Annotated in this window: 98 protein-coding genes, 1 pseudogene and 1 riboswitch (1 of these 100 only partly in view); of the genes and pseudogenes, 63 read left to right on the plus strand and 36 right to left on the minus strand. The window is 71.6% G+C overall.

What is annotated here, in order from left to right; all coding sequences use genetic code 11:
• Window positions 1–212: 212 nt before the first annotated feature.
• Window positions 213–992, minus strand: a complete 780-nt coding sequence (lexA, locus tag ACGF5O_RS14485; protein ID WP_393810214.1) for a transcriptional repressor LexA — start codon at window positions 990–992, stop codon at window positions 213–215.
• Window positions 993–1,495: 503 nt separating this feature from the next.
• Here lexA and nrdR point away from each other — a divergent pair.
• Together nrdR and ACGF5O_RS14495 are read left to right on the plus strand one after the other, a co-directional pair.
• Window positions 1,496–2,047 carry a transcriptional regulator NrdR gene (gene nrdR, locus ACGF5O_RS14490; RefSeq protein WP_393810215.1) on the plus strand — a complete coding sequence of 184 codons (552 nt, stop codon included), beginning with the start codon at window positions 1,496–1,498 and terminating at the stop codon, window positions 2,045–2,047.
• A 163-nt stretch (window positions 2,048–2,210) separates the two neighbouring features.
• Window positions 2,211–5,105, plus strand: a complete 2,895-nt coding sequence (locus ACGF5O_RS14495) for a vitamin B12-dependent ribonucleotide reductase (RefSeq protein ID WP_393810216.1) — start codon at window positions 2,211–2,213, stop codon at window positions 5,103–5,105.
• An 88-nt stretch (window positions 5,106–5,193) separates the two neighbouring features.
• On the opposite strand, the gene ACGF5O_RS14500 is transcribed toward ACGF5O_RS14495, so the two are convergent.
• The gene (locus ACGF5O_RS14500) at window positions 5,194–5,727 is read right to left on the minus strand and encodes a TerD family protein (RefSeq protein ID WP_393810217.1); all 534 of its coding nucleotides are present in this window, start codon (window positions 5,725–5,727) and stop codon (window positions 5,194–5,196) included.
• Window positions 5,728–5,877: 150 nt separating this feature from the next.
• On the opposite strand from ACGF5O_RS14500, the gene ACGF5O_RS14505 reads away from it, so the two are divergent.
• The 3 genes from ACGF5O_RS14505 to ACGF5O_RS14515 all read left to right on the plus strand — a co-directional run bounded on the left by ACGF5O_RS14505 (window position 5,878) and on the right by ACGF5O_RS14515 (window position 8,169).
• Complete coding sequence (locus ACGF5O_RS14505) at window positions 5,878–6,483, plus strand: YdbC family protein (protein ID WP_393810218.1); 606 nt, start codon at window positions 5,878–5,880, stop codon at window positions 6,481–6,483.
• Window positions 6,484–6,569: 86 nt separating this feature from the next.
• Window positions 6,570–7,229 (plus strand): histidine phosphatase family protein, encoded by a 660-nt coding sequence (locus ACGF5O_RS14510; RefSeq protein ID WP_362588407.1) that lies wholly within the window; start codon window positions 6,570–6,572, stop codon window positions 7,227–7,229.
• Window positions 7,230–7,239: 10 nt separating this feature from the next.
• Window positions 7,240–8,169 (plus strand): ADP-ribosylglycohydrolase family protein, encoded by a 930-nt coding sequence (locus ACGF5O_RS14515; RefSeq protein WP_393810219.1) that lies wholly within the window; start codon window positions 7,240–7,242, stop codon window positions 8,167–8,169.
• 334 nt (window positions 8,170–8,503) lie between these two features.
• Here ACGF5O_RS14515 and ACGF5O_RS14520 read toward each other — a convergent pair whose 3' ends face one another.
• Entirely contained in the window at window positions 8,504–10,051 is a 1,548-nt protein-coding gene (locus ACGF5O_RS14520; RefSeq protein ID WP_393810220.1) for an MFS transporter, read from the minus strand.
• A 186-nt stretch (window positions 10,052–10,237) separates the two neighbouring features.
• Here ACGF5O_RS14520 and ACGF5O_RS14525 point away from each other — a divergent pair, with 186 nt between their 5' ends.
• The 3 genes from ACGF5O_RS14525 (at window position 10,238) to ACGF5O_RS14535 (ending at window position 12,340) form a co-directional block, all read left to right on the plus strand.
• A complete protein-coding gene (locus tag ACGF5O_RS14525) occupies window positions 10,238–10,861 on the plus strand; it encodes a TetR/AcrR family transcriptional regulator (protein WP_393810221.1) in 624 nt (207 codons plus the stop codon).
• An 82-nt stretch (window positions 10,862–10,943) separates the two neighbouring features.
• Window positions 10,944–11,645: a ribonuclease HII gene (locus ACGF5O_RS14530; protein WP_393810222.1), complete on the plus strand. Its 702-nt coding sequence runs from the start codon at window positions 10,944–10,946 to the stop codon at window positions 11,643–11,645.
• A 68-nt stretch (window positions 11,646–11,713) separates the two neighbouring features.
• Complete coding sequence (locus tag ACGF5O_RS14535) at window positions 11,714–12,340, plus strand: hypothetical protein (protein ID WP_393810223.1); 627 nt, start codon at window positions 11,714–11,716, stop codon at window positions 12,338–12,340.
• 336 nt (window positions 12,341–12,676) lie between these two features.
• Here ACGF5O_RS14535 and ACGF5O_RS14540 read toward each other — a convergent pair whose 3' ends face one another.
• Together ACGF5O_RS14540 and ACGF5O_RS14545 are read right to left on the minus strand one after the other, a co-directional pair.
• Window positions 12,677–13,297 carry a hypothetical protein gene (locus ACGF5O_RS14540; RefSeq protein ID WP_393810224.1) on the minus strand — a complete coding sequence of 207 codons (621 nt, stop codon included), beginning with the start codon at window positions 13,295–13,297 and terminating at the stop codon, window positions 12,677–12,679.
• A 295-nt stretch (window positions 13,298–13,592) separates the two neighbouring features.
• A complete protein-coding gene (locus ACGF5O_RS14545) occupies window positions 13,593–15,758 on the minus strand; it encodes a RecQ family ATP-dependent DNA helicase (protein WP_393810225.1) in 2,166 nt (721 codons plus the stop codon).
• Between the two features lie 131 nt (window positions 15,759–15,889).
• On the opposite strand from ACGF5O_RS14545, the gene ACGF5O_RS14550 reads away from it, so the two are divergent.
• The 6 genes from ACGF5O_RS14550 to ACGF5O_RS14575 all read left to right on the plus strand — a co-directional run bounded on the left by ACGF5O_RS14550 (window position 15,890) and on the right by ACGF5O_RS14575 (window position 26,866).
• Window positions 15,890–17,440, plus strand: a complete 1,551-nt coding sequence (locus tag ACGF5O_RS14550; protein WP_393810226.1) for a DUF4192 family protein — start codon at window positions 15,890–15,892, stop codon at window positions 17,438–17,440.
• Window positions 17,441–17,806: 366 nt separating this feature from the next.
• Window positions 17,807–19,918, plus strand: coding sequence for a glycogen debranching N-terminal domain-containing protein (locus ACGF5O_RS14555; protein WP_393810227.1), 2,112 nt, complete (start codon window positions 17,807–17,809; stop codon window positions 19,916–19,918).
• A 219-nt stretch (window positions 19,919–20,137) separates the two neighbouring features.
• On the plus strand, window positions 20,138–20,896 hold the full coding sequence (locus tag ACGF5O_RS14560) for an NUDIX domain-containing protein (protein ID WP_393810228.1): 759 nt from the start codon (window positions 20,138–20,140) through the stop codon (window positions 20,894–20,896).
• Window positions 20,897–20,976: 80 nt separating this feature from the next.
• Window positions 20,977–23,724: an ATP-binding cassette domain-containing protein gene (locus ACGF5O_RS14565; protein WP_393810229.1), complete on the plus strand. Its 2,748-nt coding sequence runs from the start codon at window positions 20,977–20,979 to the stop codon at window positions 23,722–23,724.
• A 162-nt stretch (window positions 23,725–23,886) separates the two neighbouring features.
• A complete protein-coding gene (locus ACGF5O_RS14570) occupies window positions 23,887–24,774 on the plus strand; it encodes a FadR/GntR family transcriptional regulator (RefSeq protein ID WP_393810230.1) in 888 nt (295 codons plus the stop codon).
• A 529-nt stretch (window positions 24,775–25,303) separates the two neighbouring features.
• Window positions 25,304–26,866, plus strand: a complete 1,563-nt coding sequence (locus tag ACGF5O_RS14575) for an RNA polymerase sigma factor (RefSeq protein ID WP_393810231.1) — start codon at window positions 25,304–25,306, stop codon at window positions 26,864–26,866.
• Between the two features lie 84 nt (window positions 26,867–26,950).
• Here ACGF5O_RS14575 and ACGF5O_RS14580 read toward each other — a convergent pair whose 3' ends face one another.
• Complete coding sequence (locus tag ACGF5O_RS14580; protein WP_393810232.1) at window positions 26,951–28,603, minus strand: IS1182 family transposase; 1,653 nt, start codon at window positions 28,601–28,603, stop codon at window positions 26,951–26,953.
• Between the two features lie 186 nt (window positions 28,604–28,789).
• Between ACGF5O_RS14580 and ACGF5O_RS14585 the strand changes: the two genes are divergently transcribed.
• Window positions 28,790–29,656, plus strand: a complete 867-nt coding sequence (locus ACGF5O_RS14585; RefSeq protein ID WP_393810233.1) for a serine protease — start codon at window positions 28,790–28,792, stop codon at window positions 29,654–29,656.
• A 97-nt stretch (window positions 29,657–29,753) separates the two neighbouring features.
• Here the strand turns inward: ACGF5O_RS14585 and ACGF5O_RS14590 are convergent, their stop codons facing one another.
• The gene (locus ACGF5O_RS14590) at window positions 29,754–29,984 is read right to left on the minus strand and encodes a hypothetical protein (RefSeq protein ID WP_181803130.1); all 231 of its coding nucleotides are present in this window, start codon (window positions 29,982–29,984) and stop codon (window positions 29,754–29,756) included.
• Between the two features lie 442 nt (window positions 29,985–30,426).
• Here ACGF5O_RS14590 and ACGF5O_RS14595 point away from each other — a divergent pair, with 442 nt between their 5' ends.
• The 6 genes from ACGF5O_RS14595 (at window position 30,427) to ACGF5O_RS14620 (ending at window position 37,523) form a co-directional block, all read left to right on the plus strand.
• Entirely contained in the window at window positions 30,427–32,550 is a 2,124-nt protein-coding gene (locus tag ACGF5O_RS14595; RefSeq protein ID WP_393810234.1) for a type IIA DNA topoisomerase subunit B, read from the plus strand.
• A gap of 395 nt (window positions 32,551–32,945) precedes the next feature.
• A complete protein-coding gene (locus tag ACGF5O_RS14600; protein WP_393810235.1) occupies window positions 32,946–33,479 on the plus strand; it encodes a DUF1453 domain-containing protein in 534 nt (177 codons plus the stop codon).
• Window positions 33,476–34,627, plus strand: a complete 1,152-nt coding sequence (locus tag ACGF5O_RS14605) for a sensor histidine kinase (RefSeq protein WP_393810236.1) — start codon at window positions 33,476–33,478, stop codon at window positions 34,625–34,627. The genes ACGF5O_RS14600 and ACGF5O_RS14605 overlap by 4 nt, the downstream gene beginning before the upstream one ends.
• Window positions 34,624–35,307, plus strand: coding sequence for a response regulator (locus ACGF5O_RS14610; protein WP_393810237.1), 684 nt, complete (start codon window positions 34,624–34,626; stop codon window positions 35,305–35,307). The genes ACGF5O_RS14605 and ACGF5O_RS14610 overlap by 4 nt, the downstream gene beginning before the upstream one ends.
• A 69-nt stretch (window positions 35,308–35,376) precedes the next feature.
• Window positions 35,377–35,934, plus strand: a complete 558-nt coding sequence (locus tag ACGF5O_RS14615; RefSeq protein WP_393810238.1) for a DUF485 domain-containing protein — start codon at window positions 35,377–35,379, stop codon at window positions 35,932–35,934.
• Window positions 35,931–37,523 (plus strand): cation acetate symporter, encoded by a 1,593-nt coding sequence (locus ACGF5O_RS14620; protein WP_393810239.1) that lies wholly within the window; start codon window positions 35,931–35,933, stop codon window positions 37,521–37,523. Before ACGF5O_RS14615 ends, ACGF5O_RS14620 begins: the two co-directional genes overlap by 4 nt.
• A 14-nt stretch (window positions 37,524–37,537) precedes the next feature.
• Here the strand turns inward: ACGF5O_RS14620 and ACGF5O_RS14625 are convergent, their stop codons facing one another.
• Window positions 37,538–38,230 (minus strand): response regulator, encoded by a 693-nt coding sequence (locus ACGF5O_RS14625; protein ID WP_393810240.1) that lies wholly within the window; start codon window positions 38,228–38,230, stop codon window positions 37,538–37,540.
• 158 nt (window positions 38,231–38,388) lie between these two features.
• Between ACGF5O_RS14625 and ACGF5O_RS14630 the strand changes: the two genes are divergently transcribed.
• Genes ACGF5O_RS14630 through ACGF5O_RS14640 form a run of 3 tightly spaced genes read left to right on the plus strand, consistent with a single transcriptional unit; the run spans window position 38,389 to window position 41,171 of the window.
• Window positions 38,389–39,204 carry an ABC transporter ATP-binding protein gene (locus tag ACGF5O_RS14630; RefSeq protein WP_393810241.1) on the plus strand — a complete coding sequence of 272 codons (816 nt, stop codon included), beginning with the start codon at window positions 38,389–38,391 and terminating at the stop codon, window positions 39,202–39,204.
• On the plus strand, window positions 39,194–40,060 hold the full coding sequence (locus tag ACGF5O_RS14635) for an ABC transporter permease (protein WP_393810242.1): 867 nt from the start codon (window positions 39,194–39,196) through the stop codon (window positions 40,058–40,060). Before ACGF5O_RS14630 ends, ACGF5O_RS14635 begins: the two co-directional genes overlap by 11 nt.
• Window positions 40,061–40,112: 52 nt before the next feature.
• The gene (locus tag ACGF5O_RS14640) at window positions 40,113–41,171 is read left to right on the plus strand and encodes an ABC transporter substrate-binding protein (protein ID WP_393810243.1); all 1,059 of its coding nucleotides are present in this window, start codon (window positions 40,113–40,115) and stop codon (window positions 41,169–41,171) included.
• Between the two features lie 6 nt (window positions 41,172–41,177).
• On the opposite strand, the gene ACGF5O_RS14645 is transcribed toward ACGF5O_RS14640, so the two are convergent.
• The 4 genes from ACGF5O_RS14645 to ACGF5O_RS14660 all read right to left on the minus strand — a co-directional run bounded on the left by ACGF5O_RS14645 (window position 41,178) and on the right by ACGF5O_RS14660 (window position 45,917).
• Window positions 41,178–41,858, minus strand: coding sequence for a response regulator (locus ACGF5O_RS14645; protein WP_393810244.1), 681 nt, complete (start codon window positions 41,856–41,858; stop codon window positions 41,178–41,180).
• On the minus strand, window positions 41,855–43,552 hold the full coding sequence (locus tag ACGF5O_RS14650) for an ATP-binding protein (RefSeq protein ID WP_393810245.1): 1,698 nt from the start codon (window positions 43,550–43,552) through the stop codon (window positions 41,855–41,857). The genes ACGF5O_RS14645 and ACGF5O_RS14650 overlap by 4 nt, the downstream gene beginning before the upstream one ends.
• 83 nt (window positions 43,553–43,635) lie before the next feature.
• On the minus strand, window positions 43,636–44,580 hold the full coding sequence (locus ACGF5O_RS14655) for a sucrase ferredoxin (protein ID WP_393810246.1): 945 nt from the start codon (window positions 44,578–44,580) through the stop codon (window positions 43,636–43,638).
• Between the two features lie 80 nt (window positions 44,581–44,660).
• Window positions 44,661–45,917: a citrate/2-methylcitrate synthase gene (locus ACGF5O_RS14660; protein ID WP_393810247.1), complete on the minus strand. Its 1,257-nt coding sequence runs from the start codon at window positions 45,915–45,917 to the stop codon at window positions 44,661–44,663.
• A gap of 209 nt (window positions 45,918–46,126) precedes the next feature.
• Between ACGF5O_RS14660 and ACGF5O_RS14665 the strand changes: the two genes are divergently transcribed.
• Window positions 46,127–47,425, plus strand: coding sequence for an ROK family protein (locus tag ACGF5O_RS14665; protein WP_393810248.1), 1,299 nt, complete (start codon window positions 46,127–46,129; stop codon window positions 47,423–47,425).
• Here ACGF5O_RS14665 and ACGF5O_RS14670 read toward each other — a convergent pair.
• Window positions 47,379–48,542 (minus strand): Gfo/Idh/MocA family protein, encoded by a 1,164-nt coding sequence (locus tag ACGF5O_RS14670; RefSeq protein WP_393810249.1) that lies wholly within the window; start codon window positions 48,540–48,542, stop codon window positions 47,379–47,381. The genes ACGF5O_RS14665 and ACGF5O_RS14670 overlap by 47 nt on opposite strands.
• Before the next feature lie 128 nt (window positions 48,543–48,670).
• Here ACGF5O_RS14670 and ACGF5O_RS14675 point away from each other — a divergent pair, with 128 nt between their 5' ends.
• From ACGF5O_RS14675 to ACGF5O_RS14685, 3 genes are all read left to right on the plus strand, one after another.
• Window positions 48,671–49,708, plus strand: a complete 1,038-nt coding sequence (locus ACGF5O_RS14675; RefSeq protein ID WP_393810250.1) for a sugar phosphate isomerase/epimerase family protein — start codon at window positions 48,671–48,673, stop codon at window positions 49,706–49,708.
• 113 nt (window positions 49,709–49,821) lie between these two features.
• Window positions 49,822–50,988, plus strand: a complete 1,167-nt coding sequence (locus tag ACGF5O_RS14680; protein ID WP_393810251.1) for a citrate synthase — start codon at window positions 49,822–49,824, stop codon at window positions 50,986–50,988.
• Between the two features lie 90 nt (window positions 50,989–51,078).
• On the plus strand, window positions 51,079–52,203 hold the full coding sequence (locus tag ACGF5O_RS14685) for a CobW family GTP-binding protein (protein ID WP_393810252.1): 1,125 nt from the start codon (window positions 51,079–51,081) through the stop codon (window positions 52,201–52,203).
• Here the strand turns inward: ACGF5O_RS14685 and ACGF5O_RS14690 are convergent.
• Entirely contained in the window at window positions 52,200–54,656 is a 2,457-nt protein-coding gene (locus tag ACGF5O_RS14690; RefSeq protein WP_393810614.1) for a DNA topoisomerase (ATP-hydrolyzing) subunit A, read from the minus strand. The two genes, ACGF5O_RS14685 and ACGF5O_RS14690, sit on opposite strands and share 4 nt — an antisense overlap.
• A gap of 301 nt (window positions 54,657–54,957) precedes the next feature.
• On the opposite strand from ACGF5O_RS14690, the gene ACGF5O_RS14695 reads away from it, so the two are divergent.
• From ACGF5O_RS14695 to ACGF5O_RS14710, 4 genes are all read left to right on the plus strand, one after another.
• Window positions 54,958–56,352, plus strand: a complete 1,395-nt coding sequence (locus ACGF5O_RS14695; protein ID WP_393810253.1) for a M16 family metallopeptidase — start codon at window positions 54,958–54,960, stop codon at window positions 56,350–56,352.
• On the plus strand, window positions 56,349–57,737 hold the full coding sequence (locus ACGF5O_RS14700) for a M16 family metallopeptidase (RefSeq protein WP_393810254.1): 1,389 nt from the start codon (window positions 56,349–56,351) through the stop codon (window positions 57,735–57,737). The genes ACGF5O_RS14695 and ACGF5O_RS14700 overlap by 4 nt, the downstream gene beginning before the upstream one ends.
• 192 nt (window positions 57,738–57,929) lie before the next feature.
• A riboswitch (cyclic di-AMP (ydaO/yuaA leader) is annotated at window positions 57,930–58,093 on the plus strand.
• A 12-nt stretch (window positions 58,094–58,105) separates the two neighbouring features.
• Entirely contained in the window at window positions 58,106–58,861 is a 756-nt protein-coding gene (locus ACGF5O_RS14705) for a M23 family metallopeptidase (RefSeq protein WP_393810255.1), read from the plus strand.
• A gap of 374 nt (window positions 58,862–59,235) precedes the next feature.
• Entirely contained in the window at window positions 59,236–59,931 is a 696-nt protein-coding gene (locus tag ACGF5O_RS14710; RefSeq protein WP_393810256.1) for a GntR family transcriptional regulator, read from the plus strand.
• 306 nt (window positions 59,932–60,237) lie between these two features.
• On the opposite strand, the gene ACGF5O_RS14715 is transcribed toward ACGF5O_RS14710, so the two are convergent.
• On the minus strand, window positions 60,238–60,519 hold the full coding sequence (locus tag ACGF5O_RS14715; protein ID WP_079659035.1) for an HPr family phosphocarrier protein: 282 nt from the start codon (window positions 60,517–60,519) through the stop codon (window positions 60,238–60,240).
• A gap of 177 nt (window positions 60,520–60,696) precedes the next feature.
• Here ACGF5O_RS14715 and ACGF5O_RS14720 point away from each other — a divergent pair, with 177 nt between their 5' ends.
• The 5 genes from ACGF5O_RS14720 to ACGF5O_RS14740 all read left to right on the plus strand — a co-directional run bounded on the left by ACGF5O_RS14720 (window position 60,697) and on the right by ACGF5O_RS14740 (window position 68,792).
• Window positions 60,697–63,552 carry a GNAT family N-acetyltransferase gene (locus ACGF5O_RS14720; protein WP_393810257.1) on the plus strand — a complete coding sequence of 952 codons (2,856 nt, stop codon included), beginning with the start codon at window positions 60,697–60,699 and terminating at the stop codon, window positions 63,550–63,552.
• A 147-nt stretch (window positions 63,553–63,699) separates the two neighbouring features.
• Window positions 63,700–64,287: a DUF5998 family protein gene (locus tag ACGF5O_RS14725; protein ID WP_089104457.1), complete on the plus strand. Its 588-nt coding sequence runs from the start codon at window positions 63,700–63,702 to the stop codon at window positions 64,285–64,287.
• Window positions 64,287–65,480, plus strand: a complete 1,194-nt coding sequence (locus ACGF5O_RS14730; RefSeq protein ID WP_393810258.1) for an alkaline phosphatase family protein — start codon at window positions 64,287–64,289, stop codon at window positions 65,478–65,480. Before ACGF5O_RS14725 ends, ACGF5O_RS14730 begins: the two co-directional genes overlap by 1 nt.
• Window positions 65,481–65,521: 41 nt before the next feature.
• Window positions 65,522–66,172: a thymidine kinase gene (locus ACGF5O_RS14735; protein ID WP_351499019.1), complete on the plus strand. Its 651-nt coding sequence runs from the start codon at window positions 65,522–65,524 to the stop codon at window positions 66,170–66,172.
• A 208-nt stretch (window positions 66,173–66,380) separates the two neighbouring features.
• The gene (locus tag ACGF5O_RS14740; protein ID WP_393810615.1) at window positions 66,381–68,792 is read left to right on the plus strand and encodes an endonuclease/exonuclease/phosphatase family protein; all 2,412 of its coding nucleotides are present in this window, start codon (window positions 66,381–66,383) and stop codon (window positions 68,790–68,792) included.
• A 56-nt stretch (window positions 68,793–68,848) separates the two neighbouring features.
• Here the strand turns inward: ACGF5O_RS14740 and ACGF5O_RS14745 are convergent, their stop codons facing one another.
• Window positions 68,849–69,652 carry a VOC family protein gene (locus ACGF5O_RS14745; RefSeq protein ID WP_393810259.1) on the minus strand — a complete coding sequence of 268 codons (804 nt, stop codon included), beginning with the start codon at window positions 69,650–69,652 and terminating at the stop codon, window positions 68,849–68,851.
• 313 nt (window positions 69,653–69,965) lie between these two features.
• Between ACGF5O_RS14745 and ACGF5O_RS14750 the strand changes: the two genes are divergently transcribed.
• Window positions 69,966–70,808, plus strand: coding sequence for a sulfurtransferase (locus ACGF5O_RS14750; RefSeq protein WP_393810260.1), 843 nt, complete (start codon window positions 69,966–69,968; stop codon window positions 70,806–70,808).
• 54 nt (window positions 70,809–70,862) lie between these two features.
• Here the strand turns inward: ACGF5O_RS14750 and sepH are convergent, their stop codons facing one another.
• Window positions 70,863–71,900: a septation protein SepH gene (gene sepH / locus ACGF5O_RS14755; protein WP_393810261.1), complete on the minus strand. Its 1,038-nt coding sequence runs from the start codon at window positions 71,898–71,900 to the stop codon at window positions 70,863–70,865.
• A 471-nt stretch (window positions 71,901–72,371) separates the two neighbouring features.
• On the opposite strand from sepH, the gene ACGF5O_RS14760 reads away from it, so the two are divergent.
• A complete protein-coding gene (locus ACGF5O_RS14760; protein WP_393810262.1) occupies window positions 72,372–73,199 on the plus strand; it encodes a hypothetical protein in 828 nt (275 codons plus the stop codon).
• Here ACGF5O_RS14760 and ACGF5O_RS14765 read toward each other — a convergent pair.
• Both ACGF5O_RS14765 and ACGF5O_RS14770 read right to left on the minus strand, forming a co-directional pair.
• Window positions 73,123–74,442 carry a D-arabinono-1,4-lactone oxidase gene (locus ACGF5O_RS14765; RefSeq protein ID WP_393810263.1) on the minus strand — a complete coding sequence of 440 codons (1,320 nt, stop codon included), beginning with the start codon at window positions 74,440–74,442 and terminating at the stop codon, window positions 73,123–73,125. The genes ACGF5O_RS14760 and ACGF5O_RS14765 overlap by 77 nt on opposite strands.
• Window positions 74,402–75,640 (minus strand): MFS transporter, encoded by a 1,239-nt coding sequence (locus tag ACGF5O_RS14770; protein ID WP_393810264.1) that lies wholly within the window; start codon window positions 75,638–75,640, stop codon window positions 74,402–74,404. The genes ACGF5O_RS14765 and ACGF5O_RS14770 overlap by 41 nt, the downstream gene beginning before the upstream one ends.
• Window positions 75,641–75,803: 163 nt before the next feature.
• Between ACGF5O_RS14770 and ACGF5O_RS14775 the strand changes: the two genes are divergently transcribed.
• Together ACGF5O_RS14775 and ACGF5O_RS14780 are read left to right on the plus strand one after the other, a co-directional pair.
• Entirely contained in the window at window positions 75,804–76,931 is a 1,128-nt protein-coding gene (locus ACGF5O_RS14775) for a ferrochelatase (protein WP_393810265.1), read from the plus strand.
• An 8-nt stretch (window positions 76,932–76,939) separates the two neighbouring features.
• Entirely contained in the window at window positions 76,940–77,755 is an 816-nt protein-coding gene (locus tag ACGF5O_RS14780) for an inositol monophosphatase family protein (RefSeq protein WP_393810266.1), read from the plus strand.
• A 133-nt stretch (window positions 77,756–77,888) separates the two neighbouring features.
• Here the strand turns inward: ACGF5O_RS14780 and ACGF5O_RS14785 are convergent, their stop codons facing one another.
• Window positions 77,889–78,062, minus strand: coding sequence for a hypothetical protein (locus ACGF5O_RS14785; protein WP_167450044.1), 174 nt, complete (start codon window positions 78,060–78,062; stop codon window positions 77,889–77,891).
• A 420-nt stretch (window positions 78,063–78,482) separates the two neighbouring features.
• Between ACGF5O_RS14785 and ACGF5O_RS14790 the strand changes: the two genes are divergently transcribed.
• The 4 genes from ACGF5O_RS14790 to ACGF5O_RS14805 all read left to right on the plus strand — a co-directional run bounded on the left by ACGF5O_RS14790 (window position 78,483) and on the right by ACGF5O_RS14805 (window position 82,033).
• On the plus strand, window positions 78,483–79,136 hold the full coding sequence (locus tag ACGF5O_RS14790) for a response regulator transcription factor (protein WP_007387794.1): 654 nt from the start codon (window positions 78,483–78,485) through the stop codon (window positions 79,134–79,136).
• Between the two features lie 5 nt (window positions 79,137–79,141).
• On the plus strand, window positions 79,142–80,404 hold the full coding sequence (locus ACGF5O_RS14795) for a HAMP domain-containing sensor histidine kinase (protein WP_362652565.1): 1,263 nt from the start codon (window positions 79,142–79,144) through the stop codon (window positions 80,402–80,404).
• Between the two features lie 401 nt (window positions 80,405–80,805).
• Window positions 80,806–81,102: a DUF4193 domain-containing protein gene (locus ACGF5O_RS14800; protein WP_003997302.1), complete on the plus strand. Its 297-nt coding sequence runs from the start codon at window positions 80,806–80,808 to the stop codon at window positions 81,100–81,102.
• A gap of 13 nt (window positions 81,103–81,115) precedes the next feature.
• Window positions 81,116–82,033 carry a hypothetical protein gene (locus ACGF5O_RS14805; protein ID WP_393810267.1) on the plus strand — a complete coding sequence of 306 codons (918 nt, stop codon included), beginning with the start codon at window positions 81,116–81,118 and terminating at the stop codon, window positions 82,031–82,033.
• Between the two features lie 24 nt (window positions 82,034–82,057).
• On the opposite strand, the gene ACGF5O_RS14810 is transcribed toward ACGF5O_RS14805, so the two are convergent.
• The gene (locus tag ACGF5O_RS14810) at window positions 82,058–82,525 is read right to left on the minus strand and encodes a DUF3093 domain-containing protein (RefSeq protein ID WP_393810268.1); all 468 of its coding nucleotides are present in this window, start codon (window positions 82,523–82,525) and stop codon (window positions 82,058–82,060) included.
• A gap of 58 nt (window positions 82,526–82,583) precedes the next feature.
• On the opposite strand from ACGF5O_RS14810, the gene ACGF5O_RS14815 reads away from it, so the two are divergent.
• The 8 genes from ACGF5O_RS14815 (at window position 82,584) to ACGF5O_RS14850 (ending at window position 90,475) form a co-directional block, all read left to right on the plus strand.
• On the plus strand, window positions 82,584–83,168 hold the full coding sequence (locus ACGF5O_RS14815) for a PaaI family thioesterase (protein ID WP_393810269.1): 585 nt from the start codon (window positions 82,584–82,586) through the stop codon (window positions 83,166–83,168).
• The gene (dut, locus tag ACGF5O_RS14820; protein ID WP_393810270.1) at window positions 83,165–83,746 is read left to right on the plus strand and encodes a dUTP diphosphatase; all 582 of its coding nucleotides are present in this window, start codon (window positions 83,165–83,167) and stop codon (window positions 83,744–83,746) included. The genes ACGF5O_RS14815 and dut overlap by 4 nt, the downstream gene beginning before the upstream one ends.
• 1 nt (window position 83,747) lies before the next feature.
• The gene (locus tag ACGF5O_RS14825) at window positions 83,748–84,512 is read left to right on the plus strand and encodes a DUF3710 domain-containing protein (RefSeq protein WP_393810271.1); all 765 of its coding nucleotides are present in this window, start codon (window positions 83,748–83,750) and stop codon (window positions 84,510–84,512) included.
• Window positions 84,513–84,677: 165 nt separating this feature from the next.
• Window positions 84,678–85,844 (plus strand): alginate lyase family protein, encoded by a 1,167-nt coding sequence (locus ACGF5O_RS14830; protein WP_393810272.1) that lies wholly within the window; start codon window positions 84,678–84,680, stop codon window positions 85,842–85,844.
• A 151-nt stretch (window positions 85,845–85,995) separates the two neighbouring features.
• The gene (locus ACGF5O_RS14835; RefSeq protein ID WP_393810273.1) at window positions 85,996–88,554 is read left to right on the plus strand and encodes an ATP-binding protein; all 2,559 of its coding nucleotides are present in this window, start codon (window positions 85,996–85,998) and stop codon (window positions 88,552–88,554) included.
• Window positions 88,551–89,237: a response regulator gene (locus ACGF5O_RS14840; protein ID WP_351713765.1), complete on the plus strand. Its 687-nt coding sequence runs from the start codon at window positions 88,551–88,553 to the stop codon at window positions 89,235–89,237. Before ACGF5O_RS14835 ends, ACGF5O_RS14840 begins: the two co-directional genes overlap by 4 nt.
• Window positions 89,238–89,314: 77 nt before the next feature.
• Window positions 89,315–89,713: an OB-fold nucleic acid binding domain-containing protein gene (locus ACGF5O_RS14845; RefSeq protein ID WP_181802759.1), complete on the plus strand. Its 399-nt coding sequence runs from the start codon at window positions 89,315–89,317 to the stop codon at window positions 89,711–89,713.
• A 3-nt stretch (window positions 89,714–89,716) separates the two neighbouring features.
• On the plus strand, window positions 89,717–90,475 hold the full coding sequence (locus ACGF5O_RS14850) for a DUF3159 domain-containing protein (RefSeq protein ID WP_393810274.1): 759 nt from the start codon (window positions 89,717–89,719) through the stop codon (window positions 90,473–90,475).
• Between the two features lie 97 nt (window positions 90,476–90,572).
• Here the strand turns inward: ACGF5O_RS14850 and ACGF5O_RS14855 are convergent, their stop codons facing one another.
• Window positions 90,573–91,244, minus strand: coding sequence for a potassium channel family protein (locus ACGF5O_RS14855; RefSeq protein ID WP_393810275.1), 672 nt, complete (start codon window positions 91,242–91,244; stop codon window positions 90,573–90,575).
• The gene (locus ACGF5O_RS14860; protein ID WP_014675526.1) at window positions 91,244–91,915 is read right to left on the minus strand and encodes a TrkA family potassium uptake protein; all 672 of its coding nucleotides are present in this window, start codon (window positions 91,913–91,915) and stop codon (window positions 91,244–91,246) included. The genes ACGF5O_RS14855 and ACGF5O_RS14860 overlap by 1 nt, the downstream gene beginning before the upstream one ends.
• Window positions 91,916–92,298: 383 nt before the next feature.
• On the opposite strand from ACGF5O_RS14860, the gene ACGF5O_RS14865 reads away from it, so the two are divergent.
• Window positions 92,299–94,344 (plus strand): APC family permease, encoded by a 2,046-nt coding sequence (locus tag ACGF5O_RS14865; protein ID WP_393810276.1) that lies wholly within the window; start codon window positions 92,299–92,301, stop codon window positions 94,342–94,344.
• A gap of 167 nt (window positions 94,345–94,511) precedes the next feature.
• Window positions 94,512–95,840: a class I SAM-dependent RNA methyltransferase gene (locus ACGF5O_RS14870; RefSeq protein WP_393810277.1), complete on the plus strand. Its 1,329-nt coding sequence runs from the start codon at window positions 94,512–94,514 to the stop codon at window positions 95,838–95,840.
• A 127-nt stretch (window positions 95,841–95,967) separates the two neighbouring features.
• Here the strand turns inward: ACGF5O_RS14870 and ACGF5O_RS14875 are convergent, their stop codons facing one another.
• From ACGF5O_RS14875 to ACGF5O_RS14895, 5 genes are all read right to left on the minus strand, one after another.
• A complete protein-coding gene (locus ACGF5O_RS14875) occupies window positions 95,968–96,384 on the minus strand; it encodes a cation transporter (RefSeq protein ID WP_393810278.1) in 417 nt (138 codons plus the stop codon).
• Window positions 96,385–96,433: 49 nt separating this feature from the next.
• The gene (locus tag ACGF5O_RS14880) at window positions 96,434–96,823 is read right to left on the minus strand and encodes a peptidoglycan-binding protein (RefSeq protein ID WP_393810279.1); all 390 of its coding nucleotides are present in this window, start codon (window positions 96,821–96,823) and stop codon (window positions 96,434–96,436) included.
• Window positions 96,824–96,981: 158 nt separating this feature from the next.
• Window positions 96,982–98,232 (minus strand): MFS transporter, encoded by a 1,251-nt coding sequence (locus ACGF5O_RS14885; RefSeq protein ID WP_393810280.1) that lies wholly within the window; start codon window positions 98,230–98,232, stop codon window positions 96,982–96,984.
• On the minus strand, window positions 98,229–99,362 hold the full coding sequence (locus tag ACGF5O_RS14890) for a PLP-dependent cysteine synthase family protein (protein ID WP_393810281.1): 1,134 nt from the start codon (window positions 99,360–99,362) through the stop codon (window positions 98,229–98,231). Before ACGF5O_RS14890 ends, ACGF5O_RS14885 begins: the two co-directional genes overlap by 4 nt.
• Before the next feature lie 118 nt (window positions 99,363–99,480).
• Window positions 99,481–99,888 (minus strand): hypothetical protein, encoded by a 408-nt coding sequence (locus ACGF5O_RS14895; RefSeq protein WP_393810282.1) that lies wholly within the window; start codon window positions 99,886–99,888, stop codon window positions 99,481–99,483.
• A 292-nt stretch (window positions 99,889–100,180) separates the two neighbouring features.
• Between ACGF5O_RS14895 and ACGF5O_RS14900 the strand changes: the two genes are divergently transcribed.
• The 4 genes from ACGF5O_RS14900 (at window position 100,181) to ACGF5O_RS14915 (ending at window position 104,067) form a co-directional block, all read left to right on the plus strand.
• Window positions 100,181–101,143, plus strand: coding sequence for a hypothetical protein (locus tag ACGF5O_RS14900; RefSeq protein WP_393810283.1), 963 nt, complete (start codon window positions 100,181–100,183; stop codon window positions 101,141–101,143).
• A gap of 182 nt (window positions 101,144–101,325) precedes the next feature.
• Complete coding sequence (locus ACGF5O_RS14905; RefSeq protein WP_393810284.1) at window positions 101,326–101,538, plus strand: hypothetical protein; 213 nt, start codon at window positions 101,326–101,328, stop codon at window positions 101,536–101,538.
• A 183-nt stretch (window positions 101,539–101,721) separates the two neighbouring features.
• Window positions 101,722–102,171, plus strand: coding sequence for a hypothetical protein (locus ACGF5O_RS14910; protein ID WP_393810616.1), 450 nt, complete (start codon window positions 101,722–101,724; stop codon window positions 102,169–102,171).
• 3 nt (window positions 102,172–102,174) lie between these two features.
• Window positions 102,175–104,067 carry a copper resistance CopC/CopD family protein gene (locus ACGF5O_RS14915; protein ID WP_393810285.1) on the plus strand — a complete coding sequence of 631 codons (1,893 nt, stop codon included), beginning with the start codon at window positions 102,175–102,177 and terminating at the stop codon, window positions 104,065–104,067.
• A 192-nt stretch (window positions 104,068–104,259) separates the two neighbouring features.
• Here ACGF5O_RS14915 and ACGF5O_RS14920 read toward each other — a convergent pair whose 3' ends face one another.
• The 6 genes and pseudogenes from ACGF5O_RS14920 to ACGF5O_RS14945 all read right to left on the minus strand — a co-directional run bounded on the left by ACGF5O_RS14920 (window position 104,260) and on the right by ACGF5O_RS14945 (window position 108,160).
• Window positions 104,260–104,994 carry a DUF1775 domain-containing protein gene (locus tag ACGF5O_RS14920; protein ID WP_393810617.1) on the minus strand — a complete coding sequence of 245 codons (735 nt, stop codon included), beginning with the start codon at window positions 104,992–104,994 and terminating at the stop codon, window positions 104,260–104,262.
• Between the two features lie 760 nt (window positions 104,995–105,754).
• Window positions 105,755–106,049, minus strand: a pseudogene (locus ACGF5O_RS14925) (DUF3093 family protein).
• Window positions 106,050–106,178: 129 nt separating this feature from the next.
• Window positions 106,179–106,607, minus strand: coding sequence for a carbonic anhydrase (locus tag ACGF5O_RS14930; RefSeq protein ID WP_393810286.1), 429 nt, complete (start codon window positions 106,605–106,607; stop codon window positions 106,179–106,181).
• On the minus strand, window positions 106,537–106,917 hold the full coding sequence (locus tag ACGF5O_RS14935; RefSeq protein WP_393810287.1) for a hypothetical protein: 381 nt from the start codon (window positions 106,915–106,917) through the stop codon (window positions 106,537–106,539). Before ACGF5O_RS14935 ends, ACGF5O_RS14930 begins: the two co-directional genes overlap by 71 nt.
• The gene (locus tag ACGF5O_RS14940) at window positions 106,914–107,405 is read right to left on the minus strand and encodes a copper resistance protein CopC (protein ID WP_393810288.1); all 492 of its coding nucleotides are present in this window, start codon (window positions 107,403–107,405) and stop codon (window positions 106,914–106,916) included. The genes ACGF5O_RS14935 and ACGF5O_RS14940 overlap by 4 nt, the downstream gene beginning before the upstream one ends.
• A gap of 80 nt (window positions 107,406–107,485) precedes the next feature.
• Window positions 107,486–108,160 (minus strand): hypothetical protein, encoded by a 675-nt coding sequence (locus ACGF5O_RS14945; RefSeq protein ID WP_393810289.1) that lies wholly within the window; start codon window positions 108,158–108,160, stop codon window positions 107,486–107,488.
• Window positions 108,161–108,407: 247 nt separating this feature from the next.
• Between ACGF5O_RS14945 and ACGF5O_RS14950 the strand changes: the two genes are divergently transcribed.
• Entirely contained in the window at window positions 108,408–109,466 is a 1,059-nt protein-coding gene (locus tag ACGF5O_RS14950; protein WP_393810290.1) for a cation diffusion facilitator family transporter, read from the plus strand.
• Between the two features lie 114 nt (window positions 109,467–109,580).
• On the opposite strand, the gene ACGF5O_RS14955 is transcribed toward ACGF5O_RS14950, so the two are convergent.
• Both ACGF5O_RS14955 and ACGF5O_RS14960 read right to left on the minus strand, forming a co-directional pair.
• Window positions 109,581–110,516 carry a M56 family metallopeptidase gene (locus tag ACGF5O_RS14955; protein ID WP_393810291.1) on the minus strand — a complete coding sequence of 312 codons (936 nt, stop codon included), beginning with the start codon at window positions 110,514–110,516 and terminating at the stop codon, window positions 109,581–109,583.
• 15 nt (window positions 110,517–110,531) lie between these two features.
• On the minus strand, window positions 110,532–110,921 hold the full coding sequence (locus ACGF5O_RS14960) for a BlaI/MecI/CopY family transcriptional regulator (RefSeq protein ID WP_393810292.1): 390 nt from the start codon (window positions 110,919–110,921) through the stop codon (window positions 110,532–110,534).
• Between the two features lie 332 nt (window positions 110,922–111,253).
• Between ACGF5O_RS14960 and ACGF5O_RS14965 the strand changes: the two genes are divergently transcribed.
• The 3 genes from ACGF5O_RS14965 to ACGF5O_RS14975 form a co-directional block, all read left to right on the plus strand.
• Complete coding sequence (locus ACGF5O_RS14965) at window positions 111,254–112,201, plus strand: undecaprenyl-diphosphate phosphatase (RefSeq protein WP_393810293.1); 948 nt, start codon at window positions 111,254–111,256, stop codon at window positions 112,199–112,201.
• A gap of 84 nt (window positions 112,202–112,285) precedes the next feature.
• A complete protein-coding gene (locus ACGF5O_RS14970; RefSeq protein ID WP_393810294.1) occupies window positions 112,286–112,852 on the plus strand; it encodes a Chromate resistance protein ChrB in 567 nt (188 codons plus the stop codon).
• Between the two features lie 26 nt (window positions 112,853–112,878).
• On the plus strand, window positions 112,879–113,342 hold the 5' end (the start) of the coding sequence (locus ACGF5O_RS14975) for an MFS transporter (RefSeq protein ID WP_393810618.1). The gene runs 688 nt beyond the window's last position; only the first 464 of its 1,152 coding nucleotides appear in the window; the start codon lies at window positions 112,879–112,881; its stop codon lies off the right edge, out of view.

The raw sequence follows: 113,342 nt of genomic DNA on the forward strand, positions 1-113,342 counted from the left end.
GTGGGGGGGGGGCCGGCGCGGGGGGGGGGGGGGGCGGGGGGGGGGGGGGGGGGGGGTTTTTTTGGGGGGGGGGGGGGCCGGGGGGGGGGCCCCCCCACCCCACGATCCGGGACAGGCCGTTCCGGGAGCCGGACAGAGCAGGACCCCGGAACCGGCGCAGGGGTCCCGGGGCCCGGTCGGAGGGCGGGCAGGATGACCGCCCGCCGCAGGCGTCACACGCGCCGCAGGACCGCGACGACCTTGCCCAGGATGGTCGCGTCGTCGCCGGGGATCGGCTCGTAGGCCGCGTTGTGAGGGAGGAGCCAGACATGGCCGTCCTCGCGCTTGAAGCGCTTGACGGTGGCCTCGCCGTCGAGCATGGCGGCGACGATGTCGCCGTTCTCGGCCACCGGCTGGCGGCGGACGGTGACCCAGTCGCCGTCGCAGATCGCGGCCTCGATCATGGAGTCGCCGACGACCTTGAGCACGAACAGCTCGCCGTCACCGACCAGCTGCCGGGGGAGGGGGAAGACGTCCTCGACCGACTCCTCGGCGAGGATCGGCCCACCGGCGGCGATCCGGCCGACCAGCGGGACGTACGACGCGGCGGGTTTGCCGGCGGTGTCCGTGGGCTGCACGGTGACGGCCTGGTCGGAGCCGCGCACCTCGTACGCGCGCGGGCGGTGCGGGTCGCGGCGCAGGAAGCCCTTGCGTTCCAGTGCCATCAGCTGGTGCGCCACCGAGGACGTGCTGGACAGGCCGACGGCCTGCCCGATCTCCCGCATCGACGGCGGGTAGCCCCGCCGCTGCACCGAGTCCCGGATCACCTCGATCACCCGGCGCTGCCGGTCGGTGAGGCCCGAGCTGTCCGCCCGGATGCCTGGAGGTCGGCCCGGCAGGGCACGCTTGTGTCCCTCGGGATTCACGGCTTCGTTCATGGCATGCACCGGGTCGAGTCGGCCCTGGGAGCGGTCCTGGGCGGTGATGGTGGCACTGTCTGCGGTCGTGGTCACGTCGGCCCCTCTCGATGGTCTCCCTGCTGGACAACGGTAGTTGCTTTCGAAAGGTTGCGCCAAACACACGTTCGAGTGAAAAAACGCGTTTCACCGTACGTGATCGCATGTCTGGGTGTATGGCTCACGCGGTACCCGGCGGGCAAAAGGGCCCATTGTTGTACTCTTCACCGCCGGGGGACGGCCTTGTGGGTGTGCCCAGTCTGCCATCCGGACCGCCGCCGACCGGGATGTCCGTCCCCATCTGCGCCGGAGTCGCACGTGACCTCCGTGCGGCGCCCACGGTATCTCCGTATCCGCCGTAGCGGTACGTGTGCGACACGCGCAACCTGGTGATGTAACTGTCAATCACCACATCTAGTGGTTGGATTGCTACCGCAGCCCACAAGTTGTGGTCCCCCGGGTCTCCGGTCTCTCTGAGATCGCCTATGCTTGGGGCTGCTTCGAGGGGCCCATGTGGCCCAGCGAGGCTATTGAGTCTGCTGTGAGGAGGGTTGGAGATCATGCACTGCCCCTTCTGCAGGCACCCCGACAGCCGTGTGGTCGACAGTCGTACGACCGACGACGGCACGTCGATCCGCAGGCGCCGCCAGTGTCCGGACTGCTCCCGTCGTTTCACGACCGTGGAGACGTGCTCGCTCATGGTGGTCAAGCGGTCCGGAGTCACCGAGCCGTTCAGTCGTACCAAGGTCATCAACGGCGTGCGCAAGGCATGCCAGGGACGGCCTGTCACCGAGGACGCACTCGCCCAGCTCGGCCAGCGGGTCGAGGAGGCGGTGCGGGCCACCGGAAGCGCCGAGCTGACCACCCACGACGTGGGACTGGCCATACTCGGCCCGTTGCAGGAGCTCGACCTGGTCGCCTACCTGCGATTCGCCTCCGTCTACCGGGCGTTCGACTCGCTCGAGGACTTCGAGGCCGCGATCGCGGAGCTCAGGCAGGCGGCCAAGGACCCCGTCGCGGACGACGAAGACGCGGCAGCGGGGGGCCAGGAGGACGATCACGGGCCAGGCGGGGGCGCACAGGTACCCGCACCCGTTCACGCCGCCGGCTGACGGGAGGACCGGAACAGGGCGGAGGGCCCGGATCCGGTTGTCGGACGGCGATCCAGGACTTGTCGCGGGTGGCAGTTGAGGGCCCCCGTGACTGAAAACAGGACAGCGTGTCACGGGAACATCGTGGCATTTCAGGGCGTTTTAGCCCGTACAGGGAGGCGGCATGACAGAGACGGCGAGCGGTCCGGCACGGAGTTCCCGCGCGAAGGGCACCAAGGCCACCAAGGGACTGCGTATCGAGCGCATCCACACCACCCCCGGCGTACACCCGTACGACGAGGTGAGCTGGGAGCGCCGTGACGTCGTCATGACCAACTGGCGCGACGGCTCGGTCAACTTCGAGCAGCGTGGCGTCGAGTTCCCCGACTTCTGGTCGGTGAACGCGGTCAACATCGTCACCAGCAAGTACTTCCGCGGTGCCGTCGGCACCCCGCAGCGCGAGACCGGCCTCAGGCAGCTGATCGACCGCATCGTGAAGACGTACCGGAAGGCCGGCGAGGACTACAAGTACTTCGCCTCGCCCGCCGACGCCGAGATCTTCGAGCACGAGCTGGCGTACGCCCTCCTGCACCAGATCTTCAGCTTCAACAGCCCCGTCTGGTTCAACGTGGGCACCCCGCAGCCCCAGCAGGTCTCCGCCTGCTTCATCCTGTCCGTCGACGACTCCATGGAGTCGATCCTCGACTGGTACAAGGAAGAGGGCATGATCTTCAAGGGCGGCTCCGGTGCCGGCCTGAACCTGTCCCGCATCCGCTCCTCCAAGGAGCTGCTCTCCTCCGGCGGCAACGCCTCGGGACCGGTCTCCTTCATGCGCGGCGCCGACGCCTCCGCGGGCACCATCAAGTCCGGCGGTGCCACCCGCCGCGCCGCCAAGATGGTCATCCTCGACGTCGACCACCCCGACATCGAGGACTTCATCGAGACCAAGGTCAAGGAGGAGGAGAAGATCCGCGCCCTCCGTGACGCGGGCTTCGACATGGACCTGGGCGGCGACGACATCACGTCCGTCCAGTACCAGAACGCCAACAACTCGGTCCGCGTGAACGACGAGTTCATGAAGGCGGTCGAGCAGGGCGGCCAGTTCGGTCTGCGCGCCCGCATGACCGGTGAGGTCATCGAGGAGGTCGGCGCCAAGTCCCTCTTCCGCAAGATGGCCGAGGCCGCCTGGGCCTGCGCCGACCCGGGCATCCAGTACGACGACACGATCAACCACTGGCACACCTGCCCGGAGTCCGGCCGGATCAACGGCTCGAACCCCTGCAGCGAGTACATGCACCTGGACAACACGTCCTGCAACCTCGCCTCGCTGAACCTGATGAAGTTCCTGAAGGACGACGGCAAGGGCAGCCAGTCCTTCGAGGTCGAGCGCTTCGCGAAGGTCGTCGAGCTCGTCATCACCGCGATGGACATCTCGATCTGCTTCGCGGACTTCCCGACCCAGAAGATCGGCGAGAACACCCGCGCCTTCCGCCAGCTCGGCATCGGCTACGCCAACCTCGGCGCCCTGCTGATGGCGACCGGCCACGCCTACGACTCCGACGGCGGCCGCGCCCTCGCCGGTGCCATCACCTCCCTGATGACCGGCACGGCGTACAAGCGCTCCTCGGAGCTCGCCGCGGTCGTCGGCCCGTACGACGGCTACGCCCGCAACGCCGACGCCCACAACCGCGTCATGAAGCAGCACGCCGACGCCAACACCGTCGCCGTCCGCATGGACGACCTGGACACCCCGGTCTGGGCCGCCGCCACGGAGGCCTGGCAGGACGTGCTGCGTCTCGGTGAGAAGAACGGTTTCCGTAACTCCCAGGCGTCCGTCCTCGCCCCGACCGGCACCATCGGTCTGGCGATGTCCTGCGACACCACCGGCGTCGAGCCCGACCTCGCCCTGGTCAAGTTCAAGAAGCTGGTCGGCGGCGGTTCGATGCAGATCGTCAACGGCACGGTCCCGCAGGCCCTGCGCCGCCTGGGCTACCAGGAGGAGCAGATCGAGGCGATCGTCGCCCACATCGCCGAGAACGGCAATGTGATCGACGCCCCCGGTCTCAAGCAGGAGCACTACGAGGTCTTCGACTGCGCCATGGGCGAGCGCGCCATCTCCCCGATGGGCCACGTCCGCATGATGGCCGCGATCCAGCCGTGGATCTCCGGTGCCATCTCCAAGACGGTCAACATGCCGGAGACGGCGACCGTCGAGGAGGTCGAGGAGATCTACTACGAGGCCTGGAAGCTCGGCGTCAAGGCGCTCGCGATCTACCGGGACAACTGCAAGGTCGGCCAGCCGCTCTCCGCCAAGACCAAGGAGAAGGAGAAGGAGGCGGTCACCGCGAAGACCGAGGCGACCATCCGCGAGACGGTCGAGAAGGTCATCGAGTACCGCCCGGTCCGCAAGCGCCTCCCGAAGGGTCGTCCCGGCATCACCACGTCCTTCACCGTCGGCGGTGCCGAGGGCTACATGACGGCCAACTCCTACCCGGACGACGGCCTGGGCGAGGTCTTCCTGAAGATGTCCAAGCAGGGCTCGACCCTCGCGGGCATGATGGACGCCTTCTCCATCGCGGTCTCCGTCGGCCTCCAGTACGGCGTGCCGCTGGAGACCTACGTCTCGAAGTTCACCAACATGCGCTTCGAGCCGGCCGGCATGACGGACGACCCGGACGTGCGGATGGCGCAGTCGATCGTCGACTACATCTTCCGCCGCCTGGCGCTGGACTTCCTGCCGTTCGAGACGCGCTCCGCGCTCGGCATCCACTCCGCCGAGGAGCGTCAGCGCCACCTGGAGACCGGTTCGTACGAGCCGTCCCTCGACGACGACGAGGTCGACGTCGAGGGCCTGGCCCAGTCGGCGCCGCGTGCCCAGGAGCTGAAGGCCGTCGCCGCCCCGAAGATCGAGGTGGCCAAGCCGGCTCCGAAGCAGGCCCACACCAGCGCCGAACTGGTGGAGATGCAGCTGGGCATCCAGGCCGACGCCCCGCTCTGCTTCTCCTGCGGCACGAAGATGCAGCGGGCCGGCTCCTGCTACATCTGCGAGGGCTGCGGCTCGACCAGCGGCTGCAGCTGACGGGTCGGTGTGATGTGAAGTTAAGGGGCGTCGGCCATCGCCGACGCCCCTTACCGTTTGCCTGTCGCGGGCGGGCGGTCCTCCCGTGTCAGGGGCGGCCGAGTCCGCCCATCTCCCGGCTGAAGACCACCGGGTCGTCCTCGAAGCCGTGCAGCCCGGGCCGGAAGCTCCAGTCGCCGGAGCCGTCGCGTACGAACTCCGCGACGGTGGCGGCCGTCGCCCCGAGGACCGAGCCGAAGTCGTCCTCGGCCAGCACGGTGTAGCCCTCCCGGACGCGGACGGCCGGGTTCAGGACGTTCACGAACGTCCGGTGGGTGGAGCGCTGCTGGATGACGACTCCGACGACCACGCGCGCGTACCGGCTGCCGAGCCGGTCCAGTTCGAGCGTCATCACCTCGTCCCAGCCGAAGCCCTTGCCGTCCTGGCTGTCCCGGTTGAGAAAAATCGTGCCGTCGGGCGAACGGCTGTCGAAGTGCACCAGATAGGCCGGAGTTCCGTACGGGTCAGCCGTCGTGAACGTCCCCGCGACGACGTCGAGATCGGTCGGCGGCTGCCCGGAAGGGCTCGGATCCCACTTCACCGCGACCTCGACCTTGCGGATCGCCTTGCTGAAACCGCTCACCACGCGTCCCCTTCCCCCTAGAGGTCACTACCCCAACTGATGGTTTGCCAAGGCTCTTTGTCCATCGTGCCACGCGCGCGGGGGCGTATGCGCGGGTGATCTCCGCCGGAGCGTGACCGGCGCCACGCCCCATGGCCTTACGATGGCGCGGTGCTGGTCAAGTGGATTCGCTGCACCGTGGTTGACCGCCGGGGCTTCGAGCGGGGGCAGCGGAAATGGGCGGGGCTTCCGGGGGAGCCGGGATTTCGGGGACAGGGCGGGGGATGGAGTCGGCAGCGACCTGGAGTGGCGCACATCTTCGCCTTCTGGGAGAGCCGTGCCTTCTACGACTCCTTCATGGCGCGGTCGCACGATCGCCTGGCCGCGTCCCAGGTCGGCACGTACAAGGATCAGCAGGTCAAGCTGTTCGAGTACCGGTTCGACGTGAAGACCGGCTTCGAACCGAGGTTCACGGACAGCGACCTGGTCCGGGTGGCCCTCTGCCGGGTGCACGAGGAGCGCGTCGAACACTTCACGCTGATGCAGGAGAAGGTCTGGAACCCGGCCATGGCCGGCTCGCCCGGCATGATCCGCGGCATGTTCGCGGAGGCGCCGGAGAACGAGTTCATGATCCTTTCGATGTGGCGGTCGGCCGCCGAGCACGGCAAGTACCGCACCGAACGGGTGGAGCGGCTGGCGCTCCGCGCGCAGACGGAGGCCGACATCGCGGCCCTCACGGGTGACATCGTGGAGCTGGAACCGAGCTGGATCGTTTGAATATCCAACCCTTGATTTGTGTGACCTGCGCTGTATGGGGCCCATCCGAGTGCTCGATTTTCCGTCACTCGATCTAGGGTTTTGGCATGGCACGACCACGGCGCATCGTCCTTGTCCGGCACGGCGAGTCAACCGGCAATGTCGACGACTCCGTGTACGAGCGGGAACCCGACCACGCACTGGCCCTCACCGAGCGGGGCTGGCGGCAGGCCGAGGAGACCGGAAAACGCGTCCGGGAGATCTTCGGCCAGGAGCGCGTCAGCGTGTACGTCTCGCCCTACCGGCGTACGCACGACACCCTCCGGGCCTTCCATCTCGACCCGGATCTCATACGCGTACGCGAGGAGCCCCGGCTGCGTGAGCAGGACTGGGGAAACTGGCAGGACCGCGACGACGTACGGCTGCAGAAGACGTACCGGGACGCCTACGGGCACTTCTTCTTCCGCTTCCCGCAGGGTGAGTCGGGGGCCGACGTGTACGACCGCGTCGGCGGCTTCCTGGAGAGCCTGTTCCGCAGCTTCGAGGCGCCGGACCACCCGCCCAACGTGCTCCTGGTGACCCACGGCCTGGCGATGCGGCTGTTCTGCATGCGCTGGTTCCACTGGACGGTGGCGGAGTTCGAGTCGCTCTCCAACCCCGGGAACGCCGAGATGCGGATGCTCGTTCTCGGGGACGACGGCAAGTACACGCTCAACCAGCCCTTCGACCGCTGGCGGGACCCCGAGCCGCACTGGATGAGCGGCTAGGCTGGCCGCGATGACCTCCTCCTCCGAAACCTCGACCCCGGGGCGCCTGGAGCGCGCCCTGACCAGCTTGCGCGGACTCGCGGTCGGCGACGCGCTGGGCTCGCAGTTCTTCGTGCCGGTGAACTACCCGCTGCTGAAGCGACGGGAGCTGCCTCCGGCCCCCTGGCAATGGACCGACGACACCGAGATGGCCTGCTCCGTCGTCGCCGTCCTGGCCGCCCACCACCGCGTCGACCAGGACGCGCTGGCCCACTCCTTCGCCGCGCACCACGACTTCGACCGGGGCTACGGCCCCGCGGTGAACCGCCTGCTGCGCCTCGTCCGGGAAGGCGGCGACTGGCGCGAGCTGGCCGCCGGGCTCTTCGACGGGCGGGGATCCTGGGGCAACGGCGCGGCGATGCGGATCGCACCCCTGGGCGCCTGGTACGCGGACGATCCGGAGCAGGCCACCCACCAGGCCGAGATCTCCGCCTACCCCACGCACCAGCACCGGGAGGCCGTGGCCGGTGCCATGGCCGTGGCGGCCGCCGCGGCGCTGGTCGCCGCGCCCGATGGCCCGCCGAGCCCCGAGGCACTCCTCGACGGGGTCGTCGCCCTCGTCCCCAGGAGCGCCGTCGGCCAGGGCCTGCGGCGCGCCCGCGACATGCTCGACTACGGTGACGCGGGCACCGTCGCGGCCGTCCTGGGCTGCGGACGCCGTACGACCGCCCATGACACCGTCCCCTTCGCGCTCTGGTCGGCGGCACGCGCCCTCGGCGACTACGAGACGGGATTCTGGGCGACCGCCCAGGTGGGCGGCGACGTGGACACCACCTGCGCCATCGTGGGCGGCGTGCTCGCGGGTGCCCGGGCGGGAGCGCCGCCGGCCGCCTGGGCGGAGCGGACAGAGGCGCTGCCGGAATGGGTACCGGCGGGGGCTGGCACCGGCGTCGGCGGATGACCGGCTGAGGCCGTCCCCTCTCCGTACCCCGTGGTCCAAGCTGAATCCCGCGATCCGCAGAGGAAACTCTCCGTACCTGGCGGGAACTCTCCGTGACCGCCTGGCGTTTTCCCGGTAGCCGTGCCACCCGGGCGCATGTGCCGACGGGTGGGCGGAAGGCGTAGTCGCGGGGGAGGTGCCGGTCGTGTGGGTCGGGTTGCCGCTTTCGATGGTGTGCGCCGTGCTCGTGGTCGCGGCGCAGGCGGTCGGGATGCGGATGGCCGGACCTCGGCCTCTGCCGTCTGGCCCCCGGCGGAGGTCCGGCCGTCCGCGGCTCTGTGCGGCCCCGGTGGGGTCAGCCCACCCCCGGGCCGGCCGTGCCGGCGAGCGCTTCGAGGTCGCTCTTGCGGACCTTGATCACCAGCCAGGCGGTGAGCAGTCCGAGCCCGGCCATGACGGCGGCGGGGATGAACGCGGTCGAGATGCCGTGTGCGAGCACCTCGTGCCCCCACGGCGCGGGCAGCTGACGGGTCTTGGCGAACTCCGCCTTCTGCTCCGGCGAACCGTCGGCGAGGAACTTCGGCAGTTGCTTCTTCGCCTCGTCCTTGCTGGCCGAACCGAACACCGTGGTCAGGATGGACAGGCCCAGCGAACCGCCCACCTGCTGCATGGCGTTGAGCAGACCGGAAGCCGCCCCGGCCTCGCGCTGGGCGACACCGGAGACCGCGGTGACGGTCGCCGTCACGAAGTTCAGCCCCATACCGAAGCCGAAGACCAGCATGGGCCCGAGGATTCCGCCGAGATAGGAGCTGTCGGGCTTGATGAACGTCTGCCAGGTGAGTCCGACGACCACGAGTCCCGAACCGGTCATCATGAACGGCTTCGGGCCCAGGACGGGCAGGAAGCGCTGCGAGAGCCCGGCGCCGACGGCGATGGCCGCCGTCACGGGCAGGAAGGCCAGACCGGCCCTGATCGGGCTGTAGCCCAGCACGTTCTGCACGAACAGCACGATGTAGAAGAACATCCCGAACATCGCGGCGGCCAGACTGAGCATGATCACGTAGGTGCCGGAGCGGTTGCGGTCGGCGAACATCCGCAGCGGCGTGATGGGTTCCTTCGCCCGGGTCTCGATGAAGACGAAGGAGAGCAGCAGGACCACCGCGGCGGCGAACGACCCGAGTGTCAGGCCGTCGCGCCAGCCCTCCTCCGAAGCCCGGATGAAGCCGTAGACCAGGGCGGCCATGCCCAGCGTGGAGGTCATCGCCCCCGCGATGTCGAACCGTCCGGGGTGCCGTTCGGACTCGTTGATGTACTGCGGGGTGAGAGCGGCGATCAGCAGTCCGATCGGTACGTTGACGAAAAGCACCCAGCGCCAGTCGAGCCAGTCGGTGAGCATGCCGCCGGCCAGCAGTCCGATGGCCCCGCCGCCCGCGGAGACGGCGGCGAACACGCCGAACGCCCGGTTCCGCTCGGGACCTTCGGGGAAGGTCGTGGTGATCAGCGCCAGCGAGGTCGGCGAAGCGATCGCGCCGCCGACACCCTGAAGGGCGCGGGCGGCGAGCAGCTGCCAGGGTTCCTGGGCGAGACCGCCGAGGAGCGAGGCGAAGGTGAACAGCAGGATGCCGGTCATGAACACCCGGCGTCGGCCGAGGATGTCGCCGGCCCGCGCGCCGAGGAGCAGCAGGCCGCCGAAGGTGAGCGTGTAGGCGCTGACCACCCACGTGAGGTCCGTGGTGCTGAACTTGAGCGCCTCTTGAATGTGCGGGAGCGCGATATTCACAATCGTCGCGTCAAGTACCACCATGAGCTGGCAGGCGGCAATCACGGTGAGTGCGATGCCGGGGCGCCCCTGCCGACGGGCGGCACCTGGTTTCTGGTCGGGTATCAGCTGAGAGGTTGTCACTATGGATCCCCCACGAAGGTGTTAGTGAACGCCAGCGTTCACTGTGGCTCAACGGTAGTGAGTCCTTGGTAGAGAACGCAAGCGTTCACTTAATTGCGCGTCGTGTGCCGCGTCCCCCTTTGCCGTCGCGCGCCGCGTCCCCCGCTCAGGAATGCCCGCTCCCCTCGCTCGCTGGAGAAACATCAGATGGTTACCTCGCGCTGGACTGCCGCTGCTCCCCAGGCGGCCTCCCCCCGTCGGCGTGGTGCGGTCCTCGAACGCGCGATCCTGGACGCCGCCCTGGAGCAGCTCAGCACGGTCGGCTGGAACGCCCTCACCATGGAGGGCGTCGCCGCCGGCGCCCAGACCGGGAAGGCCGCGGTCTACCGCCGCTGGCCCTCCAAGGAGGAACTGGTCGCCGACGCGCTGCAGGCCGGCCTGCCACGCCTGGAAGAGGCCCCCGACCTCGGAAGTGTGCGCGAAGACCTGTTGGCCCTGTGCCGGCAGGCCCGGGACGCGATGTTCTCGCGCCCCGGCTTCGCGCTGCGGTCCGTGATTCACGAATGCGATCCGCTGCAGGTCGAGCGGTTCCATGGGGTGATCTTCGACGGGGTCGTGGGACCGACGATCCGGCTCATCGGTGACGTCGTCAACCGCGGCATTGAGCGGGGTGAGGTGCGCGCCGACGCGGCCAACGGCTATGTCATCGACGCCATTCCGGCGATGATGATGTACCGCAACAAGATTTCTGGAAGCGAATGGAACGACCAGGAGATCGAGGAGATGATCGACCGGTTCATGCTTCCGCTGCTGCTGTCGCGCGGGGCGTGAACCGTGGCTCCGGCGGCTCCCGGCGCGTTCCGGGAGGCCGGGCTGTCGCTCGGGGATCAGTGCGGCGTACCCTGAGTGCGCCATGCCGTACGAACCGCCTACTCACACCGTCGAGCGCTCCCTTCGCGCCACGACCGGAGCCAAGGTCATTGCCGGTGTCGACGAGGTGGGGCGCGGCGCCTGGGCCGGGCCCGTCACCGTCTGCGCCGCGGTCACCGGTCTTCGCCGACCGCCCGAGGGCCTCACCGACTCCAAGCTGCTGACCGTCAAGCGACGTACGGAACTTGCCGAGGCGCTGCGGGGGTGGGTGACGGCCTACGCCCTGGGGCATGCCTCGCCGGAGGAGATCGACGCCCTCGGGATGACGGCCGCACTGCGACTTGCGGCGGTCCGCGCCCTGGAGGCCTTGCCGGTCCGTCCCGACGCGGTCATCCTCGACGGGAAGCACGACTACCTCGGTACTCCGTGGCGGGTGCGCACGGTCATCAAGGGTGACCGATCGTGCGTGGCCGTGGCCGCCGCCTCGGTGATCGCCAAAGTTCAGCGCGACAAAATGATGGCCGAACTGGGTATCGACCATGCAGACTTCGGATTTGCGGACAATGCCGGGTACCCGTCGCCCGTGCACAAGGCCGCACTGGAGGAGCGGGGCCCCACCCCGTACCACCGGTTGACGTGGGCGTATCTTGATGCGCTGCCCCAGTGGCGGCACCTCAAGAAGGTTCGCAGCTGGGCGGAGGGAAGCGTTCCGGAGATCGAGGGTCAGCTCGGCTTCGACTTCTGACCTTCCAGTCGCACTGTTGTGCCACCCAGTTCACGTGACCTGCACCAATGTTTGATAAAAATCAGCTCATGCCTCTCATTCCCGAGGAGCCTCAGATTCACGAGAGTGCCCAGGGTCCCCGCGCCACTCCGGCCAGTGGCCGCACCGCGCCGACCCCTCGTCCCGTACCCGGCCCCCGCCCCGCGGCCCCGTCGCGTCCCGGTCGTCCCGGCCCTGTGCGGCCCACGCCACCGGTGCAGCGCACGTCGCGTGACGTGGCCAAGCCAGGGCCGTCCGGCCCGGCCGTCCCCGCCGCGGCAGCGGCGGCCCCGCAGATCCAGCTGATCCCGGCCACGGTCGAGAGCGCTCTCGACGCGGCCGAGGAAGCAGTGGACCTGCTCCTCGAATCGGGCCGTGCCCCCGGCGACGTGCTGGTGATCACCACCGGCACGCAGCATCCGTGGGCCGACCACGAGCTGTCCTTCGGCGAAGCCTCCTACTGGGCCCAGCACGACGCGGGCGACGACGTCTTCTACGCGGACGCCGCCGTCGCCTCCCGTGCCGTGACCCGCGCCGTGGTCGTCGTCGCCGTCAACGGCGGACCCGACACCACCGCCGCCACCGCCCTGCCGCTGGCCCTCTCCCGGGCCGGCGCCCTGCTGATCGTCTGCGGCGACCCGCAGCGCATCAACTCGCTGCTGGGCGCAGGCGTCTGAGCTGCCTCCGGCACCTCCGGGACTCCGGAGGTACCGAAGGAGCCGCGGTGGTGACACTGCACGGTGGTGTCTCCGGCATGCCCGGACGACGGGTACGGGCCGCTGTCCGTCGCGGCAGTGGCCGTTCGGCGGACGGAGGACCCGGAGCGCGGTACACGGGCCGGATCCCTCGGGCGGACGGGACCGCGGGGCGACGGGACGTCCACTCCGGCGCGGAGCACGGCATGACCCCGCCGAGCATCCCGTAGGGCCTCTTCACGGCGCCGCGCCCGGCGGGGCGTGCCCGGTCCGTCGTCCCTTCGTGCCCGGTCCGTACTCCCTTGCTGGGGACGGGGTTCAGCGGGCGGCGGCGCGGCGCAGCACCTCGGAGACGGCGCCGCCGGTACGCGGCGGCAGCGGCGGGGCCTCGGACAGGGCGAAGGGTTCGGGAGGCGAGTCGGCGTGCGGACGCCGTCCGCCGCGGCCCTCACCGAGCACCTGCCAGCCGTCGTGCGTCAGCGTGATGTACGCCCCGCAGCGCAGCCCGTGCAGAGTGCACGCGTCCCGCAGCCCCCACATCCAGGCACCGTCCTCCTCCGTCCAACGCGCGTCCCCCTCGCGGCAGTAGAGCAGTACGGCGGTCCGTACCGGGGTGCGGCGGCGCAGGTCGTGCGGGATGACGCGGCGCAACTGTGCCAGCAGCGCGTTGCGGAACATCCAGCCGTCGGCCGGGGCCGAGCGCCGGCCGAAGGACGCGCTGGCACACAGCCGCTCTTCCGGATCGAGAACGGCGACGACCGCGGTGCCCGGCCGGGGGCGATGCCGGGTGTGCAGACCACTGACGACCTCGCGTGGGTTGCGCAGCAGCGGTATTCCGGCGTCGGCCCATTCCGCGGGCTCGAGCAGACGACTGGCGGACGCGGCGGACGCGGACGTCGACAACGATGCCGCCGAGGACGGAGCGAATCCGAAGGTCACGTTCCTCCCTTCGGCTACGCGCCCACACTGCGGGCGAGATCGGATTCGGGGCCGCGCGCACCGCAGCAAAGCCCAACCGGATCACGGACGAGCCGTGCGGGGAGCGGACCTCAATTCTTGCTGTCGAACTTGGATGCGGCAACGAGCAAATGGGGCCACCGACTGTTATCTGGCGGTGCGTGGCTTATATCCCTACCCGATGAGGTGCCCGGAGACCCCTGGGACGTTCGAGCGCGGCACGTTCGTGCGTCGCACCGGCGTGCACCGGCGTTGAAATCGAACAGCAGCGGGCCGGTCAGCCCTGCACGGCGAGGACCAGCGGCAACACCCCCCGCGCCCCGGACCTGCGGAGCATGCGCGCCGCCACCGCCAGGGTCCAGCCGGTCTCGGTGAAGTCGTCCACCAGCAGGACCGGCCCCTGGACCTCGGCGAGGGCGGCGGCGATGCCGGGCGGCACGGTCAGCGCACCGTCGAGGGCCTTCAGACGCTGGGCACTGTTGCTGCGCGAGACCCGGGCCGCCTCGCCCGCGTACTCGACGGAACCCAGCAGGGGCAGCCTGCCGACCTCCGCGATGCGCGCGCCCAGGGAGTGGACCAGCCGGGGCCTGGAGCGCGAGGCGACGGTGACGACACCCACCGGCCGCGGCCGGGCCTCGGCCGCGCCCGGGGCCCAGCCGCCGGGACCCTTCGCCCAGTCGGCCAGCACCTCCACGACGGCACGGGCGACATCGTCCGGCACCGGCACGTCCGGGGCCTGCGGAGCGAGCAGCGGTCGCAGCCGGTTGCCCCAGCCGATGTCCGACAACCGTCCCAGGGCCCGCCCCGCCGATGCCTGTTCACCGGCCGGAATGCGCCCCTTGAGGTCGATGCCGATCGCCGGCAGCCCGGTCGGCCACATCCGGCGGGGCTCCACCTCGACGCCCGCGCGCCCCAGGTCGACCCGCGCGGCGTCCAGCGCGGCCGAGGTGGTGTCGGCCGTGAAGCGGGGCCGCGCGCAGTTGTCGCAGCGACCGCAGGGCTTCGCGCCCTCGTCGTCCAGCTGGCGCTGCAGAAACTCCATCCGGCAGTCCGCCGTGGCCGCGTACTCGCGCATCGCCTGCTGCTCGGCAGCGCGCTGCCTGGCCACCCACGCGTACCGGTCGGCGTCGTACGCCCACGGCTGCCCGGTCGCGACCCAGCCGCCCTTGACCCGTCTGACCGCGCCGTCCACGTCGAGGACCTTCAGCATGGACTCCAGCCGGGACCGGCGCAGCTCCACCAGCGGCTCCAAGGCGGGCAGGGACACGGGTCCGTCGGTCCTGGAGAGGACGTCGAGGGTCCGGCGCACCAGCTCCTCCGACGGGAAGGCGAGCGAGGCGAAGTACTCCCAGATCGCCTCGTCCTCGCGGCCCGGCAGCAGCAGCACCTCGGCGTGCTCGACACCGCGGCCCGCGCGGCCCACCTGCTGGTAGTAGGCGATGGGGGAGGAGGGCGAGCCGAGGTGCACCACGAACCCGAGGTCGGGCTTGTCGAAGCCCATGCCGAGCGCGGAGGTGGCGATCAGCGCCTTGACCCGGTTGCCGAGCAGGTCGTCCTCGGCCTGCTGCCGGTCGGCGTTCTCCGTCTTCCCCGTGTACGAGGCCACGGTGTGTCCGCGCTGCCTGAGGAACGCGGTGACCTCCTCGGCGGCGGCCACGGTGAGCGTGTAGACGATGCCGGAACCCGGCAGTTCGTCCAGGTGGTCCGCGAGCCAGGCCATCCGGTGCGCGGCGTCCGGAAGCCGCAGCACGTTCAGGCTGAGGCTTTCCCGGTCCAGCGGGCCGCGCAGCACCAGCGCGTCCGAGGTGCCGCCGGTGCCGAGTTGCTCGGCCACGTCGGCGGTCACCCGTGCGTTGGCCGTGGCGGTGGTCGCCAGTACCGGCACGCCCGGCGGCAGATCGGCCAGCATGGTGCGCAGCCGCCGGTAGTCGGGCCGGAAGTCGTGGCCCCAGTCGGAGATGCAGTGGGCCTCGTCCACCACGAGCAGCCCGGTCGCCGCGGCCAGCTTGGGCAGCACCTGGTCGCGGAAGTCGGGGTTGTTGAGCCGCTCCGGGGACACGAGGAGGACATCGACCTCACCGGCCGCGATCTCAGCCTGGATCGACTCCCAGTCCTCCGTGTTGGAGGAGTTGATGGTGCGGGCGTGGATGCCGGCCCGGGCCGCGGACTCCACCTGGTTGCGCATGAGCGCGAGCAGCGGGGAGACGATCACCGTCGGCCCCGCGCCGGAGGCACGCAGCAGTGAGGTCGCCACGAAGTACACCGCGGACTTGCCCCAGCCGGTGCGCTGGACGACCAGGGCCCGGCGTCGGTCCGCGACCAGCGCCTCGATCGCCCGCCACTGGTCCTCGCGCAGCCGGGCGGCGCCCGTGTCGTCCCCGACGAGACGGGCGAGGACGATGTCCGCCCGGGCCCGCAGTTCCGCGTTGCTCGTGTGCTCCATGCGTCCCATACAACAGGACGGGACCGACAGCCGGGCGCGCCTGTGGATGCCGGAGACGGCTTTGTCGTGTCCCTGATTCCACTTATCCACAGGCTCAACCGGAATCACAAGATCCGCGAGATCGTCTGCGCATGACGAATCACAGCGAAACCACCGGACCCTCCGAAAACGGCGACATCACCCGGGGCGCGGTCCCGCTCGGACCGTCCGCCCACGACACCCAGGTCACCCTGCGCACGCCGGCCGAACTGGCCGACGCGCTGCCCTATCTGCTGGGGTACCGCCCCGAGGACAGCATGGTGCTGGTGGCCCTCAACGACCGCGCCGGCCGCGGCCGCTTCGGCGGACGGGCCCGGCTCGGCATCCCCGCCAACGAGGACGACTGGGAGTCGGCCGCACGCCAGCTCGCGCAGGGCCTGGTGACGGGCGGCGAGCGCCGGGGAGTCCGGCCCGAGCAGATGGTCGCCTACGTCTGCCAGGAACCGGCGCCCGGCGAATCGGGCCGGGACGTGATGCAGCGGCTCGCGCCGCTGACCCGGTTGCTGCGGATCGAGTGCGGTCGGCTCGACGTGCCCGTGATCGAGGCGCTGTGCGTCTCGGACGGCCGTTTCTGGTCGTACTGCTGCCCGACCGAGGAGTGCTGTCCGCCCGACGGCGTCCCCATGGGCCTGCCCGGCACCTCCGTGCTCGCGGCCGCAGCCGCCTATGCCGGGATCCAGGTCCGCGGCAGCCTCCGTGAGCTGCGGTCCAGGCTGCTTCCCCGGGAGGCCGGCGGCGTACTGGAGCAGGAGATCGCCCTGGACAGCGCCGGCATGGCACTGGTGCCCCGCATCCTCGACGACGCGTTCCGTGCGGACGTGGCCGAGGAGACCCTCGCCCTCGCCCGGCGGGTCATCGACCGGTACGCCGCTGCCACGCCCGTGTCCGGCACCCACCAGGCGGACGTCCGTGACGACACCCTGCTCTCCCACGACGAGGCCGCGACCCTGATTCTCGGGCTGCAGGACCGCACGACCCGCGACCACGCGGCCGCCTGGATGGAGGGCGACGAGGCGGGCCCGGCCCTGCGGCTGTGGCGGGCCCTGGCCCGCCGCTGCGTCGGCTCCTACGGCGAGCACGCCGCCGCTCCCCTCACGCTGGCGGGCTGGGTCGCCTGGTCCACCGGTGACGATCTGGAGGCACGGGAGGCCTTCGCCATGGCCTTGGGCGCGGACCCCGACTACCTCTTCGCCAAACTGCTCCACCAGGCCTGCAACGAGGGCCTGGACCCGGAGTCGATCCGCCGCTGCCTGCGGACGGAACGCACGGAACGCACGGAGAACACGGCACACGCCGGGCGGACGGAACTCACGGACCGCGCCGGTCGCGGGCCGGCGGACGGGACCGGAGCAGTCGGCGACGCCGGTCCGCCGCTCCCCGATGCCGGCGACCCGGCGCCCGCCCGTTCCGGCACCCGCCGTGGCCGTCCCTCACGCACCGCGGACACCGCCGCCGACCGACTGCCACGGCCGGCCGGAACCCGGTTGGGGCAGGTGCGTGCGGGGCGCACCCGCCCAGCCGCCGCCGGGCCGGGCCGCACCCGCACACGCGCGGCGGAGAAGGCGGAGCGGGGTGAGACAGGCGGCCGGGCCGGGCGGGAAGGCACGCGATCCGGGACCGGCCGCGACGAGCGGGACGAATGAGCGCGGGACGTTCCGTGGCGGCAGTCGGCCGGATCTGGGCACGTGATGCGGTCCGCCGGGTCCGGAACCTCGTCGGAGGGACGCGACGCCGTGACCACCCGCGCGGCGGCAGGCGCCGCACCGACCTGTCTGACCAGGGTGTTCGCAGCCTCAGGCACGGCCCGACCGGCCCGAACGGCGCGGCGCCGCGTCGACTTCGGACCGGCTTCGGCAGGCGGGGGCGTGACCAGGAGGAGTCCGTCTCCGTTCACCTGAGTGGCGGAACGCCTGGACGGGCCGTGCCGCCGCCCGTCCCCCGTCCCTCCGGAACCCGCCGTCCGGTGCCCGGCACATCGCAGGCGCACAGCGCACAGAAGAAGCCTCCCCATGCATCAGCCGACTCCGCCTTCCACCGCCACCGACAACCGCCGCCTGCGGGACGGCCCGCCCTGGCCGCCGTCGGCCCAAGGCGGCCAGGCCCCCGAGCGCCAGCGCGGCCGCGCACCCCGGCCCACCCCCGCCCGGCCGGTTCCCCCGGGCCCGGGGCGCGTCGGCGGCCTGCCGCCCACGCACACCGCGCTGATCTGCGTCGCGCTGCCCGGCCTCGCCATCTCCACGGAACACGGTCAGTTGACCGGCCAGGGTCTGGAAGGGTTCTACCGCGCGGGCCGACGGCTGCTCGCGCGCTGCCAGGTCCGTGTCGCGGGCCGCGAACCAGTCGCCGTGCAGGCCCGGATGACGGGGGCGGACTCCGCCCGCTTCGTGGGCACACTCCGGGCCTCCCCGGCGGCGGGACCGGATCCGGACGTCGTCGTGGAGCGGATCCGGCACACGGACGGCACGGAGCGCATCACCTTGCGCAACTGCGCCCCCCACCCCCTGCGCCTGCCTCTGGAGGTGTCCCTCGGCACGGACCTGGCCGACCTGAGTGCCATCGCCTCCGGCACCCCGGGGCCCGAACTCCCGGCCAGCGTCCACGACTCCGGTCTCCGCTGGACCACCCCCACCGGCAACGCCTCGGTCACGGCGGACCCCCCACCGTCCGACGCACTGGCCTCGGCGGGACTGCTGCGCTGGGAGTTCGAGCTGCCGCCGGGCGGAACGGCGAGCGTGGAGCTGCGGGTACGCCCGGACGGCGCGAGCCCCCTGCGTGCCGTGGGACGCGCCGCGACCAGCCCGCTGGCACCGGCCAGAGCCACGGGCGACGACCCGAGGGTCACTGCCCTGCTGAGGGCGAGCATCGACGACCTCCAGGCGTTGCTGCTCCGCGACCCCGCGCACCCCTCCGACTGCTACCTCGCCGCCGGGGCGCCGTGGCGGTGTGGTCTGGCCCCGGCCGAGGCACTCGCCGCCGCCCGGATGACCCTGCCCCTCGGCACCCGTCTCGCCGCCGGCACCCTGCGCACCCTTGCCCGCACCCAACTCCGCGGTCCGGGACCGCGGACCGGCATGATCCCCGGCCCGCGCCGCGACGCCGGAGCCCACCTGCCACCGGGCTGCACGGGGACGGAGGCCACCCTGCTCTTCCCCGTCCTGCTGGCGGAGGCCCGCCTGTGGGGACTCCCGGAACAGGAGACGCGGGAGCTGCTGCCCGCCGCCGAGCGCTGCCTGACCTGGCTGCGCACCGCGATGGGCGACCGGACCTACCTCCGCGACCCGCATCCCGGCGGCCCCGCGCGTGCCGAGACCCAGGCCCACGCCCACCGGGCCGCCCTGCTCGGTGCCGACCTCCTCGACGCCTGCGGCCGGCCCGGGAGCGCCGGTCTGCGGGAGTGGGCTGCGGAGCTGAGGACGGCGTTCCGGAGGGAATTCTGGGTCGACGACCGCGGTGGCGGCCGTCCTGCGGCGGCCCTGACCCCGGACGGCCGCCCCCTGCCCCACCTCGGCTCCACCGCCGTGCACCTTCTCGACACCGGCCTGCTCGGTGCGGGCGAACTGGCCGTCGGCCTGCTCGACAGGGTGCAGACCGAGCAGCTCGCCCGGCTGCTCGGCGGACCGGCCATGGACTCGGGGTGGGGGCTGCGCGGCCTGGGAGCCAAGGAGGCGGGACACAGTCCGTTCGGACATCGGTCCGGTGCCGTCCGGGTCCAGGAGACGGCACTCGCCGTCGCCTGGCTGGCCGCCGCGGGCTACGAGAAGGAGGCGGGCGGGCTGCTGCGCGGCCTGCTGGCGGCGGCCGAGCACTTCGGCCACCGGCTGCCGGAGATGTTCGCCGGAGAGCAGCGCTGTGAGGGAAGCGCCCCCCTTCCGCACCCCGCGGCCTGCCGCCCGGCGGCCACGGCCGCCGCTGCCGGGGTCCTGCTCCTCACCACGCTCGCGGGCATCCGCCCCGATGCCCCGGCAGGTACCGTCACCCTCCGACCGGTCCACAGCGCGCCCCTGGGCGAACTCGGCCTGACCGGACTGCGGGTGGCCGGTGCGCCTTTCGCGGTGCGGGTCAGCCGGCTCGGCCTGGCCATGGTCGAGGAGGCCGCGGACGGCCTGCAGCTGCGGGCGTGAGCTCCTGCCGGGGAGAGTGGCGGCCCTTTGAGGTGGCCCCTTGAGGCGGCACGGCCGAAAAGGAGGCGCTTCGGCGGCACGGCCGCGACGAAAGGACGACCGAGTCGGGAACGCGTGCCGGAACGAACCGGAGGATGTGCACCGGAGCGAAGTGGATCAGCTGTCGGAGTGAGTACCGAAGGGAGTGTTTATCGTCAGGCAGACGACTATGATCACCGCATGGCCTACGACCCGTCAGCATTTCCGCCGTTCGCCGTCACCGTGGACCTGGTCGTGCTGACCGTGCGCCGACATGCCCTGTGCGCGCTGGCGGTACGCAGAGGCGAGTCGCCGTTCCAGGGGCGCTGGGCGCTGCCGGGCGGCTTCGTGAGGGCCGACGAGGACCTTTCGCAGGCGGCGGCGCGGGAACTCGCGGAGGAGACCGGGCTGCGGGCCCACGACCCCGACGCCCCCGCCCAGGAGGGCGGAGCCCACCTCGAGCAGTTGGCGACCTACGGCGACCCCAAGCGCGACCCCCGGATGCGTGTGGTCAGCGTCGCCCACCTGGCCCTCGCCCCCGACCTCCCCGCACCGCGCGCGGGCGGTGACGCGAGCAACGCACGCTGGGCGCCGGTGGAGGAACTGCTCGCGCAGGGCGGCTACGGCCGCGACGGCGAGCCCGTCGCGCCGCTCGCCTTCGACCATGCCCAGATTCTGTCCGACGGGGTGGAACGGGCCCGGTCCAAGATCGAGTACTCGTCCCTGGCCACCGCCTTCTGCCCGCCCGAGTTCACGGTCGGCGAACTGCGCCGCGTCTACGAGGCGGTGTGGGGGGTGGCACTCGACCCGCGCAACTTCCACCGCAAGGTGACCGGAACCCCCGGCTTCCTCGTTCCCACCGGCGGCACGACCACCCGCCAGGGCGGTCGCCCGGCCCAGCTTTTCCGGGCCGGCGGGGCCACTCTGCTCAACCCGCCGATGCTCCGGCCCGAGGTGTGACCGTCCGACAGCGCGAACTTGGGCCGGGTTAAAACCTTCTATACCCGGAAAAACGGTCATTCCACGCTATCTTCCCTAAGGTGATCCAGGCCTTCGGACTGACCAGCAACCCCCGCAAGGCGCACCCGCCCGCCGTCGACGACGTGACCTTCGAAGCGGGCGCGGGCCGCGTCACCGCACTCCTGGGCGAGGCAGGCGCGGGCAAGACCACGACGCTCAGACTGATGCTCGAACTCCAACAGGGCCGCGGCCTCACCTACTTCAGGGGCCGTCCGCTGCACCGCATCGCCCACCCCTCGCGTGAGGTCGGTGTGGTCCTCGGTGACGTCGCCGGTCATCCGGCCCGCTCCGTCCGCGGTCATCTGCGCATGCTGTGCGCGGCGACCGGGGTGCCGGCCCGACGCGCCGACGAAGTGCTCGAAGCGGTCGGGCTCGTCAGCCTCCGCGAGGAGTGCCTCGGCACGCTGTCGCACGGCACGGACCGCCGACTCGGCCTGGCCTGCGCGCTGCTCGCCGACCCGCACGCCCTCGTCCTGGACGAACCGGCGGACGGCCTCCCCACCCGTGAAGCCCAGTGGCTGCACCGCATGCTCCGGGCGCACGCGGCGCAGGGCGGCACGGTTCTGTTCACCACCGCCGACCCCAAGGAGGCCGCCCGCGCCGCCGACCGGGTCGTCACCCTGAAGACCGGCAGGCTCGTGGCGGACCAGGACGCCGGTGCGTTCGCCCGCACCCGGCTCCGCCCACGCGTGGCCGTCCGCACCCCCCACGCCGACCGGCTCGCCGCCGCCCTCGGCAAGGAGGCCCGCACCGCCCACCGCTCGGTGGAGGTCGTACGGGAAGGCGGCAACCGTCTCTCCGTGTACGGCAGTACGACCGCCGAGGTCGGCGAGACGGCATTCCGCCACGGCATCCTCGTCCACCAACTCGCCGACGAGACCGGCGACATGGGGCCGGGGGCCGGAGCGGAACGGCCGGCGGCGGAGGCGCCGGAGGCAGGAGCGGTGCCGGAGCCGGTGCGGCAGGAGCCGGACCGCGATGAGCCGGCTGCGGCAGACGAGGGGTGGCCCGCGTGCGAGCGGCCAGGTGGCGAGAGCGCGGGGGAGCAGGCCGCGGTGAACGGTGCCCGGCCGACGCATCCGCAGCGGGCCGGGGAGGCGTCGGCCCCCGGCCGTCAGGACGCATCGCACGCCGAAGGGCGCAAGGACACGGATCCGCCCGCGGTCGCACCGCAGCCGAGGACGGAGCTGGGCGGCCCGCACCCCGCGGCCGCCCCTGGCCTCGCGCAGCAGCCGCGCACCACCGGCCAGGAGCCGGGCCGGAATCGGCCGCCGGCCGACACGGACCCCGACGCCGCCGCCGAACCCCGGCTCCACCACACCACCGACGCGGGCCGCACGGACTACCCGGCCGTCACGTCGGTGCCCGCGATCCCGGACGCGGAGCGCTCCACCCGCCTGGGTCCCCCCGGCGAGTTGCCGGCTCCGGCAGCGGCCAAGCCGTCTACCGCCTCCTCGCTCGCCAAAACGTCGGCCTCCCTCGGCTCCGCCGAACCCTCCGGTCATGTCGGGGCGACCAGGACGGCGCCCGCCGTGCCCGCCCAGCCGCCGGCCGCCGCTTCCGCTCAGCCGCCGAGCCGCCCGGCGTCCGCCGAAGCCCCGGCGTCCCAGCCGCTCGGCCACGCCGAAGCCGCCGCGGCACAGCCGGCGACCCGCGCGGTACCCGCGGATGCTCCCGCGGGCCAGGCCTCGACGGACGCCCCGTCCGTCGAGGCCGTCAACGACGAGCCGTCGACTCGTGCCGCGTCGTCGACTCGTGCCGCGTCTTTCGACACTCCCGTGACCCAGCCCGCGGCCCGGCCCACCACCGGCTCGGGAGCTACCGGGACCCCCGCCGCCCAACTGCCCGCCCGAAACCCGAAGCCGCAGCCGGAACTCCGGAAGGCATCCGCAGCCGGCGGTGACTCCGCCCCGGCGCCGGCCGGCCACGCGGGCGCCGGACCCGCCGACGCGCCGGACCCGCTCTCCCCGCTTCCGCCCCCCATCTCCGTCCGCCCGGTTCCCAGCCCCCTCCGCCCCCTGCGCTACGAACTCCGCCGCGCCGCCGGGATCGGCACCGGCTTCCTCACCTGCGGTGCCGTACTCCTGGTGTCCGCCCTCACCGCAGTACTGCTGGCCAGGGTGGGACACACCCCGCAGGCCCGGCTGTTCGCGGCCTGGCCGCGGGAGCTGCCGCTGCCGCCGGCGGCGCTCGGCGCGGGACTGCTCGGGGCACTGGCCTTCGGGGACGAGTTCCGTCACCCCGCGCTGGCGTCGGACCGCGGCACCGTGCCGCGCCGGCTGGGGCTGCTCACCGCCAAGCTGCTGGTCTCCGGGGCGACCGCGGTACTGCTCTCGTTCCTCACGCTGGGCTGCGACGCCGAAGTGCTCTACCTCGTCTACGGTCGGGAGCTCGCACAGGTTCCCGCCGACTGGATCTCGCTGACCGCGAGTTGGTTCGCGCTGATCGTCGGCTGTGCGTGGGCCGGCGTACTGGCGGCCGGTGTCTTCCGGTCCACCGCGGCCGGTCTCGCCGCGGTGCTCGCCGTACCGGTGCTCGTCGTGCCCGTCGTACACCGGGCTGTGCAGGGGACGGGGGTACGGATGGCCGCCGGACTCCCGATGCGGATGCGGGAGATGTTCCTGCTGAAGTGGCCCTTCGGGGGAGAGCGATATCTGGTCGGCGCGGCCCGGGTGATCGCCCAACCCGTGGGCGGTGCACTGGCGTTGTCGCTGGTGGCGCTGGTCTGCGCGTATCTGTTCAGCACCCTGCGGGCCAGGGCCCGATGACCGCGGACCGGGCGGTTGCGATCCCGCCGTGCGCACAACTCCCCGCAGAACGGCCATTTCTTTCCGATAAGGCGTCAATTGCGACGGGGTGAGCGATCACCCTTTCGTGTGCTTTTCACCAAAGACCTCAAGGGAGTTGGAGGCAGCGCCGACAAAGGATCCGTGAGTACCCTTGCGCACACCATGATGACCGCCGCCCGCTCCGCAGACTCTGGTCTGGTCGGCCCGGGCGAACTCGACCGCTACCCGTATGCGGAGGTCCCCGTCACCGATCGGGTCGGCACGCCCGCCTGGGAGGGTGCGGATCCGGAGCTGGGCCGTGTGGGCCGGCGTGCCGCGGGCAGCCGCGGCCGCGGACTGCACGGTCAACTCGTCCAACAACTGGGGCAGATGATCGTCTCCGGCGACCTGGGCGCGGACCGCCCGCTGGTCCCCGAAGAGATCGGCCAGCGTTTCGAGGTCTCCCGCACCGTCGTCCGGGAGTCCCTCCGGGTCCTTGAGGCCAAGGGCCTGGTCAGCGCCCGCCCGAATGTCGGCACGCGGGTACGTCCCGTCAGCGACTGGAACCTCCTCGACCCGGACATCATCGAGTGGCGAGCCTTCGGGCCGCAGCGCGACGACCAGCGCCGCGAGCTCAGCGAGCTGCGCTGGACGATCGAGCCGCTCGCCGCCCGCCTCGCCGCCGGACACGGGCGCGAGGACGTCCAGCAGCGGCTGTGCGACATGGTCGAGATCATGAGCCACGCCATGGCGCAGGGTGACGCGCTGACCTTCTCGCGCGCCGACGCCGAGTTCCACTCGCTGCTCATCCAGGTCGCGGGCAACCGCATGCTGGAACACCTGTCCGGCATCGTGTCGTCGGCTCTCCAGGTGTCCGGCGGCCCGGTCACCGGCTGTGAGCGACCGAACGAGACTTCCCTGGCCCAGCACGCGCGGATCGTCGACGCGCTCGGCACCGGAGACGGCACCGCGGCCGAGTCGGCGATGCGTCAGCTGCTGACCGTCCACCCCGAGGTGGAGCGCGTGGTGCCCGCCCCGCGCGAGCACTGACCCGCGTCGAAAGCGGTGCGCTCGGTCAGTGCCGCGTTCTCGGGGCGCCGTCGGTCCGGGAAACCGCTTCCGCCGGCCGCCGCCGGACCCCGCCGGATCCCTCGGGGCTCCGGCGGGGCCCGGCGGTGCGGCGGGATCGGCGCGGCGTACGGTGGCCGTTCGCAGGACGGGTTCCTTCGCGCTCGCGGGAATGGTGGCCGGACCGGTTGCGTCGAAGCCGTACGGGGCAGGCTCCGCAGTGATCCCAACGGTCCGGAGAGATCATCAACGTCAGCCTCTGCCCACATCTGACCGTTTTTGAGCGCTTACGGGGTGTGACTCGGGCCACGTAGATTGGGCGTAACGCTCTTGCGAACAACGCGATGACCTAAGAGGTGACAGCCGCGGAGGGAATACGGACGCCATTCATGGCGCTGTGCATCTTCCCGGCCCCCGCCCGCGCCGTCGGCCCATCCCCAAGCCGGCGGTCGGCTCCAGTCCGTCCAGGACGGGGCCGGAAGCCGTTTTCCAACGTTCCGAGAGGTTGTTCGTGTCGGCCAGCACATCCCGTACGCTCCCGCCGGAGATCGCCGAGTCCGTCTCTGTCATGGCTCTCATTGAGCGGGGAAAGGCTGAGGGGCAGATCGCCGGCGACGATGTGCGTCGGGCCTTCGAAGCTGACCAGATTCCGGCCACTCAGTGGAAGAACGTACTGCGCAGCCTCAACCAGATCCTTGAGGAAGAGGGTGTGACGCTGATGGTCAGTGCCGCGGAGCCCAAGCGCACCCGTAAGAGCGTCGCAGCGAAGAGTCCGGCCAAGCGCACCGCCACCAAGACGGTCGCGGCGAAGACGGTGACCACCACCAGGAAGGCCACCGCCACGGCCGCCCCCGCCGTGGCGTCCGCCGCCGCTGTCGCCGACGACGCGGCCGAGGAGGCGGCGCCCGTGAAGAAGGCAGTTGCCAAGAAGGCCGCCCCCGCCGCCAAGAAGGTGGCCGCGAAGAAGACCGCGACCGCCGCAGCCAAGAAGACGGTGGTTAAGAAGACCGCCACCAAGAAGGACGACGCCGAGATTCTCGAGGACGAGGTTCTCGAGGAGGTCAAGGCGGGCGCCGAGGAGCCCGAGGGCACCGAGAGCGCGGGCTTCGTCCTGTCCGACGAGGACGAGGACGACGCGCCTGCGCAGCAGGTCGCCGCCGCCGGTGCCACCGCCGACCCGGTCAAGGACTACCTCAAGCAGATCGGCAAGGTCCCGCTGCTCAACGCCGAGCAGGAGGTCGAGCTCGCCAAGCGCATCGAGGCCGGTCTGTTCGCCGAGGACAAGCTGGCCAACGCCGACAAGCTGGCCCCGAAGCTCAAGCGCGAGCTGGAGATCATCGCCGAGGACGGCCGCCGCGCCAAGAACCACCTCCTGGAGGCCAACCTCCGTCTGGTGGTCTCCCTGGCCAAGCGCTACACCGGCCGCGGCATGCTCTTCCTGGACCTCATCCAGGAAGGCAACCTCGGTCTGATCCGCGCGGTCGAGAAGTTCGACTACACCAAGGGCTACAAGTTCTCCACGTACGCCACCTGGTGGATCCGTCAGGCGATCACCCGCGCCATGGCCGACCAGGCCCGCACCATCCGTATCCCGGTGCACATGGTCGAGGTCATCAACAAGCTCGCGCGCGTGCAGCGCCAGATGCTCCAGGACCTGGGCCGCGAGCCCACCCCGGAGGAGCTGGCCAAGGAACTCGACATGACCCCGGAGAAGGTCATCGAGGTCCAGAAGTACGGCCGTGAGCCCATCTCCCTCCACACCCCGCTGGGTGAGGACGGCGACAGCGAGTTCGGCGACCTCATCGAGGACTCCGAGGCCGTCGTCCCGGCCGACGCCGTCAGCTTCACGCTCCTCCAGGAGCAGCTGCACTCGGTGCTGGACACCCTGTCCGAGCGCGAGGCCGGCGTCGTCTCCATGCGGTTCGGTCTCACCGACGGTCAGCCGAAGACCCTCGACGAGATCGGCAAGGTCTACGGCGTCACGCGTGAGCGCATCCGCCAGATCGAGTCCAAGACCATGTCGAAGCTGCGCCACCCGTCGCGCTCCCAGGTGCTGCGCGACTACCTCGACTAGGTCGCCCTCGTACGGCGTCGAAGGCCCGGCCTCCCACCGCGGGATGCTGTTGGTTTATTCGGGCCTGGTTGCTTCGCCCCACCGCTATGCGGTGGGGCGAAGTGCTGTCAGGGGGCTTGTGCGGGTGCGGGCTCGGGGTGTGTGGGTGAGCCAGGCGTCGATGCGGATGAGGTTGACGGCGGCGCCGGTGAGCTGGTGCTGGAGGCTGGTCTTGTCCAGGCCGCGGTAGCGGGATCTGCGCAGGCCGCAGACGTGGACTGCTTGGGAGATGGTGCCTTCGACACCGGCACGGATCTTGTAGCGGTCCTTCCACCCGCCGGTCGCCTGGAGCTTTCGCGCCTGCTGGAGTGCTTCGTATTCGGCGCGGGGCCGGAGGTTGACCTCCCGCCGCCGGGGCTTGGGGGAGTTGACGCATTCCCGCAGCTGGGGACAGGTGCCGCAGTGGGCCGGAGAGAATCGGACCCGGATGGTCGCCAGGCCCTCCTCCGAGTGGCGCTCGGCCCATTGCGTGCTGACAACGCCGTTCGGGCACGTCACATGCCGGTTGTCCCAGTCGATGGTGAACGCGTCCTGGCCGAAGGCGGCATCGCCGCGGGCATGCGGGACGGTCACGGCTTTCAGCGGTCCGTGCAGATCGACTTGGTGGTCGCGGCCGGCGGCGGCCAGGGCGCCACCGTTCGCATAGCCGGCATCCACCCAGTGCTCGCCCGGCAGCAGATCCCGCCGGGCGAGTTCGGCGTGGACCGGGGCGGCCATCCGGTCGTCGGAGACGCTGCCCACAGTGGTCACCACGCTCGTGACCAGATGCGGGGTGTCGTCCTCACAGGTCTCGGTGACGTGGACTTTGTATCCGTCCCAGTTGATGTCGCGCTTGCCACCGGTGCGGACTTCCAGGTCATAGGGGGTCACCAGGCGCATCAGGCCCGGTGGCCGGTCTTTTGGGTCCCGGCGGGCCACCTCCCCGTCGACCAGGTGGAAGTACTGCACCCACACCTGCCGCAGCACCTCCGCCTCCGGCAGCCCCCGCAGGACCGGTGGCGCATCCCGGGCCCAGATCATCTCCAGCAGATGTATGCCGTCGCCGCCGATCCGCCGATACGTCTGATCACGCCGGGACCGCTCCTTGGGGAACCGGGAGTCCTCAGCCCGGGTCGCATAGTGCTTGAACCACTCCGGCCGGGCATGCCGGTTCAACCAGTCCGGCTCGGCCAGAGTCACCGCGTTCAGCGCCGATCGCAGAGTTTCCGCCACCAGCTCCAGCTGGTTCAGCTCGCGCACCGCGGACAGCACATGAGTGGAGTCGGTCCGCGCACGGGCCCGGACGGTGATCAGGCCCCGACGGCCGGCGGCTGCCAGCACAGCGTCCAGGATCTCCCGGCCACCGTCCGCTTTGACGAGCCGGTCCCGGAACTCCGACAGCACCGAGAAGTCGAAGCCGGCATCGGCCAGCTCCAGCCCGAGTGCGTACTTCCAGTCGATCCGGGCCCGCACGGCCTCCGCAGCCTGCCGGTCGGTGAGCGCCTCCACGAACTGCAACACCAGCACCATCGCCAGCCGGCCGGGTGACCAGGCAGGCTTCCCCCTCGCTGGAAACAGGTCGGCGAACTGCTCGTCGCTGAACAACGGCCCCAGTTCGTCCCGCACCCGGATGGCCAGACTCCCCTTCGGGAACGCGGATCGCGCCACCCGCACCGTCTCCGCCGGAATCTCCCCAGACCCCTTCGGCTGCATCGACATCCGCACCCACCCCATACGACAAACGTCGGCCTTCAAGACCACAACCGCGTCTTGAAGGCCGACGTCACGCCCAGGCCCGAATAAACCAACAGCATCCCACCCGCGGAGGCCGGGTCTTCGTGCTGCGGGCCGTGGTGCGCTGGATGACTCTGGGTGTCCCAGTCCCACCCAGAGTGAGGAGCGTGCATGCGCCGTTCTGTTGCCCCGGCCCTGATCCGGCCGCTGATCCTGGCGGCCGTCAGCACGGCCATACCGCTGGCCGCCACGTCTCCCGCCGTCGCCGACAGCGTCGTGGTCGGCGGCTTCCCCGTCGACGTCTCCCAGGCCCCGTGGACGGTCGCGCTGTCCAGCCGTGACCGGTTCGGAGGTACGCGGGCCGGTCAGTTCTGCGGCGGGGTGGCGATCGGCCGGACCACCGTCCTGACCGCGGCCCACTGCCTGGCCGACGACGTCGTCGGCGGGCCGTCCGACCGGGTCCGCGACCTCAAGGTCATCGCGGGCCGCACGGATCTGCTCGGGACGCGGGGCCAGGAGATCCCCGTGACCGTCGCCCGCGTCAATCCCGGCTACGACCCGGACACGAACACCGGTGACTTCGCCGTCCTCACCCTTGCCGAGCCTCTGCCGGCCCGCGCGGTCATCGCGATGGCACCTCGGGGGGACACCGCCTACCAGGCCGGCACCAGTGCCCTGGTCTCGGGGTGGGGCGACGTCACGGGCGGCGGCGACTACTCGCGCCGGCTGTACGCGGCGCGGCTCCATGTGCTGCCCGACCGGACGTGCGAGCGGGCCTATCCCGGCGGCGCCGACGGCACCTACCGGGCGGACTCGATGCTGTGTGCGGGCGAGACCCGGGGCGGCCCGGACGCCTGCCAGGGCGACAGCGGCGGGCCGCTGGTCGCAGGCGGGAAGCTGATCGGGCTCGTGTCGTGGGGAAGCGGCTGCGGCCGACCGGGCAGTCCCGGCGTCTACACGCGCGTCTCGGAGGTCGTACGGGCGCTTGGACCCCGCGGCGCCCTCAGCGGTTCGCGAGGGCCGCACAAGCGCCCCTGAGGGCCTCTGCGCGGATACGACGAGGGCGGCCGCTCCCTGAGGAGCGGCCGCCCTTCACCGGCCTGTGCCGGAGCTGGCTCGTCGTGGATGCGAGAGGTCAGCGCTCATCTTCGGAAGCGGTGGCCGGGGCGGAGGTCAGCCGCTCCGTCTCGTCCTGTATCTCAGCGGCGATCTTCTTGAGTTCCGGCTCGAACTTGCGACCGTGGTGGGCGCAGAAGAGCAGTTCTCCGCCGCTGAGCAGCACGACGCGCAGGTATGCCTGGGCGCCGCAGCGGTCGCAGCGATCGGCGGCCGTCAGGTGGCTCGCGGGGGTCAGAACAGTAGTCACGTCGCCTCTTCTCTAGCTCGACGAGCTGTCGTACCAGGGTCAACATCCAACCAGCCCGAAAACGTTCCCGCTCGGGGCTTCTCCTCGAAAAAAAATCTTTCGAGGTGGCCGTCTGCTACCGGTTGGCGGCGAATGTGCCGTATTGCGTCGTCTTAAGTGCTTACGGGTTCGCGCGGTTCATCGGTCTCATCCTCCCGGCCGGGTTGCCGGTTGTTTGTGAGGACGTGCCCGGAGCCTAAATGGTTCATGCCTCGAAGGGAACGTGATATGTACTTCACTCCATCGAGGGATCGAACACGCATACGACGCTGGACTAGTGTGAGTTCATGACGAGGGTGGCGTTACAACGGCTCTACCAGGCCTCGGTACCCTCTGAGCGGCGACCGAAGCCGACCCCTTACCCCAGAGGGGCCCCATTGAAATTCAGCGAGGAGCGAACCGCGTGACCGCCGATACGTCCGTGCCGTCCACAGCGCTGCTGGCAGGAGCAGACCGGGACGGCTCCAACTACACCGCGCGGCACCTGCTCGTCCTTGAGGGCCTCGAAGCCGTGCGCAAGCGCCCCGGCATGTACATCGGCTCGACGGACAGCCGCGGCCTGATGCACTGCCTGTGGGAGATCATCGACAACGCCGTGGACGAGGCCCTCGGCGGCTACTGCGACCACATCGACGTCATCCTCCACGACGACGGCTCCGTCGAGGTCCGGGACAACGGCCGAGGCATCCCCGTGGACGTCGAGCCCAAGACCGGCCTCTCCGGTGTCGAGGTCGTGATGACCAAGCTGCACGCCGGCGGCAAGTTCGGCGGTGGCTCGTACGCGGCCTCCGGCGGTCTGCACGGCGTCGGCGCCTCCGTGGTCAACGCCCTCTCCGCGCGGCTGGACGTCGAGGTCGACCGCGGCGGCAGCGTGCACGCCATCAGCTTCCGGCGCGGTGTGCCGGGGGCCTTCACCGGCGCCGGCCCGGACGGCAGGTTCGAGGCCGGGAGCGGGCTGCGCAAGACCAAGAGGGTGCCCAAGACCCGCAGTGGCACGCGCGTGCGCTACTGGGCCGACCGGCAGATCTTCCTCAAGGACGCCAAGCTCTCCCTGGACACGCTGCACCAGCGCGCCCGCCAGACCGCGTTCCTGGTGCCCGGCCTGACCATCGTCGTCCGTGACGAGTACGGCCTCGGCGAGGGCGGCAGCAAGGGCGAGGAGTCGTTCCGCTTCGACGGCGGCATCAGCGAGTTCTGCGAGTACCTGGCCACCGACAAGCCGGTCTGCGACGTCCTCCGCCTCTCCGGGCAGGGCACCTTCAAGGAGACCGTTCCGGTCCTGGACGAGCACGGCCAGATGACCCCGACCGAGGTCACCCGTGAACTCGGCGTCGACGTGGCGCTGCGCTGGGGCACCGGTTACGACCAGAACGTCCGGTCGTTCGTCAACATCATCGCCACGCCCAAGGGCGGCACCCACGTGGCCGGCTTCGAGCAGGCCGTCCGCGAGACGCTCAACGAGGCGCTGCGCGCCAAGAAGATGCTGCGCGTCGCCGAGGACGACATCGTCAAGGACGACGCCCTGGAGGGGCTCACGGCCGTCGTCACCGTCCGGCTCGCCGAGCCGCAGTTCGAGGGCCAGACCAAGGAGGTCCTCGGCACCTCGGCGGCCCGCCGGATCGTGAACGGCGTGATCTCCAAGGAACTGAAGGCGTTCCTCACCTCCACCAAGCGCGACGCCGCCGCCCAGGCCCGCGTGGTCATGGAGAAGGTGGTCGCCGCCGCGCGGACCCGCATCGCGGCCCGCCAGCACAAGGACGCGCAGCGCCGCAAGACGGCCCTGGAGTCCTCGTCGCTGCCCGCCAAGCTCGCCGACTGCCGCAGCGACGACGTCGAGCGCAGCGAGCTGTTCATCGTCGAGGGAGACTCCGCGCTCGGTACGGCGAAGCTCGCCCGGAACTCCGAGTTCCAGGCGCTGCTGCCGATCCGCGGCAAGATCCTCAACGTCCAGCGGTCCTCGGTGACGGACATGCTGAAGAACGCCGAATGCGGGGCGATCATCCAGGTCATAGGGGCGGGCTCGGGCCGTACCTTCGACATCGACGCGGCCCGCTACGGCAAGATCATCATGATGACCGACGCCGACGTCGACGGCTCGCACATCCGCTGCCTGCTGCTGACGCTGTTCCAGCGCTACATGCGGCCCATGGTCGAGGCCGGCCGGGTCTTCGCCGCGGTGCCGCCGCTGCACCGCATCGAGATCACCCAGCCCAAGAAGGGCCAGGACAAGTACGTGTACACGTACTCGGACCGCGAGCTGCGCGACAAGCTCATGGAGTTCCAGAGCAAGGGCGTCCGGTACAAGGACTCCATCCAGCGCTACAAGGGTCTCGGCGAGATGGACGCCGACCAGCTGGCCGAGACGACGATGGACCCGCGCCACCGCACCCTGCGTCGCATCAACCTCTCCGACCTGGAGGCGGCCGAACAGGTGTTCGACCTTCTGATGGGCAACGACGTGGCTCCCCGCAAGGAGTTCATCTCCGGCTCGGCGGCGACGCTGGACCGGTCGCGGATCGACGCGTAGCCGCCGGGCTGGGCTCCGGCCGAAGGAGAGACCGGCGGCCGACGGATCAGGACGGTACGGGACGAGGCGGGCCGGGCGGCGGTGAGATGTGCGCTGCCCGGCCCGCCGCTCCGGCAGGGACACCGCCGCCTGTCCGGCCGGCCGCCGGTCTGGCGGTCGTTTCCGCGGGGGCCACTTCCGGCCGAGCCGCTCAGCGAGCCCAGGCACCCGACCCCCGTCGGCCGATGTTGCTCCCCCCGCATGGTTCTCCACCCGGGGGTGGAGAGATTCCGTTCGCCGGAATCCACCCGTGATCCACCCCCGCTCCGATTTGCTGACCTGCGCATTTCCGTAGCGTCGAAGGCGTCGGCAGCTCCCGCTCCCGGCACCGCCCCTTCCCGCTCACGGAGGCTCTGATGTCCGGGCTCGTCAACGCGTTGCTGATCGTGGCCGTCGTCGTCGTGGTGATCGTGCGCCAGTTCCGCGCCCGCCCGATCGACACAGGCAGGCGCTGGTGGCTGGTGCCCGTGATCCTCGCGGTCGTCGCGCTGCGCGAACCCGGCATACTCGACGCCCACCACCACACCGCCTCCGCCGTGCTGCTCGGTACGGAACTGCTGGTGGGACTGGTGATGGGTGCGGCCTGGGCCTGGACCACCCGGGTGTGGACGGAAGCCGACGGAGTCGTGTGGACCAAGAGCACCAGGGCCAGCGCCCTCGTCTGGTTCGGCGGCATCGCCGTGCGTGTCGGTCTCTACGCCCTCGGAGCCGCCGTCGGCGTCCATCAGGACAGCGCGGCCCTCATGCTCGGCTTGGCGGTCACCCTGCTGGTCCGCGCCGGCATCCTCGTCTGGCGCGCCCAGTCGCTGCCCTCCGCCGCGTCGGTCACCGGCCCCACCCGGGCGTACGGTGACGGCATGGCCCGGGTCACCAGGAAGGAAGGCGTGTGACGGAGAACGCCTGGACACGCTGGCCCTCACGGGAGGCGCTGAGCCGAGCGGGGCTCACCTGGTCCCGGCGGGCCCTCGCCTGGGGTGTGAGACTGCTGGTCCTCGCCCTGCTCCTGTGGAGCGCCTTCAACCAGTCGCACGTCCACGGTTGGGGCATGGCGGCGGCGGTGGCGGGGGTCGTCGTGACCGCCGCGGTCTCCTGGGGGTTCTTCCGGACCACCTATGCCCACCGGCTCGTGCCCTCCCTGGTGCTCATCGTCGTCCTCCTGGGGATCGCGGTCCTGGCGGAGACCACGGGCTTCCAGGGACCGGCGCTCGTGATCTGGTGCGGCTGCGGCATCTCCGCCCTGGAGCGGTTGCCGATCGCGATCGCGCTGCCCGTCACGTCCGTGGCCCTGGCCTCCTACTCCGCGTTCAACAACGACGTCTGGCTGACCACCGCGGCCACCGTCGTGGGCATGGCTCTCGCCGGCTATGTCCTGCGACTCGACGCAGAAGCCCGGGGAGGTGCCCAGCGGCTGCTCGCCCAGGAGCGCGCCGCGAGAGCGGCCGAGGCCGAGTCGGCGGCGCTGGTGGAGCGGGCCAGGATCGCACGGGAGATCCACGACGTGCTGGCGCACAGCCTCTCCGCCCAGATGGTGCACCTGGAGGCCGCGCGGCTGCTGATCGAGCGCGGAGCCGACCGGGAGACGATCCTCGAACGGGTGGTGGCCGCCCGGGGAATGGCCCGCGACGGACTCGCCGAGACCCGGCAGGCCCTGTCCGCCCTGCGCGGGGAACTCACCCCGCTGGAGGACTTCCTGACCGAACTCGTCGGCTCCACCGACGGCGCAGAGGTCACCGTGACGGGTGAACGCAGATCCCTGCCCGCGGAGGCGTCGCAGACCGTACGACGTGTCGCCCAGGAGGCGTTGACGAATGTCCGCAAGCACGCATATGGCGCCAAGGTCCAGGTGCGGCTGGACTACGGCGAGCACGAAGTGGCGCTGAACGTACGCGACTCGGGCGGTCGTCCGGGTGAACTCAGCGGCGCGGGCGGCGGGTACGGTCTGCTGGGTATGCGGGAGCGGGCCGAGCTGCTGGGCGGGTCGCTGGAGGCAGGGCGTGACGACGAGGGGTTCGAGGTGCGGTTGAGGGTGCCCGTATGACGGAGACGGAGGGGGAGAAGAAGCCCGCGCGGGTCGTGGTCGCGGACGACCAGACGGTGGTCAGGGAGGGGATCGTGATGCTCCTCGGACTGCTGCCCGGGGTGGAGGTCGTCGGAGCCGCGGGCGACGGGGAGGAGGCGGTCCGGCTGGTCGCCGAACTCTCCCCGGACGTCGTGTTGATGGACCTGAGGATGCCGCGTTGCGACGGCGTGGAGGCGACTCGCCGGATCCGGTCGGAGTACCCCGGGACCCAGGTGGTGGTGCTGACGACGTTCGCGGACGACGAGTCGCTGTTCCCGGCGCTGCGGGCCGGCGCCCGTGGTTACCTCACCAAGGACGCGGGCGGCGACGAGATCGTGCGGGCCGTGCAGAGCGTGCTGTCGGGAGACGCGGGACTGTCGCCCAGCATCCAGCGGCGGCTGCTGGAGCGGCTGTCGCAGCCTGAACCGGCGCCCGTGGCCGCCGAGCCGCCCGACGGGCTGACCGCGCGGGAGAGCGAGGTCCTGGTGCTGATCGCCGAGGGGTTCACCAACCAGGAGATCGCCCGGAAGCTGCACGTGTCCACCGCGACCGTGAAGACGCACATCAACAACCTGTTCGCCAAGACGGGCCTCAAGGACCGGGCACAGGCGGTGCGTTACGCCTACGGAAAGGGAATGGTGCGGCCACCAGCGGATTGAGTCACCTGATGGGGTGAAGAGCTGGGGGAAGAAGAGTCAGGGATCTTCCCGATCTGTCCATCCTTGGGCATGCAGTCAAGCAACGGGCGTCACCGCGACGGCGGGGGCGGCTCCGAGAGTCCGGCCGGGCGGCACGAGGACCAGGGCGAGTACGGCGCGGCCTCCCGGGAAGTCAGGTACGAGGACCCCTGGTACGACGCGCTGGCCTCCGGCTGGGGCGAGCCGGCCGGCAACGGGGAGCCGGCGCCGACCGTGCCCGGCGCGCGAACGGAGGCGGACGGGGCGGCAGTCCGGGCCCGAGACGTCTACCTGGAGGTACAGCGCAGCGCGGCCTTTCAGGAGGTGCGCAGCCGCTACCGGCGATTCGTGGTGCCGGGGGCCGCTGTCTTCCTCACCTGGTACGTGGGGTACGTGGTGACCGCGACGACGGCGCCCGGGCTGATGGCGCGGCCCGTAGCGGGAGCGGTGAACGTGGCGATGGTGGCGGGGCTCGGGCAGTTCCTCAGCACGTTCCTGCTCACCTGGGCCTACGCCCGGCACGCGCGGCTGCGCAGGGACCGCGCCGCGCTGGAGCTGCGCTGGGACACCCAGGAGCTGACGCGGGGCGTCCGGGATGGTGCGTCATGACGGGCCAGCACCAGACGCTTGCGCTGCTGCTGTTCAGCGCGTTCGTCGCCGTGACGCTCGGGATCACGACGTGGGTGAGCCGGAAGCGGCATGGTTCGGCGGAGGAGTTCTATGCCGGCGGGCGGCTCTTCTCCCCGATGGAGAATGGTTTTGCCATCGCGGGCGACTACATGTCGGCGGCCTCCTTCCTGGGCGTGACCGGGCTCATCGCGCTGTTCGGCTACGACGGGCTGCTGTATGCGGTCGGGTTCCTCGTGGCGTGGCTGGTCGTGCTGTTCCTGGTGGCCGAACTGGTGCGCAACTGCGGACGGTTCACGCTGGCCGACGTGGTCGCGGCGCGGATGAGCGAGCGGCCGGTGCGGATCGCGGTGGGGACGTCGTCGGTCACCGTGTCCGTTTTCTATTTGGTGGCGCAAATGGTGGGGGCGGGCAGCCTGGTCGCGCTGCTGCTCGGGCGGACCAGCGAGGCGGCGCAGGTGTGGACGGTCATCGGGGTCGGCGCGCTGATGGTCATCTATGTGTCGCTGGGCGGGATGCGGGCCACCACCTGGATCCAGATCGTGAAGGCGGTGCTGCTGCTGAGCGGGACGGTGGCGCTGACCGTGCTGGTGCTGCTGCGCTTCCACGGCGACGTCGACCGGCTGCTGCTCACGGCCGCCGAGCGCAGTGGGCACGGGAAGTCGTTCCTGGCGCCGGGACTCAGGTACGGCGGGAGCTGGAGCGCGCGGCTGGACTTCATCAGCCTGGGGCTGGCGCTGGTCCTGGGCACGGCGGGTCTGCCGCACATCCTGTCCCGCTTCTACACGGTGCCGACCGCGCGGGCGGCCCGGCGTTCGGTGGTCTGGTCGATCGGGCTGATCGGGAGCTTCTACCTGATGACGTTCGTGCTCGGCTTCGGGGCGGCGGCCGTGGTGGGGCCCGACGTGGTCCGTGCCTCGAACGAGTCGGGGAACACGGCGGTTCCGCTGCTGGCGCTCGACCTGGGCGGCGGCGCGGGCTCCACGGGGGGAACGGTTCTGTTCGCCGTCGTCGCCGCCGTTGCCTTCGCGACGATCCTCGCCGTGGTCGCGGGGATCACCCTCGCCTCCTCGGCGTCCGTCGCCCACGACCTCTACGCCACCCTGCGCAGGCCGCACGCCAAGCAGCGCAGCGAGGTCGCGGTCGCGCGCACGGCGGCGGTCGGCATCGGTGTCGTGGCGATCGCCCTCGGCCTGCTGGCCCGTGACATGAACGTCGCCTTCCTGGTGGGGCTCGCCTTCGCGGTGGCGGCCTCGGCGAACCTGCCGGTGCTGCTGTACTCGCTGTCCTGGCGGAACTTCACGACACGCGGCGCGGTGTGGGCCGTATACGGCGGGCTCGTGCCGGCGCTGGGCCTTGTCGTGCTGTCCCCGGTGGTGTCCGGGAGCCCGGGCGCGCTGTTCCCGGGGGTGGACTTCCAGTACTTCCCCTTGCAGAACCCGGGGATCGTCTCCGTCCCGCTCGGCTTCCTGGCCGGCTGGCTCGGCACGGTCACCTCGGACGAGGTCCCGGACGAGGGCAGGCACGCGGAGACCGAGGTGCGGTCGCTGACGGGGGCGGGGGCCGTCTAGAGCGTCCGGGACGGCTACGGCGCCACCCAGGCGTAGCGGTGCTCCGGGCGGCCCGTGTCGCCGTACTTGAGGGAGAGGCGGAGGCGGCCGGCCTGTTCCAGGTGGCGGAGGTAGCGCTGGGCCGTGGAGCGGCTGAGGCCGGTCTCGGCGGCGACCTCGTGGGCGGAGAGCGGGTGGTCGGCGCGGTGCAGGACGCCGCAGATGAGGTCCGTGGTGGGCTCGGAGTGGCCGCTGGGCAGGCCGGGCGCGGACGGCGCCGGTGAGGTGCGCAGGGCGCCGAAGATCCGGTCGACCTGCTCCTGGCCGGTCAGTCCCCGGCCGCCGACCCGGTCGACGGTACGGCGCAGGGCCGCGTAGGAGTCCAGGCGGGAGCGCAGGGCGGCGAAGGTGAACGGCTTGACCAGATAGTGCAGGGCGCCCAGGCGCATCGCCCTCTGGACGGTCGTCACATCGCTGGCCGCCGTGATCATGATGACATCGGTGCCGTGGCCCTGCTCCCGCATGCGGTGGACGAGTTCGAGGCCGGTCTGGTCCGGCAGGTAGTGGTCCAGCAGGACCAGGTCGATGGTGCCGCGGTCCACGGCGGCCAGGGCCTGGGCGGCACTGTGCGCGCGGGCGGCCACCCGGAAGCCGGGAACCTTCCCCACGTACTTGGCGTTTATCTCAGCGACGCGGAAGTCGTCGTCGACCACCAGGACGTCAATCATCAGGCCTCTCCTTCAAGGCCGGCGAGCGTTAAGCCCGTGTTTCGTCTGCGCAGTTGTAGCGCGAGCAAAACGAGCACAACAGATCCTTGCGAGCAAAAGAACGGCTTGCGCCCAGAAGACTGCTGCCGTGGTCCGGGTCACACCTACCGTCCCGGCCCATGAACGCAGACACCAGCCCCGCCATCGAGCTGCGGGGCGCGAGCAAGATCTTCAAGACCCCGTCGGGGGGTCTGCACACGGCCGTCCGCGACCTCGACCTCACCGTCGGGCGCGGTGAGTTCGTGGCCGTCGTGGGGCCGACGGGTTGCGGCAAGTCCACCACGCTGACGCTGGTCAGCGGGCTGGAGGAGCCCAGTGAGGGCGAGGTGCTGGTGGCCGGTGCGCCGGTCGCCGGCGTCGGCGACAAGGTCGGCTTCGTCTTCCAGCAGGACGCCACCTTCCCCTGGCGTACCGTGCTCTCCAACGTGATGGCCGGGCCCCGCTTCCGGGGCGTGCCCAAGGCGGAGGCCAGGGAGAAGGCCCGTGCCTGGCTGGCCAAGGTCGGGCTCGCCGCGTTCGAGGACCGCTATCCGCACCAGCTCTCCGGCGGGCAGCGCAAGCGCGTGGCGCTCGCCGCGACCTTCGTCAACGACCCCGAGATCCTGCTCATGGACGAGCCGTTCTCCGCGCTCGACGTGCAGACCCGGGCCCTGATGTCGGACGAACTCCTCGGGCTCTGGGAGGGCACGGGCGCCTCGGTCGTCTTCGTCACCCACGACCTGGAGGAGTCCATCGCGCTCGCCGACAGGGTCGTCGTCATGACCGCCGGGCCGGCCACGGTGAAGCAGGTCTTCGAGATCGACCTGCCCCGCCCCCGCAAGGTCGAGTCGGTGCGTCTGGAGCCGCGGTTCATCGAGATCTACCGCGAGATCTGGGAGTCCCTCGGCGAAGAGGTCCGCATCACCCGCGAGAGGGGTGCCGCCAATGTCGCCTGAGGTGCTCAGCACACCCGTCGCCGACGTGGTGAAGACCGGCCCGGACCGGGCCCGCTCCAGGGCCCAGGCCGCCCGCAGACGCAAGGTGATCGTGTTCGCCGTGCGCGTACTGCTCCTGGTGGCCGTCCTCGGCCTGTGGGAAGCCCTGTCCCGGGCCGAGGTCATCGACCCGTTCAACTTCTCGATGCCGTCGAAGATCTGGGACCAGATCTGGACCTGGGTGACCCACGGCACCGCGCTCGGCTCCCTGGGCGAGCAGATCTGGTACACGCTCTACGAGGCGCTGCTCGGCTGGATCATCGGCGTCATCGCCGGTGTGGTCTTCGGTATCGCCCTCGGCCGGATCGCTTTCCTGGCCGATGTCCTTGGTCCATACATCAAGGTGCTCAACTCGATCCCCAGGATCGTGCTCGCCCCGATCTTCGTGATCTGGTTCGGGCTCGGCGCGTCCTCCAAGGTCGCCTCGGCCGTCGTGCTGGTGTTCTTCCCGGTGTTCTTCAACGCCTTCCAGGGCGCCCGCGAGGTCGACCGCAACCTGGTCGCCAACGCCCGGATCCTCGGCGCGAGCGACCGCAGGGTGACCCTCCAGGTCGTCATCCCGTCCGCCACCTCGTGGATCTTCACCAGCCTCCACGTCAGCTTCGGCTTCGCCCTGATCGGCGCGATCGTCGGCGAGTACATCGGCGCCACCAAGGGCATCGGCCTGCTCGTCGCGCAGTCGCAGGGGACGTTCAACGCGGCCGGCGTGTATGCCGCCATGGTCATCCTCGCCGTCGTCGCGCTCGCCGCCGAAGGGCTGCTCACCTTCGCCGAGCGCCGCATCTTCCGGTGGAAGCCGTCGGAATCCGACAGCTGAGCCTGGCCCCCTCCCGCCACCCCGCACCGCCTCTCACAAGGACGTGAACCGCATGCGCAAGTCCGCCAGATACAGCACCCTGGCCGCCGCCGGCCTGCTCGCCCTCTCCTCCCTCACCGCCTGCGCCAACGACGCGGCCAGCACCGCCTCCACCGGCTCCGGCGGCAAGGGTGACGGCAGCGGCACGAAGGTCAAGATCATGGTCGGTGGCCTGGACAAGGTCATCTACATGCCCGCCATGCTCACCCAGCGGCTCGGCTACTTCGACGCCGAGGGCCTGAACGTGGAGCTGCTGACCGAACCGGCCGGTGTGCAGGCCGAGACGGCGCTCGTCGCCGGGCAGGTCCAGGGGACGGTCGGCTTCTACGACCACACGCTGGACCTCCAGACCAAGGGCAAGGCCGTGGAGTCCGTCGTGCAGTTCTCACGCGCTCCCGGCGAGGTGGAGGTCATCTCCACCAAGGCGGCCGGCGACATCACCTCGCCCAAGGACTTCAAGGGCAAGAAGCTCGGCATCACCAGCCTCGGCTCGTCGACCGACTTCCTCACCAAGTACCTCGCCGTCAAGAACGGGGTGAAGGTCAGCGACTTCTCGCCGGTCGCCGTCGGTGCCGGTGCGACCTTCATCTCGGCGCTCCAGCAGGGCTCCATCGACGGCGGCATGACGACCGACCCGACCGTCGCGACGATCCTGGACAAGAAGGCGGGCAAGGTCCTGGTGGACATGCGGACACCGGAAGGTTCCGAGAAGGCGCTCGGCGGGCCGTACCCGTCGTCGAGCCTGTACATGCAGACGGACTGGGTCAACGGTCACAAGGACACCGTCCAGAAGCTGGTCAATGCGTTCGTCAAGACGCTCAAGTGGATGTCCACGCACAGCGCCGCCGAGATCGCGGCCAAGATGCCCGCCGACTACGCGCAGGGCGACAAGGCGCTCTACACGGAGTCCATCAAGAGCACGCTGCCGATGTTCACCGACGACGGGGTGATGCCCGAGAACGGCCCGGAGACCGTGGAGAAGGTGCTCAAGGCGTTCAACACGAACATCCAGAACGCCGATGTCGACCTGAGCAAGACGTACACCACGGAGTTCGTCGAGGCCGCCAAGTAACACGCCTCAGCCGCGGGTCGCCCACACGTAACGGTGTTCGGGGCGGCCCGCGTCGCCGTACTTGAGGGTCAGCCGGGCCCGTCCGGTGCGCTCCAGGAGCTTCAGATAGCGCTGGGCGGTCTGGCGGCTCACCCCCGTCCGCTCGGCGATCTCCTGGGCCGACAGCGGGCCCTCGGCGCTCATCAGGGACTGGCGCACCAGCTCGGCCGTCGTGGGGGAGTGCCCCTTGGGCAGCCCCGGTTCGGACGGCGCGGACAGGGCGCCGAAGATGCGGTCCACCTCGGCCTGTTCGGCTTCGCCGCCGCCGTCCAGGGTGCGCCGCAACTGCGCGTAGGCCTCCAGCTTGGCGCGCAACCCCGCGAACGCGAACGGCTTGACCAGGTACTGCAGGGCGCCGTGGCGCATGGCCGCCTGGACGGTCGACACGTCCCGGGCCGCCGTCACCATGATCACGTCGGTCTGGTGGCCGCGTCTGCGCATCTCCTGGACCACCGCGAGACCCGTGTCGTCGGGGAGGTAGTGGTCCATCAGGACGAGGTCGAGGCGCGGCAGGGTCTCCAACTGGTGCAGGGCCTCGGCCGCGTTGTGCGCGGCCCCGGCCACATGGAAGCCGGGCACCTTGTCGACGTAGGCGGCGTTGACCCGGGCGACCCGGGTGTCGTCGTCCACGACCAGGACCTCGATCATCGGATCTCCTCCTCGGCCGGGGCGAGTGCCGGTTCCGGCTCCAGCGCCGGCTCCAGCGCGGGCCCCGGTTCCGGCGCCGGTTCCGGCTCGGTCAGCGCCTCGGGCAGCACGATCGTGAACTGCGCGCCCCCGCCCTCCGGTTCGCCCACGGTCGCGCTGCCGCCCTGCCGTTCGGCGAGCCGGCGCACCAGGGAGAGCCCGATGCCGCGCTTGCCGTGCGCGGGCGGCTTCTTGGTGGACCAGCCTTCCGTGAAGACCAGCTCCCGCTGTGCCGCCGGGATCCCGGGCCCCGTGTCGCACACCCTGAGCACGACCGCGCGGCCCTGCGCGCACAACTCGACCTCCACGCGCGCGTGCGGCGTACCGGCGACCGCGTCCAGTGCGTTGTCCACCAGGTTGCCCACGACCGTGACCAGTCCCCGCGGGTCGATCAGCCGGTCCGGGAGCCAGGTGCGGTCCGACACCCACAGGGCGACCCCGCGCTCCGCCGCGACGGTCGCCTTGCCGACCAGCAGCGCGGCCAGCAGCGGGTCCTGGATCTTCTCCGTGACCTGCTCGGCGGTGACCCGGTGGTCGCCGACCACCTCGCCGACGAACTCCACGGCGTCGTCGAACATCTCCAGCTCCAGCAGCCCGAGCAGGGTGTGCATGCGGTTGGCGTGCTCGTGGTCCTGGGCGCGCAGGGCGTCGATCAGGCCGCGCGTGGAGTCGAGTTCGCGGCCGAGCTGCTCCAGTTCGGTGCGGTCGCGCAGGGTGGCGACCGCACCGCCGTCGTCGGTGGGCATCCGGTTGGCGACGAGGACCCGCTGGCCGCGCACGGTGAGCAGGTCGGTGCCGGTGACCCGGCCGGCCAGGACGTCGGTCGTACGGCCCGCGCCGAGCGCCTCGTCGGGGGAGCGGCCGACGGCCTCGTCACCGATGCCCAGGAGTCGTCTCGCCTCGTCGTTCAGGAGCCGGATACGGCCGCCGCGGTCGAGGGCGACGACTCCCTCGCGGATGCCGTGCAGCATCGCCTCGCGCTCCGCGAGCAGCGCCGAGATGTCGGAGAAGGCCAGGTCGCGGGTCTGCCGCTGGACCCTCCGGGAGATCAGCCAGGCGGCCAGCGCGCCGACCGCGAGGGCACCGCCTGCATAGGCGAACAGCCCGGGGATCGTACTGAGCAGCCGCGCCCGCACGCTGTCGTAGGCGATGCCGACCGAGACCGCCCCGATGATCCGGTGCTTCGAGTCGTACAGCGGCACCTTGCCGCGCGCGGAGCGGCCCAGGGTGCCGTCGTCGATCTGCATGACCTCCTTGCCCTCCAGTGCCTCCTTCGGACTGGTCGAGACATGCTGGCCGACTTCCGAGAGCGTGGGGTGCGACCAGCGGAATCCCCGCAGGTCCATCACGACGATGTACTCGGCATGGGTGGCCTTCCGGATCCGCTCCGCCTCCTGCTGCACCGGTCCGTTCACGGTCGGCGGGGTGGTCAGCACCCCCTCGGCGATCTCCGGGTCCTGGGCCGTGGTCTCGGCGATCGCCAGCGCCCTGCGCATCGCCTCCTGGTCCAGCTGCTTGCTCAGCGGGGCGAGGAAGAGCCCGGTCGCGAGTACCGCGACCCCGGCGGCGATGGCCAGCTGCATCAGCAGGACCTGGGAGAACACCTTCCGGGGCAGCCGGGGGCGCAGACGGCGCACGGGGGGTGTGGGGCTCATACCCACGACGGTACGTGCGCGGGTACGCCGTGCTTAAGAGGGTGTGGCGTGGATCTCTTGACCAGTTCTTGGGAAAGTCCGGGTCAGCTCGCCAGCGCCGTCGTCGCGCGCAGCTCGCGTACCGACACCACGTCCATCCGGGCCGGCGACCCCAGTACCGACGCCCCGCAGCTCTCCGGGCGCGGCGGCAGCGAGGCGCCCTGGGCCACGCACACCCGCCAGCGGCGGCCGTCGGCGTGGGCGACGGTGACCTCCCAGCGCGGGGCCGCGCCCTCGGTCCGTACGACGCTCAGCACACCCGCCGCGTACTCGTCCGCCGCCTCGCGCACAGCCAGTTCGGCCGCCTGGCCGGGGCGTTCCCAGGCGGAGCAGCCGCGGCACCCGTCCAGCACCACACGGCCCTCGTGGATGCCGTGCAGGACCTCCTTGACGGCGTGTGCCTCGGCGCGGCCGTACGCGTAGCCGTACGGCAGGACGAGCACCGTCGGCGAGAAGCGATGACCACCCAGATGGGTGACCTCCCAGGTGCCCGTCGCGCCGGACGCGACCAGCTCGGCGGCGAGCGGGCGGCCCAGCAGGGCGCAGCAGCGGTCCCGCCTGCCGTTGGTACAGACGAGCGCGAGCGGGCTGCCCGGGTGCGGCCGGCCGCCGAGGGCCGCGCCGAACGAACGGTGGTCGCCCGCGCCGAGGGCGGTGAAGTCGAGGTCGAGCAGGCGGGCCGGATCGCGGGTGGTGGCGCTGTGCAGCCAGACGTTCCCCGGGACGGTGTGCGCGACGTACACCTGGCGTACGGCGGGGGTGCCGGGGTCGGCGTGACGGCCGGGGCGGCGGATGAGCGCGATCCGTACGCCGGTCCCCTGGGCGGCCGACTCCAGGGCGCGGCCCAGCGCGGGGTCCAGGTGGCTCGAAGTGAGCGCCTTGGGACCCCACGGGCCGGGTTGTTCCAGCAGCAGCCACGTCGTCGCGGTGGCGGCGGTACCCGAAACGGGCTCGTCGAGCAGCCGGGAGACGGTTGCGCACCTACTCACAGAGGTGAGCCTAACCTGACTTTCCCCCGGGTGACTTCCGGCCTCGCCCGTTCGGGATTCCGGCGGGGTCGCCGAAGGGGCTATTCCGGCAGGGGCTGCGGTGGTTTGGGGCCGACGTAGTGACCGCTGGGCCGCATGCGCAGCGGGCGTTCGCCGTACTCCTCCAGGGCGTGGGCGATCCAGCCCGCCGTCCGGGCGACGGCGAAGATCGTCTCGCCCGCGGTGGCCGGCATGCCGCAGGAGGCCGTGAACACGGCGAGCGCCAGGTCGACGTTGGCGTGCAGCGGGGCGTGCCGGGCGGTCGTGGCGACGATGTCCCGGGCCGCGAGCAGGGCGGGCTCCGCGCGGGGAACGTCCTCCAGCAGCGCGAACAGCGCACGCGCGCGTGGGTCCTCGCCCTGGTAGAGGCGGTGGCCGAGGCCGGGGATGCGGCGGCCCGCGCGGAGCTCGTCCGCGATCACCGTGACGGCGGTGCCCTGGTCGAGGACGTCGAGCAGCAACCGGTGGGCGAGTCCGCTGGAGGCGCCGTGCAGGGGGCCTTCGAGCACGCCGAGCCCCGCCGACACGGCCGCGTACGCGTGCGCGCGGGCGGAGGCGGCGACCCGGACGGCGAGGGTGGAGGCGGCCAGGTCGTGGTCGACGAGCAGCGCGAGCGCGGTGTCCATGACGCGCAGTTCGGCGTCACCTGGGTCGGTGCCGGCCAGCCGGCGCCACAGGCGACGGGCCAGCGGGCCGTCGTCGTGCCCCCGCCGGTGCTGCACCGGGAGCGCGGCGACGAGCGTGGGGATCAGCACGCGCGCGGCGCCCAGGACGGACTCCTCGGACAGGTCGAAGCGCAACGGGTCCTCGGCCGCAGCGGCGATCGTCGCGACCCGCAGCCGGTCCGTGGGTGAGGTGTGCTCGGGCAGCGCGTCGACGGCCCGGCGGGCGGCCGCGACGGTGGCCTCCGGGGCGCTGAAGGTCATGCCCCGGGTCATGCGCCCCGTCCACAGCCATTCGGCCACCTCCTCGTACGAGTGGCGCGCGGCGAGCTCGGTGGCGTCGACGCCCCGGAAGAAGTACCGGTCCTCGTCGATCAGCGTGATCCGGGTACGCACCGACAGATCACCGCCGGAGCCCGGACTCCCTGCGGCCTCCCGCCTGTTGCGCCGGGCGAGCGCCGCCACCTCCCCGGCGTCGAAGGTGCTGGCACGGCCCCCGGGCTCGCGTCTGCTGCTGAGCTGACCCCGGCTCACATAGGCGTACACGGTCTCGGGCTTCACGCCGAGCAGCTCGGCGGTCTCCCTGGTGCTCAGCCGCCGCGCGGGACTGCCGGGAGCGGGGTGTTGATCGCGCATGGGCGTCACCGTAGCCGCTTCGGCATGGATTGACTCGATCAATGTTGATCGAGACCGATGGAGACAGATCGAGGCCGATGGAGACAGATCGAGGCCGATGGAGACTGATGGAGGCAGATGGAGGTTGACCGAGGCCGTGTTGCGCCGTGGAGGCCTCTCGGCCCCGTCGCCGGTGACGACGGCGGTCGCCGGGACCATAAGCTCACTGCATGACCGACCACACCCGTACGCTCTCCCTGGTCCTGGGGCTGATCAGGAGCGGAGGGGCCGTGACCAGGCCCGACCTCGGCCGGCAGACCGGGCTGGGCCGGACGATCATCACGCAGCGGGTGGACCACGCGATCCGGGTCGGCCTGGTGGCCGAGGGCGAGCCCGCCCCCTCCACCGGCGGACGACCCTCCCGCATTCTGCGGATCGCGTCCGGCCGCGGTGCCGTCCTCGGCGCGGTGTTCGGCGCCACGCACCTGCACGCCGCGGTGACCGACCTCGACGGGACCCTGCTCGCCGACCGGCGGGTGCCGTGGGACATCGAGTCGGGTCCCGAGGCGTCCCTGGCCACGCTGGTCCGGACGGCGGGACAGCTGCTCGGTCCGGAGCTGCGGGAACGCCTGTGGGGGGTGTGCGTGGGCGTCCCCGGACCGGTCGACTTCGCGCGCGGGACGCCGGTACGGCCGCCCATCATGGCCGGCTGGCACGGCTTCCCGCTCCGGGACCGGCTCGAAGCCCACTACGACGTGCCGGCCTGGGTCGACAACGACGCCAACCTGATGGCGCTCGGCGCCTGGAGCCGGACCCGGGCGACCGCGGGCGACAACCTCCTGCTGGTCAAGGCGAGCACCGGGATCGGCCTGGGCCTGATGTCCAGGGGCCGGCTGCACCGGGGAGCGCGCGGCGCGGCCGGCGACCTCGGGCACACCATCGTCGCCGAGGAGTCCCGGCACCGGTGCCGGTGCGGCAAGTTCGGGTGCCTCGAAGCGTTCGCGGGCGGCTGGGCCCTCACCCGTGACGCCCGCGCCGCGGCCCTGGAGGGGCGCAGCGCCTTCCTGGCCGAGCGCCTGGAACGGCTGGAGCGCCGGGACGCGCCGCTGGCCGTCACCGACGTGCTCGACGGCTGCCGGGCGGGCGACCGGGTCAGCACCGAACTGGTCACCAGGGCGGGCGAGCTGGTCGGCGGTCAACTGGCGACGCTCGTCAGCGTCTTCAACCCCTCGACGGTCTACCTCGCCGGTGTGCTGGCGCAGGCCGGTGCCGTGTTCCGGGACCCCGTCGCCGCGGTCGTGGCCAGGCGCTCCCTGCCGCTGGCCACCGACGAACTCGTCATCGCCCGGGTCGACCTCGGCCGCGCCGAGGGGGTCGTCGGAGCGGCGACCCTGGCCGTCGACGAGCTGCTGCAACCGGACCTGCTCGACCGGTGGCTCCGCCGCGGCAGCCCGCGCGGGATCCGCGCGCGCACCGCCGACCTCACCGGGCCGCCTCCCCTGGACGTGCCGCTGGCGGGCGCCCGGTAGCGGCTCGGCCGCGCTCCTCCGCCAACCCCTTCGCCACCGCGGGAACGTCGACCCAGCCGCCGCCGCGCGCCGAGTCGACGACCGCCTGGGCGAGTTCCGCCGCGCGCAGTCCGTCGGCGAAGGACGGCAGCCCGGTGACGTGTTCGCCGCGGATCGCCGCGTAGGCGTCGGCCACGAAGTCGGCGAATGCCTCGTAGTAGCCCTGCGGATGCCCGGACGGCAGAGCGGCCGCCCGGCCGGTGGGGGCCCCGGCCCGGTTCGGGTCGCGCAGCAGCACCTCGTTGGCGTTCCGGCCGCCGATCCACAGCGACTCGGGGGTCTCCTGGCGGAACGCGTAACTGGCGTCCGGCCCGTCGAAGGAGAACGACAGCGCGTTCTTGTACCCGGCCGAGACCTGGCTGACCACCACCGATCCGATCGCGCCCGCGTCGGTTTCGAGGAGGACGACCGCACCGTCCTCGGTCTCGACCGGGCGCGGGGTGCCGTCCGCGGCAGGCCGGGCCGGGACCGCGCGGGCGAAGGAGGCGCTCACCCGGGTGATCCGCTGCCCGGTCACGAACTCGGCGAGATCGCACCAGTGGACCCCGATGTCCCCGAACGCGCGCGTGGCGCCGCCGTCCGCCGGGTCGACCCGCCAGTTGGTCGCCGCGCTGTCGGCCAGCCAGTCCTGCAGATAGCTGCCGTGGATCAGCCAGGGCGGCCGGTGTCCCGGCCGCCGGATCCGCGTCCGTGCCTCCCGCACGGACGCGTAGTACCGGTACACGAAGGGCACGGCGGTGACCAGCCCGCGCTCCGCCGCCAGTTCGGTGAGTTCCCGTGCGGTCGCGGCGTCGGTGGCCAGCGGCTTCTCGCAGACGACCGGCACGCCGGCGGCGAGGGCGGCACGGCAGAGGCGGGCGTGCGTGGCGTTGGGCGTGCACACGTGCAGTACGTCCACCCCGTGCCGCAGCAGGTCCTCGGCCGAGTCGAAGCCCCGGCCGGCCCGGAACTCCGCGGCGGCGCGACGGCCCTTCTCGGGCGTCGACCCGACCACGCCCACCACGTCGCCGCCGGCCACGAGCGCGGACCGGGTGTGCACGGCCCCCATGAAGCCGGTACCGATGACACCGACGCGCATGACGCGCACCTCTTCTCTCCCAGGAGCTAACGCGTGAACAGATCGAAAAAGCGGAGAGCTGCTACTCCCGCAAGGTCAACTTTTGATCACCGTAAGCTAAAGTGACGGGAACGCCAAGGAGGTCGCGCATGAACCAGAGCCAGGCACAGATCCCGGAACCGGCCCGGCAGCCGGTCACCCTCTTCACCGGTCAGTGGGCGGATCTGCCGTTCGAGGAGGTGGCCCGGCTGGCGAGCGAGTGGGGGTACGACGGCCTGGAGATCGCGGCCTCGGGCGACCATCTGGACCTGGCCCGCGCCGAGGCCGACCCCGACTACCTGCCGCACCGGCAGGCGATCCTGGAGCGCCACGGGCTGAAGGTCTGGGCGATCTCCCACCACCTCGGCGGCCAGGCGGTGTGCGACGACCCGATCGACTTCCGCCACCAGGCGATCCTGCGCCCGGAGATCTGGGGCGACGGCGACCCCGAGGGCGTCCGGCAGCGCGCGGCCGAGGACATGAAGCGCGCCGCCCGCGTCGCCCGCAGGCTCGGCGCCGACACCGTCGTCGGGTTCACCGGATCGAAGATCTGGAAGTACGTGGCGATGTTCCCGCCGGTCTCCCAGGCGGTGATCGACGACGGGTACGAGGACTTCGCGCGCCGCTGGAACCCGATCCTCGACGTCTTCGACGCCGAGGGCGTGCGCTTCGCCCACGAGGTCCACCCGTCCGAGATCGCCTACGACTACTGGACGAGCGAGCGCACCCTCGAAGCGATCGGCCGCCGCCCGGCCTTCGGCTTCAACTGGGACCCCTCGCACATGATCTGGCAGGGCGTCGACCCCGTCGGCTTCATCACGGACTTCGCCGACCGCATCTACCACGTCGACTGCAAGGACACCCGCCTGCGGCCCCCGTCCGGACGCGCCGGGATCCTTGGCTCCCACCTGCCCTGGGGCGACCCGCGCAGGCGTTGGGACTTCGTCTCCGTCGGCCACGGCGACATGCCCTGGGAGGACGCCTTCCGCGCCCTGGCCGCCATCGGCTACGACGGCCCCGTCTCGGTGGAGTGGGAGGACGCGGGCATGGACCGGCTGCACGGCGCGGCCGAGGCCGTAGGCCGGATCCGCGCCGCCCTGTGGCCACTGCCCAAGGCGTCGTTCGACTCGGCGTTCAGCAACCAGTGAGCGCACCCTGTCCATATTGATCTCATCACCATATTGATCCAATCAATATGGACAGGGATGCAATCAATCATGGATAGTCAAATCATCTTCAGGGAGGAAAACGGAGGCAGGTCATGACCGTCAACAGGAGCGCGTCGGCCCTTGTCGAGGTGCCGCGCGGGCTCGCCGGCGTCGTCGTCACGGACACCGAGGTCGGTGACGTCCGGGGGAGCGAGGGCTTCTACCACTACCGCCAGTACTCGGCGGTCGAACTCGCCCGCACCCGTGGCTTCGAGGACGTCTGGCACCTCCTGATCCACGGTCGGCTGCCGGACCCGGGGCGCGCGGCCGCCTTCGCCGCCGAGACCGCCGCGCTGCGGCGTCTGCCCGCCGAGGTCCGGACGGCCCTGCCCGCGGTGGCCGCGGCGAGCCGCACCTCCGGCCCGCTGGCCGGCCTGCGCACCGCCCTCTCGCTGCTCGGCGCGGCCAAGGGGTTCCGGCCGGTGTACGACATCGACGCGGACCGGCGCCGGGCCGACACGGTCGCCGCCTGCGCGGCCGTACCGACGCTGCTCACCTCGCTGTACCGGCTGGGGCAGGGGCTCGAACCGGTCGAGCCGCGCGAGGACCTGTCGTACGCGGCCAACTACCTCTACATGTTGACGGGCGCGGAACCGGATCCGCGGCGGGCGCGTGCGGTCGAGCAATACCTGATCTCAACCATTGACCACGGATTCAACGCGTCAACGTTCACCGCACGCGTCATCGCGTCGACCGGCGCGGATGTCGCGGCCTGCCTCGTGGGAGCCGTCGGCGCCCTGTCCGGGCCGCTGCACGGGGGTGCGCCCAGCCGTGCGCTGGACACCCTGGACGCGATCGGGACACCCGACAGGATCGACCCGTGGATCCGTGAACGGGTCCTCGCCGGTGACCGCGTGATGGGCTTCGGCCATGCCGTCTACCGCACGGAGGACCCCCGGTCCCGCATGCTCCGCGAGATCGCGCAGGACTTCGGCGGCCCCCGCGTCGAGTTCGCCGTGGAGGTCGAACGCCACGTCGAGCGGATCCTCGCCGAGCTGAAGCCCGGTCGCGAACTCCACACCAACGTCGAGTTCTACGCGGGCGTGGTCATGGAACTGTGCGGCCTGCCCCGGGAGATGTTCACCCCCACGTTCGCGGCGGCCCGCGCGATCGGCTGGAGCGCCAACATCCTCGAACAGGCGACGGACTCGAAGATCATCCGGCCGGTGGCACGCTACGTGGGGCCGAAGCCGGAGGTGGCCGGCGCCGTCACCGGGTAGCCGGACCGGAACGGGGCGCGGTGTCCGGTCCGGTGGGATTTCCTATCCTGGACCGGCCCGCCATCCCCGCCCGCGCGAAAGAGGCCCCCCTTGGAGCACCGCCCCACCTCCCGGCAGATCCCGGTGGTCGTCCTCGCCGGATTCCTGGGGTCCGGGAAGACCACGCTCCTCAACCACCTGCTGCACCGCAGCGGAGGCAGCCGGATCGGGGCGATCGTCAACGACTTCGGGGCCATCGAGATCGACGCCATGGCGGTGGCCGGAGCCCTCGGCGACTCGACCGTCTCGCTCGGCAACGGGTGCCTGTGCTGCGCCGTCGACGCCAGTGAACTGGACGTCTACCTGGAGCGCCTCGCCAACCCCGGCACCGGCGTCGACGTCGTCGTCATCGAGGCCAGCGGCCTCGCCGAACCCCAGGAACTCGTCCGGATGCTGCTCGCCAGCGAGCATCCCGGCATCGTCTACGGCGGACTCGTCGAGGTCGTCGACGCCGCCGAGTTCGACGACACGCGTGCCAAGCACCCCGAGATCGACCGGCACCTCGCCCTCGCCGACCTGGTCGTCGTCAACAAACTCGACCGTGCCGAACAGGGCGGCGAGCGTGTCCTCGGGCTCGTCCGGTCGCTCACCGACCCGGCCGCCGCCGTCGTACCGGCCACCTACGGTCGCATCGACCCCGAGTTCCTGTTCGACTGCCGGCCCGGCGAGGAACGCATCGGACAGCTGTCCTTCGACGACCTCCACGACCTCCACGACCTGCACGACCACCACGACCACAGCAGCGACAGCGGCGACGGCGACCGCGTGCACGACGGGCATCTGCACACCGCCTACGACAGCCTGTCCTTCGCCTCCGCGCCGCCCCTCGACCCCCGTCGGCTGATGGCCTTCCTCGACAGCCGTCCCGAGGGGCTCTACCGGATCAAGGGATACGTCGACTTCGGGCCGTACGACCCGGGCAACCGGTACGCCGTGCATGCCGTGGGGCGGTTCCTGCGGTTCTACCCGGAGGCCTGGGCGCACGGCGAGGAACGGCTCACGCAGCTCGTGCTGATCGGCTCCGGCATCGACGCGACCGCGCTCCGCAAGGAGTTGGAGGCGTGCACGAACGACGCCCCACACGCCGACGAGCACGGCATGTGGGGCGTCCTGCGCTATGTCCAGGGCCTCGCGGAGGGCCCCGACAGCGGCGGGTACGACAGGTACGAGGCCTAGATCGGGCCCGCCACCACCGACACCGTCTTCGCCAGCGACACGCCGGAGCCGTCGCGGCGCGGGTCGATCTCCGGGAGGTCGACCGGGGTGCCGTTCTTCTGGGCCGCCTTCGCCGGGACCGGGCCCGCCCAGGCGAAGGACAGGCAGTCCTCGCCCTTCAGGAACCGCTGGCAGCGCACTCCGCCGGTGGCCCGGCCCTTGCGCGGGTACTGGTCGAACGGGGTCAGCTTGGCCGTCGTCTGCACCGAGTCGTCGAGGGTGCCGCGTGAGCCGGCCACCGTGAAGACCACCGCGTCGGCCGCCGGGTCGACCGCCGTGAAGGAGATGACCTTCGCGCCCTCGGTGAGCTTGACGCCCGCCATACCGCCCGCCGGCCGGCCCTGCGGACGCACCTGGGAGGCCTGGTAGCGCAGCAACTGCGCGTCGTCCGTGATGAAGACCAGGTCCTCCTCGCCGGTGCGCAGCTCCATCGCGCCGACGATCCGGTCGCCCTCCTTGAGGGTGATGACCTCCAACTCGTCCTTGTTGGACGGGTAGTCGGGGACCACGCGCTTGACCACGCCCTGCTCGGTGCCGAGCGCGAGACCCGGCGAGGACTCGTCCAGGGTGGTCAGGCAGACCGCCGTCTCGCCGTCCTGCAGCGACAGGAACTCGGAGAGGGGGGCGCCGCCGGCGAGGCTCGGGGCGGCCGCCGTGTCGGGGAGCTGGGGGAGGTCGACGACGTTGACCCGCAGCAGGCGGCCCGTCGAGGTGACCGCGCCGACCTCACCACGCGCGGTCGCGGGGACCGCCGAGACGATGACGTCGTGCTTGGCGCGCTTGCCGTCGGTGTCCTCCGCGAACGGCTCGCCGTTCATCGTGCGGGCCAGCAGGCCCGTCGAGGACAGCAGCACCCGGCACGGGTCGTCGGCCACCTGGAGCTCCACCACGGCCGCCGGGGCGCCCGAGGCCTCCAGCAGGACGGTGCGCCGCTCGGTGCCGAACTTCTTGGCCACCGCGGCCAGTTCCGCCGAGACCAGCTTGCGCAGCTCCGCGTCCGAGTCCAGGATCCGGGTCAGCTCGGCGATCTCCGCGGTGAGCTTCTCCTTCTCCGACTCCAGCTCGATGCGGTCGTACTTGGTCAGGCGGCGCAGGGGCGTGTCCAGGATGTACTGCGTCTGGATCTCCGACAGCGAGAAGCGCTCCATCAGACGCTGCTTGGCGTCCGCGCTGTTCTCGCTGGAGCGGATCAGCCGGATGACCTCGTCGATGTCGACGAGGGCCGTGATCAGACCCTCCACCAGGTGCAGCCGGTCACGGCGCTTGCTGCGGCGGAACTCGCTGCGCCGGCGGACCACGTCGAAGCGGTGGTCGAGGTAGACCTCCAGGAGCTCCTTGAGACCCAGGGTGAGCGGCTGGCCGTCCACCAGGGCCACGTTGTTGATGCCGAAGGACTCCTCCATCGGCGTCAGCTTGTAGAGCTGCTCCAGGACCGCCTCCGGCACGAAGCCGTTCTTGATCTCGATGACCAGGCGCAGTCCGTGCTCGCGGTCGGTGAGGTCCTTGACGTCGGCGATGCCCTGCAGCTTCTTCGCGTTGACCAGGTCCTTGATCTTGGCGATGACCTTCTCGGGGCCGACCGTGAAGGGCAGTTCGGTGATGACCAGGCCCTTGCGGCGGGCCGTCACCGTCTCCACCGCCACCGTGGCCCGGATCTTGAAGGTGCCGCGGCCCGTCTCGTACGCGTCCCGGACGCCCTCCAGGCCGACGATCCGGCCGCCGGTGGGCAGGTCGGGGCCGGGCACGTGCTTCATCAGCGTGTCCAGGTCCGCGTTCGGGTAGCGGATCAGGTGGCGGGCGGCCGAGATCACCTCGCCGAGGTTGTGCGGGGGCATGTTGGTCGCCATGCCGACGGCGATTCCGGAGGAGCCGTTGACCAGGAGGTTCGGGAAGGCGGCGGGCAGGGCCACCGGCTCCTGCTCCTGGCCGTCGTAGTTGGGCGCGAAGTCGACCGTGTCCTCGTCGATCGACTCGGTCATCAGGCTGGTCGCCTCGGCCATCCGGCACTCGGTGTACCGCATGGCGGCCGGCGGGTCGTCGTTGCCCAGCGAGCCGAAGTTGCCGTGGCCGTCGACCAGCGGGACGCGCATCGAGAACGGCTGGGCCATGCGCACCAGCGCGTCGTAGATCGACGAGTCGCCGTGCGGGTGCAGCTTGCCCATCACCTCGCCGACGACACGCGCGCACTTCACGTAGGCGCGGTCGGGGCGCACACCCATCTCGTTCATCTGGTAGACGATCCGGCGGTGCACCGGCTTCAGGCCGTCGCGGGCGTCCGGCAGGGCGCGCGAGTAGATGACCGAGTACGCGTACTCGAGGTAGGAGCCGCGCATCTCGTCCACGACGTCGATGTCGAGGATCCTCTCCTCGAACGAGTCGTCGGGCGGCGGGGTCTTCGTGCTGCGGCGGGCCATCGCTGCCGGCTCCTTGCTCATGCGTGAACGGGATCTGACGCGGACCATTGTGGACCGCGGCACTGACAACCCGGGCCAGGACCCGGTCTCCGCGGCCCGCCCCGGTGCCCGGAAGCCGCCCGGAGCGCGGCCCGGAGACATTCGAGGCGGGTCGGACGCAGGCTACGCGATCCACCCGCGCGATCCGCTGTGGGCGTACGTCGTGCGGGAACTTCGCCCGGCCCCCGCACGCTTGCATACAGTGGCAGGACCGGCAGGAAAACCGCGGTTCGGGACCGCTTCCGCGAGCGAAGGGACGTACATGCCCATGGGTCACACGACCACGGCCGAGACAGGCTCCGGGGGCCTGGCAGCGACCGAGCACCGCTTGGCCAACGGTCTGCGCGTGGTGCTCTCCGAGGACCACCTGACCCCGGTCGCGGCGGTCTGCCTCTGGTACGACGTCGGTTCCCGGCACGAAGTCAAGGGCCGTACCGGCCTGGCTCACCTTTTCGAGCACCTGATGTTCCAGGGCTCCGCCCAGGTGAAGGGCAACGGCCACTTCGAGCTGGTCCAGGGCGCCGGCGGCTCGCTCAACGGCACCACGAGCTTCGAGCGCACCAACTACTTCGAGACCATGCCCACCCACCAGCTGGAGCTCGCGCTCTGGCTGGAGGCCGACCGCATGGGCTCGCTGCTCGCCGCCCTGGACGACGAGTCGATGGAGAACCAGCGGGACGTCGTCAAGAACGAGCGCCGCCAGCGCTACGACAACGTGCCCTACGGCACCGCCTTCGAGAAGCTCACCGCGCTCGCCTACCCGGAGGGCCACCCCTACCACCACACGCCGATCGGCTCGATGGCCGACCTGGACGCGGCCACCCTGGAGGACGCGCGCGCGTTCTTCCGCACCTACTACGCGCCGAACAACGCGGTGCTCTCCGTGGTCGGCGACATCGACCCGGAGCAGACCCTCGCCTGGGTCGAGAAGTACTTCGGTTCCATCCCGGCGCACGACGGCAAGCCCACCCCGCGCGACGGCTCGCTGCCCGAGATCATGGGCGAACAGCTGCGTGAGGTCGTCGTCGAGGAGGTCCCCGCGCGGGCGCTGATGGCCGCCTACCGGCTCCCGGAGGACGGCACGCGCGTCTCCGACGCGGCCGACCTGGCCCTCACCGTCCTCGGCGGCGGCGAGTCCTCCCGCCTCTACAACCGCCTGGTCCGGCGCGACCGTACGGCCGTCGCGGCCGGCTTCGGCCTGCTGCGGCTCGCCGGGGCGCCGTCGCTGGGGTGGCTGGACGTGAAGACCTCAGGCGACGTCGAGGTGCCGGTCATCGAGGCCGCCATCGACGAGGAGCTCGCCCGGTTCGCCGAAGAGGGCCCGACGCCCGAGGAGATGGAGCGCGCCCAGGCCCAGTTGGAGCGCGAGTGGCTGGACCGGCTCGGCACCGTCGCGGGCCGCGCGGACGAACTGTGCCGTTTCGCCGTCCTGTTCGGCGACCCGCAGCTCGCCCTGACCGCCGTCCAGCGGGTCCTGACGGTCACCTCGGAGGAGGTCCAGGAGGTCGCCAAGGCCCGCCTGCGCCCCGACAACCGCGCCGTGCTCGTCTACGAACCCAAGTCCCCGGAGACCGTCGCGGACGCCGACGTACCCGAGGACCCCGAGGCCGAGGCCACGGTCGAAGCCGGCGACAACGACGAGGAGACGGCCAAGTGACCGAGCTCGCCACCATGGACTTCCACTCCCAGCCGCAGCCGGGCGAGGCAAAGCCCTGGGCCTTCCCGGCCCCCGAGCGCGCCACCCTGGACAACGGCCTGACCGTGCTCCGCTGCCACCGCCCCGGCCAGCAGGTCGTCGCCGTCGAGGTGCTCCTGGACGCACCCCTGGACGCCGAACCTGCCGGCCTGGACGGCGTCGCCACCATCATGGCGCGCGCCCTCTCCGAGGGCACCGACAAGCACGCCGCCGAGGAGTACGCCGCCGAGCTGGAGCGGGCCGGCGCCACCCTCGACGCGCACGCCGACCACCCCGGCGTCCGCGTCAGCCTGGAGGTCCCCGCCTCCCGGCTCGCCAAGGGCCTCGGGCTGCTCTCCGACGCCCTCCGGGCCCCCGCGTTCGCCGAGAGCGAGGTCGAGCGGCTGGTCCGCAACCGCCTCGACGAGATCCCGCACGAGCTGGCCAACCCGAGCCGCCGGGCCGCCAAGGAGCTCTACCGGCAGCTCTTCCCGTCCAGCGCGCGGATGTCGCGTCCGCGCCAGGGCACCGAGGACACCGTCGAGAAGATCGACGCGGCCGCCGTCCGCGCCTTCTACGACCGGCACGTGCGCCCCGCCACGGCCACTGCGGTCGTCGTCGGCGACCTGACCGGCATCGACCTGGACGAGCTGCTCGGCGAGACCCTGGGCGCCTGGCGCGGCTCCACTGCGCAGCTCCGCCCGGTCCCGTCGGTGTCCGCGGACGACACCGGCCGGGTCGTCATCGTGGACCGCCCCGGCGCCGTCCAGACCCAGCTGCTCATCGGCCGCGTCGGCTCCGACCGGCACGACCGCGTCTGGCCCGCCCAGGTACTCGGCACCTACTGCCTGGGCGGCACCCTCACCTCCCGCCTGGACCGCGTCCTGCGCGAGGAGAAGGGCTACACCTACGGCGTCCGTTCCTTCGGGCAGGTCCTGCGGTCCGCGCCCGACGGCACCGGCGTCTCGATGCTCGCCATCAGCGGCTCCGTGGACACCCCGAACACCGGCCCGGCCCTGACCGACCTGTGGACGGTGCTGCGCACACTCGCCGCCGAGGGCCTCACGGACGCCGAGCGTGACGTGGCCGTGCAGAACCTCGTCGGGGTGGCGCCGCTCAAGTACGAGACGGCGGCGGCCGTCGCGGGCACCCTGGCCGACCAGGTCGAGCAGTACCTGCCCGACGACTTCCAGGCCACGCTCTACCGTCAACTCGCCAACACCGGCACCGTGGAGGCCACCGCGGCGGTCGTGAACGCCTTCCCGGTGGACCGCCTGGTGACCGTCCTCGTCGGGGACGCGGCGCAGATCAAGGAGCCCGTGGAGGCGCTCGGGATCGGCGAAGTCACGGTCGTCACCGCCGAGTAGCGGCACGCGCGTGTGCGGAGCCCTGGTGACCACCCGGTCACCAGGGCTCTGGAATGTCCGAATTGGGGCAGAGGTTGCCTGTCTGCCCTGTGGGATACGCGACAAAAGCAGTGATCCGTTTGAGCATTGAAGGCGGCCCCTCGTAGGTTCTTCCGGGCTGTCCGTCAGGCATCGCGCCGCGTCCGCGGCACCGGACAGCCATCGCCGAGTCCCCGTACGGCGCGAGCCAGGGGAGCCGGGGACCCACGCAGTCCCTGGGGTGAATCGGGTGCCCGCGCGTGTCGCGAGGGGGCCCGTAGGAGACCTTCCTGCTCCGAACCCGTCAGCTAACCCGGTAGGCGAGAGGGAAGGAAAGGACCAGCCTCTACATGGCGTTCATGTGCGCCTCCGGGAAGCACCGTCGTCCCGGCCGGGTGAAGCGCACCACCGCGCAGGCCGCCGGTATCGCGGCCCTCACCACCACGGGTGTCATCAGCACCGTCTCCGCCGCCCCGGCGCTCGCCGCGGAGAACTCCGTCGAGCAGACCGGCCTCACCCCCGTCATCACGATCAGCGACTCCGTCGCCGAGCAGATCGACGCCCAGGCCGCTGCCCAGAAGGCCGTCGCCGAGCGCAAGGCGGCCGAGGAGGCCGCCCGCAAGAAGGCCGCGGAACAGGCCAAGGCGGAGCGCGCGGCCGAGGTACGCGCCGCCCGGGCGGCCGAGCGCAAGCGCCTCAACACCTTCGTCGCGCCGATCAGCGACTCCTACGTCTCCACCGGCTACAAGACCGGCGGCTCCCTGTGGTCCTCCGGCACCCACACCGGCATCGACTTCCACGCCGCGAGCGGCACGGCCGTGCACGCGGTCGGCACCGGCACGGTCGTCTCCACCGGCTGGGGCGGGGCGTACGGCAACGAGATCGTCATCAAGATGGCCGACGGCATGTACACCCAGTACGGCCACCTCTCGTCCATCGGCGTCTCGGTGGGTCAGCAGGTCACCCCGGGCCAGCAGATCGGCCTCTCCGGCTCGACCGGCAACACGACCGGACCCCACCTCCACTTCGAGGCCCGCACGACCCCCGAGTACGGCTCCGACGTCGACCCGGTCGCCTACCTCCGCAAGCACGGCGTGAACGTCTGAGGGAGCTGGACGCGGGTCCGGCGCCGAGACCGACGTGGCGGTGCGGTGCGTCCGGTGCGGGTGCGCCGTGGCTGGTCGCGCAGTTCCCCGCGTCCTTTTTCAGGGGCGTCACGCGCAGCGCCCCTTTCAGGGGCGCGGGGAACTGCGCGGGCAACCCCCACGCACCCGGACCCGACCACCGTGCGACAACAACCCGTGAGATCTTCCGGAGCCCCGGCCCCCCACGCCGGGGCTTTCGCCGTTTTCGTGCCCCCGCTGTCCAAAATATATCCCTGGATTCCGGCCCCCCGTCGGAAATTGCGGCCCATTGCAATAGAGTCACGGAACGGACGCCACTCGGCGGCGTTTCACGGGGATTAAGGCGGAGGTCGGTCATGCGTATTCCGGCGCACTCGGTATGCACGGCGATCCGGGACGACATCGTCGCGGGTGTCTACGAGCGCGGCAGCCGGCTCACCGAGGAACTCCTGGCCCGCCGCTACGGGGTCTCGCGCGTCCCCGTCCGCGAGGCCCTGCGCACCCTGGAGGCCGAGGGCTTCGTGCTGACCCGCCGGCACGCGGGCGCGTGCGTGGCCGAACCGACCGAGCAGGAGGCCGCCGACCTGCTGGAGATGCGCATGCTCCTGGAGCCGCTCGGCGCCTCCCGGGCCGCCCAGCGCCGCACCGAGGCCCACCTCAAGGTGCTGCGCGGACTGGTCAGGCTGGGTCAGGAGCGGGCCAGGCGGGGCAACAGCGAGGACCTGCGCTCCCTGGGCGGCTGGTTCCACGAGACTCTTGCGCAGGCCTCCGGCAGCCATGCTCTGACCTCGACGCTCACCCAGCTGCGTCACAAGATCGCCTGGATGTACACCGTGGAGACGCCGGCCAACCCCGTGGAGTCCTGGACGGAGCACGGCGCCATCGTGGACGCGGTGGCGCGCGGCGACGCCGACCGCGCCCGGGCGATCACGGCCCTGCACACCGAGCGTTCGGCGGTCTCCCACCGGCTGCGATTTCCCGGCGCCACCGAACGGGTGAACGGTGTGAGGACTTCGCAACATCCCGTAAACATGTCGGGCCTGCGGCATTAACACGCACGCCGTATACAAAGAGGTGTTATTCGGCGGGGCGTGTTTTTGCTGCCCGAATTCGCGCGCGTCTGGAATTCGCCGTCGCGCTCCCCGCGTGTGCCCGCGGTAAAGCCGGGCGTCGGGGTCTTCACAAACCGCAGGGCGGGCCGTCGTAAAGTCGTGCGCGGCCCGGTCGGGAAGTCATGTGCGGCTGTCATGGAATTACGGCACATGACGCGGGGCCCGGTACGGGCGGCGGGGAAACGGCGGGGCCGCGCCGGCCCCCCGTGGGGGTGGCGCGGCCCCGGACGTGCGGGCGCGGGTCGCTCAGACGGTCTCGGGGAGTTCCTCGAGGCCCTCGGCGACCAGCTTGGCCAGGCGGTCGAGAGCGACGTCCGCGCCCTCGGCCTCGGAGGCGAGGACGATCTCCTCGCCGCCCTGGGCGCCCAGCCCCAGGACAGCCAGCATGGAGGCCGCGTTGACGGGGTTGCCGTCGGCCTTGGCGATCGTCACGGGGATACCTGCGGCCGTGGCGGCCCGGACGAAGATGGAAGCGGGGCGGGCGTGGAGACCCTCGGCCCAGCCGACGTTGACGCGGCGCTCAGCCATGTGATGCTGCCCTTCGGTGTTCAGGGTTGTCTAGACCAGTTTCCCATATCGTGAAGCATCCCCGGAGCGGGCGGGAACCCCCTCCGGATGTGTCGCCGGACCGCGGCCTCGGTCCGGCGTCCGTCCTCCACAGACTGCCTCGCGCCGTTGCCGGACGCGAGCCGTACTCTGGGGCCCATGCAGACCCCGGCGGACCCGAAGGACCGGCACGAGTACCCGTCCCACTGGGAGGCTGACGTGGTGCTGCGCGACGGGGGTACCGCGCGCATCCGGCCCATCACCGTTGATGACGCCGACCGCCTGGTCAGCTTCTACGAGCAGGTCTCGGACGAGTCGAAGTACTACCGCTTCTTCGCGCCCTACCCCAGGCTCTCCGCCAAGGACGTCCACCGCTTCACGCACCACGACTTTGTGGACAGGGTGGGACTCGCGGCCACCATCGGCGGCGAGTTCATCGCAACCGTACGCTATGACCGCATTGGCCCCGCCGGGACGCCCGCCTCCGCGCCCGCCGACGAGGCCGAGGTCGCCTTCCTCGTCCAGGACGCCCACCAGGGGCGGGGCGTCGCCTCCGCCCTCCTCGAACACATCGCGGCCGTCGCCCGAGAGCGCGGGATCCGCCGCTTCGCCGCCGAGGTGCTGCCCGCCAACACCAAGATGATCAAGGTGTTCATGGACGCCGGCTACACCCAGAAGCGCAGCTTCGAGGACGGCGTCGTCCGCCTGGAGTTCGACCTGGAGCCCACGGACCGCTCCCTCGCCGTGCAGCGCGCCCGCGAGCAGCGCGCGGAGGCCCGCTCGGTACGACGGCTGCTCGCTCCCGGCTCGGTGGCCGTGATCGGTGTCGGCCGCACCCCCGGCGGGGTCGGCCGCAGCGTCCTCGGCAACCTCAGGGAGGCCGGGTTCACCGGCCGCCTGCACGCCGTGAACCAGGCCTTCCCGGACGACCTCAAGGAGGTCGACGGGGTGCCCGCGCACCGCTCCGTGCGCGACATCGACGGCCCCGTCGACCTCGCGGTGGTCGCCGTACCCGCCGAGCACGTCCCCGAGGTCGTCACCGCGTGCGGCGAACACGGCGTCCAGGGACTCGTCGTCCTCGCCGCCGGATACGCGGAGAGCGGCCCCGACGGCCGCGAGCGCCAGCGCGCGCTCGTCCGGCAGGCCCGCACCTACGGCATGCGCATCATCGGCCCCAACGCCTTCGGGATCATCAACACGGCCGACGACGTCCGGCTGAACGCCTCCCTCGCACCCGAGATGCCCCGCCCCGGCCGCATCGGCCTCTTCGCCCAGTCCGGCGCCATCGGCATCGCCCTGCTCTCCCGGCTGCACCGGCGCGGCGGCGGCGTCACCGGCACCACGGGCGTCTCCACCTTCGTGTCGTCCGGCAACCGCGCGGACGTCTCCGGCAACGACGTCCTCCAGTACTGGTACGACGACCCCGAGACCGACGTCGTCCTCATGTACCTGGAGTCCATCGGCAACCCGCGCAAGTTCACGCGCCTCGCGCGGCGGACGGGGGCGGCGAAGCCGCTGGTCGTGGTGCAGGGCGCGGGGGCGCCGCCGGGCCACGCGGTACGGGCGACGCGGCTGCCGCACGCCACGGTGTCCGCGCTGCTCAGGCAGGCCGGGGTGATCCGCGTCGACACGATCACCGAGCTGGTCGACGCGGGGCTGCTGCTCGCCCGGCAGCCGCTGCCGGCCGGGCCGCGGGTGGCGATCCTCGGCAACTCGGAGTCGCTCGGGCTGCTGACGTACGACCGGTGCCTGGCGGAGGGGCTGCGCCCGGCCCGGCCGCTGGACCTGACCACGCGGGCGACGGCCGGGGACTTCCACCGGGCGCTGTCGCAGGTGCTGGCGGACGAGTCGTGCGACGCGGTGGTCGTGACGGCGATCCCGACGATCGGGGAGGGGGCGGTGGGGGACGCGGAGCTGGCGGAGGCGCTCAGGTCGGCGGCCGAGGAAATGCCGGGCAAGCCGGTGCTGGTGGTGCACGTGGAGCTCGGGGGACTGGCGGAGGCGTTGTCGGCTGCGGGCCGTACCGCGCCTACCGTGACTGCCATGGCACCCGGCACTGGTGGCGGTGCCCACCCGTTCCGCCCTGCGGAACGCCTGCCCACCGAGGGAAAAGCGGTAGTCCCGGCCCCGAAGTCCCGCGCCTACCCCTACTCCCGTCTCATCCCCGCCTACCCCGCCGCCGAGCGGGCCGTTCGGGCGCTTGCCGAAGCGGTGAAGTACGCGCAGTGGCGGCGGGAGGCCGCCGAGCCCGGGAAGGTGCCCGGGTACGACGACATCGACGAGAGGGGTGCCGCCGAGCTGATCGGTGGGCTGCTCGAACGCGGTGAGGGGCTCACCATCGGGGTCGAGGAGACCTGCCGGCTCCTCGGCACGTACGGCATCGGCGTGCACCGCGCGCTGCCCGCCCCCAGCCCCGGTGCCGCCGTCGACGCCGCCCGCGCCCTCGGCTACCCCGTCGCCCTCAAGGCCACCGCCCCCCACCTGCGCCACCGCGCCGACCTGGGCGGCGTCCGCCTCGACCTGGCGGACGAGGAGCAACTGCGGCGGGCGTACGACGAGTTGGGCGAGCTGTACGGGCCGCCCGAGGAGCTGCGGCCGGTGGTGCAGCGGATGGCGCCCCGGGGTGTCGACACCGTCGTACGCGCCGTGATCGACCCGGCCGCCGGGGCCGTGGTGTCCTTCGGGCTCGCCGGAGCCGCCTCGCAGCTGCTCGGGGACATGGCGCACCGGCTGGTTCCGGTCACCGACCGGGACGCCACCTCACTGGTGCGTTCGATCCGGACCGCGCCCCTGCTGTTCGGCTGGCGCGGCTCCGCCCCCGTAGACACGCCCGCCCTGGAGGAGCTGCTGCTCAGGGTCTCCCGGCTGGTCGACGACCATCCCGAGGTCGTCGCGGTCACCCTGGAGCCGGTCGTGGTCGCCCGGCAGGGCGTGACCGTCCTGGGGGCCACCGTGCGTCTCGCGCCACCGCCGGTCCGCGACGATCTGGGCCCCCGCACCCTGCCCGCCTACTGACCCGCCCACCGACCGGGACGAGCACCCGCGTCGAACGCCCGCACGCCCCGGCGGCGTTCGACGCGACCGCGTGCTGCGGCGGCGGCGCCGGACGCGGCCGCGCACGACTGGCCCGGGTCCCCTTGCCCACGGATTAAGATGGACGCCATGGCCAAGACCAGTACGACGACCCAGGGGCTGCGTGTCGCGATCGAGCGCAGCGGCTACTACCCGGCCCTCGTGGCCGAGGCGGTGGAGGCCGCCATCGGCGGCGAGCCGATCCGGTCGTACCTGGTCCACCAGGAGACGACGTTCGACCAGAACGAGGTGCGGCGGCACGTGACCGTGCTGGTCCTCACCGGCAACCGCTTCATCGTCAGCCACACCGACGAGCAGGCCGCCGACAGCACCTCCCCGACGCCGTACGCGACCACCTCCACCGAGTCGGTCAAGCTCGGCCGGATCTCGTCGGTCGTGGTGAGCCGGGTCGTGGCCAACCCGGAGCAGTACACGCCGGGCACCCTGCCCCGCGAGATCGTGCTGACCATCGGCTGGGGCGCCGTCTCCCGGATCGACCTGGAGCCCGCCGCCTGCGGCGACCCCAACTGCGAGGCCGACCACGGCTACACCGGCAACTCCACGGCGGACGACCTCAGCCTGCGGGTGAGCGAGGCCGGGGACGGCCCGGAGACGGTGCGCCAGGCGCTCGTCTTCGCGCAGGCCATCTCCGAGGCGACCGCGGACGTCACCCGCTGATGGCGTACGCCGCCTGGGACCATCCGGAACCCCTCGCCCTCGACTCCGCGCCGCTGCCCGAGTACGGCAGCGGTTCCCTCGCCGACCTGCTGCCCACCCTGGCCGCAGGCATGGCCGTACCCGGGACGACCGCGTCGATCACGGAGCTGACGCCCGCCGACCGCAACTGCGTCTTCCTGATCGACGGGCTCGGCTGGGAGCAGATCAAGGCCCACCCGGACGAGGCGCCCTTCCTCACCTCGCTGCTCGGCAGCTCGCGCGGCGGCACGGGACGGCCGCTCACGGCCGGCTACCCGGCCACCACCGCGACCTCCCTCGCCTCCGTCGGCACCGGCCTGCCCCCGGGCGCGCACGGCCTGCCCGGCTACACGGTCCGCAACCCGCAGACCCAGCAGCTGATGAACCAGCTCCGCTGGCAGCCCTGGACCGACCCGGCCGCCTGGCAGCCGTACCCCACCGTCTTCCAGCTCGCCCACGACGCCGGCGTGCACGCGGCCCAGGTCTCCTCCCCGCACTTCGAGCACACCCCGCTCACCAAGGTCGCGCTCAGCGGCGGAACGTTTCACGGACGGCTGACCGGCGAGGAGCGGATGGACCTCGCGGCCGAGCAGCTCGCCGCCGCCGACCGCGCCCTGGTCTACACGTACTACGCCGAACTGGACGGCGCCGGGCACCGCTACGGCGTGGACTCCGACACCTGGCGCGGCCAGCTCATGCACGTCGACCGGCTCGTGCAGCGGCTCGCCGAGCAGCTCCCGGCGCGCAGCGCGCTGTACGTCACCGCCGACCACGGAATGGTCGACATCCCGTTCGACGAACAGCACCGCATCGACTTCGACGAGGACTGGGAGCTGAAGGCGGGCGTCGCCCTGCTCGGCGGCGAGGGCCGGGCCCGGCACGTCTACGCGGTGCCCGGCGCCGCGACCGACGTCCTGACCTGCTGGCGCGAGGTGCTCGGCGAGCAGTTCTGGGTGGCCTCCCGGGACGAGGCGATCGCGGCCGGCTGGTTCGGCCCGCCGGACCGCTTCGAGGCGCGGGTGTACGACCGGATCGGCGACGTGGTCGCGGCCGCGCACGACGACGTCCTGATCATCGCCTCCGAGCGGGAGCCCAAGGAGTCCGCGATGGTCGGCAACCACGGCTCGATGACCCCCGCCGAGCAGCTCGTGCCGCTGCTCGAAGTACGCTCCTGACACCCTGCCCCCACGATCCGCCGAAAGGTGCTCAACTCCTCATGCCCGAGCTGGTGTTCTTCTCCGGAACGATGGACTGCGGGAAGTCGACGCTGGCGCTGCAGATCGCGCACAACCGGTCGGCGCGGGGGCTGCAGGGGCTGATCTTCACCCGGGACGACCGGGCGGGGGAGGGGAAGCTCTCCTCGCGGCTCGGGCTGGTGACCGACGCGGTCGAGGCGGTACCGGGCATGGACCTGTACGCCCATGTCGTCGACCGGGTGTCGCAGGGCGGCCGGGTCGACTACCTGATCGTGGACGAGGCGCAGTTCCTGGAGCCGGAGCAGATCGACCAACTGGCGCGGGTCGTGGACGACCTGGGCCTGGACGTCTTCTCCTTCGGCATCACCACCGACTTCCGCACCAAGCTCTTCCCCGGCTCGCGGCGGCTGATCGAGCTGGCGGACCGCCTGGAGACGCTCCAGGTCGAGGCGATGTGCTGGTGCGGGGCGCGGGCCACGCACAACGCCCGCACGGTGGGCGGCGAGATGGTGGTGGAGGGCGAGCAGGTCGTCGTCGGTGACGTGAGCAGCCCCGCGGCGGAGGTCGGCTACGAGGTGTTGTGCCGACGACACCACCGCCGCCGCGTGACGAGCGCCTCCGCCCACGCGGGCGCACTCTCGCCGGACGTCCTCCCGGTGACCTCCGACTGATCCCGCCGGGCTGATCCCGCCAACCAACCACCCCTCCGTTCCCGGGATTTAACCCAGGACACCTTGGCGATTCCGCATCTACACGCGTAACTTGAGTCGGCCTCCCCCCACGCGCCCGGTTCAAGCGCCGCCCGTCCGCGGCGTGTTGCAGCATCCGACGTCCGAGGAGACCGCAAGCGTGTCCAGTCCCGCAGCGAGCAGATCCCGCATGCGCCGCGCCGCCTACCCGCTGATTTCCGTGAGCGTGGCGAGCGCGTTCGCGATGACCGCCCTTCCCGCCGCCTACGCCACTCCGTCCGCCACGGCGGTGCTCGCCGAGGTGTACGGCGGTGGCGGCAACTCCGGCGCGACCCTGACCCGGGACTTCGTGGAGCTCGGCAACGCCGGGTCCGCGGCCTACAGCCTGGCCGGCTACAGCGTGCAGTACCTGCCCGGGTCGCCGTCGGCGTCCTCGCAGTGGCAGGTGACCGCACTCAGCGGGGCGGTCGCGCCCGGCGGCCGTTTCCTGGTCGCCGAGTCGCAGGGCAGCGGCGGCACCACGGCCCTGCCGACCCCGGACGCGACCGGCACCATCGCGATGAGCGCGACCACCGGCACCATCGCCCTCGTCTCCGGCACCACCGCGCTGACCTGCAAGACCGCCGCCGACTGCGCGGCGGACAGCCGCATCGTCGACGTGGTCGGCTACGGCACCGCGGTGGTCCGCGAGGGCAGCGGCCCGGTCACCGGCGCCTCCAACACCGCCTCCGTGTCCCGGGCCGACACCCTGGCCGACACCGACGACAACGCGGCGGACCTCACCGCCGGCACCCCCTCGCCGGTCAACTCGGCCGGTGAGACCCCCGGTTCGGGTGGCGGCGACGGTGGCGGCGACGGCGACCCGACCCAGCCGGGCACCGTCCGCATCCACGACATCCAGGGCACCACCCGCAAGTCCCCGCTCGCCGGGCAGACCGTCGCCAAGGTGCCGGGCATCGTCACCGGCGTCCGTACGGCCGGCTCGAAGGGCTACTGGATCCAGGACCCGACGCCGGACGCCGACCCGCGCACCAGCGAGGGCGTCTTCGTCTACACCGGCTCGGTCGTCCCCACCGTGGCCGTCGGCGACTCGGTGCTGGTCAGCGGCAAGGTCAGCGAGTACTACCCGAGCAGCACCAGCCAGTCGGTCACCGAGCTCGACGGGGCGACCGCGACCGTGCTTTCCAGCGGCAACGCGCTGCCCGCCGCCGTCACCCTGGACGCGGCCTCCGTACCGGACGGGTACATCCCCACCGCCGACGGCGCCAGCATCGAGTCCCTCGCCCTCCAGCCGGACGTCTACGCCCAGGACTTCTACGAGTCCCTGGAGGGCATGCGGACGACGTTCGCCGACGCCCGCGTGGTCGGCGCGAGCGACGCGTACGGCGAACTGTGGGTGACCGTCAAGCCCGACGAGAACCCGACCCCCCGCGGCGGCACCCTCTACTCCTCCTACGACCAGCCCAACACCGGCCGTATCGAGGTGATGTCCCTGGACACCACCACGGCCTTCCCGGCGGCGAACGTCGGCGACGAGCTGTCCGGCGCCACCACCGGGCCGCTCGACTACTCCACCTACGGCGGCTACAACGTCCAGGCCACCCAGCTCGGCACCCTCGTCGACAACGGCCTGAAGCGGGAGGTGACCCGGCGGCAGAAGGGCGACGAGCTGGCGGTCGCCACGTACAACGTGGAGAACCTGGACGCGCTGGACGACCAGGAGAAGTTCGACCGGCTCGCCGAGGGCGTCGCGGTCAACCTCAACTCGCCCGACATTGTCGCCCTGGAGGAGATCCAGGACGACAACGGTGCCACGGACGACGGCACCGTCACCGCCGAGGCGACCCTCAAGCGGTTCACCGACGCCATCCGCGCGGCCGGGGGCCCGCGTTACTCCTGGCGCTACGTCTCGCCGGAGAACGACAAGGACGGCGGCGAGCCCGGCGGCAACATCCGCCAGGTCTTCCTCTTCAACCCCAAGCGGGTCTCCTTCACCGACCGTCCCGGCGGCGATGCCACCACGGGCACCAGCGTGGTCAAGACCCGCAAGGGCGCGCGGCTGACGTACTCCCCGGGCCGGATCGACCCGACCAGCGACGCCTGGGACAGCAGCCGCAAGCCGCTGGTGGGCGAGTTCGTCTTCCACGGCCAGACGGTCTTCGTCGTCGCCAACCACTTCGTCTCCAAGGGCGGCGACCAGCCCCTGCACGGCCGCTACCAGCCGCCGGCCCGCAGCTCGGAGACCCAGCGCGCGGCCCAGGCCACCGAGGTCAACACCTTCGTCAAGTCCCTGCTCAAGGCGGACAAGGACGCCAAGGCGGTCGTCCTCGGAGACCTGAACGACTACGAGTTCTCGCGGACGGTGACCGACCTGACGGACGGCGGCGTCCTGACCCCGCTGATCACCACCCTGCCGGCCGCCGAGCGCTACACCTACGTGTACGACGGCAACTCGCAGACCCTGGACCACATCCTGACCAGCCCGGCGGTGACCCACGTCGACTACGACGTGGTGCACATCAACGCCGAGTTCGCCGACCAGGCAAGCGACCACGACCCGCAGATCGTACGGATCGACGTCGACAAGTGCCGTAAGCACTGACCGACGGCACCACGGCGTGGGACGGGCGGACGCGCCCGTCCCACGCCGGCGCCGGCTCAGTGCGGGCTCTCGACCACCGAGAAGACCGCGCCCTCCGGGTCGGCGACCGTCGCGACCCGCCCGTGCGCGCTGTCCCGGGCCGGCTTCAGCACCCGCCCGCCCAGCTCGGCGACCTCCCGCAGGGTCGCGTCCGCGTCGGCCACCTCGAAGTACGTCAGCCAGTGCGGTCCCCGCTCCCGGGGCAGCGAGAGGCCGACGCCGTGGATGCCGGCCACCGGGCGGCCCGCGACGTGCAGGTTCACGTAGTCGAAGCCGGCGGACACCACCGGCTCCTCCTCGTAACCGAACACCGTCTCGTAGAACTTGGCGACATTCGACGTCTCGAAGGTGAGCAGCTCGTCCCAGACGGGGGTGCCGGGGACGCCGGTCAGGGCCGTGCCGAGGTGGGCCGAGCCCTGCCAGATGCCGAACACCGCGCCGGACGGGTCGGAGGCGATGGCCATCCGCCCGGCCTCGGCCGCGTCCAGCGGTCCGACGCCCACCGTGCCGCCGCACAGCCGGGCCGTCTCGGCCGTCAGGTCCACGTCGTCCGAGGCGAAGTACGGTGTCCACGCGATCGGCAGATGCAGGTCCGGCGACAGCTGGCCGATGCCCGCGATCTCCCGCCCGTCGAGCAGCGCCCGGACATACGGGCCGAGCTGCTGCGGGCCGGGCTCGAACTCCCAGCCGAACAGGGTGCCGTAGAACTCCTCGGTCGCCGTCAATCCGTGCACCATCAGACTCACCCAGCAGGGGGTGCCGGGTGCGCGCCGAGTGTGCGTGCCGCCGTTCGCGCCCGCCGATCCCCGTACCTCGGTCATCGTCACTCTCTCCTCGGCCCCTCGCGGTGGCCGTGTCGCTTCCGCTCTCCGGACCGGCTGTGCCGCAGCCGCGGGCACGCCCCGTGCCGATGCTCGCACCCTCCGTGGCGACCTGCGTCCACGGCCGTGGGGCGGCTCCGCCGCGAGGATGCCTGATCTGCCGTTTCTCGCCCGTTTCCGGCCGATTGCCGTCGGGTGTCCATCAGCTGTACAGCATGTGCCCGATCCCGTACGCCCGGTGATCGAGCCTGTCCGGCCGAGCAGAGTAGTCGTACCTGGACGATGCGGCCACCCCTGGCGTAAGGATGGGGCCATGGAAGCCATCATCGACGCAACCGAACTCGCCGACGAGCTGACCGGGCCGAATCCGCCCGTCCTGCTGGACGTCCGCTGGCAGCTGACCCCGCCCGGCACCCCGCCCTTCGACGGCCGGGCCGCCTACGCGGCCGGGCACCTGCCGGGCGCCGTCTACGTGCACCTGGACGGCGAACTCGCCTCGCCGCCCGGCGGGAACGGCCGGCATCCACTGCCCGACCTGGCCGTCTTCGGCGCGGCGATGCGCCGGGCGGGGGTGTCGGCGGGCCGGCCGGTCGTCGTGTACGACGGCGGACAGGGCTGGGCGGCGGCGCGTGCCTGGTGGCTGCTGCGCTGGACGGGTCACCCGGACGTGCGGGTCCTCGACGGCGGGTTGCCGTCCTGGACCGGCGCTCTTTCGGCCGACGTGCCCGAGCCGGCCGAGGGCGACTTCGAACCGGCCCCGGGTGTCGGGCAGTTGCTCGACGCGGACGGGGCGGCGGCGCTGGCTCGCTCGGGTGTGCTGTTCGACGCCCGCGCGGGGGAGCGGTACCGGGGTGACGTGGAGCCGATCGACCGGGTCGGCGGCCATATCCCGGGCGCCCTGTCGGCGCCGACCACCGAGAACGTCGGCCCCGACGGCCGCTTCCTGCCCGCCGTCGAACTCCGTGACCGCTTCAAGGGGCTGGGTGCCCCGGAGGGGGCCGAGGTGGGCGTGTACTGCGGCTCGGGCGTCTCCGGCGCCCACGAGGTGCTGGCGCTGGCCGTCGCGGGCATTCCGGCGGCGCTGTACGTCGGTTCGTGGTCGGAGTGGTCCGCCGACCCGTCCCGTCCGGTGGCGGTCGGCCCCGACCCGCAGTAGCGCAGAGAGAGGAGGGGGCACGCGTGCGTGCCCCCTCCTTCCTGCTTCAGCCTCTTACTCCTGCTTCTTGCGCCGCGTCCCGAAGACGATCTCGTCCCAGCTCGGCACGGCGGCACGGCGGCCGGGGCGTACGCCGTCGGCCTCGGCCTGGCGGTCGGTGGCACCGATCAGCCGGTCGCGGTGGCTGCCGACCGAGCGGGGCATGAGGACGTCCGCATAGGCGGAGCCGGCCGAGGCCGCCGGGGCCGGGGGCTCCTCCGCGGCCGGTTCCGGAGCGGGCTCCTCCGGGATCTCCGCCGGGCGCTCCGGGACCACCATGTCGCCCCGGAAGCTCGGTACCGCCTCCAGCAGGCTGGTCAGGGAGTCCCGTTCACCGGCCGTCTCCTCGACCGGATCGGACGACTGTGCGGGCAGCGCCGGCCGCTCGCGGTCCCGGTCGCCGGAACGGTCCAGCGGCCGGTCGCGCGGCAGCCGCGCGATGCGCGGCACGAACGGAAAGCTGGGCTCCGGTACGGCGAGGTCCTCGGACTCGCCGATGAGCGAGCGTGCCTCGTCGTCGACCGCCTGGACGAGTCGCCGCGGCGGGTCGTAGGTCCAGCTCGCCGAGTGCGGTTCGCCCGCGACCAGGTAGACGAGCAGGACCTCCCAGGTGCCGTCGTCGCGGCGCCAGGAGTCCCACTGCACGGTGTCCTTCTCGGCACCGCGCAGCACCAGCCGCTCCTGTACGGCCTCGCCGAGCAGCGGCCCGGAGTTCTCGCCGGGCCGGCGGACCGGAGTCTTGCGGGCCCGCTCGGCCATGAAGGCGCGCTCGGCCAGTACCGGACCCTCGAAGCGTCGCACCCGGTCGACGGGGATCCCGGCGAGCTGGGCGACCTCTTCGGCCGTCGCGCCCGCTCGTATCCGCGCCTGGATGTCTCGGGGCCGGAGATGGCTCTCGACCTCGATCTCGATCTGCCCGAGCCGGGGCCGGTCGCCGCGTACGGCGGCACGGAGCCGTTCGTCGATCGGAAGGGTGTACTCCGTAGAGTCGGCAGCCTTGAGCACCAGCCGTGTGCCGTCATTGGAGACGGCCACGACACGCAGTTCGGGCATGGGGACCTCCCGGGTGGTGCCTGCCGACGTCACGTGCGTCGCTGCTTCCGCTAGTCGAGTGTGGCCTGCCCGGGTGCAGCCTGCCACAACCTTGCCGAGTTGCCCGGCGTGTCGGGCACGGGCCCTGCACCGCCGTTATGGCACGGTTACCTATTCGCAACGCTAAGTGACCAACTCCGTCACCCTGTGCAACTAGCCCCCTCCCGGCGGTCCTGCAAGGCCTCGGACGCCCTGGCGGGAGACCGGACCCAGGGCTCGCAACAGTACTCCATTCGGGCCACGTGCGTGGATTGGCGCGCCGCCCAACTTCTGGCAACAACCGCTCCCCGGCCTTTGTTTGCCCGTATCGGGCGATCTTGAACGTGGCGTACTTCACGCAATCCGCAGAAACGGAACTAATGGTTTCGTCCGTACGTCCCTTTCTGATGCAGTCGATCGAACAAGTACGGGAAGGTCAGGCAAGGTTCGGTAATGCGTGAAAGGCCCGGTTCCGGTGACGAGACCAGTACGGGGGAGGAGGTGAAGGGACGTTCGAAGCGGATCGACCTCAGCGTGCCCCAGGTCGCGGGCAGCGCGGTGGCCGCGGTGGTGGCCGCCAAACTGGCGTCCTACTTCGGGGTGTACGGGACGATCCTCGGCGCCGGAGTCGTCAGCGTGGTCGCCACCTGCGGCGGCTCGGTGTTCCAGCACTTCTTCCGGCGTACCGGCGAACAGTTCCGCGACGCGGCGGTGACCGGGTCCAGATCCCCGGGCCCCCGGGAGCAAGCGCCCCCGGTCTCCGGCGAGTTCGGGGAGTCCGGGGAGTTCACGGAGGGCACCGTCTACCGTGCCCGGGTGCGGACCCGGCGCCGCCCGCTGGTCGCGGCCGCTCTGGTGTTCGCGGTGACCATGGCCGGCATCACGGCCTACGAACTGGTCTCCGGCGACGCCTTCGGCGGCGGCTCCGGTACGACGGTCGGCGGCGCGGTCACCGGCGACACCACCTCGTCGGGCTCGTCCGGCACCTCCGGCTCCTCCGACGCCACGGATTCTCCGGGCACTTCGGGCTCCTCCGGTACGAACTCCGGTGCCGGCACGGCCGCTTCGCCCACTCCGTCGCCGTCGTCCTCCTCGGACACGTCCGGTACCTCCGGGAGCGACGGGACCGCGCCACCGGCACCGTCCCCGAGCGGGTCCGCGAGCGGGGAGCCGAGCACGGCCCCCACGCCCGGCGACTCCTCGGCTACTGCCCCAGCACCCTCCGCAGATAGTCGTTCTGGAACAGCCGGTCCGGGTCGAGCCGATCCCGCAGCGCGGTGAACTCGCCGAAGCGCGGGTAGACCTCGGCGAAGTACTCCGCCTCCCTGGTGTGCACCTTGCCCCAGTGCGGACGGCCCTCGTGCGCGGTGAAGATGCGCTCGGCGGCGGTGAAGTACGCCTGGTACGGCGTGCCCCGGAACATGTGCACGGCGACGTAGGCGCTGTCCCGGGCGGAGGCGGTGGACAGGGCGATGTCGTCGGCGGGGGCGGTGCGGACCTCGACCGGGAAGTTCACCCTGAGACCGGAACGGTCGACCATCGCCCTGAGTTCCCGCAGCGTGTCCACGAGCGCCTCGCGCGGCACCGCGTACTCCATCTCCACGAACCGCACCCGGCGCGGCGATGTGAAGACCTTGTAGGGGATGTCCGTGTACGACCGGGCGGACAGCGCCGTGCTGGAGATCCGGGCGACCGTCGGGACGACGGCGGGCACCGCGCGGCCGAGCAGCTGCGCGCCGTGGAAGACCCCGTTGGAGAGGAACTCGTCCTCGAACCAGCCGGCCAGCTGCCCCACCGGCTGCGGCGGGCCCGCGCTGCGGTTGTTGCGCTTGGTGTTGGTGTTGCCGGTGTGCGGGAACCAGTAGAACTCGAAGTGCTCGTTCTCGGTCCAGAGCTGGTCGAACTCGGCGAGCACCCGGTCCAGGGGCATCGGCTCCTCGCGCGCGGCGAGCAGGAAGACCGGCTCCACGGCGAAGGTGATCGCGGTGACGATGCCCAGCGCGCCGAGCCCGACGCGCGCCGCCGCGAAGACTTCGGGGTTCTCCTTCTCGGAGCAGGTGAGCACCGAGCCGTCGGCGGTGACCAGCTCCAGCTCCCTGATCTGCGCGGCGAGCGACGCGGACTCGCGGCCGGTGCCGTGGGTGCCGGTGCTGGTGGCCCCGGAGACCGTCTGCTCCATGATGTCGCCCATGTTGGTCAGCGACAGGCCCTCGCGGGCCAGGGCCAGGTTGAGTCTCTTGAGCGGGGTGCCGGCCTCGACCGTGACGGTCATGGCCTTACGGTCGATGCCGCGTATGCCGGTCAACAGTTGAGGGCGGATCGAGACGCCGTCGGTCGCGGCGATCGAGGTGAAGGAGTGGCCGCTGCCGACCGCCTTCACCTTCAGGCCGTCCTCGGCCGCCTGCCGTACGGCCGCCGCGAGCTCGTCCACGGAGGCGGGCACGACCTCCCGCGCGGGGCGGACGGTGACATTCCCTCCCCAGTTACGCCACGTGCCGCTCTTCCCGCTCGCTGTACTGCTCAACGGTGCCTCCCCGACCCGTGACCGGCCTGTTGAGCCGGCGGTACCCGAGGAAACCGACCGCGACCGCGACGGCCCCGGACACGGCCGGAACCCCGTACCCGGCACGGGCCCCGGCAGCGTCGATCACCCAGCCGGCGACCGAGGAGCCGAGCGCCACCCCGACCGCGAGGCCGGTACTCACCCAGGTCATGCCCTCGGTGAGTTTCGCGCGAGGTACGTGCTTTTCGATGAGGGACATCGTCGTGATCATCGTCGGTGCGATGGACAGTCCCGCAACGAACAGCGCCACGGCCAGAAGCGGCAAGTTTCCGACCAGTAGGAGGGGGATCATACTCACGGCCATCGCGCATATGCCCAGCAGCCACCTGCGTTCCGGCTTTCCCCCGAACCGCATGAGCCCGAAGACCGCTCCGGCGACGCAGGAACCCGCCGCGTACAGCGCGAGGACGACGCTGGAGGCGGCCTTGTGGCCGCGTTCGTCGGCGAAGGCGACGGTCACCACGTCGACCGCCCCGAAGATCGCGCCGGTGGCCACGAAGGTCGCCACCAGCACCTGGAGGCCGGGCGCGCGCAGCGCCGAGCCGCCGCCGTGGTGGTCGCGCGGGTGCGGCTCGGGCTCGGTGGCCCGCTGGGCGGTCAGCCAGAAGACGCCGGCGGCGAGGAAGCAGGCGGCCAGCAGCGGCCCGGCCTCCGGGAACCAGGTCGTGGACAGGCCGATGGAGAGGATCGGCCCGAAGATGAAGCACACCTCGTCGACGACGGACTCGAACGAGTAGGCGGTGTGCAGCTGCGGGGTGCCCCGGTAGACGGCGGCCCAGCGGGCCCGGATCATCGCGCCCAGGCTCGGCACCGCGCCGATCCCGGCGGCGCACACGAACAGCACCCAGTCCGGCCCCCCGTAGCGGGCGGCGAGCAGCAACCCGGCCGCCGCGGCGAGCGCGAGCAGGGTCGCGGGGCGCAGGACACGGCGCTGGCCGTGCCGGTCGACCAGCCGGGAGACCTGGGGGCCGAGCGCGGCGGCGGACAGCGCCATGGTGGCCGACAGCGCGCCGGCCAGCCCGTACCGTCCGCTGATCTGGGAGATCATCGTGACCACGCCGATGCCCATCATGGACAGCGGCATCCGGCCGACGAAGCCCGCGGCGGAGAAGCCCTTGCTGCCGGGGGCGGCGAACAGGGCGCGATAGGGGCTGGGCACGGGGGTCTCCGACAGATGTGCGAGTAAGGCGTGATTGCGGCTGATACAGCTTACGAGTGGGGACGCCGTCCCGCACCCGCCCGGCACCGGGGATAAACCTCCCGAATCCGACTCTTCACGCTCCTGTTTCCGGGCCGTCAGCGCCGGGTGGCAGGATCGGCACATGTCAGACGCGCTCGATGCCACCCCCTACGACGCCCTGCTCCTGCTCTCCTTCGGCGGCCCGGAAGGCCCGGACGACGTGGTTCCGTTCCTGGAGAACGTGACCCGCGGGCGCGGTATCCCGAAGGAACGTCTCAAGGAAGTCGGGCAGCACTACTTCCTGTTCGGCGGGGTCAGCCCGATCAACGACCAGAACCGCGCCCTGCTGGACGCCCTGCGCAAGGACTTCGCCGAGCACGGCCTGGACCTGCCGGTCTACTGGGGCAACCGCAACTGGGCGCCGTACCTGACGGACACCCTGCGCGAGATCGTCGCCGACGGCCGCCGCCGCGTCCTGGTGCTCGCCACCAGTGCCTACGCCTCCTACTCGGGCTGCCGCCAGTACCGCGAGAACCTCGCGGACTCGCTGGCCGAGCTGGCGGCCGAGGGCCTCGAACTCCCCAGGGTCGACAAGCTGCGGCACTACTTCAACCACCCCGGCTTCCTCGGCCCGATGATCGACGGGGTGCTGGCCTCCCTCGCCGACCTCCCCGAGGACGTCCGGGCGGGCGCCCACCTCGCCTTCACCACCCACTCCATCCCGACCGCGTCCGCCGACACCTCAGGCCCGGTCGAGACGCACGGCGAGGGCGGCGCGTACGTCGAGGAGCACCTGGACGTGGCCGAGCTGATCGCCGCCGCGGTCCGCGAGCGCACCGGCGTCGACCACCCCTGGCGGCTCGTCTACCAGTCCCGCTCCGGTGCCCCGCAGATCCCGTGGCTGGAGCCCGACATCTGCGACCACCTGGAGGCGCTGCACGGCGCCGGCGTCCCTGCCGTCGTCATGGCCCCCATCGGCTTCGTCTCCGACCACATGGAGGTCCTCTACGACCTCGACACGGAGGCCACGGCCAAGGCGGCGGAGCTCGGCCTGCCGGTCCGCCGGTCCGCGACCGTCGGGGACGACCCGCGGTTCGCCGCCGCGATCCGCGAGCTGGTCCTGGAGCGCGCCGCCGCGGAGAGCGGACGGGACGTCGCGCCGTGCGCCCTGGGCGCCCTTGGCGCGAGCCACGACCTCTGCCCGGCCGGCTGCTGCCCGGCCCGCGCCCCCCGCCCGGCCGCGGCCGGCGCCGACAGCCCCTACGCGTGAGGAACCCCGTGACCGACGCCCTGCACACGGACCTGCTGGACCTCGCACGGGAGGCGGCCGCCCGCGCGGGCGAGCTGCTGCGGGACGGCCGCCCGGCCGACCTCGCCGTGGCCCGGACCAAGTCCAGCCCGATCGACGTCGTGACCGAGATGGACATCGCGGCGGAGAAACTGATCACCGACCTGATCGCCGGGCACCGCCCCGACGACGGCTTCCTCGGCGAGGAGGGCGCGTCGTCGGAGGGCACCAGCGGCGTCCGCTGGGTGATCGACCCGCTCGACGGCACGGTCAACTACCTGTACGGGCTGCCGACCTGGGCGGTCTCCATCGCCGCCGAGCAGGACGGGGAGACCGTGGTCGGCGTCGTGGCGGCCCCGATGCGCGGCGAGACGTACCACGCGGTACGCGGCGGCGGCGCCTGGGCGACCGGGGCCTGGGACGGCGAGCGGGAGCTGCGCTGCCGGCCCGCGCCGCCGCTGGACCAGGCGCTGGTGTCGACCGGCTTCAACTACGTCACCGCCGTCCGCACCCACCAGGCCGAGGTCGCGGCCCGGCTGATCCCGCTGCTCCGCGACATCCGGCGCAGCGGCTCGGCCGCGATCGACCTCTGTGACGTGGCCTGCGGCCGGCTGGACGGCTACTACGAGCGCGGCCTCAACGCCTGGGACTGGGGCGCGGGCGACCTCGTCGCCCGTGAGGCCGGCGCCCTGACCGGTGGCCGCCCCGGAGAGCGCCCCGCACGCGACCTGACGGTCGCCGGCACCCCGGGCGTCTTCGAGCCCCTCCAGCGCCTCCTGGAGGACTTCGGAGCGTGGCACGACTGAGTAGAAAAGATCCCGTTCCCCGCCCGCGACAGGAATCGAACGCCGTTGCGGGGGGAAAGGATCAGGTACGAGCAGGGCCCCGGCGCTGGATTCGCCGGGGCCCTGTTCTCGCGGTTGCGGTGCTGCGGGACTGTCAGACGCTGGTCGCGCCGACTTCCACACCGTGTTCGGCTGCGAGGCGGCGCAGGTCGTCGAGCTCGGCCTGCTCCACTTCGACGAGGAAGTCGTCACCCTCGTCACGAGCCCGGGTGATGTCGGACTCGGTCGCCTTTATGCGCTGCAGAAGTCCTGCGGTGAATGCGTCCATGCTGCGCCCCCTCGTCCTGGGTCGTGGGTCGGTGGCACGGGGGTGTGCCGTCGGAAGGGGCGATCACGTCTCTCGCGGGTGCCCAGCGCTGCCCTGCTGGGCGGCGACGGTGCCTGGACACCCCCATCGTCCACTCTGCTGTAGCGGCGATGTACGTACCGCATGGTGCTGCGGCACATGCAGAGCGTGATCGCGGGGTGTACATGCCGTCCTCCCCCCGCTCCTCTCCGTGGAAACCTCAACCGCAGGAGAAAATCTCGCATTCCCGCCCCACGGCCTCGGATCCGGCTGCCCCGGCCCCCGTCTTACTGCCGACTTATGGCCGAAAAGGGCAGGATGGAGGTCACACATCCCAAGGAGACCCCCTGCCCGGGTGCGCCGGTGCGCGCTGCGCGGGTGGACAGAGGAAGGACAAGCGACGTGCGCGTACTCGTCGTCGAGGACGAGCAACTGCTCGCCGATGCGGTGGCCACCGGACTGCGCCGGGAGGCCATGGCCGTCGACGTCGTGTACGACGGCGCGGCCGCCCTGGAGCGCATCGGCGTCAACGACTACGACGTGGTCGTCCTCGACCGTGACCTCCCCCTCGTGCACGGCGACGACGTCTGCCGCAGGATCGTCGAGCTCGGCATGCCCACCCGCGTGCTGATGCTGACCGCCTCCGGTGACGTCAGCGACCGCGTCGAGGGCCTGGAGATCGGCGCCGACGACTACCTCCCCAAGCCCTTCGCCTTCAGCGAGCTCATCGCGCGCGTGCGGGCCCTCGGCCGCCGCACCAGCGTGCCGCTGCCGCCCGTCCTGGAGCGCGCCGGCATCAAGCTGGACCCGAACCGCCGCGAGGTCTTCCGGGACGGCAAGGAGGTCCAGCTCGCGCCGAAGGAGTTCGCGGTCCTGGAGGTCCTGATGCGCAGCGAGGGCGCGGTGGTCTCCGCCGAGCAGCTCCTGGAGAAGGCGTGGGACGAGAACACCGACCCCTTCACCAACGTCGTGCGGGTGACCGTGATGACCCTGCGCCGCAAGCTGGGCGAGCCCCCGGTGATCGTCACCGTCCCCGGCTCGGGTTACCGGATCTGATGGCCGTGGCCACCACCCCCGCACCCCCGCAGGCACCCCCGAAGCCGACCTGGGACCCGAGAAGGCCGCAGCCGGTCCTGCCGTGGCTGCGCCCGACCATCCGGATACGGCTCACCCTGCTCTACGGCGGCATGTTCCTGATCGCCGGGATCCTGCTGCTGTCGATCATCTACCTGCTCGCCGCCCAGGCGATCAGCACGGGCAACCAGCCGCTGTTCAAGATCGTCGGTTACGACAAGCTGTCGATCTCCAGCGGCAACTGCCCCGCGATCAACATGGTGGCCGGCACGACCAGCTCCCTGTCGCTGGGGGACTTCAACAACGCGATCGCCCAGTGCGTGGACCACCAGCGCCAGGCGGCCCTGGACAACCTGCTCAGCCGTTCGCTCCTCGCCCTGCTGGGCCTCGCCCTGATCGCCTTCGCGTTCGGCTACGCGATGGCCGGCCGGGTGCTGTCCCCGCTCGGCCGGATCACCCGCACCGCCCGCGCGGTCGCCGGCTCGGACCTGTCCCGCCGGATCGAGCTGGACGGCCCGGACGACGAGCTCAAGGAACTCGCGGACACGTTCGACGACATGCTGGAGCGACTGCAACGGGCCTTCACCGCCCAGCAGCGCTTCGTCGGCAACGCCTCGCACGAACTGCGCACGCCCCTGGCGATCAACCGCACGCTCCTGGAGGTGCACCTCTCGGACCCGGGCGCGCCCGTGGAGCTGCAGCAGCTCGGCAAGACGCTGCTGGCCACCAACGAGCGCAGCGAGCAGCTCGTGGAGGGCCTGCTGCTGCTCGCCCGCAGCGACAACCAGATCGTCGAGCGCAAACCGGTCGACCTGGCCGAGGTGGCCTCCCAGGCCGTCGACCAGGTGCACGCCGAGGCGGAGGCCAAGGGCGTGGAGCTGCGCGGCACACGGAAGCCTGCGGTGGTCCAGGGCAACGGCGTCCTGCTGGAGCGGATCGCCCTGAACCTGTTGCAGAACGCCGTGCGCTACAACGTGCCCGAGGACGGCTGGGTCGAGGTCAACACCGAGATCCAGCACGGGCAGGCGGTGCTCTACGTGGCGAACACCGGGCCGGTGGTCCCGGCGTACGAGATCGACAACCTCTTCGAGCCCTTCAGACGGCTCCGTACCGAGCGGACGAACAGCGACAAGGGGGTGGGCCTCGGCCTGTCCATCGTGCGGTCGGTGGCCCGGGCGCACGGCGGGCACATCGTGGCCCAGCCGCGTGAGGGCGGCGGACTCGTGATGCGGGTCACGTTGCCGGTATGACGCCGTTACAAGATCGGGACACACGCGGGGGATGTTCGCTTTGCGCTGAATTTTCCAGCGGCGCGGCACATTCCCCTCTGTGTGATCGATCACAAGGGCGGATTTCCGGCCATCTACTCTGCGTGATCATGAGTAGGGGAATAAAGCCGGGAAAATCCCTGTTTTCAGGGGTCTTGATCACGGGAAGTACAGGGTGAGGCGCCTTTGAACTGCCCCGACAGGACCGTGTACGGTCCCCATCGCCATTCAACCCGATCACTCTCGAGGGGTCCGGTTGGGTGTCGATTGAGTAACAGACCTTGATGTGAGGCAAAATCTCCGCCTCGGGTCGGGCACAAGTCCGGCCTCTCACGCGTTACGTGCGCTGGAGACACCGCAGACACCCAGAGGGGGAGAGCGACATGGCAACCGATTACGACACTCCACGCAAGACCGACGACGACGTCGACTCGGACAGCCTTGAAGAGCTGAAGGCACGGCGGAACGACAAGTCAACGTCCTCGGTGGACGTCGACGAGTTCGAGGCCGCGGAAGGCCTGGAGCTGCCCGGAGCGGACCTCTCGAACGAGGAGTTGGCCGTCCGGGTGCTGCCCAAGCAGCAGGACGAGTTCACCTGCATGAGCTGCTTCCTGGTGCACCACCGCAGCCAGCTGGCCCGGGAGAAGAACGGTCAGCCGATCTGCCGCGACTGCGACTGAGGGCGGGTCGGGCATGACCGGCTCGACCCCACCTCGGAAGCGCCGCTTCCCCCTGCCGGGAGCGGACTCGGGGCCGTCCGACGGCCCACGCGCGCGTGATGACGGGCGAGGCTCATCCGATCCGGGAGCCTCGCTCGAACCGGCGGCCGGCCGGGGTGACCTCCCGGCGCCGACGGACCGGCCCGCGCCCGTCGCAAGGCGACGGGTCGCGGCCATCCGCGACAAGGCGGTGGACATGGCCCGGGAAGGGGCCCGTAAGGGCGGCAGCCGGGCTAAAGCGGGGCTGGGGTACCTGGCCGACCGGATCATCGAGATCGCCCCGCGTGTCCCCGTACGCGACCTCGCGGCCCTGCGCCGGCAGTTCCCGGGCCTCGGGCCCGAGCAGCTCGCCGACAAGCTGGTGGCGGGCGCGGCGGGCGCCACGTCGGCGGTCGGGGCCGGAGTCGGGGCGGCGGCGATGCTGCCGGTGCCGCCGGCGATGCCGACCGAGCTGGCCGCGGAGATCACCGGGGTCGCGGCGATCGAGCTGAAGATGATCGCCGAGCTCCACGAGGTGTACGGGGTGCGGCCGCCGGGGAACCTGAAGGCCCGCAGCACCGCGTATCTGTCCTCCTGGTCGGGGGAGCGCGGCATCGACGTGATGAAGCCGTCGACGATCAACAACGCCCTCGGCGGGCAGATGAAGCGCGAGCTGCGCCAGCAGATCATGAAACGGATGGTGCGGGACCTGCCCAACCTGATGCCGTTCATGGTGGGCGCCGCGGTGGGGGCGGTCATGAACCGCCGGGACACCAGGAAGCTCGCGGCACGGATCCGGGCGGACCTGAGAAAGATCCAGGTGCCCTGGGAGGAGCTGCCCGAGCTGCTGCCGCTGGAGGAGCCGGCGGAACCGCTGCCGATCGCCGAGCTGCCGGAGGACTTCGGGGGCTGACGGCCGGCCCGGGCGCGCGGGGAGCTACGCCCTCGTGCTGCTCTTCGCCGCCTCGATCGCCGCCGCCAGGGCCTCCGGCTCCCGGGTCGACAGGTACAGGTACGGGGTCGGGTCCTGCGGGTCCGTGACCTCCACGCGCAGGGCCCTCGGGATGTAGGAGCGCAGCAGCAGGAAGGCGCGGACGTCGGCCTTGTACGTGCGCCAGGCGCGCGCCTCGTCCGGGTCCAGGATCTCCGCCGGGCCCAGGGCCGACACCGGGATCTTCGCCTCGCCCGCGATCAGCGAGTCGCCGACGACCCGGATCCGCGGGGAGCCGTACGAGCTGGCCACCACCGCCGCCGCCGCGGTGCCGCCGGCCAGGCCGCCCAGCATCGGCAGGGTGCCGAACGGCAGCAGGATCAGGGCGAACGAGACGCCGACCAGGAAGCTGATGAACCACCACGACCGGGGGGCGGTGAGGCGTTCTTCGTACGGGGTGGCGGAGAGCTGCATGGAGCCAAGCTTGGCACGGTGTCCGGATTCCCCGGACGCGCGGGTAAGGTCTGCGGCTGTGAGTGGTAGTTCCGCAGCTCTTCAGCCCCCTGCCAGTGCCCGGAAACCGGAGCGGCACCCCGACGCGCCCGCGCCCGGTGAGCTCATCGGCGCACACTACGAACACTGTTTCGGGTGTGGGCACGAGCAGTCCCACGGGCTGCACCTGGAGGTACGGGCCGGCGAGGGCGTCTCCCTCACCGCCGAGTTCGCCGTGCGCCCCGCCCACCAGGGCGCCCCGGGCCTCGCGCACGGCGGGGTGCTCGCCACCGCCCTGGACGAGACGCTCGGCTCGCTCAACTGGCTGCTGCGGAAGATCGCCGTGACCGGACGGCTGGAGACCGACTTCGTACGGCCCGTGCCCGTGGGCACCACGCTCCACCTGGCCGCCGAGGTGGTCGCCGTGGCCGGCCGGAAGATCTACTCGACCGCCACCGGACGCGTGGGCGGCCCCGCGGGCCCCCTCGCCGTCCGCGCCGAGGCCCTCTTCATCGAGGTCCCGGTCGAGCACTTCGTCGACAACGGCCGCCAGGAAGAGATCCAGGCCGCCATGAAGGACCCCGACCAGGCCCGGCGCGCCCGCGCCTTCGAGGTGAACCCGTGAACTCCGCAGACCCCCTGGCGCCGGCCCGCAGCGCGGCCCCGCTCGGCGTCCTCGTGCGCCGCGTCGACCCCGCCGTACCGCTTCCGGCGTACGAGCACCCCGGTGACGCGGGAGCCGATCTGCGCACCACCGAGGCGTGCGAGCTGGGACCCGGGGAACGGGCCGTACTGCCCACGGGGGTGTCGATCGCCCTCCCGGAGGGGTACGCGGCGTTCGTGCACCCCCGTTCGGGGCTCGCCGCCCGGTGCGGTGTGGCCCTCGTGAATGCCCCGGGGACGATTGATGCCGGGTACCGTGGGGAGATCAAGGTGATCGTGGTGAATCTCGACCCGCGCGAGGCGGTGCGGTTCGAGCGCTTCGACCGGATCGCCCAACTGGTCGTCCAGCAGGTCGAGAGGGTCCGCTTCCAGGAGGTGGCGGAGCTTCCCGATTCGGTGCGGGCCGAGGGGGGCTTCGGGTCCACCGGGGGTCATGCCGCGGTGGGCGATGTGAGCGGCACAAGCGGTCAGGCCGCCGAGGGCGGTCGGACGGGTGGGAATCGATACGCTTCGGTCGTATCCGACCGGGAAGGACAGTGACGTGTTCGGACGTCGCAACAAGAAGGGTGCCGCCGAGGACGCGGCCGGCGAGGCCGAGCAGGTCGTCGACAGCGTCGACACCGAGGCGGACGAGGAAGACGAGGGCGAGCGCGAGCGCGTTCGTCTGGAGCCGGAGCCCCGGCCCGACGGGCCGTGGGACGACACCGAGGTGCGCGAGGCCGGCGAGGGCCGGGTGGACCTGGGCGGTCTGTTCGTGCCCGGCGTGGACGGCATGGAGCTCCGGGTCGAGGTCGCGGGCGACGCGATCGTCGCGGCGACCGTCGTACTGCGCGACAGCGCCATCCAGCTGCAGGCCTTCGCCGCGCCCAAGCGCGAGGGCATCTGGGGCGAGGTCCGCGAGGAGATCGCGACCGGCATCACCCAGCAGGGCGGCATCGTCGACGAGGTCGAGGGTCCGCTGGGCTGGGAGCTCCGCGCCCAGGTGCCGGTGCAGCTGCCGGACGGCACGGGCGGTTTCCAGGTCGTGCGGTTCGTCGGTGTGGACGGCCCCCGCTGGTTCCTGCGCGGGGTGATCTCCGGGCAGGGCGCGGTGCAGCCGCAGGCGGCCGGCCTCCTGGAGCAGATCTTCCGGGACACCGTCGTGGTCCGCGGCGAGGGCCCGATGGCGCCCCGCGACCCGATCGTCCTGAAGCTGCCCAACGACGCCCAGATGGTTCCCGAGGGCGTCCAGCAGGAGGAGTCCTCGCGCTTCTCCGGCGGCATGGGCCAGCTCCAGCGCGGACCGGAGATCACCGAGGTCCGCTAGGCGCTCCGCGAGCAGAACCGTTCGAGAGCCGCACCCTTCGGGGTGCGGCTCTTTTGCGTGCGCGACCTCTTGACGGCGAATTGGTCTGTACCTACGGTCACGGCTCAACGCGCCCGTTCATAAAGGCGCTTGACGTTCACCTATATGAACGAAAGGCCTTCAGGTATGCGCAGAACCGGACTCCTCGTGGCCGTCGTCGCCCTCCTCGCCGGAGCCCTCTCCTGGCCGGCGCAGGCCGCCCCCAGCACCTTCGTGCACCCCGGGGTCACCGTCTCCAGGAGCCAGCTGGACTTCGCCCGCACCGAGGTGCTGGCCGGCGCCCAGCCCTGGAAGGCGGCCTACGACCAGATGATGGCGAGCAAGTACGCCGACCTGAACCGCACGCCGACCCCCTGGGCGACCGTCGAGTGCGGCTCGTACTCGAACCCCAACTACGGCTGCACCGACGAGCGCGAGGACGCGATCGCCGCCTACACCGACGCCCTGGCCTGGTACATCACCAAGGACGCCCGCTACGCCCAGAAGGCCATCCAGATCATGGACGCCTGGTCGGCCACCATCACCGGCCACACCAACAGCAACGCGCCCCTGCAGACCGGCTGGGCGGGCTCCTCCTGGCCGAAGGCCGCCGAGATCATCAGGTACACCTACACCGGCACCTGGTCGAACGAGGCCCGCTTCGCCACCATGCTGCGCAACGTCTACCTCCCCACCGTCATCAAGGGTTCCAACTCCAACGGCAACTGGGAGCTGTCGATGACGGAGGCCGCCGTCGGCATCTCCGTCTTCCTGGAGGACAAGGCGTCGTACGACACGGCCATGGCGAAGTTCCGCACCCGCACCGCCGCCTACGTCTACCTGGCCTCCGACGGGTCGGTGCCCAAGACCGTGCCCAGCCAGAACCTGGACACCACCGCCAAGATCGTCTCCTACTGGCAGGGCCAGTCCACCTTCGTCACCGGCCTCACCCAGGAGACCTGCCGGGACCTCACGCACACCGGGTACGGCATCTCCGCGATCTCGCACGTCGCCGAGACCAGCCGGATCCAGGGCCAGGACCTGTACGGCACGGACGTCGGCGAGCGGCTGCGGCAGGCGCTCGGCTTCCAGGCCAAGTACCAGCTGGGCACCGCCGTCCCCAGCTGGCTCTGCGGCGGCTCCCTGAACCTGGGGCTCGGGCCCGTGACCGAGGTCGGCTACAACGCCCTGCACAACCGCCTCGGCATCGCCATGACCAACACCCAGACGCTCACCCTGAACAACCGTCCCGCGGGCAGCAACAACCTCTTCGTCGCCTGGGAGACCCTCACCCACGGTGACAACCCCAACTGAGCGGGCGGCACGGGCGCCGGAGCCGCGGCACCGGCGCCCATCAGGGTTGCGTCAAAGATGCCCGCTGCCGGGGGTCCTGCACCATTCGCCGGGATTGTTGGCCGTAAGGTCGACGCTGCGTTGACGGCAGTTGCAGGAAGACAATAGGACCATGGCACGCGGCAGGCTTCGGATCTATCTCGGTGCGGCACCGGGCGTGGGCAAGACCTACGCCATGCTCTCCGAGGCGCACCGGCGGGTGGAGCGGGGCACCGACTGCGTGGTCGCCTTCGTGGAACACCACGAGCGGCCGCGCACCGAGGTGATGCTGCACGGCCTGGAGCAGGTCCAGCGCAGGGAACTGGAGTACCGGGGCGCCACGTTCACGGAGATGGACGTGGACGCCGTCCTGCGCCGGGCCCCCGCCGTCGCCCTGGTGGACGAACTCGCGCACACCAACATCCCCGGCTCCCGCAACGCCAAGCGCTGGCAGGACGTCGAGGAACTGCTCGCCGCCGGGATCGACGTGATCTCGACCGTCAACATCCAGCACCTGGAATCGCTCGGCGACGTCGTCGAGTCCATCACCGGCGTGCGCCAGCGCGAGACGGTGCCCGACGAGGTGGTACGGCGCGCGGACCAGATCGAGCTGGTCGACATGTCGCCCCAGGCGCTGCGCCGGCGCATGGCGCACGGCAACATCTACCAGTCCGACAAGGTCGACGCGGCCCTGTCCAACTACTTCCGCCCCGGCAACCTCACCGCCCTGCGCGAGCTGGCGCTGCTGTGGGTCGCCGACCGGGTCGACGAGTACCTGAAGCAGTACCGCAACGAGCACCAGGTCTCCGCGATCTGGGGCTCCCGGGAGCGGATCGTCGTCGGGCTCACCGGCGGACCGGAGGGCCGGACGCTGATCCGGCGGGCCGCACGGCTCGCCGAGAAGGGCGCCGGCGGCGAGGTGCTCGCCGTCTACATCTCCCGCAGCGACGGCCTGACCTCGGCCTCCCCGAAGGAACTCGCCGTCCAGCGCACCCTGGTCGAGGACCTCGGCGGCACCTTCCACCACGTCGTCGGCGAGGACATACCCGCGGCCCTGCTCGACTTCGCGCGCGGCGTCAACGCCACCCAGATCGTCCTCGGCTCCTCGCGCCGCAAGGCCTGGCAGTACGTCCTCGGACCCGGCGTCGGCGCCACCGTAGCCCGCGAGTCCGGACCCGACCTGGACGTCCACATCGTCACCCACGGCGAGGCCGGCAAGGGCCGCGGGCTGCCGGTGGCCCGGGGCGCCCGGCTCGGCCGGGGCCGGATCATCGCCGGCTGGCTGGTCGGCCTGGTCGGCCCGGCGGTCATGGCGGTGCTGCTCAACACCATCGACCTCGGCCTCGCCAACGACATGCTGCTCTTCCTGACCTTCACGGTCGCGGCCGCGCTGCTCGGCGGGCTCTTCCCGGCGCTGGCCTCGGCGGCCTTCGGGTCGCTGCTGCTGAACTACTTCTACACCCCGCCCCTGCACCGGCTGACCATCGCCGACCCGAAGAACATCGTGGCCATCGTGATCTTCTTCGGGGTCGCGCTGTCCGTCGCCTCGGTCGTCGACCTCGCGGCCCGCCGCACCCACCAGGCGGCCCGGCTGCGCGCCGAGTCGGAGATCCTCTCCTTCCTCGCCGGCAACGTGCTGCGCGGCGAGACCAGCCTGGAGGAACTGCTGGAGCGGGTCCGGGAGACCTTCGGCATGGAGTCCGCCGCCCTCCTGGAGCGGGTGAGCGACGTCGAGCCGTGGAGCTGCGCCGGGCGCGCCGGCTTCGGGCCCGCGCTCGAACGCCCCGAGGACGGCGACGTGGACGTGCCGATAGGCGACCACATGGCCCTCGCGCTGACCGGCCGGGTGCTGCCCGCCGAGGACCGCCGGGTGCTCGCCGCCTTCGCCGCCCAGGCGGCCGTCGTCCTGGACCGCAGGCGCCTCCAGGAGGAGGCCGAGCAGGCCCGCGCGCTCGCCGAGGGCAACCGGATCCGCACCGCCCTGCTGGCCGCCGTCAGCCACGACCTGCGCACCCCGCTGGCCGGCATCAAGGCGGCGGTCACGTCGCTGCGCTCGGACGACGTGGACTGGTCCGAGGAGGACCGGGCCGAGCTCCTCGAAGGCATCGAGGAGGGCGCCGACCGCCTGGACCACCTCGTCGGCAACCTGCTCGACATGTCCCGCCTGCAGACCGGCACCGTCACCCCGATCGTCCACGACACCGACCTCGACGAGGTGGTCCCGATGGCGCTGGGCGGCGTACCGGACGGCAGCGTGGACCTGGACGTCCCCGAGTCCCTGCCGATGGTGGCGGCCGACGCCGGGCTCCTGGAGCGGTCGGTGGCCAACCTGGTCGAGAACGCCGTCAAGTACAGCCCGTCCGACCGGCCCGTACTGGTCTCCGCGAGCGCCATCGCCGACCGGGTGGAGGTACGGATCGTGGACCGCGGACCCGGCGTGCCCGACGAGGCCAAGGAACGCATATTCGAGCCCTTCCAGCGCTACGGTGACGCTCCGCGCGGCGCCGGGGTCGGACTCGGGCTCGCGGTCGCGCGGGGCTTCGCGGAGGCGATGGGCGGCACCCTCAACGCGGAGGACACGCCCGGCGGCGGGCTCACCATGGTCCTCAGCCTCCGGGCGGCAGGATCGGTCACCGAAGCGGCGCGAGCCGTGGCACAACCCTTGGCAGAACCGGAAAGGCAGGCCTCATGACCCGTGTGCTCGTGGTCGACGACGAGCCGCAGATCGTGCGCGCCCTCGTGATCAACCTCAAGGCGCGCAAGTACGAGGTCGACGCGGCCCCCGACGGCCGTACCGCCCTCGAACTGGCCGCCTCCCGCCACCCCGACGTGGTCGTCCTCGACCTCGGCCTGCCCGACATGGACGGCGTCGAGGTGATCAAGGGGCTGCGCGGCTGGACCCGGGTGCCGATCCTGGTCCTGTCCGCCCGGCACTCCTCCGACGAGAAGGTCGAGGCGCTCGACGCGGGCGCCGACGACTACGTCACCAAGCCCTTCGGCATGGACGAGCTGCTGGCCCGGCTGCGGGCCGCCGTACGCCGCGCCGAGCCCGTCGCCGGGGGCGGCGAGGACGACGTGCTGGTGGAGACCGAGGGGTTCACCGTCGACCTGGCCGCGAAGAAGGTCAACCGGGCGGGCCGGGACGTCCGGCTCACCCCGACCGAGTGGCACCTCCTGGAGGTCCTGGTCCGCAACACCGGCCGCCTGGTCAGCCAGAAGCAGCTGCTGCAGGAGGTGTGGGGGCCGTCGTACGGCACGGAGACCAACTACCTGCGCGTGTACATGGCACAGCTGCGCCGGAAGCTGGAGGCGGATCCCTCGCACCCGAAGCACTTCATCACGGAGCCCGGGATGGGGTACCGGTTCGAGAGATAGGACGGTGCGAGAAGTGAGGCGGGTCGCGAAGTGAGCTGGACTACGGCGGTGTCGGTGTGCCCCGGTACGCTTCAGACATGAGTGCTGTTCCTCGTTCCGAAAAGCCGGCCGGCCGGTTCCGGCGCATGCTCGACCGGCTCTCCTCGTCCCAGGAGGACCTGGAGTCGGAGGAGCTGCGCGAGGACGCCGACACGGCGGGCTGCACCCGGATCGGCGACTGTCAGGACCGGCAGATCGTCACCGTTACTGGTACCTTGCGCACGGTCACCCTGCGACCGCGTGCCGGAGTCCCGGCCCTGGAGGCCGAGCTGTTCGACGGCTCCGCCGCGCTGGACGTGGTGTGGCTCGGCAGGCGTTCCATCGTCGGCATAGAACCGGGACGCAGGCTGATCGCATCGGGCCGGATCTCGCTGAGCCGGGGCCGCCGGGTGCTGTTCAATCCCAAGTACGAACTGAGACCCCTCGGTAGGGAGTAGCCGGTGACGTCGCTCGACAAGCCGACCGAAGACACACAGGCGGAGGACGCCCGGGCGGAGGACGCGCGGGCGGTGACCGAGGCCGCGCTCTTCGAGGCGTTCGGCGGTGTCCGGGGCATGGTCGAGACGGTCCTGCCCGGCCTGCTCTTCGTCACGATCTTCACCATCAACAAGGACCTGCACTGGTCGGCGATCGCCGCCCTCGCGGTCTCCGTGGTGCTGGTCGTGGTCCGCCTCGCCATGCGGGACACCGTCAAGCACGCCTTCAGCGGGGTCTTCGGCGTCGCCTTCGGCGTCGTCTTCGCGATGATGACCGGCAACGCCAAGGACTTCTACCTCCCCGGCATGCTCTACACGCTGGGCCTGGCGCTGGCGTACATCGTCACGACCCTGTGCGGGGTCCCGCTGATCGGCCTGATCCTCGGCCCGGTCTTCAAGGAGAACCTCTCCTGGCGCACCCGCAACCCCGGCCGCAAGAAGGCGTACGCCAAGGCCAGTTGGGCCTGGGGCCTGATCCTGCTCGCCAAGTGCGCGATCCTCTTCCCGCTGTACTGGTGGGCCAACACCGCCCAGCTCGGCTGGGTGCTCGTCGCGCTGAAGATCCCGCCGTTCCTGCTCGCGGTCTGGCTCACCTGGGTCTTCCTGGCGAAGGCGCCGGCGCCGATCGACGTGTTCGCGGAGATGGAGGCGGCGGAGAAGGCCGCCGAGGAGAAGGAGGCCGCGGCTGAGGCCGCGGCGGGGCGGCACCGTCGCGAGGGGTGACCGTCGCCGGGGGCTCCGCCCCCGGACCCCCGAAAACTCGCCCGCCCACCACCCGACTCGCTGAGTCGAGAGGTGGGCGGGTTCGCTGTTGCGTGCGTCAGCCGTCTTCGCGCCGGACCGACAGCAGGTCCTCCAGCTGCTCCTCGCGGGCCTGGGCCGCCACGAACAGCAGCTCGTCACCGGCTTCCAGGGAGTCCTCCTTGGAGGGGGTGAGCACCCGGGTGCCGCGGATGATCGTGACCAGCGAGGTGTCCTCGGGCCACTCCACGTCGCCGACCTGGGTGCCGGCCAGCGCCGACTCCTCGGGCAGGGTCAGCTCCACCAGGTTCGCGTCGCCGTGGCTGAAGCGCAGCAGCCGGACCAGGTCGCCGACGCTCACCGCCTCCTCCACCAGGGCCGACATCAGACGCGGCGTCGAGACGGCGACGTCCACGCCCCAGGACTCGTTGAAGAGCCACTCGTTCTTGGGGTTGTTGACCCGGGCGACGACGCGCGGAACGCCGTACTCCGTCTTCGCGAGCAGCGAGACGACCAGGTTCACCTTGTCGTCGCCGGTCGCGGCGATCACGACGTTGCAGCGCTGCAGCGCCGCCTCGTCGAGGGAGGTGATCTCACAGGCATCGGCCAGCAGCCACTCCGCCTGCGGCACCCGCTCCACCGAGATGGCGGTGGGGGCCTTGTCGATCAGCAGGACCTCGTGGCCGTTCTCCAGCAGCTCGCCCGCGATCGAGCGGCCGACGGCACCGGCCCCGGCAATGGCGACCCTCATCAGTGACCGCCCTCCTCTTCCGGACCCCCGGCGAAGGCGGCCTCGACCTTGTCCACGTCGTCCGTCCGCATCATCACGTGCACCAGGTCGCCCTCCTGGAGGACCGTCTGCGAGGTGGGCAGAATCGCCTCGCCGAGCCGGGTCAGGAACGCGACCCGGACCCCGGTCTCCTCCTGGAGCTTGCTGATCTTGTGGCCGACCCACTTCGGGGAGGCGTGCACCTCGGCGAGCTGGACCCCGCCGGTGGGGTCGCGCCACAACGGCTCGGCGCCCGAGGGCAGCAGCCGGCGCAGCATCTGGTCGGCGGTCCAGCGGACCGTGGCGACGGTCGGGATGCCCAGGCGCTGGTAGACCTCGGCACGCCGGGGGTCGTAGATCCGGGCCGCGACGTTCTCCACCCCGAACATCTCGCGGGCGACGCGCGCGGAGATGATGTTCGAGTTGTCACCGCTGGAGACGGCGGCGAAGGCGCCCGCCTCCTCGATGCCGGCTTCGCGCAGGGTGTCCTGGTCGAAGCCGACCCCGGTGACGCGACGGCCGCCGAATCCGGGGCCCAGCCTGCGGAAGGCGGTGGGGTCCTGGTCGATCACGGCGACCGTGTGCCCCTGTTGCTCCAGGGTCTGGGCGAGAGCGGAACCCACTCTGCCGCAGCCCATGATGACGATGTGCACGACCGTCCTTCCGGTGTCCAAAAGTTACTGCTCAGCCCCATCAGGTTCTCAGACCGAGGCCCAAGCTACACACGCACCGTCCCGGCCGGGCACCCCCGTGCCATGCTCATCGCCGCTCGGCGGTGCTCAGCGCCGAGTGATGCTGCGCACGCTCCAGGCGGTGAGGATTCCGAGGCCGACGAGGGCGACCGTGGCACCGATCAGCTCTGCGGTCGCGGGCATGGGACCTCCGAAGTGCGAAGACAGGCGGGGTCTGCCATCTAGGCACGGATCGGGCGTAAGCTGCGGAATCCGCAGTTCCAGCCGTCACCTTTTTCACTCGGGAGGCAGATCCCGTACTTCGGCTGGAGACCTGCCAGGTGGAAGGCCTACGATCCTCTCTCGTGTCCAAACTGACCGACGTGCCCAAACGGATCCTGATCGGGCGCGCACTGCGCAGCGACAGACTGGGTGAAACGCTCCTGCCGAAGCGCATCGCGCTCCCCGTCTTCGCCTCCGACCCGCTGTCCTCCGTCGCCTACGCGCCGGGGGAGGTCCTGCTGGTCCTGTCCATCGCGGGTGTGTCGGCGTACCACTTCAGCCCGTGGATCGCCGTCGCGGTCGTCGTGCTGATGTTCACGGTGGTCGCCTCCTACCGGCAGAACGTGCACGCCTACCCGAGCGGCGGCGGCGACTACGAGGTCGCCACCACCAACCTCGGCCCCAAGGCGGGCCTCACCGTCGCGAGCGCGCTGCTCGTCGACTACGTCCTCACCGTCGCCGTCTCCATCGCCTCCGGCATCGAGAACCTCGGCTCCGCGATCCCCTTCGTCGTCGAGCACAAGGTGCTCTGCGCGGTCACCGTGATCGTGCTGCTGACGCTGATGAACCTGCGCGGCGTGAAGGAGTCCGGCAAGCTCTTCGCGATCCCGACGTACGTGTTCGTCGGCGGCGTCTTCATCATGATCGCGTGGGGTGCGTTCCGGGGGCTGGTCCTCGGGGACACGATGCGCGCCCCGACCGCGGGCTACCACATCAAGGCCGAGCACCAGGGCCTGGCGGGCTTCGCCCTGGTCTTCCTCCTGCTGCGGGCCTTCTCCTCCGGCTGTGCCGCGCTCACCGGCGTCGAGGCCATCTCCAACGGCGTCCCGGCCTTCCGCAAGCCGAAGTCGAAGAACGCGGCGACCACGCTGGCCATGATGGGTCTGCTGGCGGTCACCATGTTCTGCGGCATCATCGCGCTCGCCGCGGTCACCAAGGTCCGCATGGCCGAGAACCCGGCGACCGACCTGATCCGGGGCGGCGTCCCGATCGGCTCCGGCTACGTCCAGAACCCGGTGATCTCCCAGGTCGCCGAGGCCGTCTTCGGCAAGGGCAGCTTCCTGTTCGTGCTGCTCGCCGCCGCCACCGCCCTGGTCCTCTTCCTGGCCGCGAACACGGCCTACAACGGCTTCCCCCTGCTCGGCTCGATCCTCGCCCAGGACCGCTACCTGCCGCGCCAGCTGCACACCCGCGGCGACCGCCTCGCCTTCTCCAACGGCATCGTGCTCCTGGCCGGCGCGGCCGCGCTGCTGGTGGTCATCTACGGCGCCGACTCGACCCGCCTGATCCAGCTGTACATCGTCGGTGTGTTCGTGTCCTTCACGCTCAGCCAGACCGGCATGGTCCGGCACTGGAACCGCCACCTCGCGGTGGAGAAGGACCCGGCCAAGCGCAGCCACATGATCCGCTCCCGCGCGATCAACGCCTTCGGCGCCTTCTTCACCGGCCTGGTGCTGGTCGTCGTCCTGGTCACGAAGTTCACCCACGGCGCCTGGGTGGCGCTGCTCGGCATGTGCATCTTCTACGCCACGATGACCGCGATCCGTAAGCACTACGACCGCGTCTCCGAGGAGATCTCCGCCCCCGAGGAACCGGACGACGACCTCGTCCGCCCCTCCCGCGTCCACTCGGTCGTCCTGATCTCCAAGATCCACCGCCCCACCCTGCGCGCCCTGGCCTACGCCCGGCTGATGCGCTCGGACACCCTGGAGGCGCTCACCGTCAACGTCGACCCGGCCGAGACGAAGGCGCTGCGCGAGGAGTGGGAGCGGCGCGGCATAGACGTACCCCTGAAGGTTCTCGACTCGCCCTACCGCGAGATCACCCGGCCGGTCATCGAGTACGTCAAGGGCCTGCGCGCCCAGTCGCCGCGCGACGCGGTCTCCGTGATCATCCCCGAGTACGTCGTCGGCCGCTGGTACGAGCACATCCTGCACAACCAGAGCGCGCTGCGCCTCAAGGGCCGGCTGCTGTTCACGCCCGGCGTGATGGTGACCTCCGTGCCCTACCAGCTGGCGTCCTCCGAGGCGGCCAAGATCCGGGCCCGCAAGCGGCAGGAGTGGAACGCGCCGGGTGCGGTCCGGCGCGGTCCTGCGGAGCACCGGCCGAAGGAGCACAGCGGGGGCTGAGGGGGGGCGGGGGAGCGCGTGCGCACGGCCGGAGGGTGTCGTCTCCCGCCCTCCTACGGAGACTGCCGTGTGGACGCGGCAGGTCTTGGCGACCACGTAGACTGGTGGGCTGTCGTCGGCCCCCGCCCGGGCCGTTTCCCTCCCCCTTGATCTGGAGTCACCCCGCCATGCAGGCAGAACCGAAGAAATCGCTGGTGGGGACGGAGTACGAGGTCGAGATCGGCCCGGTCGCGCACGGCGGGCACTGCATCGCCAGGACCGCAGAGGGCCAGGTGCTGTTCGTCCGGCACGCGCTGCCCGGCGAGCGGGTCGTGGCCCGGGTGACCGAGGGCGAGGAGGGAGCCCGCTTCCTGCGCGCCGACGCGGTCGACATCCTCGACGCGTCCAAGGACCGGGTCGAGGCCCCCTGCCCCTACGCCGGCCCCGGCCGCTGCGGCGGCTGCGACTGGCAGCACGCCAAGCCGGGCGCCCAGCGCCGGCTCAAGGGCGAGGTCATCGCCGAACAGCTCCAGCGGCTCGCGGGCCTCACCCCCGAGGACGTCGGCTGGGACGGCACGGTGATGCCCGCCGAGGGCGACAAGCTGCCGGCGGGCGAGGTGCCGCAGTGGCGCACGCGCGTGCAGTACGCGGTCGACGCCGACGGCAACGCGGGACTGCGCCGGCACCGCTCGCACGAGGTGGAGCCGATCGAGCACTGCATGATCGCGGCGCCGGGCGTCAGCGAGCTGGGCATCGAGGAGCGCGACTGGTCGGGCATGGTCTCGGTCGACGCGATTGCCGCGACGGGCTCCCAGGACCGCATGGTCATCCTGGAGCCGCGCCCGGGCGCCCGCCTCCCCCTGGTCGAACTCGACCGGCCCGTCTCCGTCATGCGCGTCGACGAGCACGACGGCGGCATCCACCGCGTCCACGGCCGCGCCTTCGTCCGCGAGCGCGCCGACGGCCGCACCCACCGGGTCGGCAGCGGCGGCTTCTGGCAGGTCCACCCGAAGGCTGCGGACACCCTGGTGACGGCGGTCATGCAGGGTCTTCTCCCGCGCAAGGGAGAGATGGCCCTGGACCTCTACTGCGGCGTCGGCCTCTTCGCCGGCGCCCTCGCCGACCGCCTCGGCGAGAAGGGCGCGGTCCTCGGCATCGAGTCCGGCAAGCGCGCGGTGGAGGACGCCCGCCACAACCTCGCCGACTTCCCGCGGGTCCGCGTCGAACAGGGCAAGGTCGAGTCGGTCCTCCCGCGCACGGGCATCACCGAGGTCGACCTCATCGTCCTCGACCCGCCCCGCGCGGGTGCGGGCCGCCAGACGGTCGCCCACCTGTCGTCCCTCGGCGCCCGCCGCATCGCCTACGTCGCCTGCGACCCGGCGGCCCTCGCACGCGACCTGGCGTACTTCCGGGACGGCGGATACCGGGTGCGGACGCTGCGGGCGTTCGACCTGTTTCCGATGACGCATCACGTGGAGTGTGTCGCGATCCTTGAGCCTGCCGCGAAGGGCTCATGACCTGGGGTTTTGTGTGTGCGTTATGTGCGGTGCGGGCGTTGCCACACGAAGTCTCGGGTGAGGCGCGGGGCGGTGCTGTTCGTCGGCGCCGATGGCAGGAGAGAACGTGCAGGCAACGCGTCGGGCGTCAGTGCTGGTCGGAGAAGATCTCCTTTGCTTCGCGCAGTGCGTAGGAGACCAGGACGTACCCGGCGGCGGGGTCGGCCCACCACAGGCCGGCCAGGGAGTTCAGCAGGAGTCCGAGCAGTACGGCGGTGGCCGGCAGGCCGTCGATCAGGGTGACCCGGCCCTCGGTCCTCAGCACCGGGTTGTCCAGCGCGGTGCCGGTGTGTGCCTTGCCCGCCGCGAGCGCAAACATCACGGCTGCCGTCACCGCGGTCCAGCCGATGCCCAGCGGCGAGTGGTGGGGCCGGAAGCCGGTGGCCAGTACCCAGGTGGACTGCACCAGCAGATACACGGCCAGGAGCCCGAAGCCGGCACTGATCAGCTTGAGCGCACGGCGTTGACGGTCCTCGCCGGTGCCGGACAGCTCCCAGATCACCACGGTGGAGGCGCCGATCTCGATGACGCGGCGGCAACGAAAGCGGCCCGGTTCAGGCGGGGTAGGGCACGTAGCAGTCCAGGGCCGGGTGGTAGAGCACCTGCCAGGTACGGCCTTCGACGACTCCGCTCCGGGGCAGGCCGTGACAGACCTGGATCCATTCGATCTTCTTCAGCATGACGGTGTCGTAGACCCCGTCGACGGCGAGCTCGGGCGGCCGGCCTCCCCACGTGTTGCTGAGGCACTGGGCCTGCCTGACCGCCGCTCCGGTGTCGCCGTAGGTGAGGGTGGGGCGGAAGTCCGACGACACGTAGGAACAGGCATCTGAGGAGGGGGAGGGGGAGGGGGCGGGGGCGGCTGTGGCGGTGTGGGGGGCCGTGAGGGTGAGTCCTGCGGCTGCGCACAGTGCCGCAGCTGCTCCGAGCAGTCGCTTCTGTCCCATGCTCACTCCTTCGGAAGCGGTGATTGCCCATGATCCCGCGCAGACGGCGACACCCGCGGCTTGTCGTCGGCGCGTCCTGGAAGCGATGGACGCGGTGGAGAACGGCGGCCCCGTTCTCCACCGCTCGCCGAGGCGGTCGGCGCGGGTGACGGGCCTCCCTACGCCGGCGCGAGCTCTGGTTGTCGCGTGGTGAGGCGTCCGGTGCGGGCCAGGGCGGCGACCGAGGCGGCGCAGGTCAGCCCGGTCGCGGTGAGGGCTGTCCAGGGCAGCCAGCGTGCGTCGTGTTGTCGGGCGAAGTCCCACAGGGCGCCGGTGGCGAGGTTGCCGAGGGTGATGCCGAGGCCGGAGACGGTGTTGTAGAGCCCGTAGTGGGTGGCGACCAGGCGGTTGCCGGACAGGGCGACGACGGTGTCCATCTCGAAGGGGTAGACGATTGCGGATCCGGCCGCCAGCAGGACCACGGCCACCAGCAGGGATGCGAGTACGGCAGTGGCGGAGCCGCGCGGGCTGAGGGCGAGCGGGACGAACGCGAGCCCCATCGCCGTCAGCCCGCGCACCAGGGCGTCGCTGGGCTGCCAGCGCCGCTTGGCCCAGCCGGTGAGCCGTAGCTGGCCGACGACGGCGACGGCGGCGGAGACGACGAACAGGCCGCTGGTGACCGTTGTGCCGTTCGCCCCGAGGGCATCCGTCGCCGCCAGCGGCAGGGCCAGGTAGACCTGGAAGATCAGGACGTAGGAGCCGATCATCGCGCCGGAGAAGAGGAGGAAGGGCCGGTTGGCGGCGACCGTTCGCCACTGGGCGAGGACGCTCTCCTCGCCGGTGGCGGACGGGTTGCTCCGATGTCCGGGGAGTGTGCGCCACTGCAGGAGGGTGAGTGCGGCGAAGACGGCCGCGGCGACCGTGCACACCAGGCGGAAGTCGGCGGCCAGCAGGGCGAGTCCGACCAGGGGGCCGAGGAGCATGCCGGCCTGGTAGTAGACGTTGAAGGTGGCGAAGGCGTCCACGCGGCGCTCACCGGCCTCGACGGCGAGGTAGGCGCGGACCGCCGGGTTGAAGAGGGCGCCGGCGAAGCCGGTGGCGGCGGACGCGGCGATCAGCGCGGGCAGGTTGTCGACCCAGCCGAGCAGGGCGAAGCCGACGGTGCGCAGCAGGCAGCCGGTCATGATCGGGATCTTGTAGCCGAGGCGGTCGGCGATCGTGCCGCCGATGAGGAACATGCCCTGCTGGGAGAAGTTGCGGACGCCGAGGACCAGGCCGACGGCCCAGGCGGCCAGGCCCAGCCCGTCGGAGAGGTGGGCGGCCAGGTAGGGCATCAGCATGTAGAAGGCGAGGTTGATGGCGAACTGGTTGGCCATCAGCAGGCGTGCGGCGCGCGGGAAGGAGCGGGTCTGCTGCCACAGGCGCTTCATCGGGCGGCTCCCACCAGGTCGTGGCGGTCGGCGGGCGCGAGGGGGTCGGTGATGTGAGTGCAGCGGGTCCAGCGGGTGACCGTGCGTTCGCGGGGGTCGGCGATCTCGTCGGGGTCGTCGGCGTGCGGGTGCCCCAGGAGGTCGTGGCCGCGGCAGTAGGAGTCGTCGAAGACCGTGCCGACGTAACGTTGCGGGCCGTCGGGGAAGACGGCGACGATCCGGTCCTCCGGGGGCAGGGTGCGGGCCAGCCAGCGGGCGACGAGGCCGACGGCGCCGACGCTCCAGCCGCCGGTCGCGTAGTGGTCGCGGGCCAGGCGGCGGGCCGCCCACACGGCCTCGGCGGCGGCGACCCAGTGGACCTCGTCGAAGAGGTCGTAGGCGACGTTGCCCGGGTAGATGCTGGAGCCCAGGCCGCGCATGAGGCGGGGGCCGGCAGGCTGGCCGAAGATCGTGGAGCCCGTGGTGTCGACGCCGACGATCCGCAGGCGGGGGAAGTAGCCGCGCAGGACGGAGGCGATGCCCGCGGAGTGGCCGCCGGTGCCGACGGAGACGACCAGGGTGTCGATACGGCCGAGCTGGGCGAGGAGTTCGTGGGCGAGCGGAGCGTAGGCGGCGACGTTGTCGGGGTTGTTGTACTGGTCGGGGCACCAGGCGTCCGGGTGCCGGGCCAGGAGTTCGGCGACGCGCTGTCGGCGGGCCTCTTGCCAGCCGCCGTCCGGGTGGGGTGTGGTGACGAGGTCGACCTCGGCTCCGTATGCGGTGAGCAGGCCGGTCATCAGGGGTTCCATGCCGGGGTCGGTGACGACGGTGACCGGGTGTCCGTAGGTGGCACCGGCCAGGGCCAGGCCGAGACCGAGCGTGCCGGAGGTCGACTCGATGATGCGGGCGCCGGGCAGCAGTTGCCCGCGTTCGCGGGCGGCGCGGACCATGTGCAGGGCGGTGCGGTCCTTGATACCGCCGGGGTTGTGGCCTTCGAGCTTGGCCCAGAAGCCGCGCCCGGCGGCGGTGAAGGGCTCGCCGATCCACAGGACGGGCGTGTCGCCGACGAGACCGGCGGGCGTGTGCAAGGGGTGTTTGGCGTTGGTCGGCAACTGCGCTGTGGGCAGGACTGTGTGGATGGGGTGGTTCATGGCGTGCTTCTCCTGCGGCCGGCGCGGAGAGAGCGGGCCGGCCGTGTGTCGGGGGAAGAGGCGGAGGTGCTCGGCTGCGTGCCGCGCTCGTGTCCCGGAGCGCGGCGGCGGGGGCCGGTCAGGTCCGCCACACGCCCAGGCGGGCCTGTGTCTCTCCCGGGGAAGCCGCGTCGGGCACAGGCCACGAGTGCCGGGGGGCCGCAGCTGCGGACGGCGCAGGGGTGCCGAGATGCCGGGCGGCCGGGGTGCCGTGGACCGTGGCGGGGAGGGCCAGGGCCACGTCGCGCGGCGGCTGAAGCGTCGGTTCGTCCGAGCCGCAGCAGTGCGCTGTGCCCTCCTGCCCGGGGGTTGCCTGTCGAGCGGTCGTCCGCTGCGCAGGCTCAGGCGTTTGCGTGCAGCTCGCCGACGGGGTCAGCAGCAGGGTGTCGGCGCGCCCCGACGGGTCGGCGTTCGGTCCGTGCGCGCAGTCCAGGACGTGCAGGAGCGCGGCCAGCAGCAGCAGGAGCACCGCTCCGGTCCGTGCCACGGAGCGGCTGCTGCGAAAGACCGCGCAAGCCGTCATGAGGACAAAGAGTAATCACGTAACTACGTAAGGTTCTTGTCGACCGCGGTGTCGCTCCTCGGCGTCCAGCGGCGCACGGAGGCCGTTGTCCCGCCGCGTCCGGTGCCCGTACGCGCCGCTGGCAGACACCCGCGCGGGCGGCTCCCGTTGCCGTCGATCACCGCATCGGATGAATCCGGGCTCCGATCGGCCGTAGCCGGGCCCCGCCACTCGGCATCCAGGGGTTCCTCGGGCGGGAGGGCGCCACGGGGTCCGGATGTCGCACACCGCACGCACGGCCAGGCGCGCGACAGCGCGCGGCCTGGGTGCCGTCGTGCTGCTGGCCCTCCTTGATCTCCTGGCCCTCCTGCATGCGCCGTTCAGCCCCGGCTCGTCCCACCTGGCCGCAATCGACCTGGACGGCTGCCGGACGCATCTCGTCAGCGTGGACCCCCACCGCTGCCACGCGGCGGCGCCCGCGGTCGTGACGGCACTGGATTCCGGCGATCACCATCAGGACGGCGACGCCTCTCAGCCCCTCCAGCGCGCCGAGGCCGGCCGCCGCGGCGACCTCACCGGCGCCTGCCGGACGGCACCTGCGCGCGGGCCACCACGGTCCTGCGCCGCCTCACCGCCTTCGGCGGGCAACTCCCGCTCTTCCCCGAACCTCACCGGCGCCCTACATCCGGCAAGCTCCGTCGAACCGGGTGATCGCTGGTGCAACAAGAGTGCGGGTGTTGTTCATGTCACCTTTTCCAGCTGGGAGTTCGCCGTGACCGAGGGGCCTGGGCCGGTAGCGTTTTGGCGTCGGTTCGAGAGAAACGTCGGGAGTCCAGTGGTGATGCGGCGCGTGGCGGCAGCGGTTGTGCTGCTGGCTGCTGCCGTCCTGCTGCACTTCGGGACGCCGCACCATTCCGGGGACGCTCCGAACGCGGCGTCCTTCGTGGCACCCGCAATCGAATCCGAGTCCCGGAAGGCGCAGTCCTCCTCGCCGGTCGCGCCGCACGCCGACAGCGGCTCGCCGCATCACGAGACCGGGGCCGACCCGCTCGCTCTCGCACCACGGACCGGCCAGCCGGTGGAGGCGCCGCCGATGGTCGTCGACGCGACCGCGGACGAGGCGCTCGACGTGCTTGCCTCGGTCTCCGGCCCGGCGCATCCCCGCACCGCCAGAGACGCCCGGAACCCGGGCGCCGGACTCGCACCCACCGTCAGCACCCTGCAGACCTTCCGCTGCTGATCGGCAGCGTGCTACGCGCCGCCTCCCCCCGTCCGGCACTCGCAGTCGTCGCCGTGAGCCGGCCGACTGTCCGACAAGCCGTTCGCCACGGCCTGTCGACGCCCGCCCGGACGCGCGCAGCACACCCTCTTCGCATCCTTTCGTCCTGAGAGCCCTCACGAAGAGATCCGAGGCCGATTCCCATGCACGCTCCCGTCGAGCATGCCCGTACGTTCCGCGAGAAGATCACCGGCCAGCAGGAGGAGTTCGCCCCGCTGTCCCGCGGGCAACAGCCCCAGGAGCTGTTCATCTCCTGTTCCGGCTCCCGCGTCGCCTGCATGAGCGCCCTGCGGAACTGGGCCGACCAGCACAACGCACACACCGTCCAGCCCGCGTCCGCCGGCGCCTGGACATGACTCGGACCCGTGGGGCGGCGGCCCTGCCTCCCCACGGGCTCACCGTGACATACGGGATGAACAGCCACTGATGTTCTTCCGTACCCCCTGTCGTACGCCTGGCCGCCGGCCGCGGGCAGGACCACCCGGAAACGGAGAGGCAACGTGCCACAGCAGCCACGAGCCCAGCACACCGGCCGCCTGATGCGCGGCGCGACCCTGGCCGCGACCCTGGCGATCGTCCCCCTGACCGCGGCCTGCGGCGGCGGTGACGACGACGCCGACACGGACCGCAAGCAGGCGAAGGTCTCCGTGTCGGACGCCCCCGCGAACGGCGTGGTGGCTCCGGCCAAGGTCGAGGTGATCGCCGGCCTGACCGGCTGCAAGCCGAAGATCCGCATCAACGCCACGGAACTGCGCCAGGGCGTGTGCCACACCAAGAAGGTCGACTACCTCATCACCACCTTCCCCACCGACGAACTCAAGGAGACCTGGCTGGACTCCGCCTCCGGGTACGGCGGCAAGTACCTGGTCGGCACACGGTGGATCGTGAGCGCCCAGCCCCAGATGCTGGACGGGTTCCGCGACAGACTCGGCGGCACCATCCGGCAACTGCGCGGCTTCGGCCCGACAGCGCAACCGAGCGCGTCGTAACGCATGAGCACTGCCTTCGTACCGACGGCGACCACCCGCCGCTCCAGGACTTCCCTCACCGCCCTGCTCCTCCTCGGAGCCGTACTCGCCCTCCTCCTCGGCGGCGCCGGAACCGCCTCCGCCCACGCCACCCTGACCCGCTCCGACCCGGCCGACTCCGCCATCCTCAAAACGGCCCCGAAGCAGATCACCCTCACCTTCAGCGAATCCGTCAGCGTCTCCGACGGCTCCCTGCGCGTACTGTCCCCGAAGAACCTCCGCGTCGACCGCGGAGCCGTCGGGCACGCGGCCGGGAAAGGCGGCACCGCCCAGGTCAGGCTGGCCGGGAAGCTGCCCGAGGGCACCTATACGGTCGCGTGGCGAGCCGTCTCCTCCGACAGCCACCCGATCTCGGGCGCGTTCACCTTCTCCATCGGCCAGCCGTCCGCCACCACCGTCGCGCTGCCGACAGGCTCCCCGGACGACACGGCGGCCTCCCGCCTCTACAGCTTCTTCCGCTACCTCGCCTACGGGGGCTTCGCCCTGTTCATCGGTGCCACGCTGTTCACGCTCCTGTGCCGGCCGGCCGGGGCAGGACTGCGGCCACTGCGCCGGCTGATCCTGGCGGGCTGGACAGCGCTGTTCGCCTCCACCGTCGTGCTGTTGCTGCTGCGCGGCCCGTACGAGACCGGCCGGGGTCTCACCGCGGTGTTCGACGTGTCCCTGCTGGGCAGCACCATCGTGGGGCGAGCCGGCCTGGCCCTGGGCGTACGGCTGTTGCTGCTGGCCGCGGCGGGCGTCCTCCTGGCCAGGTACGCCACCCGGTCCAGCCGTGCGGTGCGGGCGGCGGGCGCGCTGCTCACCGTGGGCCTGGCCCTGACCTGGGCGGGCGCAGAGCACGCCTCCGCGGGGCTCCAGGTCCCGCTGGCGATCCCCATTGCGGTGCTGCACCTGCTCGCCATGGCGGTCTGGCTGGGCGGTCTGCTCGCGCTGCTGGTCGTCCTGTTCCGGGCCCCCGCGGGCCAGGAGGTCCCGGCGGAGGTGGTCACGCGGTTCTCCCGGCTGGCGTTCACCGCGGTCGCCGTGCTGGCCGCCACCGGCGTCTACCAGTCGTGGCGGCAGGTCGGTTCCTGGCAGGCCCTGTCCACCACCGGGTACGGCAGGCTCCTCACCCTCAAGGTCGTCGCGGTGGTGCTCGTGCTGACCGCAGCATCGTTCTCACGCCAATGGGTCGACCGGATCGTGCAGGACCGCGCGACGGAACCCGTTCCGGCGACGACGCCGGAACGCACCCGCGTGACGCAGACCGTCGGCGCCGGAGCGTCCTCGACCGGGGATACGGCCGAGGTGACGAGCAGCCCCGACACATCACCCGCGGCGCGTGAGCGTGCGGAGCCAACAGGCGCCCCCGACTCCGACCCTCACCGCCGCGCGCTGCGCCGGTCGGTCGCCGTCGAGGCCGTCCTCGGTGTCGTCGTCCTGGCCCTCACCACACTGCTGACCGGCACCCAGCCCAGCCGTGCCGCCGCCGCGAGCGCGGCCGCGGTCGCCGCCGCTCGGGAACCCACGGCCAGGGTGGCGATGGTCCCCTTCGACGTCGGTACGCCGAACGGTAACGGCACGGTCCAGATCACCATCGCGTCGGGACGCGTGGGCGACAACACCGTGGAGGCCGTGGTGTACGGGCCCGACAAGGGCTTTGTCACCGTTCCGGAGCTCCGTCTCACGCTGACCCAGAAGGCCCAGCGGATCGGCCCGCTCGACGCCGGGCTCACCGACCGGCAGGGCTATTGGGCCACGGACCGCCTGCGGCTGCCGCTGGCCGGTGTGTGGACCCTGCACGTCACGGTGCGTGTCACCGAGATCGACCAGGTCACGGTGGCCCAGGACGTGAGCATCAGGCCGTCCCCGGCCTGACAGGCCACCGGTCCACTTCGGGGGAGAGCGAGGTGCCGACGAAACGAATCGCAGGGTCGGCGACGAGACGCGTCAGGGTTCCCGGCCTGTCTAGGCGCCGTGCTCCCGGTACTTCGACAAGGGCAGTCCCTACGGCGCCGGCCGGTCCGCGCTGCTCGGACCGGCCGGCGCCACCTCGTCCACCGGCGCAGATCAGCCCTGTGACGACGGCGTGCCGCGCCGCTTCACCAGCCACCAGGCCCCGGCGACGAGAAGCGCCACCGCTGCCAGGACGACGCTGATGATCACGCCGGTCGAGCTGTTGTCGTCCGTCTGCGCGGCCTCGGCGGTGGTGTCGGAGCCGCCGTCCGCGCTCTCCGGCTCGGTGGCGGACGGGGTGGGCGTCGCGCTCTCGCTCCGGCTGGGGGAGGCACCGACCGGCTTGGCACCCGCGGCCGCCGCCTTCAGCTTCAGGACCGGCGCGGGCTGTTCCGGCTCCGCGCCGCCGCTGGGCAGTTCGATCCAGCGGGACACCTTGCCGTCGCTGTAGGTCTCCACCGTCTTGAAGACGATCTCCTTGGCGTCCGGCAACTGCCGCACCTTGATCGTGTGTTCGGCGTCGACGCCGGCCTTCAGCGCGGGCCCGGCGACGCTGTAGCCGTCGCCGGTGGCCTTCAGCTTCCATCCCTCGGGGGCTTCGCCGAGGGTTACGTCACCGGGGGCGATGCCCTCGGGGAGCACGATGCGCAACTGGGTGAAGCCTGCCGTGTCGGACTCGGCCTCGGAAACGAAGCCGAGGGTCACGTTCTGGGCCAGAGCCTGCGGGGTGTCGGCCTCGACTTCCGCGTGGGCGGCTGCCGGTGCGGCCAGGGCGAGCGTGGCCGTCAGCGCCGCGGCACCGGCGAGTGCGATGCGACGGCCGGTGCGAGCCACCGGGGTGAGGGGCATGGGCGTGGACACAGGGAACTCCTTGCAGGTACGGGAAGGACCGGTCCCGTAGCAGCCGGGACCGGATGACGGACTGGAGGCGTTCCCGTCGCGGTGGTCCCCTGCGCACCACCGCATGCTCCAGTACGTCGTCCCGCGGCGTCGCCGCCGTATCGGAGGAAGCCCCCGGCCACCGTTCGGGCAGCCCGAACACCGTGCGCCCGGTGTCTCGGACCGGCCGCGGCAGAATCTGGGCCAGGGCCGCCACAACTGTCCTGGTGATCGTGCCCAGCGTGGCGAGCGCGGCCGTCATCCGGGCGTCCGCCCGGCACAGCAGCCAGGCCACGACGAGCGCGGCGACCACATGCACGGTGGCCATCGCCACCCCGGCGTGATGCCACGCGTGCCCGTCCCCGGCATCGGCCGCCGCGTGACCGGCGTGCATCGTGGGTCCCGGCATGGCCACCGAGGCGTCACCGGCCGCGTAGGACAGGGCGAGGTGCAGTGCACCCTGCACGGCCAGTGTGCACAGGACGGTCGCGGCGGGTGTGTAGCGTCTGCGGGCCAGTGGCCAGACGGCCGTGAACTGCGCCGCGGCCATCGCGGCCACCAGCCGCCAGGGCACCGCGCCCTCGGCGATGGTGTGATGGCCGAAGGCCGCGAGCACGGTACCGAGCACGGCGAACAGACCGGCCCGCACGCAGGTCCCCACGCGGCTGGTCCGGCCCGTCCCGGCACGCTCCTCGTACCCGGTCACGTGATCACGCGGCACGGTAGCCCGTCATTCCTTACCGAGTGCCTCGGCGAGCCGTTCCGGGGATCGGGTGGCCAAGTAGAGGTAGGGCGTGGGGTCGTCGAGGTCGATGTCCGCCACCCGCACGGCGCCGGGCAGAAAGCCGGGCCTCACCATGCAGGCCCGCAGATCGGCCTTGTACGTCCGCCGCGAACAACGTGTCGCCGGTGACCCGGATGCGCGTCGATCCCTGCGCACTGACGTACATCCCGGCCGGGCAGACCCCGATCGTCAGCGCGATCAGTGCGGCGACGGGCCCGTAGGGAAGGAAGATCAGGGCCATGGACACGCCGAAGGGGCCGGCGATGGCCCACCATGTGCTGGGGGCGGTCGGCCGTTCGTCGCAGACGAGCCGGGAGGGCGAGGTCACGGGCGTTCACCTTGTCGTATACGTGGGGGCGGACGGGGCTGTTCACAGGGGCAGGAAGGTGCTGGCGCGGGGGTGGTGGGCCAGGGTCGCGCCGGTGTCGAGTTCGTGGAACCAGGCGTGCAGGCGCAGTGAGCGGTCGGCCAGCCGGGGTGCGACACACGGATAGTTGCTGAGCGCGTCGAGTTGTGTGAGGGCGTGCCAGTGTCCGGCGGCGATGACGTCTCCGCTCAGCGGTACCGACTCCTCCGCGCACCCCGTGACACCGGAGACCCTCCGGTTGTCGTGCATCGCGGCGGTGACGACGTCGCAGTCCGAGTGGCCGCAGACCACGATGTCCGCGACACCCAGCTCGTCGACCGCGTATGCGATGGTTCTGGACTCGCCGGTGGGCGTCTTCGCGTCATAGGGCGGTACGACTCCTCCGCGCGTGCGCAGTTCGTAGAGGTCTCCGGGCCGGACCGCGGTGAGCAAGGAGGGGACGAGGCGGGCGTCGGAGCACGCGATGAACATCGCCCGCGGTCGGTGCTGTTCGGCCAGGCGGGTGGTACGCGCCGCACGCCTCGCACTCGAAGTCCAGGAACTCCACGACGGTCAGTTCGCTCTTCTCCGGCTGGGTGAGCCGGTGGCTGGAGTCGCGCACGGGCAGCGCGTCCGCGGCGGGCTGGACGGCGAATCCGCTCCTGCGGTCGTCGGGGGCGAGGAGCAGGTAGGTGCCGAAGGCCGCGGCGAACCCGGCCAGGAGGATGGCCAGGGCCATCAGCTGCTTCTTCAGCTTGCTCATGATTCCTCACTTGGAGCGGCGGCGGAGGTGGGTGGGGTTGCGACGCGTCGGCCGCGGGCGCACAGGCTCGCCAGGAAGGCGTTGTAGGCGGCGAGCGATTCGGAGAGGGGGACGGCGTACGACCCCGAGACGGGATGGCCGGCGGCGGAGACCACCCGGTAGCCGACCGTGTGACGGCCCGCCGGAGCCACGGACTTCAGGCCCAGGGCGACGGTCCTGTCGCCCACCTGCGGACTCCCGGCGGAGACCGGGGCACCGTCGGGGCCGGTGACGGCCACCTTGGCGTACTTCCCGTCCATCGTGTCGCTGAAGGTCGGCGTGATGCGCGTGGGAAGTCCGGCGGGGGCGGAGTCGGCCGCGGGACTGGCGGTGTCGAGTTCGGTGTGGGCCGCGGCCTGCGGGGCGGCGACGGTCAGGGCCGTGAGGGCGGTGGGTACGACGAGGACGCGTGCCGCCGTGCGGGCGGCACGCGGTGGGCGGGCGGGCATGATGCGGGGCTCTTTTCGTGTCCTGGCGGCGGGGCCGCCGGGCAGGGGGGACCCGCCCCGCCGGGCAGGCGGCTCTGCCGTCAGGGCAGGAGAAGTCCGCCGGTCGGCATCGGCCGGAGAGGGACGCTCGGGCTGAACCGCCCGCGTGGCGGCGCCCGGCCTTCCCGCAGCCGGGTCAGCACGGCCGACCGCAGCGGCGACGTGTTCTCTACGAGCTCCGGCCGTGGGCCGGTGCCGTGGACGCGTCCGAGCAGCGGCCACACGAACAGCAGGACGCGGCGTACCGCTGCCCACAGCGGACGTGACTGCCACAGCAGCTGGTCCGTGGTGCCCAGCAGTCGCGCCGCGAGCACCAGGGTCACGAGGTGACCGGCGAGCAGGACACCGGACGGCGGTCCGGTGAGGGCGTCGTGCTCGATCAGCGAGGGAAACCCGCCCGTTCCGCCCCCTGTCGCGGATACGGCGGCGCAGGCGCCGGGCAGCGAGTAGGCCGCGTGGCAGGCGAGTTGGGCGGCGGCCAGTACCCCGGTCAACTGGGCGTCGGTGAGCCGTTTCCGGGTCAGGACGGCGGCGCCGGGCACCGCCACGAGGGCTATCGCCGCCACCGGTGCCCAACGGGGGGCATGCCCCTGCGCCAGCACATGACCGGCCAGCGGCAGCAGCACGCACAGCACCGCCAGGACGGCGGCCCGCGCTCCGCGCAGCACGCCGGACGCCGGGGAGGCGGGGCGCATCGGCGGGAGGAGCGGTCGCATCGGCGGGCTTTCACGGGTCGCTGAACGAAGTGGTCCCGGAAGCGTACCCAGGCACGCGCGCTTGCCGCCCCACCGGGTCGCGGTACTGGAAACAGACCCCGTCTCCCTCCAGAAGAGCAGCGTTTCCGCAGGTCAGGGCCGCGCTATCGGAGATGACAACGGTCACCGGTGCAGCCTTTGGTGATAGCCCCGACCATGCGTTTCACTGCGAACCGGACACCCGACGCGAGGGGGCAAGGCAACCGCCATGGGCGATCACGATCACGATCACGGGCACGACCACGGGGGCCAGGGGCATGACCACGGCCACGGGGCGGGTGGGCATGCCGGGCACTCGCACGGCGTCTCGGCGGACGCCGACCGCCGCTGGCTGGCCATCGCCCTCACCCTCATCACGGTGTTCATGGCGGCGGAGGTCGTCGTCGGCATCATCGCCGGCTCCCTGGCCCTGATCTCCGACGCGGCGCACATGCTCACCGACGCCGCCTCCATAGTGCTCGCGCTCGTCGCGATGCGGCTGTCGGCCCGCCCCGCCCGCGGCGGCTTCACCTACGGACTCAAGCGCGCCGAGATCCTCTCCGCCCAGGCCAACGGCCTCACCCTGCTGCTGCTCGGGACCTGGCTGGCGTACGAGGCGGTGCGCCGGCTGATCAGCCCGCCCGAGGTCGAGGGCGGCCTGATGCTGGCCACGGCGCTCACCGGGATCGTCGTCAACGTGGCCGCCACCTGGTGCATCTCCAAGGCCAACCGCAGCTCCCTGAACGTCGAGGGCGCCTACCAGCACATCCTCAACGACCTGTTCGCGTTCATCGGCACCGCCGTCGCCGCGCTCATCGTCGTCCTCACGGGCTTCGCCCGCGCCGACGCCATCGCCACGCTCGTCGTGGTCGCCCTGATGTTCAAGGCCGGCTACGGCCTGGTCCGCGACTCCGGGCGGATCTTCCTGGAAGCCGCCCCGGTCGGCTTCGACCCGGACTCGATCGGCGACGAACTGGCCGGCCGGCCCGCGGTCGTCGAGATCCACGACCTGCACCTGTGGACCATCACCTCCGGCGAACCCGCCCTCTCCGCCCACGTCCTGGTCGAACCCGGCGGTGACTGCCACGCCGTGCGCCGCGACCTGCAGCAGCTGCTGCGCGACCGGCACGGCGTCACGCACGCCACGCTTCAGGTCGACCACCTCGGCGAGGACGGGGACAGCGAGGAACTGCTGCAGATCGCCACCCCCTCGTCCTCGGCCGAAGCGACGGAGCACTGCGACGACGCCCACGGCCCCGTCCACCGGCCCGGCCCACACGAACACTGACCCTGCTCGCGCCTCAGGATTCGGCATTCCGCAGCGGCGTGGGGGCTTCGGCACCTCGTCCTTCCGCGGCGGAAACCGGCCGTGCCAGTTCGGGAACTTGAGCCGGCCGTGGTGCTATCCGGCGCCGACGCTCTTCAGCAGCAGGTGCAGGTCGTGGGCGGCTTCGGCCGTGGCGAGGATCGCGGAGGTGAGGATGAGGGCCGTCGCGGCGGTGAGCGCCGGGTGGCGGCCGAGGGGTGGGGCGAGGAGGGCGGCGACGCGGCGGGGCACCGGACCGGCCTTGGCGAGCGGGGCGCGGCGGCCGAGGATGCCGAGGGTGGCGCCGGCCGCGCGGGCGGGGGTGTGGTGGGCGGCGAGGGCGGCCTTGCCGACCGTGCGGGCGACCCGCCTGCGGTCACCGGTGGCGCCGGCCGCGTTCTCGTCGGCCCAGCGTTCGATGGTGTAGGTGACGGCGTCGGCCAGCGGGCGCAGGAGCGGGTTGGCGGCGGCGCCGAACTGGGCGAGAGCGACGAACGCGTAGTGGTGGGCGCGCAGGTGGGCCCGTTCATGGGCGAGCAGGATGGTGTGCTCGGTGGCGTCCAGGGTGTGCAGCATGCCGGTGGAGACGACCACGCGGCCGGGGAGTCCGGGTAGGGCGTAGGCGTCGGGGGCCTCGTCCTCCACGACGACCGTGCCGTCCCGGGTGGGCATGCAGGCGGCGTCCAGCGTGGCGGCGGCCAGGGTGCGGGCTCGCCGCCAGAGCATGCGGGCGGCGGCGAACAGGGCGGCGCCGAGCAGCAGGCCCGCGATGAGCGCGACGGGGAGCTGGGCCGGGTCGTCGTGCTGGGCGGAGGGGGCCGACCAGTGGCCGAGGCCGGCGAGTTGGGGGATGCGGATCAGGCCGGTGACGGCCAGCAGGCCGAGGGCGGTGGTGCTCGCCGTGCCCAGGACCAGGGACAGGGAGGTGAGCAGCCAGGTGGCGAGGCGGGGTTCGCAGCGTTCGGACAGGGGCCGGGCGGCGAGCGGCGCGACCAGGGAAAGCAGCAGCGGCAGATAGACAGCGATGCGCATCGGGTCGGCCCTCTTCTACCGGTCGCTGTCCTGCTCGGCGGCGAGCAGCTGACGCAGCAGGACGGCGTCCGTGGCGGAGAGGGTGTCGGCGAAGCGGGCGAGAACGGCTTCGCGGTCGGGACGCTCCTCCAGCACGGTGTGCATACGACGGGCGGCGAAACCGGCGTCGTCGGTGACGGGGGCGTAGGCGTACGCCCTGCCGCGAGGGGAGCGGGTCAGCAGCCCCTTGGTGTGCATGCGGGTGAGGATCGTGACGACGCTGTTGTAGGTCAGCTCGCCGCCCAGACGTTCGGCCACCTCACCGGGGGTCAGCGCGGTGTCGGCCTGCTGGAGGTGGTCGAGGATCTCGGCCTCGCGGACCCCGTTGGCCCGCTTGGGGCTCCGGCCGCTCGCGGTGTCGCTCATGAGGTTGCCGCGCTCCCGTTCGTTTTCCGAATCCCAACATGCTCCTACGCGCGTGTAAAACTTTGCGCGCGCCCTGAGTCTGCCATGCACCCGCGTCCCGGGGTACTCCCCGGGTCGTCGCGCACCGGAGACGCGCAGGTCAGGGCTCAGGTGGGGGCCCTGTGGCGTCGGTGACCATCTGGCGCGGCGTTTGCTCGTACGGGGTGCGGTGGCCGTTTGGCGCTCCAATGTCCACGCCACTCCGACACGCGTGTAAAAGTACGCTCTCCGTGAGCGTGCCCCGTCCGGGCCCGCAGCGCAGTATCTCTCCGGATGCCCTACGAGGAGTCGCCGTGACCGAACTCTCCTACCTCCAGGCCGTCGTCATCGGCGCCCTCCAAGGCGTGACCGAGCTCTTCCCGGTCTCCAGCCTCGGCCATTCCGTGCTGGTTCCCGCCTGGATCGGGGGCTCCTGGAGCCATCTGGTCACCGAGAACGCCACCGGCGACTCCGGGGGCTCGCCGTATCTGGCCTTCATCGTCGCCCTGCACGTGGCGACCGCGGCGGCCCTGCTGGTCTTCTACCGCAAGGACTGGGTCCGCATCGTCCGAGCCCTCGTCACCACGGTCCGTACGCGCAGGGTCGAGACCTCGACGCAGCGCCTCGCCTGGCTGCTGATCGTGGCCACCGTCCCGGTCGGCCTCACCGGACTGGCTCTGGAGCACACCTTCCGCACCTTGTTCGCGAAGCCGCTGGCGGCCGCCGTGTTCCTCACCGTGAACGGGCTGATCCTGCTGTTCGGGGAGCGGCTGCGGCGCGGCTCGGAGGTCCGGCAGGCCGCCGCCGCCCGAGCGGCCGTGGTGAGCGCCGGTCCCGGGGCGGCCCTCGAACCCGGTGTCCCCGCGAAGTCCACGAGCCGGCAGCTGGACACCCTCAGCTATCGCGAGGCGGGTGTCATCGGCCTGTTCCAGACCATGGCGCTGCTCGCCGGGATCAGCCGCTCCGGCATCACCATGGTCGGCGGGCTGCTGCGCGGCCTGGACCACGAGGACGCCGCCAAGTTCTCCTTCCTGCTGGCGACCCCGGTCATCCTGGCCGCGGGCGTGCTCAAGCTGCCCAGTCTGGCCGGGCCCGCCGCCGCGCACATCCACGGCCAGGTGGCCGTCGGCTTCTTCACCGCGGGGATCGCCGCGTACGCCGCCGTGCGCTTCCTGTCCCGGTACTTCACCACTCGCACTCTCACTCCTTTCGCCGTGTACTGCCTGGTGGCAGGCATCGCCAGCGTCATCCAATTCGCATGACGCCGGTCGGCCGACCGCGCCGAGCCCGGCGCGGCTCCAGTCGCCGCTGCACAGACGCAGGTAACGCGCGTTACATTCGCTTCTGTGGCAAGTAGGCAAGCGGCGGGCCAGTGGCTCGTTCTCGTGGTCAGGATTCCTGCCGAGCCGTCGCGGCACCGGGTGGCTGTCTGGCGGGAGCTGCGCAAGGTCGGGGCGCTCTCGCTCGGCCAGGGCGTGTGGGCCGTTCCGGACGTGCCGGTCTTCGCCGACGGCGTCGGCCGGGTGATCGCGCTCACGGAACAGGCGGGCGGACAGGTGGTGACTTTGACCGCGTTCGGACGCAAGCCCGAGGACGCGGCTCGCTTCCAGCAGATGTTCACCGCCGCCCGGTCCGCGGACTGGACGGAGTTCCTCGCGGACTGCGGCAAGTTCGAGGCGGAGCTGGCCAAGGAGATCCGCATCGCCAAGTTCACGCTGGCCGAACTGGAGGAAGAGGAACAGTCGCTGGAGCGGCTACGGCGCTGGCACCGGGACCTGACCGCACGCGACGTGTTCGGTGCTCCGGAGGCGACCGCGGCCGGCGAGCGGCTCAAGCGGTGCGCGGCTGCCTGCGAGGACTACGCCGAGCTGGTCTTCGCCGCCCTGCACCAGACCCCGCAGGGGGAACAGTGACCTCGCGGCCCGCCGCGGCCCGGCAGATGTGGCCGCTGTACGCGGCAGGATTCACCACCGCCTTCGGCGCGCACGGCATCGCCGCGAGTCTCGGCGGCGACGCGGCCGTCTCGCTGCTGGTGCTGGGCGGACTGCTCGCGCTGTACGACGGCGCCGAGGTATTGCTGAAGCCGGTGTTCGGGACCCTCGCCGACCGGATCGGCGCCCGCCCGGTCCTGCTCGGCGGACTGGTCGCCTTCGCCGCCGCGTCCGCGTTGTACGTGCTCGCCGACAGCCCCGGCTGGCTGTGGGCCGCGCGCCTCGGGCAGGGGGCCGCTGCCTCGGCCTTCTCGCCGTCTGCCTCCGCGCTCGTCGCCCGCCTCAACCCGGCCGCCGAACACGGCCGCGCCTTCGGCAGCTACGGCTTCTACAAGTCCATCGGCTACACCCTCGGCCCGCTGCTCGGGGGCGCGCTGGTGTGGGCCGCCGGCCTGCGGCTGCTGTTCGGCGT

The sequence above is a fragment of the Streptomyces sp. NPDC048291 genome (assembly GCF_043201715.1).
Classification (GTDB): domain Bacteria; phylum Actinomycetota; class Actinomycetes; order Streptomycetales; family Streptomycetaceae; genus Streptomyces.

What these genes read in the sequence shown, in the direction of transcription:
- ACGF5O_RS14710 (WP_393810256.1), top strand. Translation starts at nt 59,236, where the DNA reads ATGCGTATTCCGGCGCACTCGGTATGCACGGCGATCCGGGACGACATC.
- ACGF5O_RS14730 (WP_393810258.1), top strand. Translation starts at nt 64,287, where the DNA reads ATGGCGTACGCCGCCTGGGACCATCCGGAACCCCTCGCCCTCGACTCC.
- ACGF5O_RS14720 (WP_393810257.1), top strand. Translation starts at nt 60,697, where the DNA reads ATGCAGACCCCGGCGGACCCGAAGGACCGGCACGAGTACCCGTCCCAC.
- ACGF5O_RS14805 (WP_393810267.1), top strand. Translation starts at nt 81,116, where the DNA reads ATGACCGGCTCGACCCCACCTCGGAAGCGCCGCTTCCCCCTGCCGGGA.
- ACGF5O_RS14845 (WP_181802759.1), top strand. Translation starts at nt 89,315, where the DNA reads ATGAGTGCTGTTCCTCGTTCCGAAAAGCCGGCCGGCCGGTTCCGGCGC.
- ACGF5O_RS14775 (WP_393810265.1), top strand. Translation starts at nt 75,804, where the DNA reads ATGTCAGACGCGCTCGATGCCACCCCCTACGACGCCCTGCTCCTGCTC.
- ACGF5O_RS14495 (WP_393810216.1), top strand. Translation starts at nt 2,211, where the DNA reads ATGACAGAGACGGCGAGCGGTCCGGCACGGAGTTCCCGCGCGAAGGGC.
- ACGF5O_RS14510 (WP_362588407.1), top strand. Translation starts at nt 6,570, where the DNA reads ATGGCACGACCACGGCGCATCGTCCTTGTCCGGCACGGCGAGTCAACC.
- ACGF5O_RS14645 (WP_393810244.1), bottom strand. Translation starts at nt 41,858, where the DNA reads ATGATCGAGGTCCTGGTCGTGGACGACGACACCCGGGTCGCCCGGGTC.
- ACGF5O_RS14560 (WP_393810228.1), top strand. Translation starts at nt 20,138, where the DNA reads ATGGCCTACGACCCGTCAGCATTTCCGCCGTTCGCCGTCACCGTGGAC.
- ACGF5O_RS14810 (WP_393810268.1), bottom strand. Translation starts at nt 82,525, where the DNA reads ATGCAGCTCTCCGCCACCCCGTACGAAGAACGCCTCACCGCCCCCCGG.
- ACGF5O_RS14535 (WP_393810223.1), top strand. Translation starts at nt 11,714, where the DNA reads ATGCCTCTCATTCCCGAGGAGCCTCAGATTCACGAGAGTGCCCAGGGT.
- ACGF5O_RS14695 (WP_393810253.1), top strand. Translation starts at nt 54,958, where the DNA reads ATGCCCATGGGTCACACGACCACGGCCGAGACAGGCTCCGGGGGCCTG.
- ACGF5O_RS14625 (WP_393810240.1), bottom strand. Translation starts at nt 38,230, where the DNA reads ATGATTGACGTCCTGGTGGTCGACGACGACTTCCGCGTCGCTGAGATA.
- ACGF5O_RS14550 (WP_393810226.1), top strand. Translation starts at nt 15,890, where the DNA reads ATGACGAATCACAGCGAAACCACCGGACCCTCCGAAAACGGCGACATC.
- ACGF5O_RS14615 (WP_393810238.1), top strand. Translation starts at nt 35,377, where the DNA reads ATGCAGTCAAGCAACGGGCGTCACCGCGACGGCGGGGGCGGCTCCGAG.
- ACGF5O_RS14915 (WP_393810285.1), top strand. Translation starts at nt 102,175, where the DNA reads ATGAGCACTGCCTTCGTACCGACGGCGACCACCCGCCGCTCCAGGACT.
- ACGF5O_RS14920 (WP_393810617.1), bottom strand. Translation starts at nt 104,994, where the DNA reads ATGCCCCTCACCCCGGTGGCTCGCACCGGCCGTCGCATCGCACTCGCC.
- ACGF5O_RS14640 (WP_393810243.1), top strand. Translation starts at nt 40,113, where the DNA reads ATGCGCAAGTCCGCCAGATACAGCACCCTGGCCGCCGCCGGCCTGCTC.
- ACGF5O_RS14890 (WP_393810281.1), bottom strand. Translation starts at nt 99,362, where the DNA reads ATGAACCACCCCATCCACACAGTCCTGCCCACAGCGCAGTTGCCGACC.
- ACGF5O_RS14760 (WP_393810262.1), top strand. Translation starts at nt 72,372, where the DNA reads ATGCGTGAAAGGCCCGGTTCCGGTGACGAGACCAGTACGGGGGAGGAG.
- ACGF5O_RS14800 (WP_003997302.1), top strand. Translation starts at nt 80,806, where the DNA reads ATGGCAACCGATTACGACACTCCACGCAAGACCGACGACGACGTCGAC.
- ACGF5O_RS14665 (WP_393810248.1), top strand. Translation starts at nt 46,127, where the DNA reads ATGACCGACCACACCCGTACGCTCTCCCTGGTCCTGGGGCTGATCAGG.
- ACGF5O_RS14620 (WP_393810239.1), top strand. Translation starts at nt 35,931, where the DNA reads ATGACGGGCCAGCACCAGACGCTTGCGCTGCTGCTGTTCAGCGCGTTC.
- ACGF5O_RS14585 (WP_393810233.1), top strand. Translation starts at nt 28,790, where the DNA reads ATGCGCCGTTCTGTTGCCCCGGCCCTGATCCGGCCGCTGATCCTGGCG.
- ACGF5O_RS14660 (WP_393810247.1), bottom strand. Translation starts at nt 45,917, where the DNA reads ATGCGCGATCAACACCCCGCTCCCGGCAGTCCCGCGCGGCGGCTGAGC.
- ACGF5O_RS14525 (WP_393810221.1), top strand. Translation starts at nt 10,238, where the DNA reads ATGGTTACCTCGCGCTGGACTGCCGCTGCTCCCCAGGCGGCCTCCCCC.
- ACGF5O_RS14885 (WP_393810280.1), bottom strand. Translation starts at nt 98,232, where the DNA reads ATGAAGCGCCTGTGGCAGCAGACCCGCTCCTTCCCGCGCGCCGCACGC.
- ACGF5O_RS14745 (WP_393810259.1), bottom strand. Translation starts at nt 69,652, where the DNA reads ATGACCGAGGTACGGGGATCGGCGGGCGCGAACGGCGGCACGCACACT.
- nrdR (WP_393810215.1), top strand. Translation starts at nt 1,496, where the DNA reads ATGCACTGCCCCTTCTGCAGGCACCCCGACAGCCGTGTGGTCGACAGT.
- ACGF5O_RS14635 (WP_393810242.1), top strand. Translation starts at nt 39,194, where the DNA reads ATGTCGCCTGAGGTGCTCAGCACACCCGTCGCCGACGTGGTGAAGACC.
- ACGF5O_RS14530 (WP_393810222.1), top strand. Translation starts at nt 10,944, where the DNA reads ATGCCGTACGAACCGCCTACTCACACCGTCGAGCGCTCCCTTCGCGCC.
- ACGF5O_RS14900 (WP_393810283.1), top strand. Translation starts at nt 100,181, where the DNA reads ATGTCGCACACCGCACGCACGGCCAGGCGCGCGACAGCGCGCGGCCTG.
- ACGF5O_RS14735 (WP_351499019.1), top strand. Translation starts at nt 65,522, where the DNA reads ATGCCCGAGCTGGTGTTCTTCTCCGGAACGATGGACTGCGGGAAGTCG.
- ACGF5O_RS14950 (WP_393810290.1), top strand. Translation starts at nt 108,408, where the DNA reads ATGGGCGATCACGATCACGATCACGGGCACGACCACGGGGGCCAGGGG.
- ACGF5O_RS14935 (WP_393810287.1), bottom strand. Translation starts at nt 106,917, where the DNA reads ATGAGCAAGCTGAAGAAGCAGCTGATGGCCCTGGCCATCCTCCTGGCC.
- ACGF5O_RS14910 (WP_393810616.1), top strand. Translation starts at nt 101,722, where the DNA reads ATGCGCGGCGCGACCCTGGCCGCGACCCTGGCGATCGTCCCCCTGACC.
- ACGF5O_RS14675 (WP_393810250.1), top strand. Translation starts at nt 48,671, where the DNA reads ATGAACCAGAGCCAGGCACAGATCCCGGAACCGGCCCGGCAGCCGGTC.
- ACGF5O_RS14750 (WP_393810260.1), top strand. Translation starts at nt 69,966, where the DNA reads ATGGAAGCCATCATCGACGCAACCGAACTCGCCGACGAGCTGACCGGG.
- ACGF5O_RS14600 (WP_393810235.1), top strand. Translation starts at nt 32,946, where the DNA reads ATGTCCGGGCTCGTCAACGCGTTGCTGATCGTGGCCGTCGTCGTCGTG.
- ACGF5O_RS14960 (WP_393810292.1), bottom strand. Translation starts at nt 110,921, where the DNA reads ATGAGCGACACCGCGAGCGGCCGGAGCCCCAAGCGGGCCAACGGGGTC.
- ACGF5O_RS14785 (WP_167450044.1), bottom strand. Translation starts at nt 78,062, where the DNA reads ATGGACGCATTCACCGCAGGACTTCTGCAGCGCATAAAGGCGACCGAG.
- ACGF5O_RS14680 (WP_393810251.1), top strand. Translation starts at nt 49,822, where the DNA reads ATGACCGTCAACAGGAGCGCGTCGGCCCTTGTCGAGGTGCCGCGCGGG.
- sepH (WP_393810261.1), bottom strand. Translation starts at nt 71,900, where the DNA reads ATGCCCGAACTGCGTGTCGTGGCCGTCTCCAATGACGGCACACGGCTG.
- ACGF5O_RS14725 (WP_089104457.1), top strand. Translation starts at nt 63,700, where the DNA reads ATGGCCAAGACCAGTACGACGACCCAGGGGCTGCGTGTCGCGATCGAG.
- ACGF5O_RS14610 (WP_393810237.1), top strand. Translation starts at nt 34,624, where the DNA reads ATGACGGAGACGGAGGGGGAGAAGAAGCCCGCGCGGGTCGTGGTCGCG.
- ACGF5O_RS14835 (WP_393810273.1), top strand. Translation starts at nt 85,996, where the DNA reads ATGGCACGCGGCAGGCTTCGGATCTATCTCGGTGCGGCACCGGGCGTG.
- ACGF5O_RS14705 (WP_393810255.1), top strand. Translation starts at nt 58,106, where the DNA reads ATGGCGTTCATGTGCGCCTCCGGGAAGCACCGTCGTCCCGGCCGGGTG.
- ACGF5O_RS14870 (WP_393810277.1), top strand. Translation starts at nt 94,512, where the DNA reads ATGCAGGCAGAACCGAAGAAATCGCTGGTGGGGACGGAGTACGAGGTC.
- ACGF5O_RS14555 (WP_393810227.1), top strand. Translation starts at nt 17,807, where the DNA reads ATGCATCAGCCGACTCCGCCTTCCACCGCCACCGACAACCGCCGCCTG.
- ACGF5O_RS14880 (WP_393810279.1), bottom strand. Translation starts at nt 96,823, where the DNA reads ATGGGACAGAAGCGACTGCTCGGAGCAGCTGCGGCACTGTGCGCAGCC.
- ACGF5O_RS14830 (WP_393810272.1), top strand. Translation starts at nt 84,678, where the DNA reads ATGCGCAGAACCGGACTCCTCGTGGCCGTCGTCGCCCTCCTCGCCGGA.
- ACGF5O_RS14905 (WP_393810284.1), top strand. Translation starts at nt 101,326, where the DNA reads ATGCACGCTCCCGTCGAGCATGCCCGTACGTTCCGCGAGAAGATCACC.
- ACGF5O_RS14545 (WP_393810225.1), bottom strand. Translation starts at nt 15,758, where the DNA reads ATGGAGCACACGAGCAACGCGGAACTGCGGGCCCGGGCGGACATCGTC.
- ACGF5O_RS14940 (WP_393810288.1), bottom strand. Translation starts at nt 107,405, where the DNA reads ATGCCCGCCCGCCCACCGCGTGCCGCCCGCACGGCGGCACGCGTCCTC.
- ACGF5O_RS14855 (WP_393810275.1), bottom strand. Translation starts at nt 91,244, where the DNA reads ATGAGGGTCGCCATTGCCGGGGCCGGTGCCGTCGGCCGCTCGATCGCG.
- ACGF5O_RS14945 (WP_393810289.1), bottom strand. Translation starts at nt 108,160, where the DNA reads ATGCGACCGCTCCTCCCGCCGATGCGCCCCGCCTCCCCGGCGTCCGGC.
- ACGF5O_RS14955 (WP_393810291.1), bottom strand. Translation starts at nt 110,516, where the DNA reads ATGCGCATCGCTGTCTATCTGCCGCTGCTGCTTTCCCTGGTCGCGCCG.
- ACGF5O_RS14715 (WP_079659035.1), bottom strand. Translation starts at nt 60,519, where the DNA reads ATGGCTGAGCGCCGCGTCAACGTCGGCTGGGCCGAGGGTCTCCACGCC.
- ACGF5O_RS14840 (WP_351713765.1), top strand. Translation starts at nt 88,551, where the DNA reads ATGACCCGTGTGCTCGTGGTCGACGACGAGCCGCAGATCGTGCGCGCC.
- ACGF5O_RS14740 (WP_393810615.1), top strand. Translation starts at nt 66,381, where the DNA reads ATGCGCCGCGCCGCCTACCCGCTGATTTCCGTGAGCGTGGCGAGCGCG.
- ACGF5O_RS14650 (WP_393810245.1), bottom strand. Translation starts at nt 43,552, where the DNA reads ATGAGCCCCACACCCCCCGTGCGCCGTCTGCGCCCCCGGCTGCCCCGG.
- ACGF5O_RS14515 (WP_393810219.1), top strand. Translation starts at nt 7,240, where the DNA reads ATGACCTCCTCCTCCGAAACCTCGACCCCGGGGCGCCTGGAGCGCGCC.
- ACGF5O_RS14690 (WP_393810614.1), bottom strand. Translation starts at nt 54,656, where the DNA reads ATGGCCCGCCGCAGCACGAAGACCCCGCCGCCCGACGACTCGTTCGAG.
- ACGF5O_RS14580 (WP_393810232.1), bottom strand. Translation starts at nt 28,603, where the DNA reads ATGTCGATGCAGCCGAAGGGGTCTGGGGAGATTCCGGCGGAGACGGTG.
- ACGF5O_RS14630 (WP_393810241.1), top strand. Translation starts at nt 38,389, where the DNA reads ATGAACGCAGACACCAGCCCCGCCATCGAGCTGCGGGGCGCGAGCAAG.
- ACGF5O_RS14670 (WP_393810249.1), bottom strand. Translation starts at nt 48,542, where the DNA reads ATGCGCGTCGGTGTCATCGGTACCGGCTTCATGGGGGCCGTGCACACC.